The sequence below is a fragment of the uncultured Kriegella sp. genome (genome assembly GCF_963975415.1).
Taxonomy (GTDB): Bacteria; Bacteroidota; Bacteroidia; order Flavobacteriales; family Flavobacteriaceae; genus Kriegella.
This window is the reverse complement of record NZ_CAXBGN010000001.1, coordinates 403,700-519,042: the sequence shown is the minus strand read 5'-3', so window position 1 is coordinate 519,042 and position 115,343 is coordinate 403,700. Positions and strand designations below refer to the sequence as shown.

At 40.5% G+C, this 115,343-nt stretch carries 94 protein-coding genes (2 of these 94 running past the window's edge); 57 read left to right on the top strand and 37 right to left on the bottom strand.

The annotated features are described in order from the left end of the window. From AACZ88_RS02125 to nhaC, 10 genes are all read right to left on the bottom strand, one after another. A protein-coding gene (locus AACZ88_RS02125) for an LptF/LptG family permease (RefSeq protein ID WP_339706442.1) crosses the window boundary here: on the bottom strand, positions 1 to 608 show its beginning. Its footprint begins 886 nt before the window's first position; the window shows 608 of its 1,494 coding nt (coding positions 1-608); the start codon lies at positions 606 to 608; its stop codon lies off the left edge, out of view. 25 nt (positions 609 to 633) lie between these two features. Next, complete coding sequence (locus tag AACZ88_RS02120; protein ID WP_339705489.1) at positions 634 to 1,278, bottom strand: outer membrane lipoprotein carrier protein LolA; 645 nt, start codon at positions 1,276 to 1,278, stop codon at positions 634 to 636. Positions 1,279 to 1,298: 20 nt separating this feature from the next. After that, a complete protein-coding gene (locus AACZ88_RS02115; RefSeq protein WP_339705486.1) occupies positions 1,299 to 3,671 on the bottom strand; it encodes a DNA translocase FtsK 4TM domain-containing protein in 2,373 nt (790 codons plus the stop codon). A 62-nt stretch (positions 3,672 to 3,733) separates the two neighbouring features. Beyond that, positions 3,734 to 4,099 carry a diacylglycerol kinase family protein gene (locus AACZ88_RS02110; RefSeq protein ID WP_339705483.1) on the bottom strand — a complete coding sequence of 122 codons (366 nt, stop codon included), beginning with the start codon at positions 4,097 to 4,099 and terminating at the stop codon, positions 3,734 to 3,736. Beyond that, positions 4,092 to 4,598, bottom strand: a complete 507-nt coding sequence (gene tpx / locus AACZ88_RS02105) for a thiol peroxidase (RefSeq protein WP_339705481.1) — start codon at positions 4,596 to 4,598, stop codon at positions 4,092 to 4,094. Before tpx ends, AACZ88_RS02110 begins: the two co-directional genes overlap by 8 nt. A gap of 262 nt (positions 4,599 to 4,860) precedes the next feature. Then, a complete protein-coding gene (locus AACZ88_RS02100) occupies positions 4,861 to 5,118 on the bottom strand; it encodes a hypothetical protein (RefSeq protein WP_339705480.1) in 258 nt (85 codons plus the stop codon). Beyond that, on the bottom strand, positions 5,099 to 5,413 hold the full coding sequence (locus AACZ88_RS02095; RefSeq protein ID WP_339705479.1) for a thioredoxin family protein: 315 nt from the start codon (positions 5,411 to 5,413) through the stop codon (positions 5,099 to 5,101). Before AACZ88_RS02095 ends, AACZ88_RS02100 begins: the two co-directional genes overlap by 20 nt. A gap of 110 nt (positions 5,414 to 5,523) precedes the next feature. Continuing rightward, on the bottom strand, positions 5,524 to 6,168 hold the full coding sequence (locus AACZ88_RS02090; RefSeq protein ID WP_339705477.1) for a peroxiredoxin: 645 nt from the start codon (positions 6,166 to 6,168) through the stop codon (positions 5,524 to 5,526). A 209-nt stretch (positions 6,169 to 6,377) separates the two neighbouring features. Further along, positions 6,378 to 6,920, bottom strand: a complete 543-nt coding sequence (locus tag AACZ88_RS02085) for a hypothetical protein (protein WP_339705474.1) — start codon at positions 6,918 to 6,920, stop codon at positions 6,378 to 6,380. Positions 6,921 to 7,071: 151 nt separating this feature from the next. Further along, the gene (nhaC, locus tag AACZ88_RS02080) at positions 7,072 to 8,562 is read right to left on the bottom strand and encodes a Na+/H+ antiporter NhaC (protein ID WP_339705471.1); all 1,491 of its coding nucleotides are present in this window, start codon (positions 8,560 to 8,562) and stop codon (positions 7,072 to 7,074) included. A 166-nt stretch (positions 8,563 to 8,728) separates the two neighbouring features. On the opposite strand from nhaC, the gene lpdA reads away from it, so the two are divergent. Beyond that, positions 8,729 to 10,135 (top strand): dihydrolipoyl dehydrogenase, encoded by a 1,407-nt coding sequence (lpdA, locus tag AACZ88_RS02075; RefSeq protein ID WP_339705468.1) that lies wholly within the window; start codon positions 8,729 to 8,731, stop codon positions 10,133 to 10,135. Between the two features lie 95 nt (positions 10,136 to 10,230). Here lpdA and AACZ88_RS02070 read toward each other — a convergent pair whose 3' ends face one another. Together AACZ88_RS02070 and AACZ88_RS02065 are read right to left on the bottom strand one after the other, a co-directional pair. After that, positions 10,231 to 10,878: a class I SAM-dependent methyltransferase gene (locus AACZ88_RS02070; protein ID WP_339705465.1), complete on the bottom strand. Its 648-nt coding sequence runs from the start codon at positions 10,876 to 10,878 to the stop codon at positions 10,231 to 10,233. Next, positions 10,865 to 11,773 (bottom strand): NAD(P)/FAD-dependent oxidoreductase, encoded by a 909-nt coding sequence (locus AACZ88_RS02065; RefSeq protein ID WP_339705462.1) that lies wholly within the window; start codon positions 11,771 to 11,773, stop codon positions 10,865 to 10,867. Before AACZ88_RS02065 ends, AACZ88_RS02070 begins: the two co-directional genes overlap by 14 nt. 119 nt (positions 11,774 to 11,892) lie before the next feature. On the opposite strand from AACZ88_RS02065, the gene AACZ88_RS02060 reads away from it, so the two are divergent. Next, positions 11,893 to 12,276: a transcriptional repressor gene (locus AACZ88_RS02060; protein WP_339705459.1), complete on the top strand. Its 384-nt coding sequence runs from the start codon at positions 11,893 to 11,895 to the stop codon at positions 12,274 to 12,276. A gap of 54 nt (positions 12,277 to 12,330) precedes the next feature. On the opposite strand, the gene AACZ88_RS02055 is transcribed toward AACZ88_RS02060, so the two are convergent. From AACZ88_RS02055 to AACZ88_RS02045, 3 genes are all read right to left on the bottom strand, one after another. Next, the gene (locus AACZ88_RS02055; RefSeq protein ID WP_339705456.1) at positions 12,331 to 12,750 is read right to left on the bottom strand and encodes a DUF1801 domain-containing protein; all 420 of its coding nucleotides are present in this window, start codon (positions 12,748 to 12,750) and stop codon (positions 12,331 to 12,333) included. Positions 12,751 to 12,855: 105 nt separating this feature from the next. Further along, entirely contained in the window at positions 12,856 to 13,239 is a 384-nt protein-coding gene (locus AACZ88_RS02050) for an acyl-CoA thioesterase (RefSeq protein ID WP_339705453.1), read from the bottom strand. Continuing rightward, positions 13,236 to 13,802 carry a PAS domain-containing protein gene (locus tag AACZ88_RS02045; protein ID WP_339705450.1) on the bottom strand — a complete coding sequence of 189 codons (567 nt, stop codon included), beginning with the start codon at positions 13,800 to 13,802 and terminating at the stop codon, positions 13,236 to 13,238. Before AACZ88_RS02045 ends, AACZ88_RS02050 begins: the two co-directional genes overlap by 4 nt. 357 nt (positions 13,803 to 14,159) lie before the next feature. Between AACZ88_RS02045 and AACZ88_RS02040 the strand changes: the two genes are divergently transcribed. Further along, on the top strand, positions 14,160 to 14,729 hold the full coding sequence (locus AACZ88_RS02040; RefSeq protein ID WP_339705447.1) for a Crp/Fnr family transcriptional regulator: 570 nt from the start codon (positions 14,160 to 14,162) through the stop codon (positions 14,727 to 14,729). A gap of 381 nt (positions 14,730 to 15,110) precedes the next feature. Further along, entirely contained in the window at positions 15,111 to 15,683 is a 573-nt protein-coding gene (locus AACZ88_RS02035) for a sugar O-acetyltransferase (RefSeq protein WP_339705444.1), read from the top strand. Positions 15,684 to 15,794: 111 nt separating this feature from the next. On the opposite strand, the gene AACZ88_RS02030 is transcribed toward AACZ88_RS02035, so the two are convergent. The 5 genes from AACZ88_RS02030 to AACZ88_RS02010 all read right to left on the bottom strand — a co-directional run bounded on the left by AACZ88_RS02030 (position 15,795) and on the right by AACZ88_RS02010 (position 21,564). Further along, a complete protein-coding gene (locus tag AACZ88_RS02030) occupies positions 15,795 to 16,274 on the bottom strand; it encodes a GNAT family N-acetyltransferase (RefSeq protein ID WP_339705441.1) in 480 nt (159 codons plus the stop codon). Positions 16,275 to 16,282: 8 nt separating this feature from the next. After that, entirely contained in the window at positions 16,283 to 17,044 is a 762-nt protein-coding gene (locus tag AACZ88_RS02025) for an SDR family oxidoreductase (RefSeq protein WP_339705439.1), read from the bottom strand. A 162-nt stretch (positions 17,045 to 17,206) separates the two neighbouring features. Continuing rightward, positions 17,207 to 18,679 (bottom strand): mannitol dehydrogenase family protein, encoded by a 1,473-nt coding sequence (locus AACZ88_RS02020; protein WP_339705436.1) that lies wholly within the window; start codon positions 18,677 to 18,679, stop codon positions 17,207 to 17,209. A gap of 17 nt (positions 18,680 to 18,696) precedes the next feature. Continuing rightward, on the bottom strand, positions 18,697 to 20,403 hold the full coding sequence (locus AACZ88_RS02015) for a hypothetical protein (protein WP_339705433.1): 1,707 nt from the start codon (positions 20,401 to 20,403) through the stop codon (positions 18,697 to 18,699). Positions 20,404 to 20,550: 147 nt separating this feature from the next. Then, on the bottom strand, positions 20,551 to 21,564 hold the full coding sequence (locus tag AACZ88_RS02010; protein WP_339705431.1) for a hypothetical protein: 1,014 nt from the start codon (positions 21,562 to 21,564) through the stop codon (positions 20,551 to 20,553). A gap of 405 nt (positions 21,565 to 21,969) precedes the next feature. Between AACZ88_RS02010 and AACZ88_RS02005 the strand changes: the two genes are divergently transcribed. From AACZ88_RS02005 to AACZ88_RS01995, 3 genes are read left to right on the top strand one after another with little or no spacing between them, the layout of a single operon-like run. After that, positions 21,970 to 25,296: a transglutaminase family protein gene (locus AACZ88_RS02005; protein ID WP_339705429.1), complete on the top strand. Its 3,327-nt coding sequence runs from the start codon at positions 21,970 to 21,972 to the stop codon at positions 25,294 to 25,296. Between the two features lie 12 nt (positions 25,297 to 25,308). Then, positions 25,309 to 27,870, top strand: coding sequence for a circularly permuted type 2 ATP-grasp protein (locus AACZ88_RS02000; protein ID WP_339705427.1), 2,562 nt, complete (start codon positions 25,309 to 25,311; stop codon positions 27,868 to 27,870). 1 nt (position 27,871) lies between these two features. After that, positions 27,872 to 28,762: a transglutaminase family protein gene (locus AACZ88_RS01995; RefSeq protein ID WP_339705425.1), complete on the top strand. Its 891-nt coding sequence runs from the start codon at positions 27,872 to 27,874 to the stop codon at positions 28,760 to 28,762. Positions 28,763 to 28,841: 79 nt separating this feature from the next. Here the strand turns inward: AACZ88_RS01995 and AACZ88_RS01990 are convergent, their stop codons facing one another. The 3 genes from AACZ88_RS01990 to AACZ88_RS01980 form a co-directional block, all read right to left on the bottom strand. Further along, on the bottom strand, positions 28,842 to 29,375 hold the full coding sequence (locus AACZ88_RS01990) for a GNAT family N-acetyltransferase (protein WP_339705423.1): 534 nt from the start codon (positions 29,373 to 29,375) through the stop codon (positions 28,842 to 28,844). A 63-nt stretch (positions 29,376 to 29,438) separates the two neighbouring features. Further along, entirely contained in the window at positions 29,439 to 30,389 is a 951-nt protein-coding gene (locus tag AACZ88_RS01985) for a nitrilase family protein (protein WP_339705420.1), read from the bottom strand. A 287-nt stretch (positions 30,390 to 30,676) separates the two neighbouring features. Continuing rightward, entirely contained in the window at positions 30,677 to 31,861 is a 1,185-nt protein-coding gene (locus AACZ88_RS01980) for a heparan-alpha-glucosaminide N-acetyltransferase domain-containing protein (protein WP_339705417.1), read from the bottom strand. Between the two features lie 170 nt (positions 31,862 to 32,031). On the opposite strand from AACZ88_RS01980, the gene AACZ88_RS01975 reads away from it, so the two are divergent. From AACZ88_RS01975 to AACZ88_RS01950, 6 genes are all read left to right on the top strand, one after another. Continuing rightward, the gene (locus AACZ88_RS01975; protein WP_339705414.1) at positions 32,032 to 32,565 is read left to right on the top strand and encodes an NAD(P)H-dependent oxidoreductase; all 534 of its coding nucleotides are present in this window, start codon (positions 32,032 to 32,034) and stop codon (positions 32,563 to 32,565) included. Positions 32,566 to 32,568: 3 nt separating this feature from the next. Continuing rightward, on the top strand, positions 32,569 to 33,864 hold the full coding sequence (locus AACZ88_RS01970) for an anthranilate synthase component I family protein (protein ID WP_339705411.1): 1,296 nt from the start codon (positions 32,569 to 32,571) through the stop codon (positions 33,862 to 33,864). 70 nt (positions 33,865 to 33,934) lie between these two features. Then, the gene (locus tag AACZ88_RS01965; RefSeq protein WP_339705408.1) at positions 33,935 to 34,759 is read left to right on the top strand and encodes a lysophospholipase; all 825 of its coding nucleotides are present in this window, start codon (positions 33,935 to 33,937) and stop codon (positions 34,757 to 34,759) included. 64 nt (positions 34,760 to 34,823) lie between these two features. Beyond that, the gene (tilS, locus tag AACZ88_RS01960; protein ID WP_339705405.1) at positions 34,824 to 36,128 is read left to right on the top strand and encodes a tRNA lysidine(34) synthetase TilS; all 1,305 of its coding nucleotides are present in this window, start codon (positions 34,824 to 34,826) and stop codon (positions 36,126 to 36,128) included. Continuing rightward, complete coding sequence (locus AACZ88_RS01955; protein WP_339705402.1) at positions 36,128 to 38,107, top strand: cytochrome c biogenesis protein CcdA; 1,980 nt, start codon at positions 36,128 to 36,130, stop codon at positions 38,105 to 38,107. Before tilS ends, AACZ88_RS01955 begins: the two co-directional genes overlap by 1 nt. A gap of 89 nt (positions 38,108 to 38,196) precedes the next feature. Further along, positions 38,197 to 40,059 carry a CocE/NonD family hydrolase gene (locus AACZ88_RS01950; protein ID WP_339705399.1) on the top strand — a complete coding sequence of 621 codons (1,863 nt, stop codon included), beginning with the start codon at positions 38,197 to 38,199 and terminating at the stop codon, positions 40,057 to 40,059. Between the two features lie 151 nt (positions 40,060 to 40,210). On the opposite strand, the gene AACZ88_RS01945 is transcribed toward AACZ88_RS01950, so the two are convergent. After that, positions 40,211 to 41,452 (bottom strand): hypothetical protein, encoded by a 1,242-nt coding sequence (locus AACZ88_RS01945; protein ID WP_339705396.1) that lies wholly within the window; start codon positions 41,450 to 41,452, stop codon positions 40,211 to 40,213. A 190-nt stretch (positions 41,453 to 41,642) separates the two neighbouring features. On the opposite strand from AACZ88_RS01945, the gene AACZ88_RS01940 reads away from it, so the two are divergent. From AACZ88_RS01940 to AACZ88_RS01920, 5 genes are all read left to right on the top strand, one after another. After that, on the top strand, positions 41,643 to 44,051 hold the full coding sequence (locus AACZ88_RS01940) for a penicillin acylase family protein (RefSeq protein ID WP_339705393.1): 2,409 nt from the start codon (positions 41,643 to 41,645) through the stop codon (positions 44,049 to 44,051). An 82-nt stretch (positions 44,052 to 44,133) separates the two neighbouring features. After that, entirely contained in the window at positions 44,134 to 45,669 is a 1,536-nt protein-coding gene (locus AACZ88_RS01935; RefSeq protein ID WP_339705390.1) for a YifB family Mg chelatase-like AAA ATPase, read from the top strand. 51 nt (positions 45,670 to 45,720) lie between these two features. Continuing rightward, a complete protein-coding gene (locus AACZ88_RS01930; protein ID WP_339705387.1) occupies positions 45,721 to 46,647 on the top strand; it encodes a hypothetical protein in 927 nt (308 codons plus the stop codon). Positions 46,648 to 46,949: 302 nt separating this feature from the next. Beyond that, on the top strand, positions 46,950 to 47,789 hold the full coding sequence (locus AACZ88_RS01925; protein WP_339705384.1) for a hypothetical protein: 840 nt from the start codon (positions 46,950 to 46,952) through the stop codon (positions 47,787 to 47,789). A 199-nt stretch (positions 47,790 to 47,988) separates the two neighbouring features. After that, positions 47,989 to 48,774 (top strand): hypothetical protein, encoded by a 786-nt coding sequence (locus AACZ88_RS01920; RefSeq protein WP_339705381.1) that lies wholly within the window; start codon positions 47,989 to 47,991, stop codon positions 48,772 to 48,774. A gap of 451 nt (positions 48,775 to 49,225) precedes the next feature. Here the strand turns inward: AACZ88_RS01920 and AACZ88_RS01915 are convergent, their stop codons facing one another. Further along, a complete protein-coding gene (locus AACZ88_RS01915; protein WP_339705378.1) occupies positions 49,226 to 49,624 on the bottom strand; it encodes a hypothetical protein in 399 nt (132 codons plus the stop codon). Positions 49,625 to 50,061: 437 nt separating this feature from the next. Between AACZ88_RS01915 and AACZ88_RS01910 the strand changes: the two genes are divergently transcribed. Together AACZ88_RS01910 and AACZ88_RS01905 are read left to right on the top strand one after the other, a co-directional pair. Further along, positions 50,062 to 52,746: a TIR domain-containing protein gene (locus tag AACZ88_RS01910; protein ID WP_339705375.1), complete on the top strand. Its 2,685-nt coding sequence runs from the start codon at positions 50,062 to 50,064 to the stop codon at positions 52,744 to 52,746. A 188-nt stretch (positions 52,747 to 52,934) separates the two neighbouring features. Next, positions 52,935 to 53,939, top strand: coding sequence for a sugar kinase (locus tag AACZ88_RS01905; protein ID WP_339705373.1), 1,005 nt, complete (start codon positions 52,935 to 52,937; stop codon positions 53,937 to 53,939). 62 nt (positions 53,940 to 54,001) lie between these two features. On the opposite strand, the gene AACZ88_RS01900 is transcribed toward AACZ88_RS01905, so the two are convergent. The 3 genes from AACZ88_RS01900 to AACZ88_RS01890 all read right to left on the bottom strand — a co-directional run bounded on the left by AACZ88_RS01900 (position 54,002) and on the right by AACZ88_RS01890 (position 55,756). Continuing rightward, on the bottom strand, positions 54,002 to 54,325 hold the full coding sequence (locus tag AACZ88_RS01900; RefSeq protein WP_339705371.1) for a hypothetical protein: 324 nt from the start codon (positions 54,323 to 54,325) through the stop codon (positions 54,002 to 54,004). Next, on the bottom strand, positions 54,312 to 54,737 hold the full coding sequence (locus AACZ88_RS01895; protein WP_339705369.1) for a hypothetical protein: 426 nt from the start codon (positions 54,735 to 54,737) through the stop codon (positions 54,312 to 54,314). Before AACZ88_RS01895 ends, AACZ88_RS01900 begins: the two co-directional genes overlap by 14 nt. 473 nt (positions 54,738 to 55,210) lie before the next feature. Further along, positions 55,211 to 55,756 (bottom strand): hypothetical protein, encoded by a 546-nt coding sequence (locus tag AACZ88_RS01890; RefSeq protein ID WP_339705367.1) that lies wholly within the window; start codon positions 55,754 to 55,756, stop codon positions 55,211 to 55,213. A 477-nt stretch (positions 55,757 to 56,233) separates the two neighbouring features. On the opposite strand from AACZ88_RS01890, the gene AACZ88_RS01885 reads away from it, so the two are divergent. Continuing rightward, a complete protein-coding gene (locus tag AACZ88_RS01885; RefSeq protein ID WP_339705364.1) occupies positions 56,234 to 56,959 on the top strand; it encodes a hypothetical protein in 726 nt (241 codons plus the stop codon). A gap of 112 nt (positions 56,960 to 57,071) precedes the next feature. Here AACZ88_RS01885 and AACZ88_RS01880 read toward each other — a convergent pair whose 3' ends face one another. Next, on the bottom strand, positions 57,072 to 59,312 hold the full coding sequence (locus AACZ88_RS01880) for a polysaccharide lyase family 8 super-sandwich domain-containing protein (protein WP_339705361.1): 2,241 nt from the start codon (positions 59,310 to 59,312) through the stop codon (positions 57,072 to 57,074). A 106-nt stretch (positions 59,313 to 59,418) separates the two neighbouring features. Then, positions 59,419 to 60,507: a Gfo/Idh/MocA family oxidoreductase gene (locus AACZ88_RS01875; protein ID WP_339705358.1), complete on the bottom strand. Its 1,089-nt coding sequence runs from the start codon at positions 60,505 to 60,507 to the stop codon at positions 59,419 to 59,421. Between the two features lie 839 nt (positions 60,508 to 61,346). Between AACZ88_RS01875 and AACZ88_RS01870 the strand changes: the two genes are divergently transcribed. The 25 genes from AACZ88_RS01870 (at position 61,347) to AACZ88_RS01750 (ending at position 93,708) form a co-directional block, all read left to right on the top strand. Beyond that, positions 61,347 to 61,934 (top strand): DUF4255 domain-containing protein, encoded by a 588-nt coding sequence (locus tag AACZ88_RS01870; protein WP_339705355.1) that lies wholly within the window; start codon positions 61,347 to 61,349, stop codon positions 61,932 to 61,934. Beyond that, entirely contained in the window at positions 61,931 to 62,908 is a 978-nt protein-coding gene (locus tag AACZ88_RS01865) for a hypothetical protein (protein ID WP_339705352.1), read from the top strand. Before AACZ88_RS01870 ends, AACZ88_RS01865 begins: the two co-directional genes overlap by 4 nt. Positions 62,909 to 62,937: 29 nt before the next feature. Continuing rightward, the gene (locus tag AACZ88_RS01860; RefSeq protein ID WP_339705349.1) at positions 62,938 to 64,893 is read left to right on the top strand and encodes a phage tail sheath C-terminal domain-containing protein; all 1,956 of its coding nucleotides are present in this window, start codon (positions 62,938 to 62,940) and stop codon (positions 64,891 to 64,893) included. Positions 64,894 to 64,929: 36 nt separating this feature from the next. Further along, positions 64,930 to 65,379: a phage tail protein gene (locus AACZ88_RS01855; protein WP_339705346.1), complete on the top strand. Its 450-nt coding sequence runs from the start codon at positions 64,930 to 64,932 to the stop codon at positions 65,377 to 65,379. Continuing rightward, complete coding sequence (locus AACZ88_RS01850) at positions 65,379 to 65,822, top strand: phage tail protein (protein WP_339705343.1); 444 nt, start codon at positions 65,379 to 65,381, stop codon at positions 65,820 to 65,822. Before AACZ88_RS01855 ends, AACZ88_RS01850 begins: the two co-directional genes overlap by 1 nt. Before the next feature lie 2 nt (positions 65,823 to 65,824). Further along, the gene (locus AACZ88_RS01845; protein ID WP_339705340.1) at positions 65,825 to 65,983 is read left to right on the top strand and encodes a DUF5908 family protein; all 159 of its coding nucleotides are present in this window, start codon (positions 65,825 to 65,827) and stop codon (positions 65,981 to 65,983) included. 12 nt (positions 65,984 to 65,995) lie between these two features. Next, positions 65,996 to 66,688 carry a LysM peptidoglycan-binding domain-containing protein gene (locus AACZ88_RS01840; RefSeq protein ID WP_339705337.1) on the top strand — a complete coding sequence of 231 codons (693 nt, stop codon included), beginning with the start codon at positions 65,996 to 65,998 and terminating at the stop codon, positions 66,686 to 66,688. Between the two features lies 1 nt (position 66,689). Next, on the top strand, positions 66,690 to 68,435 hold the full coding sequence (gene vgrG / locus AACZ88_RS01835; protein WP_339705335.1) for a type VI secretion system tip protein VgrG: 1,746 nt from the start codon (positions 66,690 to 66,692) through the stop codon (positions 68,433 to 68,435). Positions 68,436 to 68,445: 10 nt separating this feature from the next. Then, a complete protein-coding gene (locus tag AACZ88_RS01830) occupies positions 68,446 to 68,736 on the top strand; it encodes a PAAR domain-containing protein (protein WP_339705333.1) in 291 nt (96 codons plus the stop codon). Between the two features lie 4 nt (positions 68,737 to 68,740). Further along, positions 68,741 to 69,151: a GPW/gp25 family protein gene (locus AACZ88_RS01825; protein WP_339705330.1), complete on the top strand. Its 411-nt coding sequence runs from the start codon at positions 68,741 to 68,743 to the stop codon at positions 69,149 to 69,151. 56 nt (positions 69,152 to 69,207) lie between these two features. Continuing rightward, on the top strand, positions 69,208 to 72,576 hold the full coding sequence (locus AACZ88_RS01820) for a baseplate J/gp47 family protein (protein ID WP_339705327.1): 3,369 nt from the start codon (positions 69,208 to 69,210) through the stop codon (positions 72,574 to 72,576). A gap of 10 nt (positions 72,577 to 72,586) precedes the next feature. Further along, positions 72,587 to 75,424, top strand: a complete 2,838-nt coding sequence (locus AACZ88_RS01815; RefSeq protein WP_339705324.1) for a hypothetical protein — start codon at positions 72,587 to 72,589, stop codon at positions 75,422 to 75,424. 4 nt (positions 75,425 to 75,428) lie between these two features. Beyond that, positions 75,429 to 80,210: a PKD domain-containing protein gene (locus AACZ88_RS01810; RefSeq protein WP_339705321.1), complete on the top strand. Its 4,782-nt coding sequence runs from the start codon at positions 75,429 to 75,431 to the stop codon at positions 80,208 to 80,210. 3 nt (positions 80,211 to 80,213) lie between these two features. Further along, entirely contained in the window at positions 80,214 to 81,758 is a 1,545-nt protein-coding gene (locus AACZ88_RS01805) for a contractile injection system tape measure protein (protein ID WP_339705319.1), read from the top strand. Positions 81,759 to 81,849: 91 nt separating this feature from the next. After that, entirely contained in the window at positions 81,850 to 82,938 is a 1,089-nt protein-coding gene (locus AACZ88_RS01800; RefSeq protein WP_339705316.1) for a M12 family metallopeptidase, read from the top strand. Between the two features lie 34 nt (positions 82,939 to 82,972). Continuing rightward, positions 82,973 to 83,797 (top strand): DUF4157 domain-containing protein, encoded by an 825-nt coding sequence (locus tag AACZ88_RS01795; RefSeq protein ID WP_339705313.1) that lies wholly within the window; start codon positions 82,973 to 82,975, stop codon positions 83,795 to 83,797. A 90-nt stretch (positions 83,798 to 83,887) separates the two neighbouring features. Next, entirely contained in the window at positions 83,888 to 84,337 is a 450-nt protein-coding gene (locus tag AACZ88_RS01790) for a hypothetical protein (protein WP_339705310.1), read from the top strand. 10 nt (positions 84,338 to 84,347) lie between these two features. After that, on the top strand, positions 84,348 to 84,671 hold the full coding sequence (locus tag AACZ88_RS01785) for a hypothetical protein (protein WP_339705307.1): 324 nt from the start codon (positions 84,348 to 84,350) through the stop codon (positions 84,669 to 84,671). Positions 84,672 to 84,859: 188 nt separating this feature from the next. Further along, positions 84,860 to 89,308, top strand: a complete 4,449-nt coding sequence (locus AACZ88_RS01780) for a DUF4157 domain-containing protein (RefSeq protein WP_339705304.1) — start codon at positions 84,860 to 84,862, stop codon at positions 89,306 to 89,308. A gap of 33 nt (positions 89,309 to 89,341) precedes the next feature. Next, complete coding sequence (locus AACZ88_RS01775) at positions 89,342 to 89,761, top strand: hypothetical protein (RefSeq protein WP_339705301.1); 420 nt, start codon at positions 89,342 to 89,344, stop codon at positions 89,759 to 89,761. Beyond that, positions 89,758 to 90,189, top strand: a complete 432-nt coding sequence (locus tag AACZ88_RS01770; protein ID WP_339705298.1) for a tetratricopeptide repeat protein — start codon at positions 89,758 to 89,760, stop codon at positions 90,187 to 90,189. Before AACZ88_RS01775 ends, AACZ88_RS01770 begins: the two co-directional genes overlap by 4 nt. After that, positions 90,190 to 90,735 carry a hypothetical protein gene (locus AACZ88_RS01765; RefSeq protein ID WP_339705296.1) on the top strand — a complete coding sequence of 182 codons (546 nt, stop codon included), beginning with the start codon at positions 90,190 to 90,192 and terminating at the stop codon, positions 90,733 to 90,735. It abuts the gene before it with no gap. After that, positions 90,713 to 91,330: a hypothetical protein gene (locus AACZ88_RS01760; protein WP_339705294.1), complete on the top strand. Its 618-nt coding sequence runs from the start codon at positions 90,713 to 90,715 to the stop codon at positions 91,328 to 91,330. Before AACZ88_RS01765 ends, AACZ88_RS01760 begins: the two co-directional genes overlap by 23 nt. Before the next feature lie 211 nt (positions 91,331 to 91,541). Continuing rightward, positions 91,542 to 92,384: an N-acetylmuramidase family protein gene (locus tag AACZ88_RS01755; protein WP_339705292.1), complete on the top strand. Its 843-nt coding sequence runs from the start codon at positions 91,542 to 91,544 to the stop codon at positions 92,382 to 92,384. Then, the gene (locus AACZ88_RS01750) at positions 92,362 to 93,708 is read left to right on the top strand and encodes an ATP-binding protein (RefSeq protein ID WP_339705289.1); all 1,347 of its coding nucleotides are present in this window, start codon (positions 92,362 to 92,364) and stop codon (positions 93,706 to 93,708) included. The genes AACZ88_RS01755 and AACZ88_RS01750 overlap by 23 nt, the downstream gene beginning before the upstream one ends. Positions 93,709 to 93,793: 85 nt before the next feature. Here AACZ88_RS01750 and AACZ88_RS01745 read toward each other — a convergent pair whose 3' ends face one another. Both AACZ88_RS01745 and AACZ88_RS01740 read right to left on the bottom strand, forming a co-directional pair. Beyond that, the gene (locus AACZ88_RS01745) at positions 93,794 to 94,357 is read right to left on the bottom strand and encodes a hypothetical protein (protein WP_339705286.1); all 564 of its coding nucleotides are present in this window, start codon (positions 94,355 to 94,357) and stop codon (positions 93,794 to 93,796) included. Positions 94,358 to 94,367: 10 nt separating this feature from the next. Then, the gene (locus AACZ88_RS01740; protein WP_339705283.1) at positions 94,368 to 94,811 is read right to left on the bottom strand and encodes a hypothetical protein; all 444 of its coding nucleotides are present in this window, start codon (positions 94,809 to 94,811) and stop codon (positions 94,368 to 94,370) included. 329 nt (positions 94,812 to 95,140) lie between these two features. On the opposite strand from AACZ88_RS01740, the gene pxpA reads away from it, so the two are divergent. Genes pxpA through AACZ88_RS01725 form a run of 3 tightly spaced genes read left to right on the top strand, consistent with a single transcriptional unit; the run spans position 95,141 to position 97,450 of the window. Continuing rightward, the gene (pxpA, locus tag AACZ88_RS01735) at positions 95,141 to 95,884 is read left to right on the top strand and encodes a 5-oxoprolinase subunit PxpA (RefSeq protein ID WP_339705281.1); all 744 of its coding nucleotides are present in this window, start codon (positions 95,141 to 95,143) and stop codon (positions 95,882 to 95,884) included. Continuing rightward, positions 95,881 to 96,618, top strand: coding sequence for a 5-oxoprolinase subunit PxpB (gene pxpB / locus AACZ88_RS01730; RefSeq protein ID WP_339705278.1), 738 nt, complete (start codon positions 95,881 to 95,883; stop codon positions 96,616 to 96,618). The genes pxpA and pxpB overlap by 4 nt, the downstream gene beginning before the upstream one ends. After that, entirely contained in the window at positions 96,611 to 97,450 is an 840-nt protein-coding gene (locus tag AACZ88_RS01725; protein WP_339705275.1) for a biotin-dependent carboxyltransferase family protein, read from the top strand. The genes pxpB and AACZ88_RS01725 overlap by 8 nt, the downstream gene beginning before the upstream one ends. A gap of 3 nt (positions 97,451 to 97,453) precedes the next feature. On the opposite strand, the gene AACZ88_RS01720 is transcribed toward AACZ88_RS01725, so the two are convergent. The 3 genes from AACZ88_RS01720 to AACZ88_RS01710 are packed head-to-tail and all read right to left on the bottom strand — an operon-like array spanning position 97,454 to position 101,400. Further along, positions 97,454 to 98,818, bottom strand: coding sequence for an aldehyde dehydrogenase (locus AACZ88_RS01720; RefSeq protein ID WP_339705272.1), 1,365 nt, complete (start codon positions 98,816 to 98,818; stop codon positions 97,454 to 97,456). A gap of 59 nt (positions 98,819 to 98,877) precedes the next feature. Beyond that, a complete protein-coding gene (locus AACZ88_RS01715) occupies positions 98,878 to 100,386 on the bottom strand; it encodes a parallel beta-helix domain-containing protein (protein ID WP_339705269.1) in 1,509 nt (502 codons plus the stop codon). A gap of 6 nt (positions 100,387 to 100,392) precedes the next feature. Continuing rightward, on the bottom strand, positions 100,393 to 101,400 hold the full coding sequence (locus AACZ88_RS01710; RefSeq protein WP_339705266.1) for a cytochrome c peroxidase: 1,008 nt from the start codon (positions 101,398 to 101,400) through the stop codon (positions 100,393 to 100,395). 494 nt (positions 101,401 to 101,894) lie between these two features. Here AACZ88_RS01710 and ilvD point away from each other — a divergent pair, with 494 nt between their 5' ends. The 8 genes from ilvD (at position 101,895) to AACZ88_RS01670 (ending at position 113,983) form a co-directional block, all read left to right on the top strand. Continuing rightward, positions 101,895 to 103,571, top strand: a complete 1,677-nt coding sequence (gene ilvD, locus AACZ88_RS01705) for a dihydroxy-acid dehydratase (RefSeq protein ID WP_339705263.1) — start codon at positions 101,895 to 101,897, stop codon at positions 103,569 to 103,571. A 96-nt stretch (positions 103,572 to 103,667) separates the two neighbouring features. Then, positions 103,668 to 105,401 carry a biosynthetic-type acetolactate synthase large subunit gene (gene ilvB / locus AACZ88_RS01700; RefSeq protein ID WP_339705260.1) on the top strand — a complete coding sequence of 578 codons (1,734 nt, stop codon included), beginning with the start codon at positions 103,668 to 103,670 and terminating at the stop codon, positions 105,399 to 105,401. A gap of 275 nt (positions 105,402 to 105,676) precedes the next feature. Then, complete coding sequence (gene ilvN / locus AACZ88_RS01695; RefSeq protein ID WP_339705258.1) at positions 105,677 to 106,207, top strand: acetolactate synthase small subunit; 531 nt, start codon at positions 105,677 to 105,679, stop codon at positions 106,205 to 106,207. 28 nt (positions 106,208 to 106,235) lie between these two features. Beyond that, positions 106,236 to 107,711 carry a ketol-acid reductoisomerase gene (gene ilvC, locus AACZ88_RS01690; RefSeq protein ID WP_339705256.1) on the top strand — a complete coding sequence of 492 codons (1,476 nt, stop codon included), beginning with the start codon at positions 106,236 to 106,238 and terminating at the stop codon, positions 107,709 to 107,711. 161 nt (positions 107,712 to 107,872) lie between these two features. Next, positions 107,873 to 109,171, top strand: a complete 1,299-nt coding sequence (ilvA, locus tag AACZ88_RS01685) for a threonine ammonia-lyase IlvA (RefSeq protein WP_339705253.1) — start codon at positions 107,873 to 107,875, stop codon at positions 109,169 to 109,171. Positions 109,172 to 109,438: 267 nt separating this feature from the next. Continuing rightward, complete coding sequence (locus tag AACZ88_RS01680; RefSeq protein ID WP_339705250.1) at positions 109,439 to 111,031, top strand: NADP-dependent glyceraldehyde-3-phosphate dehydrogenase; 1,593 nt, start codon at positions 109,439 to 109,441, stop codon at positions 111,029 to 111,031. 123 nt (positions 111,032 to 111,154) lie between these two features. Further along, on the top strand, positions 111,155 to 112,561 hold the full coding sequence (locus tag AACZ88_RS01675) for a sulfatase-like hydrolase/transferase (protein ID WP_339705247.1): 1,407 nt from the start codon (positions 111,155 to 111,157) through the stop codon (positions 112,559 to 112,561). Between the two features lie 219 nt (positions 112,562 to 112,780). After that, the gene (locus AACZ88_RS01670; RefSeq protein WP_339705244.1) at positions 112,781 to 113,983 is read left to right on the top strand and encodes an MFS transporter; all 1,203 of its coding nucleotides are present in this window, start codon (positions 112,781 to 112,783) and stop codon (positions 113,981 to 113,983) included. 84 nt (positions 113,984 to 114,067) lie between these two features. On the opposite strand, the gene leuB is transcribed toward AACZ88_RS01670, so the two are convergent. Continuing rightward, a complete protein-coding gene (gene leuB / locus AACZ88_RS01665; protein ID WP_339705241.1) occupies positions 114,068 to 115,123 on the bottom strand; it encodes a 3-isopropylmalate dehydrogenase in 1,056 nt (351 codons plus the stop codon). 21 nt (positions 115,124 to 115,144) lie between these two features. Continuing rightward, positions 115,145 to 115,343: the 3' portion of an alpha-isopropylmalate synthase regulatory domain-containing protein gene (locus tag AACZ88_RS01660; RefSeq protein ID WP_339705238.1), read on the bottom strand. 1,316 nt of this gene lie beyond the right edge of the window; 199 of the gene's 1,515 nt are visible here — the last part of the coding sequence; its start codon lies beyond the right edge, outside the window — the gene reads right to left on this strand; its stop codon occupies positions 115,145 to 115,147.

Sequence of the window (115,343 nt, the reverse complement as noted above, 5' to 3'; positions counted from 1 at the left end):
TCTTTCAACACCAATTGAATAACTTCTGAGTCTTCGCTACTAATCAATTCGCCTGATATGGCCTTGGTTACCTTACGATTTATGTTGTTCACTTTTTGATGAATGATGACATTTTCTAAAAAGCGGTCTTGTTCGCCATATTTGTTGTCGACCTTTATATTCATGCCCTCAAAATCACTAAAGACCCCTTCTTCAATCGCTACGGCCGGTTTCACCTTGGCAATGTTCCGCCGCATATTATAGATTTTTTGTTCCGATGCGGGAATTACACTATTGGCAAAATAAAAGGTAACTCCTCCCAAAAAAATAATAAATACGATTAGACTTAACATGGCACGCTGTAGTGAAATACCCGAGGCTTTCATTGCGGCGAACTCATAATTTTCGGCAAAAGTCCCGAAAGTCAAAATTGAAGAAAGTAAAACCGTTAAGGGTAAAACTTTTTCGGTAAGGTTCGGCATCAAATAGAAAAGAAACTTACCGATAATAACAATATCGAGACCTTTTCCTGCCAAATCATCTATAAAAAGCCAAATCGTTTGAAATATGAAGATGAACATCAATATCACAAACGAGCTGAAAAAATTAAATAAAAATCTCGATAAAATATATCGGTCTAATATTCTCAATGGTCTAATTTCTTATAATGTAGTACCCTGCTTTCTTAAACTTGTCTTCATCAAAAGTAAATAAGGTTTTTGATAAAGGTTGATCCGTTTTAAAAGAATTAACAGTAATCGTAGTCGTGGTGCCATTTTGGCCCTTTTCGATAAGTTTATAAATGTGCTTGGTCTCTGCGTCGATGCCTAACAATATCGATTCAATTTCTGTATTCGTATCAATGGGAATTAATTTGACATATTGTATTTTTCTCCCTTGTACATTTTGCAGAATATCCCATTCATAGGTATGACCTTGCTTGTAAAAAGTGAGCATTTTCGAAGGGGACACCGTGTTTTCATCTTCTACTTGGTCTTCAATTGTTATTTCTTCATTTTCAGGTACAATACGATAGACTTTGTTTCCATCATATAGTTGTTGTGCGCCCATGTAATTGAAAAGGTATTTGTCACCTTCCATAGTTACATCGCCTCGTGTTTCTTGATTGATACCTGCTTCCTCGTTATTCAAAACGTATTTGAAGTCAATGGAAACATTGTCATAGCTTTGCACCTTGTTGTACACATCGTCTAAAAGCGCCTTGGCTTTATCTGAACTTTGCGCGACAGTGCTTTTAAAAGCAAAAAGTAAGAGTACTACTAAGTAATATTTTTTCATTTTTTTAATATTAATGCCTTTTATCGGCCTTCATTATTCAATAATTGATCCAACGCTACCAAATCGGGTACCAAAACCAGTCGAGCCTTACTGCCTTCGAAAGGCCCTACGATTCCTGCCGCTTCCAACTGATCAACGATTCTTCCTGCACGGTTATAACCCAATTTAAGTTTTCTTTGAATTAGCGAGGCCGAACCTTGTTGCGCAGTTACGATAACTTCAGCAGCTTCACGGAACATAGCATCACGATCAGCTATATCATAATCAAGACTTGTGCCAGAATCTTCACCAACATACTCTGGAAGTTCATGAGCCATTGGATAGGCCCTTTGGGAGCCTATATATTCGGTGATTTTGGCTACTTCGGGAGTATCTACAAAGGCACACTGAATTCGTGTGACATCATTACCTTGAGTGTACAACATATCCCCGCGACCAATTAATTGATCAGCTCCCTGCGCATCAAGAATTGTTCTAGAATCTATTTTTGAAGTAACCCGAAAGGCAATTCGAGCAGGAAAATTGGCCTTTATTATACCGGTTATTACATTGACAGACGGGCGCTGAGTAGCTATGATCAAATGAATTCCGATAGCTCGGGCCAATTGTGCCAATCGTGCAATCGGGGTTTCTACTTCTTTACCTGCGGTCATGATAAGATCAGCGAACTCATCGATAACTAAAACAATATAAGGTAAAAACTTATGTCCGTCATTCGGATTCAATTTTCGTGCCTTGAACTTAGTGTTGTATTCTTTGAGGTTTCGAACCATGGCATGTTTTAACAATTCATAGCGATTGTCCATCTCGATACAAAGGGAGTTCAATGTATGGATTACTTTGGTATTGTCAGTAATAATAGCTTCCTCTGAATCAGGAAGTTTTGCCAGAAAGTGCCGCTCGATTTTATTGTAAAGCGTCAATTCGACTTTTTTGGGGTCAACCAAGATAAATTTTACTTCAGCAGGATGTTTTTTATAAAGGAGGGAAGTCAATACAGCATTCAAACCTACCGATTTACCCTGACCCGTAGCACCGGCCATTAACATATGGGGCATTTTGGCGAGATCCACTACGAATGTCTCGTTACTAATGGTTTTTCCAAAGGCTATGGGCAATTCCATTTCAGCTTTTTGAAATTTACTGGAAGCAATAACGGAACGCATCGATACGGTTGTAGCGTTCTTGTTCGGTACTTCTATACCAATGGTTCCCTTGCCAGGGATAGGAGCGATAATTCGGATACCGAGAGCAGCTAAAGATAAGGCGATATCATCTTCAAGGTTCTTGATTTTAGATATACGTACGCCCGCTTCCGGCACAATCTCATAAAGGGTTACTGTTGGGCCAATGGTAGCTTTAATTTGGGCAATTCCAATCTTATAGTTCTTTAGGGTGTCAACAATTCTGTTTTTGTTATCCTCTAGCTCCTCTTGGTTGATGGTAATACTTCCGGAAACACCGTGCTGGTCTAAAAGTTCTATGGTCGGGAATTTGTAGTTGCCCAACTCGAGTGTGGGGTCGAACTCACCGAAATCATCTACCAACTTACTGGCCATATTGTCGACTTCCTCTTTTTCCTCGACGATCTTTTCAACTTCCATCGACAGATCTTCTGTAACCTCTTCCTCTACGGGCATGGTCACTTCAAAATCATCTTTGACCGGTTCTTTTTCTAAATGCGGAATATTTTCTTTGTGTGTATAGGTGTCAATGGTTACCGGAGTTTCTTCATCTGTTTCAACCGATGTAAACATGTCATTTTGTTCTTCTTTTTTTTCTTTTTTGAATTCGGAGGATAACGCTGTTTTCTTCTTATTGAAATAAGTGCCGATATTCTCAGGTGAGAATTTGAACAGTCGAACCAAGATAAAAATCAATCCGAACAATAACAAAAGTAGCACCCCGATCTTTCCGGCGTAATCTTGAAGGAAGTCGTTCATCTCATAACCGACCATTCCGCCCCACAAAGGATTGTCATAGGCGAAGAAACCCAAGGCAACGGAAAGCCATAAAATAAAGACCATGCCCCATATCCATTTCTTGAACAATCCATTTTTCTCAATACCGAGAAACATATAAAGACCGGTGAGGCACATCAGAAACGGTAGAACGAGCGATGCCAAACCAAACCCTTTGTACATAAAAAAGTGACTGACACTTGCCCCGAATTTGTTTAGCAAATTTTTGGCCTCTGCATTTCTATTGTTAAATTCAGTGAGCAAGCTCTGGTCATCTTGCCAAGTAAAATAGAAGGAAATAAAGGAAAAGAAAAGTGCAATACTGAGGAGCACCAAAAGGCTTCCCACTATTATTTTATTTTGTTTTGACATGCTAAAACCCAGGCCTTTTTTTACCGCTTTAGGCTTTGGTTTTCGTACCTTCTTTGCCATAAAATCTTTTATTCTGGGGGCTAAATTACAAATTTACAGTCGAAGGCAGTGGGATTTATACTTCAAAAAATCTTTGGTAAGTAAATGATAACTCCAATAATACTTGCTGCAATGGAGACCAACATTACGGCACCGGCAGAAATATCTTTGATGAAACCTATTTTTTTATCGAATTCAGGTTGAATATAATCCGCTATTTTTTCAACAGCGGTATTCATACCCTCAATTCCCATAACCAAACCAATTGCAAAAATCTGAAGTATCCATTCAGTGGCGGAAAGGCTATAGTAGAACCCTGCTATGGTGACCAGAACAGTGATACCCACTTGTACTTTTATACTCGCCTCGGTGCGAATCAAAAGTAGGGCTCCGCGCAAAGCGAAACCCACACTCTTTATTCTATTTTTCGCAAAAGATTCCTTAGGCATCCATCAATGCTTCTAAGGCAGCCTTGTAGTTGGGCTCGTCCACAGTTTCGGGAACTTGTTCGCTGTAAACTACGTTGCCCGATTCATTCAGAACAACTACGGAACGCGACAACAACGATTGCAACGGTCCATCTGAAAACTCAACTTGGTAAGACTTTCCAAAAGAACCATCTCTAAAATCAGATAGCATTTCGACATTGGATATGCCTTCGGCACCACAAAAACGGGCTTGGGCGAAAGGAAGATCTTTAGAGATGCACAAGACTACAGTGTTGTCCAATTCGGCCGCTTCTTCATTAAATTGTCTTACCGATTGGGCACAAGTACCCGTATCAACACTTGGGAATATATTCAACACTACCTTTTTACCTTGATAATCAGATAGTGAAGCGGTGGAGAGGTCTGGTTTTGTTAAATTGAAATTGGGTGCCTTACTATCGTTGGCGGGCAAGTTTCCCAATGTATGAATTGTATTTCCTTTAAGCGTTACTGTTGCCATGATGTTCATTTTTAAGTTGATGGTGAAATTAAAAAATATTAAGATGATATGTAAGTGGCCACCATCATTTTTTATCCGCTTTTTTCATATAAGGTTTCCGGGTGCCCTTACGAACTTCTTTTTAAGAAAGGGGTGAACCCATCAAAACCGAATTATAAACATCAAATAAATAAAAAAAGAAGAACATCTTGTTTTGAGATTTTAGTAGAGGACCCAAATGTTTAATGTACAGCTTTTTTCGGGCCTTCTCTAGAGCAAATCACTAGGTATCTATAGAACCTGTCACGCGTTTCATGAATTCATTCAAGGCTTCTTTTTTTGGTTGTCCGCCTTTGATGGCTTTATGTACTTCTATGGCCCCGTACATATTTGAAATGAGTTCGCCGATTACATTAAGTTCCTCGTCTTTTAAAGAAGAAACCTCGGTAAGGTCTTCAAGCGTCTCAATAGTTTCTACAATGAAATCTTCGTCATTGTTTTCTATAAAATTGGTCAAATGTTTAATTACTGGCAACTTCATTGATCAACTCTTTTAAAACATCATACTTATTCGTCTGCACCTGATTTTTAAATGCCCCATTGGAGAAAGTGGCAAAGGTAGGGAGGTTATCAACTTTGGCCATCTTTCGCGATTCGGGAAATTTCTCCGCATCAGCTATGATAAAAGTAATATCTTCATGCGTCGTAGCCTCTTTTTTGAATTTTGGCTTCATTATACGACAGTTGCCGCACCAACCTGCGGAATATTGTACAACGACATTTTTATTCGCAGCAACTATTTCCTGTAAATTATCTTGTTCCAATTCTAATACCATGGATATATTTTTTTTTATGATTTCTATGTGGTGCAACAAAGCAATTGTGAGGTTGATACAATTACTTTGTTGACTCACATTTTTTTATAACTAACTTTTTAAATCACTGTTTAGTTCGCATGTGCTGAAAGGTAATTGGCAACACCCGACCTGTCGGCAGTCATGGCATCTTTACCTTCTTCCCAATTGGCAGGACATACTTCACCTTTCTCTTGTACATGGGTGTACGCATCGATCAAACGTAGAAATTCGTTGACATTTCTACCTAAAGGCATGTGATTAACGCCTTCGTGAAAGACAGTTCCTTCCTCATCGATAAGATAAGTGGCTCTATAGGTCACATTATCGCCTTCAACAGTGACGACGCCTGTTTCTTCGTTGTATGCTTCATCGGTAATGTCTAAAATACCTAAGGTAGATGCCAAGTTTCTATTGCTATCGGCTAATATTGGATATGTAACACCTTCTATACCACCATTATCTTTGGCAGTACTCAGCCAGGCAAAGTGAACTTCGGCAGTATCACAAGAGGCTCCGATTACCATGGTATTTCTTTTTTCAAACTCTCCCAAGGCAGCTTGAAAGGCATGAAGTTCAGTTGGACAAACAAATGTAAAATCTTTTGGATACCAGAACAATAGAACTTTTTTGTTGCTCTTTTGGGCTTCTTCCAAAATATTAATTTTAAAAGTATCGCCCAAATCGTTCATGGCGTTTACACTCAAATTGGGGAATTTTTTTCCTACAAATGACATATATAAGCTGTTTTTTAAGGTTTATTCTAAGCACAAAATTAAGACTTCAGATCGGTGAAGAAAGCATTCGACATTTAAAAAAACGATAGTAGCATAACTATTATAAATAGCATAATACTAAGGATCTGTTTCTTGTTTTATTATCAGAAAAGAGACCTTAATTTTACAGATTTAAAAGTTTTGCACCCTGAAAATTATGAGGTATTCGATTAAACTTTTTTAGTAGCCGTTGGAGGTGATATTTTCTTTTTGTTATCCTCCTCATTTTTTAGGGGAAGTTGTTGAAAATTGTATTTTTCCAAGAATTCCCTTTGAAGCGAGTCCATATGTTTTAGCAGCTTTTTCCTATCGGAAAACTGGTTGTAAAAACGGTCTCGAAAAAACTCTTCATCAAAAAAGTTATCATGAAAAAGGTCTTTGCCGAAAAGCGAATCGGAATTAAAAAAATCGGGAAATGTTGCGTTTCCGTTGATTGTTCCGAATCTTCTAAAAGCCTTGCTGACCATTTGATTCAGGCTATCAAGGGTATGCGCGCCAATGTTTTTAGATTTTTCCGAAGATGACCAAGAGTAGATGGAGTCGTAACGTATAAGGTTGCCTTTTTCATCAAGTTCTTTAGTGACCCTCCATGTACCTTTTGGTTCTTTTTGAACCAATTCGTTTTCATGATTGGACTCGATACTGTTTTTTTCCTGGGCGTTACATGCGGCAGCCAAAATTGCCACAAACGAAAGTAAGATATACTTTTTCATTTTTGAACAATTTTAAAAATTCAATATTTTGGCCGCAAATAAGATGCCAATCAAATTTATAACAGGCTGTCTGTCAGGTTAAAAATGTGTTAAAACATCATTCTTCCCTATGATTTTCGGGTAGGGTAATATTATACTTCTGATTGTGCAACTATTCACTAGCGGCGGAGGAAGTCAATTGCCTTATTTTAATTCCTAAAGCAGCAAATAGTAATGTCATTATGGGGCTCAACCAGTTGAAAATGGCATACATAAAATAATCTGACACACTGACTCCCAGAACCCCGCTGTGATATGCACCGCATGTATTCCAAGGAATTAAAACAGAGGTGACCGTACCCGAATCTTCCAACGTTCGACTCAAATTTTCAGGGGCCAATCCACGGTCTTTATAAGCTTTGGCAAACATTTTCCCGGGTACGACAATAGCCAAATATTGATCTGAGGCTGTTATGTTCAAAGCCAAACAACTCCCCACGGTACTGGCGAATAAACCAAATGTGGACTTGGCCATGGCCAAAAGGCTTTTTGTTATGCGTGATAAGGCGCCTATGCCATCCATAACACCTCCGAAAACCATAGCACAGAGAATCAGCCAAATAGTACCCAACATGCCATTCATGCCTTTGGCGGAAAATAGTTTTGTAAGCGTCGGATTGTCGGTGGGTATGTTGGTTTCAAGTGTAATGGCGTTCAATATTCCTTTGTAACCAGATGCCAGGTCAAGTCTTTTGGCACCAGTTAATCCGGCTACTATTTCAGGTTGGAAAATTAATGCGAAAAGTGCTCCCAAAAGCGTTCCAATTAAAAGAGCGGCTAAGGGAGGGGTTTTTTTTACGATTAAAATGATGACAATGACCGGAACCAGAAATAACCATGCGCTGATATTAAAAGTAGTACCTATACTCTTTAGAATTGCGTCTGTATCAGCTGTGCCAGTGGTATCCAACGACAAACCGATGAGAATAAAGACTATTAATGTTATCAAGATAGTAGGTACCGTGGTAATTGTCATGTATTTAATATGATCGAAAAGGTCTCCGCCTGACATTGCCGGTGCCAGATTGGTCGTATCGCTAAGTGGAGACATTTTATCTCCGAAATAAGCGCCCGAAAGTACGGCGCCAGCTGTCATTCCCAATGAAATATTGAGAGCTTCCCCAATACCTATTAGGGCTATACCTACGGTTGCCGAGGTGGTCCAGCTACTACCTGTGGCGACCGAAATGATGGCGCAAATAATAACACAGGCAGCTAGAAAAATAGTAGGGTTTAAAATCTGTAGGCCATAATAAATCATCGCAGGAATGATACCGCTAATCAACCAAGTACCTGCCAAGGCACCAACCATCAAAAGAATAAGTAAGGCTCCCGTGGTTGATTTTACATTTTCGGCAACTTCGGCAATCATTTGTTTGTAGGAAACTTTGTTGGCAAAGCCTACAATGGCGGCCACGGCCCCGCCCAAGAGTAAGATAAACTGATTCGAACCGCTGATTGCATCATCACCAAAAATATATACATTATAGGCCAACATGGCCACTAGGGCAACAACGGGAATGAGCGCCTCCCAAATTTTTAACTCCCTATTTTCAACAATATGCTCGGTTTGACGGTATTTGGGTCCCTTTTTGCCTTTCATGCACTTCGGTTTAACGTTGTGGTAATATTACGATTTTGCCATCTGTTCTGCAAACGCCCTCTTATGTGGGTCAATTCACGGCGAAAGCCCGTATCTTTATCTTTTCGGTCTATTGTTAACCGAAAAATAGTGTTAATTTTGTTACTTTAAATTAAACAAAAGTTTTATGAGTTCATACGATGTGGCCATTATTGGCTCAGGACCTGGAGGATATGTTGCTGCAATACGATGTGCGCAATTGGGAATGAAGACGGCGATTATTGAAAAGTATAGTACCTTGGGAGGCACATGCCTAAATGTGGGCTGTATTCCCTCGAAGGCACTGCTAGACTCAAGTCATCATTACGAGGATGCAATTAAGCACTTTGAAGAGCACGGAATCGACATACCGGGAGAAATAAAGGTTAATCTTGAGCAAATGATTTCCCGGAAGCAATCAGTAGTAGATCAAACGACAAAAGGTATCCAGTTTTTGATGGATAAGAATAAAATTGACGTTTTTGAAGGATTGGGCAGTTTTAAGGATGCCAATCATATCGATATTAAAAAGAATGATGGCAACGTCGAAACCATTGAGGCTAAAAACATAATTATAGCGACAGGCTCTAAACCGTCAACTTTGCCTTTTATAACATTGGACAAAGAAAGGATTATTACTTCAACCGAGGCCTTGAAACTGAAAGAAATTCCGAAACACCTTATTGTAATTGGTGGAGGGGTTATTGGTTTGGAATTGGGACAAGTGTATAAACGTTTGGGAGCCGATGTCACCGTTGTTGAGTTTATGGACCGCATTATTCCTGGAATGGATGGGGCACTTTCTAAAGAATTGATGAAGGTGATGAAAAAGCAGAAGGTGAAATTCAGCCTATCGCATAAAGTAAAGTCTGTCGAGCGCAACGGTGATGAAGTCATTGTCAAGGCCGATGATAAAAAAGGTCAAGAGGTGGAATTCAAAGGTGATTATTGTTTGGTGGCCGTAGGACGTCACGCATATACAGAAAGCCTGAACCTTGAGGCAGCAGGTGTGCAAACGGAAGAGCGCGGCAGAATTGCCGTCAACGAGCATTTACAGACCAACGTTTCGAACATCTATGCTATCGGCGATGTTATAAAAGGTGCTATGTTGGCCCACAAAGCTGAAGAGGAAGGTGCTTTGGTAGCCGAGCAATTGGCAGGACAAAAACCGCATATCGATTATAATTTGATACCCGGGGTGGTATACACTTGGCCAGAAGTTGCTGCGGTTGGTAAAACCGAAGAAGAATTGAAGGAAGCCGGGGTAGCTTATAAGGTAGGCCAATTTCCTATGCGTGCTTTGGGCCGGGCCCGTGCTAGCATGGATACTGATGGCTTTGTGAAAATAATAGCCGATACAAAAACTGATGAAGTTTTAGGAGTACACATGATTGGGGCGCGAGTTGCAGATTTAATCGCTGAAGGCGTAACAGCTATGGAATTCCGAGCTTCTGCAGAAGATATTTCGCGTATGAGCCATGCGCATCCGACCTATGCTGAGGCAGTGAAGGAAGCGGCCCTGGCGGCTACCGATGACCGGGCGTTGCACATTTAAACTAGAGAAAGTAGATTTATTTTAAATAGAACCAATGGGCGGACATGGTTTCACTATATCCGCCCATTAGTTTTGCTATTCTTCGACCCCCCCCCTTAGGAATGTATGGGCTTTCTTCCAATAAAACGGATTACCGAACCTGTACCTATATGGTATTTACCCTCGTTCAGTTGTATTTCTTTTTCTTCCAAGTGAAGAAATTTATAATTTTTGAAATCGGCCATAACCTCTTCTTTGGAATATAGCATATCGATATTTTTAGGGCCTCCAATTTTTGGGTCACGTTGATTGAAATGAATATGATTTTTGCTAAAGGCCTCCAAAATGATTATCCCCCCAGGTTTTAGAAGCGTATCCAATTTTTTGTGAAGTTGAGACTTTTTTTCTGCTGAAAAGTGTGCGTAGATCAATCCGATGGTATCGAAAATTTCCTTTTCAAAATGTAGCGCTTCCAAATCTCCAACAATGTATTCCAAAGCAACACCGTTCGCTTCGGCTAATTTTGTGGCTTTTAATTTCCCTTCCACACTCAAATCACACGATGTCACTTGCCAACCTTTGCAGGCAGCAAATACTCCGTTTCGTCCTTCACCATCGGCAGGCATCAATAACGACCCCGCTTTAAGTTTTAGCAGCTGCTCTTTGAAAAATTGATTGGGTTCTGTGCCATAGGCAAATGCTTCTTCTTGGTAGCGTTCGTTCCATTTTTTCTCCATTTGTGCTCCGCTTTTAAAATTCTTCATCGATTATCTCTTTATTCACGGCAGCACCGGCTAACGTTCCCATGGCCACAGCGTTTGATACAGAGCGCATCATGGTGGTGTTATCGCCACAAGCATATATTCCTGGTTGACTTGTTCGTTGAAAGCCATCTACGGAAATATGTCCGGTGTCGGTAAACTCACAGCCTAAAGTCGAAGGAATGTCACAATGGTGTACAAAAGGTGTTTTGGCATAAATAGCCTGAAGCTGAACCTTGGAGCCGTTTTTAAAAACTACATTTTTCAAATATCCTTCTTGGTGGTCGAATCGATCGATTTCGGCTTCGTTGATTTCTATACCATGCCTTTTAAGTTTTAGGGTTTGCTCATCGGATAGTGTTGATTTACCATTGGTAAACAGAGTGAGATCTTTGGTCAAATTGCTTATTAGTTTTGAAAATTCAAAACCGTAATCAGAGTTTCCTAATACTCCCGTTTTTTTATTTCGTACTTCATAACCGTGACAGTAGGGGCAATGAATTACCGAAATGCCCCAGCATTCACGAAAACCTGATATATTGGGCATCAGGTCTTTGACCCCAGTAGCAAATATTAGTTTATTTGTGAAAAAAGTAGCTCCTTTTAACGTGTTTATCTGATAACCGGTCTTCGTCTTGAAACCTTCACTTGCAAAATCTTTGACAAATTTCACGGTTGCATATTTTTCCACATTTTCTTTTGCTTTTATAAATATAGCTTGTGGTGTTTGTCCATCTTCGGTTAGAAAGTTATGGGAATGCGGCGTTTGCTCGTTGCAAGGTTTTTCATCGTCGATAATTAGAACGTCTTGTAAAGATCGACCTAGGGCCATGGCTGCTGAAAGCCCGGAAAAACTTCCACCTATGATGATTACATCTTTTTTTTTGTTGTCTTTCATTGGTATTATGACATAAAATGTTCTTAAATCAGTAAAAGGAGAACTTGAAGGTGTTTTCCTGTACAAGCTTTTGGCAAAGTTATGAATTATTTTTATTATTGCAACAAAGTCGCAATAGTATGCAAAGAAGAAGGAAAACAGAAGCACAGACCGAAATTTTAAACGTTCTAAAAAGTTCAAATACAGCGGTAAGCCATGAAATGCTGCAACGAGAGTTAAGTTCGAATATCGATAGGGCAACTATTTACCGTATTTTGAATAGGTTTTGTGAAGATGGTAAAGTGCATAAAATCGTGGGTGATGATGGTAAACAGTATTTTGCACGTTGTATAAACTGCCATGGGCGAAAGCATGAGCATACGCACCATCATTTTCATTTTCGCTGTACCGTATGCGGAAGCGTAGAGTGTCTTAAAAATGAAGTAGACGTCATGTTACCAGAGGGGTATGTCTCCGAAACTTTCCATGGGGTGATAGCCGGTCGCTGCAGTAACTGCGATTGAGGTAACCGTTTTCGACAATGAAAAGCCAATTACTATTTCAAGCCGACTTATGCTTTAAGCACCCAACAAGGGTAAGTGCTTTATTTTGTGGTAATTCAGGGCCAATGAAATACAATGCTTTATTTCTGCTACTGGTATTGGGTCATCAAGTTTAAAAATTAGGGCTCTGTTACCTTCAAATTCAAATTGATTTTTATAAAGCACCTTAAAGGTGGGAACCAATTTAGAAGTACATTTAAAATAGATGGCGTACTGGTCGGGCTTTTTTGCTTTCCAATCTATGCGTACAGTACTCCCATATTTGGTTAGGTAACTGGGTTCTCCCCATTTCAAGGTTTCTTCGAGTTTTTCAAGTCCTGCAAGGTCTTCGGCAGCTTGTAATACCAATGTTCTTAAGTGAAGCATCTGTTGCTGAACGGTCGAAGGGTAGTTATTGAAAACGGTCGTGGCCCTAGGGTCGGTAGTTAGTGTCATATGCTGAATTCTATTAGGTATTGGGAAAGCTCAAAAGTTGCTTTTGCTGTAATGAAAATAGGTATAAATGATAAAATGGTTTTTATTGCCCCATTGAGTCCTTTTTTAAAGTATTTTGGTAGGTTGCTTATTTTCATCAATGGCGACAAAAGTAAATTCACCCGACACGGCTTTTTCCCTGGATAACGTATACATCTCCTCCACAAAAATATCGACCCGTACTTTTAAGCTTGTATTGCCAATATGACTTATTTTTCCCGAAAGTTCAATAATGGTACCAGCGGGGATTGCTTTCTTAAAATCAATTTTATCACTACTTACCGTAACCATTTGTTGTCTGCCGAACCGTGTAGCGGTTATAAATGCTGTTTCGTCCATAAGTTGCATGGCTGTTCCCCCAAAAAGTGTATCATAGTGGTTTGTGGTATTGGGAAATACTGCTTTGAATATGGTTGTTTTCGAGTTTTCAATGCGTTCTTCAATCGTCATATGGCTACTTTTTCTAAGGCTAAAAAATGCGTTATGGCATGGTCGAATAAGGGAAATATTTTTACCTCACAGGTGTAGGGCGTATTGTCTTTTTTATAATTCACCAATACCTCGGTAAAGGGTACTTTATGCTTTAATTTTGTTTTGATTCTTTTTTTAGAACTTGAACTGGTGTCCGCACCTTGTAAAAAAGTAGGGGTCTTGTTCAGTGCTTCGTTTTTGGAATATCCGGTCATTTCGGAAAAGCCATCATTGACCCACATTATTTTTTGTTCGAAATCGGTAAGTACAAGTGCTTCGAAATGTTGTTTTCCAAAAATTGCGTCAATGTCATTTTTCCAATGTAATTTTTTGGCCATCTCTTTAATCTTTAGAATGTCTTGTTTCCTTTTTAGGGCTTTCATTTCATTAAAGTAATGTACACTTTGAATATCCCAATTCAAGAGGGGGGCAGATTTGAAAGTATTACGCTTTATTTGGGGGGTAACCTCTGTGTACTGGGTTTTGTTTAAAGAGGATAGATAAATGTCTAAAGACATCATTTGTGATAAATCGTACTTCATAGTTTTTGATTTCCTGTTTTGCTAGTGTTTTTGTTGGATGAAATCTTGTTTCTGATACGTAAATATAGTTAAATTGGTCATAGACCTTTGGAGTATTGAATCGGTTATGTCTTTTTACTTTAGGTCATTGATAAGTTGCATTCTAACCCCTTCTCTTTTAACCAGCTGACTTTTTCCCTGCGATTGCGATAAGCTCCTTTTGTGGGTATTGAAAGTGTACAGTATGGTTTAAGAGGCTATAAGCTGTATGTTAGGTCATTTTTGTCGAATATTGTAAAACGCTTCGAAAGCGTATTAAATTTAAGTTTTTTTATGTAGCGTGATTGAAATTGATAACCGGTAAAGCGTAATGTTTCCATGAACCAAATAGTTTCTTCCATCAGAAAATTATACCCTGTGAGTGATGCGTCGATTGATGAACTAACCGATAAAATGACCCGATTGGAGTTGCCAAAAAAACATACCTTGATCAGGAGCGGTGTAGTCGAAAGAAATTATTTTTTTATTGAGAAAGGTTTGACCCGTTCGTACTGCCTGTTCGATGGAAATGAGGTAACCTCTTGGTTCAGTCAAGAAGGGGAGATCACTTTCTCAATGCTGGGTAGTTATCATAAGAAACCAGGGTTTGAGAATGTTGATTTACTGGAAGATTCAATAATATATGCCCTACCCGTGGATGTGCTGAATTTATTGTATGAGACCAACCTTGAAATTGCCAATTGGTCTCGTTTGGTGCACCAAAATGCATTTTTAGAGTTGGAGATCAGACATATAGCCATGGTTTCTCAATCGGCAAAAGAACGATATGAAAATTTCATAAAAGAAAAACCAGCTATAATGCGCCGCGTGAATCTTGGGTATATCGCTTCATTTCTCGGTATGTCACAAGTGTCCCTGAGTAGGCTGCGGGCCAAGCATATTTTTTAACATAGGTAAAAAAGTGCCTTCATTTATTTGACGTACTTGGCAAAGTAAATTTTGTTTTGATATGGCAGACTTCCTGAGGTCAATTCCCGCTTCCTTATTTGAGTTAATAGGCATAATCGCTGGTTTAACAGGATGTTTGATACTATTAATTCAACTTATTAAGGAATCCAAATCAAATAATCCTAGTAGTTTGACGACAGCTTTTCTAATGGGGTGGTTATTTATTTATGCATTTTGGGGATTGTACGGGATGCGGTTTGAAACAATTGCCCTATGGTTTACCATCGCGATTGCCTTTGTTTTGCAATTAATACTTTGCACGGTAGTCTTTAAAAAGAAAATCCGACAACTTAATCAATGATCAAACTATAATTTTAAAAAATGAGTGAAAAAGAGAAAATGCTACGGGGTGAATTTTATGATTCAAGAGATTCAGAGCTGATAGACATCTACCACAAAGCCCGAAAATTACTAAAAATTTACAACAATCTTGATTCGGAATTAACTCAAGAGCGTGAACGTATTTTAACTGAATTGTTGGAGTTTAAAGCCAAAGGTGTTTGGATTGAAGCCCCATTTTATTGCGATTATGGTGAAAATATCTCAATTGGAGAAAATACCTTTATCAATACTAATTGTATGTTCTTGGATAACAATAAGATAACCATAGGGAAAAATGGATTGATTGCACCTTATGTACAGATATATACCGCAAGTCACCCTTTATCGGCATCGGAAAGAATTGTTCGTATCAAAAAGGAGTCTCGTTACCTAACATCAACAAAACCTGTTAGTATAGGCGATAATGTTTGGGTCGGAGGCAATTCGGTGATTTTTCCGGGCGTGAAAATTGGAAATAATGTGACTATTGGAGCAGGGAGCGTTGTGACAAAAGATGTACCTGATAATGTTTTAGCATTCGGGAACCCATGCGTGATACAACGGAAACTCTGAATTGCATCTTTTCAAAGGATTTGAATGCTAAAAACACTAAGGAATGAATTTTCGTCAAACGGCTAGAATATGGATGATTGTATGACAAACCCCATGAAATGACTGCTGGTTTTATAGATTTTTTGCCGGGGGAATTGATGAAATCGGTTTATGGAACCTTACCTTTCTAATGCCATGGTCCGTTTTCCACTTTTTGACTTCTTTGAAATCAAACTTGAGGTATAAGGCTATAGCTGGCTTATTGGCAGCGCCAGTTTCGACTGTAAATAGTTTGGACTCAAAAAAAGTGTGTAAAACAAATTCCATTAATTGAGCTGCTATTCCCTGCCTGAAGAAATTTGGGGAAACAACCAAGCTGTGAATATGTGTAAAATCGTCTTCATGACTAATTTCTATGACCCCAGCTAGCTCTTTGTTTTTTAGAAACCCGTAGAAATCATTTTCACTATTGACATAACTCTCAAGGTTTCTTTTTAAGGGAGGAAAATCTTTAACGTTTAATAACTCTGCTTCGACCTTATAAGATTCTTGAAAAACAGAACGTATATTTCGAGCTAGTGTTAAATCGTTGTTTTGAAGTTTTTTAATCATTGATGGTTTTATAATAGAATTCCACCAGAAGCCTCTATACGTTGTCCGTTGATCCATCGGGCATCATCGGTACATAAAAATGCAACGACCCCTCCAATATCTTCCGGCTCGCCTACACGGCCCAACGCCGTGACATTGGTTACCACCTTTCTTTTCTGCTCATTTGTTTTGTTTTCACCACCCCCAAAATCGGTTGCAACTGCTCCTGGGGCGACTACATTGGCGGTAATTTTTCGATATGCCAGTTCTTTGGCCAAATATTTTGTAAAAACCTCTACGGCCCCTTTAATTGGGGCATAGGCAGATGAGTTTGGAAAAGTAAACCTGGTCAAACCGGAAGAGATGTTAATTATTCTGCTTCCATCGTTTAAATAATTTAATGCTTTTTGCGTCAAGAAATAAACGCCTTTAAAGTGAACATTGACCATTTCATCAAATTGTGTTTCTGTAGTTTCTTCAAAGGGTTGGTAGATTCCCGTTCCTGCATTATTTATTAAAAAATCAAGCTTTTCATGTTTTGTTTTCGATTTTAAATAGGAGGAGAGTTGCTTGAAAAATTGATCGAAAGAACTAATCTTTTGGGTGTCAAGTTGTAGGGCATGAGCAGCTCCGCCTATTTTTTTTATCTCGGCAATTACATCATTTGCCGCCGATGTATTTGAATGATAGGTGATGATGGTATCGATATTCTTTTTAGCAAGACTTATCGCTATATTTCGACCTAGGCCCCGACTTCCTCCTGTTACCAAGGCAATTTTATTTTTCGACATTTACGGAATTTTTATTGATGTAAAATAATAAAAAGTGTTCTGAATACCCCGTCCTCAAATAGACTTACTAGGTTTATACACACGTTCGAGCCGCTATATTTTAGGTGGTTTGTCAAAAATATAAGTTTCATCAAGTTTTTGTCAAATCCTACAGTGGTTATGCTATAACATTGATTGCATTTGTTTTCTACTATCCCTGTCTTTATAAATTTGCTGAACAGTAGCTACATATAATTGTGCAAAGCGCTCATTTTTGGCAAGGTCTCCAAAAAGCGATTCTTGTTTTATAAAGGCCAAGGGCTCCGTTTTGGTTCGTTTGGCGGCTTGTTGAAGTTCGGCATGCATAACATCGATAATTTCGATAGGCTCTCCCTGGTGATTTATGCCTTTGTCGCTATAGTAGCACCAAGCCGCAATTACCAAGGTTGCAAATTGAATACTACCTCCTTCGATTAAGTTTTCTTGAAGGGTGGCAATTAGAAATTTCGGTAATTTGGCCGAACTTTCTGAACAAATTCGGCTTACACTGTCTTTTATATTCGGATTGGCAAAACGTGTTTCTAAACTGTCTTTGTAGCTTTCTAAATCAATTCCTTTGACTTCGTCCAATATTGGGCTCGCTTCTTTATCCATAAAGGCTCTTAAATAGGCGACGAATATTTTATCTTCCATACAGGCATTGATGGTTTTATGTCCATGAATGGCACCTAAGATGCCCAATACCGAATGCCCGGCATTTAGGAGGCGAAGTTTCATTTTTTCATAAGGCTTCACGTCGGTTACGAACTGAACGCCCACTTTTTCGAATTCAGGACGACCATTGGAAAATCTGTCTTCTACCACCCATTGTATAAAGGGTTCGCAAGTTACGGGCCATGCGTCTTCAATTCCGTAAGTATCTTGGAGGTATGTTATATCAGCCTGTGTGGTAACGGGAGTTATACGGTCTACCATGGTATTCGGGAATTGTACTTCGTTTTCGATCCATTTAGCCAGTTCTGGATCTAGCTTTCTGGTAAAAGACAACAACATTTCTCGTGTCATATCACCATTATGTTGAATGTTGTCGCAAGACATAACCGTGAATGCGGGAAGTCCCTCGTCTCGACGTTTTTTTAATGCCGCCGTCAGAAATCCATACACGGTTTTTGGACTATTGGGGTTACTTAGTTCATGGCGTATATCTGGGTTTTCAAAATCGAATTCCCCTGTTGAGGGGTTGAAATTATAACCGCCCTCGGTAATCGTGAGGGAAACAATTTTAGTAGCGGGGTCTGCCATACGTTCTATAACAGGTCCCGGGGTGTCATGCCCAAGCAAGAAATCAAGAATAGAACCGATTATTTGGCTTTCTATCGTTCCATCGGGATGCTTGATTATGAGTGTATAAAGACCATCTTGGTTTTTTAGTACATCGTGTATTTTTTGATCGCCCGAACGCAAACCAATACCACAGATTCCCCATTCCGATGCATCCATTTTATCTTGAAGCTGGTGTGTATATAAAGCCTGGTGCGCGCGATGGAAACCACCGACACCAATATGCACCATTCCTATTTTTAATCTTTTTCGGTCATATTTAGGGCCTGATAGTACGTTTGTGATTAGACCTAAATTCTTTTGATTGAGCTGCATAATTATTTCTTTTGCAATTATAATTTTTTACGTTTCGATGCCAGATAGGCCGATATAAAATAAATCAGGGTACATATGAAAGCGTATTTGTAAAATACTTCCCGATTCTCAATGTATAATGCCTCAGTTGAACTACCGAACAGTACTATGCATGCGAGTACCAAAGTAATAATAAGAACAATAATCGCTATGCTTTTTAGTATTTTGGCAAATATGGAGTTGTTGGCCATAGTTTTAGACTCCATCTGAGCCTTTTGTTCTTGAAACCTGGCCAGGTTTTCATGGCGTATTTTTTCTTGTTTTTCAGCTTCTGGGTATGCTTTTTTCGCCCCGTAACGGGCTGCTAAAAAGGTATAGACAAGTATGGTGAATATCCATGTGGGAATAAATAGGTAAAAGAAAGACATCACATTAAGAGCGTTCAGTCCAAAACCGAATAACAACCCTAGTGCCCATGAGGCTATTGCGGGAGTGCTGAAGGTCAATTTACGGTACGACGACCAGTAACGGGTATATCCTATCCGGGGAAATATTTGATGTTCAGAGAACACGATTGCACCCACGGGCACCACCAATAGACCGGCATAGGTAAGTAAAGGCAGCATTTGCGTAAAAACAAATGGAAAACAGGCTACCACTATGGTTATAAGTCCCACCGTTAAGGTGGTTTTCTTGCGGGAGTGGTTAAAAAAGATGGCCTGTGCTGCTAAGCCCGCACGGTAAAGGTTGGCAACAGCAGTAGTCCAGCCGGCGACGATTACGATTACGAAGCCCGACCAGCCCAAGGCATAGTAGGCCACATCACCAGGGTCTAGCTCAATGATAGATTTTCCTAATATCACGGCTGCACCAGCTCCCATAATACCGGCCGCGATCCATGCGACATAATGACCGAACATCATTCCAGTACTGGTAGCCAGCCCGTACGATTTCTTTTTTGCAAATCGTAATAGCGCCATATCGATTAATCCGAAATGGGTAATGGTATTGGCGGCCCAAGCAAAACCGATTACTTCGATCAATCCTATCCCTGGTTCGCCGTTGCTGTCTACGCCCGTCCATATCGACTGATTGCCCAGGGCTATAAAATCGTCCCATCCTGCAGGCAGGGTTTTGCCTAGAACATCTAATGACAGTGCGGGTAAAAGAACGAGGGCGCCACTAGTAAACATAACAAACAACCAAGGAGCACAAATACCGGAAAATTCAGAAACCGCATTAAAACCATATATAGCAATGGAAACGACAACAATACCAACAGCGAAAACAATAAGAACAAACCATAAGTTGGTAGGGTACCAGTTCAGTTGGGCTGGGATGTCAAAGGCAAATCGTACGGCAGTGGCCGATACCGTAACCATGGCTGCCGATATCACCGTGAAGATGATGACATTCGCCCAATTGTAAAGCTTGGTCATTGAATCGCCCGCTATTTTGTTGAGATAGGTGTATAAACTCAATCGTGTATCGACCGCTATGGGTGAGGTAATGAACGTCCAACTAAGAACCGCCAAAATATTACCGATCAATAGTCCCACTAGAATATCCATTGTTTTTGCTCCCAATGCGACAAAGGTGGCACCGATAACAAACTCGGTCGCAGCTACATGTTCTGCGGCATATAGTCCGGCAAAATGGGTCCAATCATGTAATTTATGCTTTGCAACTGGCAGTTGCTCTTCATCGAGGCTCTCAAATTGTTTAAAATCTTTGGCGGTGTTCATAAGTTGCTCATATGTTGAAAATAGGTTTTTGTCACTTTTTGTTGATTGCCGTTCCTTAACTACTCTTAGTTGTTAAGTTACATAGTTTATAACATACTACCATGTTTTGTTGTAAATTGATTGTCAAATGGGTGCTTTTAATCAGAATTATTTTCCATAGTTACCTTGTGCATATGCAGCCACAATACTACTGTTCGGAGTTTTGCAATTATTGGGGAAATCAAAGAAATAAATGCAATTGGGCAGACCATTGGTGAAATCTATTTTTACCCACCCGTTAGCGCTACTTCCAAATCCTTTATAGCTATAGTTTGCTTTTAACGACATAGGTCTTCCTTCGGGGTCTTTAGATACTATGGTGACGCCAGAAATGCTACCCGGGGTATAGCGATTGAACGACCAAGTCTTTGATTGGTTGGCGACCAAATCATCGATCAATGCATTAAAATCTTGTGACCCTGAAGGCCCTCCGGATTTTTTCATACTAGCATATTTACTGGTTCCTTGCATACGAAGTGAAGGTTTGTTAAGGGCAAATAGCTTAAGGTTTTCCTCAAAACGCCGAATGCCGGGGCTATTACAGGAATTTATCTTAAAAATTTGAATCATATCATTTTGCAGTCCCTTGGCTTTGTGCATCAAATCTACCGAATTACCCATGGAATTAGGGTCGGTTACCATTTCCATCATGGTGCGAAGTGCATCGGAGCGTTGCATACCCTCGACTTCCATTTTAGCGTCGTATAGGTCTGGGCGCGCATACAACCCCGTTCCTACCCACTTCCATCTAACGCATACTCTACTTAGAACATCACCATACCCGTTGCGCGTTACTTCTTCCGTTGCACAGACCTCTTCCATTATTTCTACTTTATCCGCAGGTAAGGCAGCAGGACACTGTTTGCCAAAAGCTCTGAGGTACTGTCCGAAAATCATAAGAAATTGCATGTCTTCTCGTTTGAGCTCAATATTTTCAAAATGACCTCGGTAGATGTAGTCGTACAATTCAGCATAGTAGAGACCGTCTGTATTGAATTCCATTGCTTGTGGATGGTCATCCCGGTTTTTAGAAATGTCAAAAGGGCTGCTGATAAAAGAAGATGAAATTGCAAATACAACACATACGCCCAAAAATTTTATTAAAGAAAGTCTTATCCGCATTTGAAGGTTGGTTTTTAGATTGTTATAATTATTTATAATGGTCGACACTGGGCTAAACATACAAATAAATATAAAAAATTGGACACCATCGTGTCCAATTTACAGGGTTTTTCCAACCAGTGGATAAGTTGTAGGGTACAGTTCTTAAATGCTATTTAAGCATCAAAAATGCCATGTTGGGAAAACGTTCTAAAGATTCTGGCTGGGGCCGATAGAGTTAATTAATAATGGTGAATCAGACTATTTTTCTATAAAACAGTTAAAAAGGGGGCAAAGATCATTAATCTGGCAAAAAGAAATGACTATTAATTTTTAATGGATAAAAGTTTGAATTATCTCTATGAAATTGAGAGAATTACTGTTATAAGTACTTATCTTAGGATACATTGAAAATTTGATCTCCACATGGCATTAAAAGTAGCGATTGCACATAAAACCGTTTATAAATATGATCGTCGGGTAAATCTTTCCCCACATATTTTTAGATTACGCCCTGCGCCACATAGCAGAACGCCCATTGAAACATATTCTATAAAAATACAACCAGAAAATCATTTCTTTAATTGGCAACAGGATCCCTTTGGCAATTACTTGGCCCGTATCGTTTTTCCTGAAAAGACGGAAGAACTCTCTGTTGAAGTAGAAATTATAGCAGACTTAAAAACCATCAATCCTTTTGATTTCTTTGTGGAGGAAGCCGTGGAAAATTTTCCGTTTACGTATTCAGAGGACTTAAAAAAGGAATTACAACCCTATCTGGAAATAACAGAAAAAGGACCATTGCTTAAGGACTGGATAGAACAAATAGACCTGACACCTAAGCGTAGTATTGATTTTCTAATAGGCCTTAACCAAGATTTATACGCGTACCTCAATTACACTATCCGTATGGAACCTGGGGTACAAAGCTGTGAGCAGACTTTAGGGAATAAATTGGGCTCTTGTAGAGATTTTGCTTGGTTATTGGTACAGACACTTCGGCATTTAGGATTGGCTGCTCGATTTGTGTCGGGGTACCTTGTGCAATTAAAGCAAGATGAGAAATCTTTGGATGGACCTTCTGGCCCTGAGGAAGATTTTACCGATTTACATGCCTGGGCTGAAGTATATTTGCCCGGAGCTGGTTGGATCGGTTTAGACGCAACTTCTGGTCTTTTGGCAGGGGAGGGGCATATTCCTTTGGCGTGTACACCTTCCTTTGAAAGTGCAGCTCCGGTGTATGGCATGACAGACCCCTGTGAAACAGAGTTTGAATTTGATAACTCGGTGACGCGCATTTTTGAATCGCCACGGGTAACCAAGCCTTATACCGAGGATCAGTGGAAAGCCATTTATGATTTGGGTTTTGTTGTTGAAGAAGAGTTGCAACAGAATGATGTTCGTCTGACCATGGGCGGGGAGCCTACTTTTGTTTCCATTGATGACATGGAAGGGGAAGAATGGAACACCGCGGCAGATGGCGCACACAAACGCAAATTGGCAAGTTCACTTTCGTTACGGTTACTAGATGCTTTTGGAAAAGGAGGAATGTTGCACCACGCACAGGGAAAATGGTATCCTGGAGAACCCTTGCCACGTTGGCTTATCGGCATTCATTGGCGAAAAGATGGGGCATCTATATGGAAAGAACCCAAATTATTGGCTTCTTTCGCTGAAAATTATACCTACCCTGAAGATATTACACATACTTTTTTAAAGACTTTGACCAAATATTTGGTTTGTTCCGATGCCAGTATAGTTCCTGCCTATGAAGATGCTTTTTATTTTTTATGGGAAGAAGGGAAACTACCGATAGATGTAGCACCAAAGGATTACAAAGAAAAAGATACGGCTTTACGCCGAAAATTGGGCGAGGTGTTGGAGCAGGGCGTCGGTAAAACCGTGGGTCATGTTTTTCCATTGGCCAAAAAAGATAAAAATTGGATTACCAATACGTGGGAATTTAGGGGTAAACATTTGTTTTTAACTCCAGGAAATTCACCAATAGGTTTACGGTTGCCTTTGGAATCGCTACCAAAAGAACCTGAAATACCTTCAGAACCAACTGCTGAGCCCGAATTGTTTGAGCCAAAGCCACCTTTGGAAGCCTATGCGACCGATTTGCAAAAAAGAATGGATGCCAAAACATCTAAATCAGCGAGCAGAAAACAACCCTTCGTACGTACGGCGATATGTGCTGAAGTACGTGATGGTAAACTTTTTCTTTTCTTACCACCTTTAGACAGTGCAGAAGATTTTTTAGATCTGGTAGCAAGCATAGAGGCAACGGCAAAGGAATTGGAAGTTCCTATAATCATGGAAGGATATGAGCCACCTAGGGATAATAGGCTAGAAGTGTTGAAGATTACACCTGACCCAGGGGTTATAGAGGTCAATGTGCACCCTGCAAAGAATTGGCAAGAGCTCACCGACAATACGCTTAAGCTCTATGCCGAAGCAAAAAAGTCACGTTTGGGAACCGAGAAGTTTATGTTAGACGGTAAGCATACCGGTACAGGTGGAGGCAACCATGTTACTTTGGGCGGGGTCACACCTGCCGATAGTCCGTTGCTTCGAAACCCGCAACTTCTTCGTAGCCTCTTAACTTTTTGGCAGCACCATCCTGGACTTTCCTATTTATTTTCAGGTGCGTTTATTGGGCCGACAAGTCAGGCACCGCGTGTAGATGAGGCACGCCTGGAAAACCTATATGAATTGGAGATCGCTTTTTCCCAGATTCCGGAAGACAAAGAGGTGCCATTTTGGTTGACCGACCGTTTATTTCGCCATTTGTTGACCGATATTACCGGAAATACACACCGGGCCGAGTTTTGTATTGATAAATTATATTCACCAGATTCGTCCTCGGGTAGATTGGGTATTTTAGAATTGCGCGCTTTCGATATGCCGCCCCATGCACAAATGAGTTTGATGCAAATGTTGCTGGTGCGTACTTTGGTTTCTTGGTTTTGGAAAAAACCGTATAAGCATGATTTGGTACGTTGGGGTACCGAGCTTCATGACAAGTTTTTATTAGAGCATTATGTAAAGGAAGACTTAAGGGATATTGTTTCACAATTGAACGAAGCGGGATATCCTTTCAAACTCGATTGGTTCGATCCCTTTTTTGAATTTCGTTTTCCGCTTTATGGAATGGTAGAGATAAATTCGATGGAGATTGAACTGCGTATGGCCATCGAACCGTGGAACGTATTAGGTGAAGAAATGTCAGGCAGGGGAACGGCACGTTATGTAGATTCTTCTTTGGAGCGGGTACAGATAAAAATAAAAAACTTCACGGAAGAACGCTACAGTCTAACCTGTAACGGCGTAAAGATTGCGCTGAATTCTACAGGCACTAAAGGTGAATATGTGGCCGGGGTGCGTTATAAAGCATGGGACCCTTGGTCTGCCTTACATCCTACGATAGCGGTAGATGTGCCCTTGGTTTTTGACATTGTCGATAAATGGAATAAAAAATCCATTGGAGGGTGTACTTACTTTGTTGCTCATCCGGGAGGCCGATCTTACGACACCTATCCCGTGAATAGTTATGAGGCAGAATCTAGGAGAATCAATAGATTTTGGGATTTTGGACATACGCAAGGTGAAGTTGTACCGATGGAAATGGGCACTACATCAAATTTTACAGGAAGAATGGTAGAACGTAAGGCTGCATCCAATACATTTGTATACAAAGAGGTTCCCCTAAATCGTGAATACCCCCATGTGTTGGATTTGCGAAAGAAGTAATTCATAAATTTTATGCCAATAACAAGTACCCGCTGGTTAAGTAATTATAATACCGAATACGGGAATGATGAAATGTTTACTCCGAAAAATGGTATTAAACCCTATTGGAATAAGCTACTGACCGAATTAGATAAATTAGGCCCCGATGGATTGATTGCCCGCCAAAGGGATATCGATTGGCTGCTTTTTGAAAATGGCGTTACGTACAACGTGTACAATGACCCGCAAGGAATGCATCGCCCTTGGAACTTAAATGTAGTTCCTTTTATACTCCCAAAAAGCGAATGGGAAGCGGTCGAAGCTGGCCTAGAGCAGCGGGCAGAGCTGCTTAATTTAGTTTTAAAGGACGTCTACGGTGAGGGTAATCTAATAAAAAACGGGATTGTTCCGTATGAAATAATTTATGGGCACCGCGGATTTTTACGTCAATGTTCTGGAACGGTATACACTACCGATAAATTTCTTTCTATCTATGCCGCAGATCTTTCTCGAGGTACCGACGGTAGACTTTGGGTTGTAAATGACCGTGCAGAAGCTCCATCGGGAATGGGGTACGCCCTCGAAAACAGATCGACGACGAGTAGAATTCTACCTGAGATGTATGGTAAAATGAACGTGAAGCGGCTATCAGGATTCTTTCAAGAACTAGATCAAATGTTAATCGATGCTTCTCCCGTAAAAAAGGAGAACCCCAACATTGTCATTTTAACACCAGGATCCCATAACGAAACTTATTTTGAGCATGCCTATTTATCTTCATTTTTAGGATACCCATTGGTGCAGGGCAATGACCTAGTGGTTAGAGACGGTTTTCTGTGGATGAAATCATTACAAGGACTTAAACGTATAGATGTTGTTTTACGTCGGGTTGACGATGCCTTTACAGATCCCCTGGAACTTCGGGAAGATTCACATTTGGGTGTCGCAGGTTTATTGGATGTGGTCAGGAGAAAAAATGTTTCCGTTATCAACCCTGTGGGTAGTGGGGTTATTGAAAACCCTGGCTTAATTCCTTTTATGCCGGCCGTTGCCAAATACTTTTTAAATCAAGATTTGATTTTGCCGCAAATCGCTTCTTGGTGGTGCGGACAAGAACTGGAACGAAAATATGTACTAGAGAATTTGTCAAATTTGGTAATCAAAAGAATTGATCGTACCAATAGGGAAAGTATTTATTTTACCGAGTTCATGGCTCAACAAGAGTTGAATAATCTCAAAAAGGAAATCGAAGCGATGCCTTATCGCTATGTTGCCCAAGAAAGAATAAGTTTTTCAACAGCTCCAAACCTGGTAAAGGAAACTATTGAATCTAGAAATTTGGTGACGCGGGCTTTTTGCATTGCATCAAATGATAAATATAGCGTAATGCCCGGTGGTTTAGTGCGAGTGGCTCCAGACCGTGAAACTATTAGAGTGTCGAACCAACGCGGAGGTACCAGTAAAGACTTATGGGTGTTAGACGACATACCGATTATGGAAGACAAGAATCGGCATTGGCAAAAAAGGAGTTCCGTAGCCATAAGTGGATTGAACGATTTACCGAGCCTTACCGCTGAAAACTTGTATTGGGCCGGGCGTTATGTGGGCCGTACGTTGGTTAATGCCCGATTTATTCGCATGGTAATGCGGCAAATGGCTTTGGTTCAAAACAGGAATGAAACACCAGATTCGGTTAAACTGCAAATTTTGTTCAAAGCAGTAACCCAATTAACCGGTACATACCCAGGTTTTACCGAAAAAACCGAGGATGGCAAATTTGCCATGGAAAACCCCATGCAAGAAATGCTATCGGTAATACTCGATAAAGACCGACCGGGGAGTTTGGCCCATACTATTTCAATGTTTGGCAATTCGTATTATTCCATTCGAAACTTATGGTCGTCCGATATGTGGAGGGTGTTCGAAAATATCCAAAAATTATGGCAGTCTTTCGAAGAAGGGGAGGACCGCTCTGTCAATAAAATTTTAAAAGTACTCAACCAGCTTATCACCCGACTCATTGCCTTTATGGGGCTTATCGAAGAGAGTATTTTGGTACAACAGGGCTTACTTCTTTACTTTATTGGTTTGCAATTGGAGCAGAGTATGCTGACGATTACAAAGTGTCGTTCCCTACTGACCATTAAATATAATGAGCAGGTAGAATATGATCTCTTGGAATATTTGCTGACCAGTCATGAAAGTCTTAATATTTATCGCTACAGTTATCGCTCTTATATTCAATTGGAGCATGTGCTCGACTTGGTGGTACTTGATTTAGAATACCCACGGTCTTTGACATTTATGTTAAGTAGGCTTCAAAAAGACATCGCACGTTTACCGCACTCCCATAAAGACAATAGTCTAACCAATTATCAAAAATATATTTTTGAAGCATTCTCAAAGTTGCGATTGGCGGAATCTTCCAATTTGGCGAAAACAAAATCTGAAGCTGATTTTTTTAGGGAAGAGCTTGATATGTTATTGGAAAAATTATCTGAACTTTTATATCAATCATCCCAATCGATAAGCAGCACGTACTTTAATCACACGAACAGACAAAATCAATTGGTAACGCAATCCTTTCCTTTATAATATGGTCTTTAAGGTTACACATACCACCAAATACGCATACAGTGCTCCTGTGAGTTATGGTCATAATATTGCCACATTGCGTCCAAGGGAATCTAAAGGACAAGAGCTGTTGGATTACAAGATAAAAATTGTACCGGAGCCTGCGGAAATATCGGAACGTGTAGATTTTTTTGGAAATTTCATCACCAGATTTTCCATACAAACCGAGCATAAGGAACTAAAAGTTACTACGCAAAGTAAAATTGTACGGAATTATGCACAGTTTCAAGACTCGTTTTATTCTGATCACTGCAAAAAGATTACCATTAATGAAGCACTTTACGCGCTAAGCGGAAACAATTCTGAGGTGATGGAAGCAAAGCAGTATATTTTGGAGTCTATTTTTATAAAACGGGCCGATACCAGTATACGGGCATATGCTGAGGTTTCTTTTAAAAGAAACCGGTCGGTTTTTGACGCAGCTTATGAGTTGATGCAACGTATTTACACAGATTTTCAGTTTGTTTCCGGATTTACCAGCATTTCTACGCCCATTGTAGAAGTGATGAAAGAAAAGAAGGGGGTTTGTCAAGACTTTGCGCAAATAGCAATTGCGTGCATACGTTCGGTCGGATTGCCAGCTAGGTATATCAGTGGATATATTGAAACTGTACCTCCCGAAGGCAAAGAGAAACTGGTAGGAGCTGATGCCTCACATGCTTGGTTTTCCATATTTATTCCTGGTTTTGGATGGGTAGATTTTGATCCTACGAATAATCTTATTCCCATGGATCAGCATATTGTTGTGGGTTGGGGCAGGGATTATTATGATGTTCCGCCCTTAAAGGGAGTGGTGTATGGTAGCGGTAAAAGTAAGCTCAAAGTAGCCGTTGATATTGCCGCCGTGCCGTAACGAACAGAACTGGGGTACGCATGGGGGAAGCCTCCTTAAACAATCTTTGTCATAGAGTTTATTGCTTCGTATTGTTCAGTTAGCCTTTAGTAAGGTTCCAATTCGCCTTATCTATTCTGAAAATGTTGAAAGACTTTAATTTTTTCTCAAAGGCCATTCCATTTTTTAATGCGACTTTTTCTGAACCTATATTGTCTACATGTACCATTGAGATTAACGAAGGGGCAAAATCGTTTTCAAAAGCATAATTTTTACATTTCGTAGCAGCTTCAAATGCATAACCTTGCCTCCAAAATTTCGGAAGAATGGAATACCCGACTTCTAATCGCTCGACGTTTTCAATAGTCTGGACTAAAAGGCCACATTGTCCAACAAATAAGTTTGTTTTTTTGTCAATAAGAACATTCATTCCTCCCAAATCATTTTCGTACCTATGAAAGGCCTTGTCAAACCATTTTTTACACAATTCAGATTCTGAAAGTTTGGGGTCAAGGTCTAAGTACCTTGCAATATCCTTTGCTTTAAATAATTCCAACCAAGAATCAAAATCTTCTGGTTTCAGTAGCCTGAATTTCAAGCGATCTGTTTCTTGGTCGGTGAGTAGATACTTCATGTTTAAACTTGTTCAAATAAGTCCTGATCCCGTGCGGTTCCGATTTGTTTTATTCCGTTGTTTTCAACCTTTTGCCGTTTTCTCTTTCATCCATACGGGCGTGGTATCCGATTTATGACTCTCACCAATGATGTCTTTATATAGTTCGGGTCTACGGGCATTTTTGTATCTCCAACCTCCTGAGAGTTGAATTTTATCTTTTGTGATTTTCGAAATCGTAATGTCGTTTTCGAAGGATTTTATTTCTGACAAAACTTCTCCATAGGGGTCGATTAACATCGAATTGCCGTTTTTAAGATGTTCGCCGTCATACCCTATCGGGTTGGTAAAGGCATAGTAAACCCCATTGTCATAGGCTCTTGCAGGTAGCCAACGCATTAGCCAGCGCCTACCCTTGGGGCCGTCAAACTCCATTCGTAATGAAACTGGGTCGTTTTTACGATTCTGCCAATATTTGTCGGCGACATAACCTCGGTGCGGCATTGCAGACGGTGTACAGCCTGTTACATGGGGTGCAAAAATTAATTCTGCCCCTAAAAGACTCGTGGCTCGAACGTTTTCGATTACATTGTTGTCATAACAAATCAAAATTCCGCATTTCCAACCAAGTAGGTCGAATACACAATATTCGTTGCCTGCGGACATATGTTTATTTATAAAAGGATGTATTTTTCGATATTTCGCAACCACACCATTACCGGTAACACAGATATAAGTATTGTAAATTTTTCCGGCCGATTTTTCTACAAGTCCCGCCAAAATAGGAATATTCAAATCATTGGAAATGGTAATCAAGTCTTTCGTGCTTTTTCCGTTTGGCACTTCCTCGGCGATATCTTTTAGCTGTTCTCGACTTAAATCTTTGGTAAACGTATAAGCAGTGATCGACATTTCGTGAAAACTGATCAAATCCGCTCCCTTGGATTTTGCTTTTTCCGCAAGTTTTCGAATTACGGATAGGTTATATACTTTGTCTCCGTCCTTCGGTTGGAATTGGGCTACTGCTAAGTTCATGTGGAGATATGTATTGAATTTTTAGATGGCTTGCAAAGAGGTAAAGTTTGAAGGCCCTGTAAGAGAGCGGTGACGAATTTCAAGCGATTACGTTTTAGTTTACAAGATACCTAATTTAACGAAAAAATGGTTTGCGAAAGAGCATAAACCGCAAGTGCTTTATACATCGACATGTATAATGCTGACTCCATAAAGCCATTGATGGAATCTAATACCATTTCTACAAGTCTATTGATAGAAAAGGGCGAATGAAATAGATCCTTTTAGATAAACAAACTTGCGGGTGTTTAGTTTTTGGCCAATCCCAGACGTCGTAATAAACGAAAGAAAAATGTTTTTAAGGTGCTTGCCATGTATAGCACCAAGGTTTCTGTTTGTATCCAACAGAATCGAAGGGTAGTCGCGATATTCAATTTAATAAATTCTTTATGGCGCTCATATTGCAGGGCTGTATAGGTACATATTAACATAAAGATCAAAGCACTCGGTATTACCGTCTCAGGGGGTAACTCATGATGAAAAAACCGATAAAGCCCAAGACCGGTAAAACTTCCATATAAAATTATAAAATGCACTACATAAATCGATAATGTACTCTGTCCGATTTTAAGTAAAGTCCGATTCTGTAAAAAGCTTCGCAACAGCATAAAAATAGCAAACACAACAAATACATCACCTAATCTAATAAACAAGTAATTGTTTAATATAATGTAGTTAAATAACTGTATTTCAGTACTTTTGTAAAGTATATAAAAGAAATCTGATGAAAATAAAATGAGTCCTAATCCAATAGCGATCGAACTAACGATGGCGGTCGGGTAGAGGTATTTGTAATTCTTGAACCTAGTAAATAACAGCGATAGAAACCCTCCGGTGGCAGCATAGCCAAACCAAGGCAAAATGGTAAATACTGAACCGTTGGAACGGGTCAGATAATTTGCTAAAAAACGAGGTAAAGAAGAAAAATTCCATGTCGCATAAAGCGGTTCAAAAAGAAAAATGAAAAACATCGTTGTCACCAGAACTAAAGGGAAAACAAAATTTCTTTGTTTATAGGTTATAAGGTAAATACTTACGATTCCCAGAATTGACAGGCCGATGCAATGCAATACGTCGATAAGGTAAAACGACTCGTAGATTTGGCCCTGAAGCAAGCCGAAAAGGTTTATGCGCAACAAGTAGCCAATTAATAGAAGCTCTAATCCTCGCTTAATCCCCTTTTTTACTCTTGGGTTTTCAAAACCGACTTTGTCTCCACGAACTAGTAAATACGTAAAAATAAAACCTGAGACGGTAAAGAAGACTGGTGCGGTTATACCCCGAAAATATTTCCAAATACCAAAAGTCGTGTTGGTGCCATCTCGAAAAGACATGTCAAGTAGTCCGTCGACAAAATGCCCCTGTAACATCATAAGAATGGCCCAGGCCCTTATGGCATCGATAAAATAAAGTCTGGCCGTTTTTCTTTCCATATAAGTTGTTTGATACCGGTTAAACCGGCATTCGAAACATTCTAATTTAGCTATCCTATATACTTGTGCGACAGCGTGTTTGGATGTTTTATGTCGCAAAATTAGATAAAATACTCGCATTTAAGCAGTATTTGGGGTATTTTCGCTCAACGGACTTTTAATACACAACTATGGCTACACTATTGGCATTCGCTGGAAGTAATTCTTCCACATCGATTAATTTCAAACTTATAAAATATACGGTTTCGAAAATTGAAGGACAAAATGTGCAATTGTTAAATTTGGCAAATTTCCCGTTTCCCATGTATAGCGCTGACTATGAGCGAGAGAAGGGGTATTCCAATTCATTGGTTGAATTAAAGGGGGATATTGAACAGGCCGATGGGCTTATAATTTCTGTCAATGAGCACAATAGTAATCCTTCAGCCTATTTTAAGAATGTTCTTGACTGGTTGTCACGATTGGAGCTTAAATTTTTAGCGGATAAGAAGGTATTTTTAATGTCTACTTCAGGTGGTAGAAGAGGAGGGGTAGGCTCATTAAAGGTCATTGAAGGTTTGCTTCCGCGATTTGGGGCTGAAGTAGTCGAGACCTTCTCGCTTCCTTCCTTCCATGATAATTTTGATGAAGAGAAGGGTATTTCAGATGCCGATATGGCCGAAGAACACCTAAAAAAGCTCAACGAATTTTTGACCAAAATTTAAGCCTTGAGAACAAAGGTCTCGTTTATAATTGCGGATGTTCCGAACTTTAAGGACACCCTTTTGTACTGGGCCGGTCAATTTAAGGAGGCCGTTTGGTTAGATAGCAACAATCACAATGATGTCTACGGCACTTTTGATGCGGTACTGGCAGTCGATGCCCTTACAAGTCTTACAACTGATGCTAAACATGGTTTTGATAATTTGAAGGAATATCAGGAGCGTGCTAACGACTGGTTGTTCGGTTACCTCTCTTACGATCTTAAAAATGATGTCGAGCAACTCGGTTCGGCTAACTTCGATGGTTTGCACTTTCCGGAGTTGCATTTCTTTCAGCCTAAAAAGATAATCCGTATTACGGCAAATAAGGCTGATTTTATCTATCTGAATATGGTAGGTGATGAAATAGAGGAGGATTTTAAGGAGATATCGAAAACAATCATACCCGAAAAAGAACCGACGGTTACCGAAGATATCCATATTAGGCTACGCACTTTTAAGGATGAATACTTTAGAAGGATCGATAGCCTTTTGGCCCACATTCATCGCGGCGATATTTATGAGGCTAATTTTTGTCAAGAATTTTATGCCGAGAACACTGTTATTGATGCCTTTCGCACCTATTTGAAATTGAATGCCATTTCAAAACCACCTTTTGCCGTATTTCTTAAATTGGAAGATAAGTATCTGCTCTCGGCTTCACCGGAACGCTATCTGAAAAAGGTTGGAAGTAAAATCATATCGCAACCGATTAAGGGCACGGCAAGACGTTCTAGTGATGCTGAAATGGATACGTTGTTGAAACATAATTTGGCGTTAGATGAAAAAGAGCGCGCCGAAAATATTATGATTGTTGACCTGGTGCGGAACGATCTTTCAAAAAGTGCCGAAAAAGGAACTGTTGTTGTTGATGAACTGTGTAAAGTGTATACTTTTAGTCAGGTACATCAGATGATCTCAACAATAAGCGCAAGTGTTCATCCCGATAAAAACCCGGTAGATGTCATTAGAGAGACCTTTCCAATGGGGAGTATGACCGGGGCTCCGAAGATATCCGCTATGAAAATAATTGAAGCACAAGAAGCTTTTAAACGCGGACTCTATAGTGGGGCGGTAGGGTATTTTACCCCAGATGGAGATTTTGATTTTAATGTGGTCATTCGAAGCATTCTGTATAACGCCACCCAGAAATATGTATCGTATTCCGTGGGAGGGGCCATAACGGCGCAAGCAGTTCCGGAGAAAGAATATGAAGAATGTTTGTTGAAGGCAAAGGCTATGAGAGAGGTGTTGGAGGATTAAATGAAGGGGCGGTAACAATGGGTCAAGGGTATTCTGTGGCGTAGCATCAAATATTGTTTATTTTTACTGTATGCATCTTGAAGAATTAACCTTTCAGGCCTACGGGGTTCCCATATACACGACTTATGCTTCCTTAGAAACTTTTCGTGGAGTCGTCATCTTAGTGCATGGTTTTGGTGAGCATTCGGGCCGTTATGCCAAGCATGTTGTTCCTGTGTTGTTGAATTTAGGACTGGCTGTCGTGCAATATGACAACATTGGTCATGGAAAATCAGGTGGTAAACGAGGAGATTGTCCTGGGTATACCGCTTTGATGGATATTTTAAACCAAGTAGTGTTAAAAGCTAAAGAACGCTATCTGAACCTTCCGTTGTTTTTATACGGCCACAGTATGGGTGGTAATTTGGTGTTGAATTATGCCTTGCGATTCACGACGCCTACTCAAGGTATCGTGGCGAGCAGTCCCTATTTACGGTTAGCTTTTCAGCCGCCATGGTGGAAAATGGCTTTGGGGAGGTTAATGTTGCATATTTTTCCTTCACTAACAATGTCTTCGGGATTGGATCCGAACGGAATTTCCAGAATACCAAAGGAAGTGGCTGAATATAGTGCAGACCCTTTGGTGCATGATAAAGTGAGTCCGAAGTATTCTTTTCCGGTTATGGATGCCGGCGAATGGGCAATAGCCCATGCCGATGAATTGAAGACTGATACCTTATTACTTCATGGTACGGCAGACCCTATTATTGATTATGGCGGAACCGAAGATTTTCATCAACATTCTAAAAGTGCTGAATTGCAGTGTTTTGAGGGAGGATACCATGAATTACATCATGATGAATGTCGCGATGAGATGCTTGATACGGTTCAGAATTGGTTGCAATCGAGACTGTGAACCTTGAAATGGGGGAGTTGATAGTCAAATCTATAACCTCGCATTTCTTCCTTACTTTTGCAACATGTTAACGGATTTTAAAAAACATATCGAAACCAATTTCACCAACCTTTTTGGGAATAAGTTCCTACTGGCCTGTAGCGGTGGTGTCGATAGCATGGTCTTGGTCGATTTATGTCGTCAATGCAATCTTGACTTTGTTATTGCACATTGCAACTTTAGACTGCGTGGGGCGGCTAGTGATGGTGACGAGGCTTTAGTTAAGGAGGTTGGTAAAAGTGTTGGTAAAAAAATTTTGGTAACTCATTTTGATACAATTGGTTACATAAACAAAAATAAAGTTTCACTTCAAATAGCGGCCCGTGACCTCAGGTATCGCTGGTTTGCCGAATTGATGGAAGAAAAGGCGATAAATACCTTAGTGACGGCCCATCATGCCGATGATAATCTAGAAACTTTTATTATCAACCTGTCAAGAGGAACAGGTATTGCGGGGCTGACGGGAATACCTTCGAAAACGGATAGTATTTCTCGACCTTTGTTGCCTTTTTCCCGGGAAGAAATTTTGGCCTATGCCCGCAATCGAAATTTATCTTGGAGGGAAGATAGCAGCAATGCCGATACCAAATACCTGCGAAATAAAATACGGCACGAAATTGTACCGAGGCTCAAAGAGTTACACCCTAATTTTTTAAATAACTTCGAACTTACCCGAACACATTTATCAGATACCGCTAATCTCTTGGAAGATTATGCCGCTCGATTGAAAAATGAATTATTCGATAATCACAACGGAATTATTCGGGTAGCCCTGGAAAGGTTACTTCCATTAAAGCCAAGAAAAGCATATTTACATGCTCTATTTTCAGAATTTGGATTTAATGCTTGGGATGACATTTCCAATCTTATGACCGCAATGAGCGGAAAGGAAGTACTTTCTAAAACCCATCGTTTGGTTAAAGATCGTGATCACCTGCTGTTGACGGAAATCAGACCAATATCAAAGGAGGTTTATGTCATTGGAGCGAATGACGTAGATTTAATAAATCCGATTGATATGCGCATAACTGAAGTAGAAGCATTGGGTGAAATCGGACCAAAAATACTTTATGTAGATAAAGAAACGTTAAAGTATCCCTTGACCGTAAGAAAATGGAATGAAGGCGACTATTTTTACCCTTTGGGAATGCAAGGCAAAAAGAAATTGGCAAAGTTTTTCAAGGATGAAAAAATAGATGTGATCGCTAAACATAACCAATGGTTGCTTTGCTCCGGTGATGATATTGTATGGGTTATCGGAAAACGCCCTGACAATCGGTTTAAGGTTACGGAACGGACCAAAAATATTATAAAAATTATAGTAAACTAATGAAGTATATAACACTATTTATAGTTTTATTTATCAGTGTTTTACCAGTGTTGTCACAAGATGATGATAATCCAGTATTATGGTCACATGAATATCACAAGATTTCAGATACCGAATATGAGTTGATTATCAAAGGTGACATATTTGAGGGTTGGCATGTGTATTCTCAATTTACCGCGGAAGGCGGGTCGATGCCCAGTGAATTTACTTATGATAAGGCAGGTACCGATTATGAACTTATAGGAAAAACAGAAGAGAGTGAGACTATAACCGAATATGTTGAAGTTTTTGATGTTGATGAAACTTTTTTTAAAGATGAAGTGGTCTTTACCCAAAAGATACGCTTGCTCGATTCCAATATCCGCCAAATTGATGTAAACCTTTGGTATCAGGTTTGTAAAGAAGTCTGTATTCCAGTGGAGAAAGATTTTAGTTTTTCTTTGGATGGCGGTAGCGTTATAAAATCTGAAAAAGAGGTCGACGAGCGCAGTTTGGCGATGGGCAGAGCCTTAAAGCTAGATTTAAAGAACAAAACACTTTTGGCCGATTCCGTTGGGCAGGCGCTGGAAGCCAAATCTGGATTATGGGGTATTTTCGGACTAGGTTTTTTAGGGGGATTGATTGCCTTGCTTACACCATGTGTTTTTCCTATGATTCCGCTAACCGTTTCTTTTTTTACGAAGCATTCGCAAAAAAAGTCGAAAGGAGTAGCAAATGCCATTCTGTACGGCTTTTTCATTGTTTTAATATACTTTGTGCTGAGTTTGCCTTTTCACATCTTTGATTCGGTTGATTCACAAATTTTAAATACCATTGCGACCAATGTCTGGCTTAATATCATCTTTTTTATTGTTTTTGTGTTTTTTGCTTTTTCCTTTTTTGGGTATTATGAATTGACATTGCCCAGTTCTTGGGCCAATAAGATGGATGCGGCATCAAGCAAAGTCGGGGGTGGCTTTGGGATCTTTTTTATGGCGGTCACTTTGGCCATTGTTTCTTTTTCGTGTACGGGTCCTATTTTAGGCGGATTGTTGGGGAGTACGGTACTTGAGGAAGGTGATGTGGCGGTTAATCTTACAGCTGGTATGACCGGTTTTGGTGTAGCTTTGGCATTACCATTCGCCCTTTTCGCGCTTTTTCCGGCTTGGCTGAATTCATTGCCGAAATCCGGCGGATGGATGACTACCGTTAAAGTTGTTTTAGGCTTTTTAGAGTTGGCATTGGCGCTAAAATTCCTTTCAAATGCCGATTTGGTAGCACATTGGGGACTTTTAAAACGCGAGGTTTTTCTCGGTTTATGGATTTTGCTATTTATACTATTGACATTATACCTTTTCGGGGTATTTCGTTTTCCGCATGATGGTCCGAAGCAGCAATTATCAATGACTCGAAAAGGGGTAGGAGTAGTCAGTGCGGCATTCTCTTTATATTTGATTCTTGGCCTATTGCATATTTCCAATCTGAAATTATTAAGCGGATTCCCTCCGCCTGATTTTTATAGTATTCAAGAAACGGAAAGCGACTGCCCCTTAGGTATCGATTGCTTTAAAGACTTTGATGAGGGTATTGCCTATGCGAAGACAGTAAATAAACCCGTACTGCTCGACTTTACCGGATGGGCTTGTGTAAACTGCCGTAAAATGGAGGAGAATGTTTGGAGCGAGCCTGATATTTATCCGATTCTGAAAGAAGATTATGTGTTGATTTCGTTATATATCGATGACCGTAAAGAATTGCCAAAAGAGGAGCAATTTGATTTCAAGTTCGATTCGGGTCGCGTAAAAACCATTGAAACTGTGGGGGAAAAGTGGGGTACTTTTCAGACATTGAATTTTAATTCGGCCTCGCAGCCTTTTTACGTGCTATTATCGCCAAATCTTGAAGTGCTTAATACTTCGATACAGCGTACCGATAGCGATACCTACCGCGAATGGTTAAAAAGGGGTCTTGCGAAGTATAGGGAGCTTTCTATGAAGTAGGTGCCATACGAAACAATGACTGCCCGGCATTAGTTGATACCAGTTGGTATGTAAAGTGAACTAACATCAAGTTTTGAAAATTTAATTACATGCAGATGAAATATATTTTAATCTTATTCTTGACGATTTCATCGATTTCGTGCGCCCGAACACCATCTGAAAAAGCAGTTGATTACAATCCGAAAGATTATTATACCAAGCAAGAAGTGACTATTGCCATGCGCGATGGAATCAAATTGCACACAACGATATATTCCCCTAAAGACAGCTCGAAAAAATATCCAATACTGTTGTATCGTACCCCGTATAGTTGTCGACCGTATGGTGCTGATGCGTTTACTTCGGTCATTGGTCCGAACACAACCATGATGAAAGAAGGGAATATTGTCGTGTATCAAGATGTTCGCGGCAGATGGAACAGTGAAGGAATCTATGATAATGTTCGACCCTACAAACCGAACAAAAAAGGGAAGAAGGTCGATGAAGCATCTGATACCTATGATACGATTGATTGGCTGTTGGCTAATGTGGACAACCATAACGGAAATGTTGGGACATGGGGTATTTCGTATCCTGGTTTTTATGCTACCTATTCGCTGTTGAGTGGTCATCCGGCCCTAAAAGCAGTATCACCACAAGCCCCGATCGGTGACTTCTATTTTGACGATTTTCACCACAATGGAGCCTATTTGCTCAGTTATTGGAGGGCGACGGCTGTTTTTGGCTATATGAAAGATCGGCCTACAAAGGAAGCTTGGTACAAGTTCCCGGATTTGGGCACAGAAGACCAATACCAATTTTTTTTAGATGTAGGTCCGCTATCGAATCTGGATAAATATTATAAGGAAGACAATATTTTTTGGAATCAATTGAAGGAACATCCCGATTACGATAACTTTTGGAAAGAACGAGGCATCGTTCAGCATTTGAAGGATATCAAACCCGCCGTAATGGTTGTGGGGGGTTGGTTCGATGCAGAGGATTTATACGGTCCGTTGGAAACCTATGGGAATATTGAGGAAAATAGTAAAAATTACAACACCTTGGTCATGGGACCATGGAGTCATGGGGATTGGTCACGTTCTGACAAACGTCAGGCTGTGGGAAATGTCTATTTTGGAGATGACATCTCGAAATTTTATCAAGAGGAAATTGAAACAAAATTCTTTAACCATTTTCTAAAGGAAGAAGACGATAAAAATTTCGATTTACCGGAAGCCTATATGTTCGATACGGGTGTAAAGCAATGGAAAACCTTTGGTACATGGCCACCAAAGGAAATTAGAAAACACGCATATTCCTTACAACGAAATCAGCGGTTGTCGGCCATAGCAACAAGGGAGTATTCGTTTCAAGAATTTGTAAGCGACCCCAAAAAACCGGTTCCCTATTCTGAGGACATTAAAATGGTTTTTACGCCCAGAAAATATATGACCGATGACCAACGTTTTGCGGCCCGAAGGCCAGATGTCTTGGTTTTTGAGACAGAACCCTTAGAAAGTGCCATGACTTTTGTAGGTGACATCTTGGCGAAACTCAGAGTTTCAACAACAGGAACCGATGCCGATTGGGTGGTCAAATTGATTGACGTGTACCCACCCGACCATCCTGATTATGAAGAGACGCAAGACTATTTAAAAATGGGGAATTACCACCAAATGGTACGCAGTGAAGTGCTGCGGGGTCGGTACAGGAATGATTTTTCCATTCCCGAAGCCTTTGTGCCGAACAAAGAGACCCCCCTTGATATTAAGCTGCAAGACGTTTTTCATACCTTTAAAAAAGGACATAAAATTCAAATACAGGTACAAAGTACATGGTTCCCGTTTATTGATATCAATCCGCAGACATTTGTACCCAATATATTTTACGCCAAACCTGAAGATTTTCAGAAACAAACACATCGCGTTTATAACTCATCAACTATTGAATTTACAACTTTGGAAGAATAGGTCGGGAATCATCAAAATGTGCTGTTCTTGTGTTATATCCTTGAAAATTAAACATCTATTGTCGTTTTGCTAAAAAAAACTTCATCCCGAATTACCGGGATGAAGTAGTATAACCGTTTGATCTGTTTACCTCTGAACTGTACCTGTAATTTTAATAATAATACTCTTCTTCTTCGTCATCATCCTCTTCAACTTCTGACGACCATGGGCCATTTATGATTTCATCCAGTTTGTCAAGAAAGGCAGTATGAACCTCATGCTCGTCTAGGGCATGGCCACGAGAAAAGTAATGTCGATGTATTTTGCCATAGGCGAAGCCTTTACATGTTTTGCTACAGTTGTAAAACCCCTTCTGACCTAATTCGTACCCTTGTTTGGCAGCTTCCATACGTTGGTTGGGGGTACCATGGTGTCCATCATTGTCAAAAGAACAATCTCCTATATTGTAGAACAGGTCAAGAAATTGTTCGGCTCTTTTCCAGTTGTGTGTACCTCCCCTTTGGTGGGTAAGGTAGTAACCCGTAAAAAAATCGGCTTCCAATTCTGTTGTGCGCGTAGCTTCGGGTACATTATCTGCAGCCCCATTGGGATACCATGTTTCAAAATTGTTGAATTGAATTTGGTGCGCCCATTCATGGGATAGTATGCCACTCAAAATAACCCTTTTGTCAATACCCGTTTTAGCCATCAGTTCTATTATACCATCACCCAAGACAATAATATCGCCCTGGTCAAAATCGCCCTCCAATGCTATGGCAAAAGCATCGAACGACAAAAGTGGCGTCTCTACTAAGAACGTACTTTCGATATTTACATAATTGATAAAGAAGTCGGCATAATCAGCTGCTTCTGCCTCGTTAAGACCATACCAAAAGGTCAAAATTTCCACAATTTTATCAAAATTGTTCAGGGTGGCATTATGTTGTCCGCGTACGGATACCTCACGGCGCATTTTCCAAAATCGTTCGAGTTTCCATTTTAAGTAGTATACATAAAAGGTATATTGACCCTTTTCCCCGAAGTACTGATGACTGTTATCGGTCAGGGTGTATACAAAGTTCATCTCGGCATAGAGGCTATACCATTCAAGACCCAAACCATCTAAATTGCTTGCTATCGAGGCATTGATAACATCATCAAAGGGAGTAGGGGAACAGGCGCTGGGTTCAACGGCCTTGGCGATATCGAACGGAATATCATTGGTTCTGAAGCCATCCGGTAGATCAACGGCTAATAAGGGAACAGGATACTCACCTGGTTGTGTTAAACTAGTCTTTGCGTTGACAGTGGTCAAAATTTCGAGGTCGGCTTCATCGTTTTCCTTAGAACACGAGGCAAGTAGAATGCCTGTTAACGAGCCGAATAGGCAAAATCGGAGTAATTTTTTTTTCATAATAGTGTTTTTAGGTTCTTGAGTTGAAAATACAAAAAAATGTTAAAAATGTGTACGATAAAGACTATTAATACTTAAAACGTAAACCTACATGGTGTATGGATTTATTTTACTGAATTGAGCGTAAATAATCTGTAAGTTTGGTAACTCCCCTCTTGCAAAGAGTGAAATTTTAAATCATATTTGTTTTGTGAAAAAAATAAAAAAAATCGGGTGCTTAATACTGCTATTTGCAGTGCTGTGTCTAATTTCCATTGGGATAATGGCCTATTGGCTAAGTCCTGATTATGATGGGGAAGAAGAACTTCCGAATCTTACCGAAGAAGTAAATGTATACTATGATTCCTATGGAATTCCGCATATCTATGGCGCCAACGAAGAAGATGCTTTTCGGGCCTTGGGTTTTGTACATGCCCAAGATCGTTTATGGCAGATGGAACTTTTGCGTCGCATTGCAGGTGGAGGATTGTCAGAGGTCTTTGGTCAAGATTTAGTAAATACCGACAAATTTTTCTTGGCGTTAGGAATTGATGAGGCTTCAGAGCGAACCGTTTCCATGGTAAACTTATATGATAAAGAAATACAGTTGACCCAGGCGTATTTAGACGGGGTCAATCGCTTTATGGAAGAAGGTCCGACCCCGGTAGAGTTTTATCTGACCGGAGTTGAAAAGCGCCCTTTTGAATTAAAAGATGTCTATAACATAATCGGTTATATGGCTTTTAGTTTTGATACCGCACACAAGACCGATCCCTTGCTCACGAATATAAAGAATACGCTTGGTGCCGATTATCTTAATGATCTGGAGGCAGGCCTTGGGAAAAATGCTTTACGGATTCCCAATTACGAACCCAAAGAAGCAACGGTAACTGCGACAGACCTAACATCTGACGTGATGGAGTCTCTTGAAAAATTGGCTATTCCGCTCTTTACAGGTAGCAATGGTTGGGTATTAAGCCCTGAAAAAACGAAGAACAAGAAGGTTTTGTTCGCCAATGACCCACATATCAGCTTCTCACAGCCAACGGTCTGGTACGAAGCCCATGTAAGTACACCGACCTATGAGAAGTATGGCTATCATTTGGCAGGTGTGCCTTTTCCGATCTTGGCGCATAATCGTAAATTGGCGTATGGCCTGACGATGTTCAAGAATGACGATGTCGATTTTTATTTTGAGGAAACAAACCCCTCCGATACGACCCAATACCGAACGGGGAATGGATGGGAGAATTACCAAACGGTCGTTAAATCGATTAAAGTCAAAGATGCCGAAGATGTTCAATTCTCCTATAGAAAAACGGTCCATGGCCCGATAATGAACGGTTTAATCGATCAAATAGCCATTGAGCGGCCTATGGCTATGCGATGGGTGTATACTGAAAATGAGAATAGACTTATGAAAGGGTTGTATGGCATGTCCCATGCCCGAAATATGACCCAATTTCAAAATGCATTGCCCAACATACACGCTCCGGGTCTTAATATCATGTATGGCGATGCACAGGGCAATGTAGCCTGGTGGGCTACGGCCAAACTTTACGAAATTCCTGATAGTACAAATACGAAGTTGGTTTTTGAGAAGAATTCAGGACTTCCCTTAAATAAAAAATATCTTGATTTTTCAAAGAATCCGCATGCCATTAATCCTCCTTGGAACTACGTGTATTCAGCGAATAACGAACCTGATTCAATTGACGGAAGGTCATATCCCGGATATTATCTGCCTGAAAACAGGGCGAGACGTATGGTGCAGCTTTTGGAGCCAAAAAATGATTGGGACATGGCTTCGGTACGCGATATGATTACCGATGTAACTTCCGTGGTAAATACCGAGATAATCAACGATTTGGCGCGTCTGATGGAAGTAAAGAAACTTTCGCGTAAGCAAATCGATGCACTGGATAGCATTAATGCTTGGTCGGGAGCCTATGTTCTGGAAAGCTCCGAGGCCACACTTTACCATAGGTGGATGTATTATTTTTTAAAGAATACGTTTGAGGATGAATTGGGTGAAATAAGGTTCCAACAGCTTCTAGACACCCATTTTATGCAAAAACAGATTGCGCTTATGGCATCAAAAGCACATTCGATTTGGTGGGATAATGTTTCGACAAAAGATAAGGTCGAAACAAAGGAGCAAATCGTTCAAGCCTCCTTTATACAGGCATACGCTTCCCTCTCACAAGATTTTGGGGAAGATATGTCGAAATGGGCCTGGAAAAGGGTACATACCTTGGAGCATGGACACCCTATCGGGCAGATTGCAGCGCTGCGTTCCTTTTTTAATGTTGGACCCTTTCCTGTGGCCGGTACCCGTGAAGTTATCAACAACATGGCTTTTTCCTATGGACCGGAAAAGAAGTATGAAGTGAGTTATGGACCTTCTACGCGACGAGTCATTGATTTTTCCGACATTGAAAACAGTTACAGTATCTTGCCTACGGGGCAGTCGGGAAATCCGTTCAGCTCCCATTATAAAAATCAGGCCAAAATGTATGTAAAAGGCGAGTTCAGAAAGATGATGCTGAACAAAGAGGAAATAAGAAGTACTTCAAAATCTTTGCTTATCTTGAAACCGGTTCGAGCGACAAGCGAGTAGCTGAAAAAGCATTTTAAGAGGCCAACACTTAGATTTAATGGTTTTAATTGCTTTGGGTTAATATTGATCTAACATAAAAATCATGCTGACAAAAGTTTATGGTAGTTCCGTTTTTGGGGTGGAAGCCACCACGATAACCGTTGAAGTCAATGTTGATACGGGTGTGGGTTACCATTTAGTGGGTTTGCCCGATAATGCCATTAAAGAGAGTAATTATCGCATTGCCGCGGCACTTTTGAACAATGGATATCGTATTCCTGGTAAAAAAATTACCTTAAACCTGGCACCTGCCGATTTGAGAAAAGAAGGTTCTGCTTATGATCTTACCCTTGCTTTGGGTATTTTGACCGCCTCGAACCAAATACAGTCCACCGACATTGAAAAATACATCATTATGGGTGAGCTTTCCTTGGATGGAAGCCTGCAACCTATCAAAGGAGCCCTGCCGATTGCCTTAAAAGCCCAAAAAGAGGGGTTTGAAGGCTTTATTCTTCCCAAGGAAAATGCCAAGGAAGCTGCCATTGTCGATGGTCTTAAAGTTTATGGTGTCGAAAATATAGCCGAAGTTATTTCATTCTTCGATTCTGGTACGCCCCTCGAACAAACGATAGTAAATATTCAAGAGGAATTCTATAAAAATCTTGATTTCCCGGAATTTGATTTTTCCGATGTCAAAGGGCAGGAAAGTATCAAACGCTGTATGGAAATTGCCGCTGCCGGCGGACATAACATCATCTTGATAGGACCCCCCGGCGCAGGAAAAACCATGTTGGCCAAACGATTGCCCTCTATTTTACCGCCCATGACCTTGCAGGAGGCTTTGGAAACAACCAAAATACATAGTGTGGTCGGTAAGATTAAGAATATGGGACTGATGAGCCAACGTCCCTTTCGAAGTCCGCATCATACCATTAGTGACGTCGCCCTGGTGGGCGGGGGTGCCTATCCGCAACCCGGGGAAATTTCATTGTCGCACAATGGGGTTTTGTTTTTAGACGAATTGCCCGAATTTAAAAGGGGCGTTCTTGAAGTCATGCGGCAACCGCTCGAAGACCGTGAGGTTACCATTTCAAGGGCACGGTTTACCGTAACCTATCCCAGTAGTTTTATGTTGGTGGCGAGTATGAACCCGAGTCCTGGAGGGTATTTTAACGACCCCGATGCACCGGTAACTTCTTCCCCGGCTGAAATGCAGCGGTATTTAAGCAAAATATCAGGCCCTCTTTTAGATCGTATCGACATACATATCGAAGTGACCCCGGTACCCTTTGAAAAACTCTCTGAGGACCGTAAAGGGGAAGGCAGCGTCGCCATTCGTCAACGGGTAACCGAAGCACGGGAACTACAGACCCACCGTTTTGAGGGTTTGGAAAATGTACATTACAATGCCCAGATGAACTCCAAACAGATACGGCAATTCTGTAAACTCGATGAACCATCAAAATCGCTGTTAAAAAATGCCATGGAGCGGTTGAATCTTTCGGCACGCGCCTATGACCGAATCTTAAAAGTAGCCCGTACCATTGCCGACCTTGAAAACACCGAAGCATTGAATGGCAACCATATTAGTGAAGCCATTCAATACCGTAGTCTGGACAGAGAGGGATGGTTGGGGTGATTGGTAATTTTTATAAGTTAGATTTGTTAAAAGGATTTTGGAATTTTTGGAATGAAAAAAATGGTTGATTTTATTATTGATACTTGGTGGATTTGGTTGGCTACTATATTAGCGGGCTTATCCTTCCTTTTAATTAATCTCTATGCTCAAAAGAAGGCAAAAGAATCTGAGTTGAATATTAGCAAGACAATTGATTCTGCGGTACAAAAATCTGTTGATGAGACTATAGGTAAAATGCAATTACAGTTTGAAGAGGTCATTGATTCGTTAAAGACTAATTCGGAAAAGAACATGCGAGCGATTAATACTCAAGGTGAAACAATAATTGCTAATCTTAGTAAAAAATCACAGGAAGCTTCTGATGTTATTCAACAGAGTATTAGCAAAATAGAAAATGATACAGAAATTTTAGGTAATAGTTTATTATACAGATCGGCAGTATTAGTAGTAACGTTTAAGTTTGATACCAATGCTCAGCAAGGAGTCGATGTGATTAAAGTTAATGAGTTATTTGGAGTTTTTTTAAACAAGTTTACATCTTCTTTTAAAATCATTATGGATGAGGGGCGACTTAATTTCGAAACCGATCCGAGTGATTTCAAATACACTCAGAAATATGGAGCAGAAAGATTTAGCAACTCTTATCATCATTCCTATCAAAATTGTGCAACGGTAGGGGAGGACGCCGATATTATACGACATGAAGTGATGGTAAACTTTAAATTGGAGGCGACACAACGAACAGGAAAAATTTCTATTCAGAAAGGAAAAACCGCAAATCTTGTTTTAGATCCAAAAGGTGAATTTGTTAGGAAAAGGGAAATATTTTCTAATGATTTTGAGAAGAATTTGAACATAACGTGTTCGGAAGGATTACTAATTATAAATGGAAAGGAATATCAGTTAAATTTTCAGCAATTACTACCAAATTTCGTAGAAAACAGAACTATTCAGATTTTTAAATTTAAAATCGATTAATATCATACTTGCCTCTTGATGTGATTGTAAAGATTTTTTTAAGATGGTTTTTTTGAAATAATTTGTTATGATAAAAAAATTCTGAATTTAGCAATGTGCTAAAACGGGTAAGGCTACACAGTTAAAGCAGTGGCAAACCCCAGCCTAACGTTTGTATTAATAATAATTCGTGTTGGGTTCAAACTCTTTCTGTGCTTTACATATCTTTATGCGAGCAATGGCATTGATAGATCGGTTGTATATTTTCAATGCACCGTACTTCCATTTCATATAAATAATAGTATCGCCATTTTTAGTAAAATATGTTTTTATCCCTTTACCATTCTTCTGTTTGTTATCGTCTCAATGTGCTGATTTTCGTATTATTTTATTTAGCATGTGGATCGACCGATAGTATAGCGCAAGCCCCAATTTCACAGGCGAAGAATCTTTCGCAACAAAATCTAATTTCTGAACATGTGCTACCCCTTAAAAAAGTAACTATCAATTTGGTGATCGCCGGAATTAGGAGCATCGCAACCGACGCTACGGATTTTGCCCTACCCGGCAAACCCTTACATCTTAAGCCAGAGTATCCGGTTGCCCGTCAGATTGTCGACAATTATTACAAAAGCGAAAATAAAAATCCCGGTGGCCATTGCCTAACCATTAGCAAAAGCCGGTTTGCAAAAGCCTATAAAGATGTTTATGGGCATTCTTTCCGAGAAGACCTTCCCGAAGCGATTGCCACAAAAGAATTAACGCCACAACAAGTATTTCGTAACCTGTTCACTACTGCTACCAAATCAGATCCGGAATGGCGCAACCTCCCTCGTGAGTATAGGGCGAAAGGCAATGCGGGCGCTATTGCCCTAGCAGGTCTTGGAAAACTGATTGATACAGAGGGTATATGGAGCGGCAAACTGCGTCCTGGGGCCCTTGTACAAGTTTGGTGGCTGCGGGAAGATTATGAGAAAGTGCGTCGCGGTACCGAAGTTCAAAAATTTGACCCCTATGGACACTCCTTTGTTTTTTTAGGGTATGAACTTGACAGAATGGGCGCCATAAAGGGAATGAGGATTGCCGATCAGGGCTTTCAGAGCTACCGACCCTTGGTGCCACGGGATTATGAAGTCTGGTGGGGCGTCAATTTGCAGATATAAGTCTGCACTGTGAACCTTTCCCGATTTTAAGATTTCTTCGGTTCTATCCAATCTATTGAGATATTTTACGTTACTGTTGTATAGAACGGCATACAGAACCGACCCTTGCCCCAAGATTTTCAATATAATTTGAGAGGCAGGGGGTTTAGTGTTTTTGTTTAAAATAAGTACATCTTTTGCCAAATACCTGACATAATCTATGTTATTATTTCTCAGTTTTCTGTATTTCTTCGGTGGACTTCCGTCTGCGTCGAATGCTGCGGTTGATGTGTACGCGATGACAAACCATGTAACGATTGTGCCATATTCACAAACTTCCCGAACACTTGCGGTAAAAGGTCTTGAAATGCGCCAAGTGAATACTAACCCTGACTCCCTTACTTACGTAGCGGCCAAAGCACAGGTCGATTTTATTAGAATTCGGCTACGCAACGACTTTAAAGAAAATCGTATCGACATTGACAGTGTAAAACGCACTTTTGGTAAACATTTGACCGATCAGATTATTCCCTATTGGTACGGAACGGGTTGGAGCTTCAGCGGTCATACCGCAGTGCCCAAAAAGGGCAAAATTGCCTGTGGATACTTTATATCGACCACCCTTAAGGATATGGGGCTGAATTTAAACCGGTATAAGTTGGCGCAAAAATCACCTCTAGACGAAGCAAAAGCGCTAAGTTGTGGTACGGAAATTATCACTATCGCACATGAAGATCCGAACCAGGCCTTGGCGGAAATTAAAGGATACATACATCAAGGGGTATATTTTATAGGATTTGACACGGGCCATGTGGGCTTTTTGGTCAAGAAAAAAGAACAACTCCTCTTGGTGCACTCCAATTACCTGGCACCGGTCTCTGTATGCGTCGAACCGTTGGAAACAGCAAGGGTATTCAAAACTTTTAAAAAATTTCATTTAGTGGATATCTCTAACAACGAAAGGCTTATTCAAAAATGGTTGAACAATGATGTTGTGTTACGATAGGATATCGCTGTTATGACAATATGGAATCATTTTATATCCCATTTGAACCGAATGTAGAGCCCCAATGAAAGGTATATATTAGTAGGGCGTTTTTTCCACACTGTCGGGCCAACACCTTGACGGTATTTTCATAAGACCTCCATTATCATCAACGTTTTAGAAAAACGGATGCTTTAAACGGCAACCATAGCAGCGAGGCGATTCAATATCGCATTCTGGATCGAGAAGGATGGCTGGTGTAATCGCATTGTGGAGGTTGTAAATTAAGAATCGCTGAAAAATATCATTTTGATAAGATGGACCTTTTAAACTACAATAATTTGTCTCTTTTAAACTTCTGATTTAGTGTAAAAGCATATGTTTTTTCATTCGTTTTCCAGTTATTGATATCCGTAAAGAAATCAATCATCAATTTTGTACCTCTAAATGCGGTTAAAAAACCAATAGAACATCATTTACAGGTAAAAGGAAGGGTGTAGTTCCGTAAATTACTGGGTATTTTGTTAGAAAAAAAAGATATCCATTCCGCTGAATCTTCGTCTAAGTGATTTATTTGATCTATGGAATATTTAAACGATTTCTCAAAAACAGGGGCTTCGATTTGGTTTTCTGGGTCTAGACTGCCATCCCATAGGCTTCCGTTAGCACTTTCGGCATGTAAATAAATCGTATGCTCATATGTTTTTACACCGATATCCTTCTTTGAGTTTGGTTCAACCACGAACCATCCGGCAGCTTTTTTTGATCCGTCGGAATCTAGGTACAAGGCGGCGACCGAAATGGTCTCATTGCAACGGTTATGAATAGTTATGTTGTGATACTTTACTTCCCTTTTTTCATCCACACTCATTGTATGAGAGGTTTTGAGTGCTATAGGAAGATTAAATTGTTTTTGTATTGGAATATTTTGAATACAAAAAACAAGGAGTATAAAAAATGATAAATTTTTCATGATAAGTATTAGGAACGATTAAAAAACAGAGCGTGCGGCCTTTTCAAAAATAGAGAAAATACCAAGGTCCGCTTAAATTTTTACCATTGTTTTTTTCTGAACCTTAAGTGCGGGAGCATTCCAATATTTGCGTTCAGATGGTGAAGGTTGGTTATGATAACTTATAAAAATAGGGCAACAACAAATCTAAAGAATTCGATTTCATATGAAACCGTTACAACATTATTTTATATTTTCGATAAGATAAGGAAAATTTGAAAAAATTAGGGAAAAAGGTAAGCTTTTAGCTACAATTATCGATAGTATTTTCCTGAAAATGAGCAATTTATCAACGAATGCATCGGAAGAGAAATATTTTTTTGATTTATGCCAGCCAAGATAATGAGCTGCTGCTTTATCTTTTGGATTATTTGAAGCCATTAGAAGAAAAATTCAATGTAGCTATTTGGCATGATGATCCTATTTATCCCGAACAACAGTGGAAACCCAAAAATGCATCACGATTAAATGAATCCGATATTTTCCTTCTCTTGATCAGCAATGCTTTTATGCATTCAGAATTTATCAAGCAAGATGTATTCAAAATGATTATTGAGCAAAACAGAGCGGGCAAGTCTATGACCATTCCCCTACTTCTTGATGATTGTTTATGGGATATTGATTTTGAATTCGATAACTACAATTTTAGTTTGAAAGAACTAGAGGTTTTACCGGTAGGGGAGAAACCAATTAGGGACTGGAATTCCGCAGATCTTGCTTTTATACAGGTTGTTGACTATTTAAAAAAGGTGATTCCTTCAATTGCCGGGAGTGCTGACCGGATAAAAACTAAAAAGAAGACATTGACTATCAAAAAGATAGAGCAAATAGCGCTAAATTTTTCCGAAGAGAAAGATGTCAATGTTATAAATCAAGGGGATAAAGGGTTTAGGGAAGAAGCTGAAGGCGATACGAGAGTTGAAGAAGAGCGAAAAGTAAAAGAAGAGGTAAAAGTCAAAAAGGAAGTAGCCGAGAAAGGCCGTGATGAGATAGCGGAACCGGAAAGAAAGTCCGAACAGGAAAAAAGATTAGGAGAAGATATTGCGACGCAGCGAAGAGTCATAAAACGAAATCGCCTTACGGGATATAATTATCGATTTAAAACTGGAAAAGTGGCCGAGGCCAAAGAAGTTACGATAGAAGAAAAGTGGGAGGATGAGGAAACAAAAGCCCAAATTAGAGTAGCGTTGAAAAGTCGCGATGAAATAGCAAAATCCGGAAGTGAGTCGGAACAGCAAAAAAGGCTAAGGGAAGATGTTGCGTTACAGGAAAGGGCCATAAGAAAAAATCGCCTCTCAGTATATAACTATCGATTTAAAATCGCAAAATCGGTAGAGGTCAAAGAAGTACCTGTCGAGGAAAATCGGGATAATGAAGCGGTAAAAGCCAAAAAAGAAGTAGTGGAAGAAAGCCGCTATGAAATAGTAGAATCCGAAGACAGAATTAAACCTGGAAAAAGTCAGGTAGAAGATGTTACGGTACAGGGAAGAGTCATTAGAAAGAAGCGCCTCTCAGCATATAATTATCGATTCAAAAGCGCAAAAGCGGTCGGTGCCAAAGAAATACCTGTGGCGGAAAAGTGGGATAATGAAGCGGTAAAAGCCAAAAAGGAAGTAGTGGAAGAAAGCCGCTATGAAATAGTGAAGCCCGAAATCGAAACCAAGTCAGGAGAAAAACTACGAGAAGTGGTTGCGATGTTTAAAGGTGTCATGAAAAAAACTGGCATCGCCATAGCAAGTGTTTTTCAATATAAAAATGCGAAAGCGGTCGGTGCCAAAGAAATACCAGTGGCGGAAAATGGGGAGAATGAAGCGGTAAAAACCAAAAAGGAGGTAGTGGGGGAAAACCGCTATGAATTAGCGAAGTCCGAAATCGAAACCAAGTCAAGAGAAAAACTACGAGAAGTGGTTGCGATGTTTAAAGGAGTCATGAAAAAAACCGGCTCCGTCATAGGAAGTGTATTTCGATTTAAAAGTATAAAAGCGATCGAGGCCAAAGAAGTACCTGTAGCCGAAAATTCGGGGAATGAAGAGGCAAAAGTCGAAAGCGAGTCCGACTTTGGTAAAAAGCTGGAAGAGGTTGTTGCGATGTTTAAAGGAGTCATGAAAAAAACCGGCTCCGCCATAGGAAGTGTTTTGCAATTTAAAGGCGTTAAAGCGGTTGAGGTCAAAGAAGTTCCTGTAGCGGAAGATTTGGGGAATGAAGAGGCAAAAGTCGAAAGCGAGTCCAACTTTGGGAAAAAGCTGGAAGAGGTTGTTGAGATACTGAAAAGAGTTGTTGAAAAAGCTAACTTCTTCGTACGTAACTATCAATTTAAATCGGCAACAGATACCCCTTCAGACCCTAAAAAGAACAAAAACATAATTGAAAAAAGAAAAATCCGCCTTGTATTCTTTATGGCGGCCCTTGTTACGTGTAGCCTGTTGATTTATATATTTTCGGGAAATTCTGAAAAAGAATCATCCAACTCACCTGAAATTGAGGCAACTGAAGTAGATTCTGAAAAAGAGTCAACCAACTTATCTGAAATTGAGGCAGGTGGAGTAGCTTCTGAAACAGCAACCGAAACTACGATTGATACTGAGGAGCAGGGAGAATCTTTTTCAAAACTAGCTATTGGCGACACTTATGCGGGAGGAATTGTTTTTGCAATTGACCAATCGGGTAAAAAGGGTAAGGTAGCCTATCATAAAGATGCTGGGCCAATGCCCTGGAAGAACGCCATGAGTATTCATGAGCAGTTAGGTGAGGGTTGGAGGTTGCCAACACTGAATGAGTTGCGATTACTTTATCGAACTATTGGGCAGGGTGCAGCGAATACTGGTCAATTCGCCGATAAATTGTATTGGAGTGCCACCTCTTACGATGCAAACCAGGCACGGCTTTTACGCTTTAGTGATGGTAATACATCGTTCCATTACAATAAGAAAGTTGCACATCGAAGATTTCATGTCAGGGCAATTCGTGATTTCGAACAATAGCCTGCCTATTTATTATTCTGATTCGAAAGTCTCCAAAGTCTAGACAATAAGTGATGTGGGCTCATATGTTGCCCTTTATTGGTAAACGGAAGAGGCGGTGAACGGGTAAAAATACAAAAACAAGATTTTTTTAAAATAAACACCTATAATTGATCCCTCCTTTGGTAATTTAGGCTTAAAACTAAGGCATGGGGCAAATTATAACATTCGGTGAAGTTTTGATGCGCATTTCACCTAGAAGCAATAAAAAGTTTATACAATCAAACATTGTCGAATTTTACTTCGGGGGCACAGAATTGAATGTAGGTATTTCCATTGCCAATTTCGGTGGAGATGTAAAACATATAAGTGCAGTTTCCGATGATTTTATAGGAGAAACCGCCATTTCGTATATAAGGAAATTTGGGGTAGACACTTCTTCAATAACTTTTTCAAAACGCCCATTAGGGGTTTATTTCTTAGAGGTTGGGGCGGTCATGAGACCGAGTGCTATTTCTTATAACAGATCGCATTCGGCATTTTCTGAAATTGTACCCGAAAAAGTGAATTGGGAACAGGCTCTTGAAAATGGGGAATGGGTGCATTGGACGGGCATCACCCCGGCCTTGTCCCAAGGTGCTTTTGATGTTCTCAAGGAAGGATTAAAATTAGCAAGGCAAAAAGGACTAGCCGTTTCTGCAGATCCCACTTACCGCAGTGGTTTATGGAAGTATGGGCAAGACCCCAAAGAAGCCTTAATAGAATTACTTAATTATTCCACCATTTTTATAGGAGGTATCAATGAAATCAATGAAGTACTTGGAACGGAGTTCGGTTATAGCAACGATGATTTTCTTGAAGCTAGTAAACTATTGATGGAAACCTTTCCTACAATTGAAAAAGTGTTCGATAAAATTAGAACATCATTAAATTCCTCTTGGCATAAAATAAGGGCTAGAATGTGGAACGGTACTGAATTCAGGGAGACACAAGATTTGGATATTACTCATGTTGTTGACCGTATAGGAACCGGAGATGCGTTTGCCGCTGGTTTGATTTATGGTTTACAACAGTACGATGATTATAATGCACTAGAGTTTGCAAGTGCTGCTTGTGCCTTAAAACACACCTATGAGGGTGATGTTAATCTAACGACAGTCAAAGAGGTAACTGGTATACTGGCAGGCAATACCACAGGAAGGTTTGTTAGGTAGAAAATTTAGCGGTTGGCTATGATAATTGAGGAATATCTCGTTTACGGTAGATATACTGAAACTTAATAATCCTTGGCCAGATGAATATTCCCCAAACTTAAAAGGTGGTTTCGTAGCGCCAGATAATACATCTCCCTGTTTTCTGGAGTGTCTTCTGAACGGTCTTTGAGTAGTAAGTGATAAGACAGGGTTTCGTCACAGCAAAAACCTTCTAAATCACTATAATTTTTAGATTGAAAACGTTCGACCGCATCGGTGAAGTCGTAGGCGAACGAGTCTTGATTGTTTATAAGAGATATTATGGCATTTATTTTTTGTGTCATGCTTACCAAACGTTTACCCGCTTGGGTCAAAAAACTGACCCGTGTGCCATTATATTCCTTCATTGGTATTGTTTTTAAAAAAGTTAATAATCAATAAAATACTAAGAATCACTACCAGACCCAATTTTATGCTTATGCCATTTAGAACAGCGGAACTTTTTTGATTTGTAAAAATGATGACGAGTTGATAAAGACTTAAAAAAACAGGTATAAGCAAAGCGAAACGGTAAGGTTTGCCTATTGCGAGTTTGTAGGCTATCAACCAAGCAATATGAATGGAGAGATACATACCGGTCGACCACAAAAAAGCATTCCAACTAGAGTAGCCCAAAACTCCACCTTCGGGTAGGTTTGGAAAAAGATTATGCAAATAGGGCAGCAATGAGACTAAAATAATTCCCACTGCCACCCATAAGTGCTTTGTTGACGTTTTAGTCCACGTCTTGGTCTTTGATTTCGTCTTTTCTAATTGCATCCTGATAAAGCTGGTCGTCTTGTGCCGTATTATCAACGCACGATGTTAAACCCATTGTGAATACACCAATCAAAGTAAGTAAAACAAGTTTTGAAACTTTCATAATAAAAATATTTAAGGTTTATATTAACCTTAAACTAGAAAAGTTTTCGCTATAAGATTGTTTTACAGATGGTTGTTATTCACAAATAATATCTTTTTATTAACATTTAATTTCTTACGCAAATATAATAAATGTATTTATTACAAGAGAAATGAGCCAGAAAGTTTTAATATTTAACATATTAAAGGCTTATATGACCCCTTTTTAATAAGAAAATCAAGTTGCTAGGTCGTAGTAAGTCGACTAATGGAAAGTTATTTTTAAGATGAGATTCTTCGGCTATAATGTTTGTTTGAATAGCATGCTCGAATTTTTCATTCTTTTAAAATATCAGTATGCATGAACTATTGGGGCAAGAACCCTACTTATATTAAAACCCGGCTATAATATCTATCTTTTCTTCAAGAACCTTCCTTCTTTTTAGTAGGTTTTTTTGCTCTTCCGCCAGTTGAAGTTGCTTCTTTTTAAGAGCCTTTAATTCAACCTGCAAAGCCGTCGCTTCAGGTGTAGGTTCTATTGCTGGGCTATTGGAATCATTTTCTTTATCTGGGTTGTTTTGGGTAAAGAGGTCTAACTGGTTGATTACATCTTGAGTGTTTTCCAGTGCTTTTTTTGTGTAATGACGCCCCATATCCCAATCATCTTGGTCAACTGCCTTTTCTAGATTATCCAGCCCATTGGCAATAGCTTCCAATGCTGGTTCGCATCCGCATGTTTCGGCCAATTTTTGAGTTTTCTCCAATGCTTCCAGTGCCCTAGTGGCGTAGTATTTTTGATGTTCAAAATTGTTGGAACTCATTGATTTTTTAGTATGACTTAAAACATACGAGGCAGAAGAATAAGTGTTGTCACAGTTCGCCGATACAAATACAATGGTAAGTAGAAAAATAACCGATAATAATGATTTCTTGCACATAGGAGCAGGTTTAGTTTATGTAAGATTTGGGAGTGTAAGAAAAGCCAACTTTCTTGAAATAGGAAAAATATGTGGTAAAGGGGGTGACTTTTGTGGTCAACGTTCGATTTTAAATGGGCATTGTTTTTTATAGTACATTATTTTGATTAATGTTTAAGATGAATTTACAGTCGTAGAGGTGTATGGTATTTATTTTATAACCTACTGAAAATAAAGTGTTAAATTGGATTTTGCTTCTGTTGTATATACGGTTTTCCTAGTGAAATTGTAAATATTATTAGGAAAATACCTGTTAAAACACTGTTTCAGCAACAAACACGCCAGCACGGACCATTTATACATTATCGCCTTAAATTTTGTAGTCCATTATTTACATTTGTTTTATACTATTTGAATAGATACAGAATTCTTGCTAGCGGATTTTTCTTCCTGTCGATCAAATAAAAAAATCAATTTTAATCTTTAAATTTTAGAAAAATGAAACGTATAAATATTTTTAAAACATTCGCCATCTTATTGGTAGGAAGCCTTTTTGTTGTAGCATGTGAAAAATCGGAAGGGGCAATCGATTTACCGGAAAAGGAAAATCAAGAGGAGGGATTTACCAGTACTACGGGCAACAATGATTCGGTAACTGAGGACACTTCTGATGCATTATCGCCAGTATTGCAAATGCAGTATGATGCTTCTATGAGTAGGGAAGAAGTAGAGGCTTCATTTGATTTAGCCGTAGCAAAGTATATCAAAGAGAATGGAAAAGCTGATAAAAGTACCGAATGGTATTACAAGGTACAAACCTATACGGGTACACAATCTCACAATGATACCGACGGCAGCGTTTGGGCAAGGGTGAATTTTTTGACTGATCGGGGGCATCGGCATTTAAGCTGGATGAAGTTGGATCATGCTTGGCCGTATAATGACCATGAAGGAGGTTGGGGTACCTATCTTTTTAAGTCACCCATTCAGAATCCATCAATAGGTTGGTTAGAAGCCGAAAGTGCAACTTTGGCTTTGGGTGGTACCGACGGTTGGTATGTTCGCTATTTTGACATACATGTGTATACTAGCGATCAAACCGCAACCGCATCGGGAGGCACCCATATTATCTCTGATCCCGAGGTATGGTTGGATAATTCGACATCGAGTGGTTGGGACTATTACAGTACGGGTAACGTAGGTTACGGTAGGCTGAATTTTTAGTTCGTAGAACTACAAAGTCAAAAAAGCGCGGTCCAATTCGGTCGCGCTTTTTTGATTATAGGATTTTATTTAAACAGCAATAAGTTCTTCTTACCGAAGAATTTCATACGTGCTATAATTCTATGGTCACGCTTTTACCGGCATCGACACCTTGAGGCAAATCAATTGCTATTTCCGTTATTTCTTCCTTTTTATTCCAAGTTGTTTTGAAATTTTCGCCTTGCTTTTTTACCTTCCTGGAAATAGAAATATGCATCTTACCCAATTCGCGGTTGGGATCTGAAACTGAAATGGCATTCACGCCATTCGGGTCGGTCTTGATCATCACGATTCCCGGGCTATCTGCTGCTAACCGTAAATCTTTATTGATGGCAACGGCGCCGGCCTTATAGAAAACGGCTTGGAAAATGTTCAGTCCGGAATTTCTGACGGCCTGTATTTCCGGCGTATTTGAAACTATGGTAATTCGATTTTTAGAACTGTTTTGTTTTAATTTTTCAATCGAGGTAGCCGGCACTACAATATACGCATATGATGCATCGGACGGTCTGACCCCATGGTCAAGCCACAGCTTAAAAACATCAAGTTTTACTTCACCTTTCGGGGAATCGGCCTGTTTGTTGATTTTCCACCATGATCCAGTAGCCTCATTGTTTTTTATATGCACCTTGGTCGGTTTCGGAAAAACATAGCCAATTTTGTCTTGGAACACCCAGTCTATGTTTTCATAGGCTCTGTCATTTTTTTTAATGACCGTTGGCATGTTGTTCATTGAAACAGTCACATCGTCACGAAGTAAGCATTGATTTAGTGTTGTCGCTACTCCGACCTTATTTTCATACGAAATACCTGCGCCCAAGGCCACATACTCCTCATCGAAAAAGAACCATGACTTTCGTGCGGCGAGCGTATCGTGCTGACTTTCAAAATCAAATGCAACAGCAGCATATTCACCATCGGTAACTGCTCCGACAAATTCGGTAGATCCTCGTTTCTTAATTTGTTCAGGGGCTTGCATTTCTTGTTTTTGAACGATGGTCGCACCCGGTATTTTTTGATAATCATAAACGGGCCAAATATCGAAATACTCATCTCCCGTACGCGAAATATGGTTTGTTCCATCTCCTCGGTAATGGTTCAATAACCCTTCACTATTATAAGGGCTCTCCATATTATGGTTACGGGTGGAATACATTCTAATGGAAGTGAAAAAATCTGGACGCTGAAAAGAAAAATGCTCTGAATGCCTATAAAATGTTGCATGTGAGGTAGTAGGTTTTATTCCTTTGTCCCTGATAGCAATGATTTCCTGAAGTTCTTTTTTTCTATAGGATGATGTAAGCAATAACCCTTTGGCCATAGCAGAACCATAGGGGTGAAGTGAACCTTCGCGACTCATACTACGATTTTTGGCGCCGGCATCGGGATACTTCCCAAAAACAGCCGTTTTACAGATACCATCTAAAAAGTAGTCGATCAAGTGTGCTAGTTTTTCATCGGAAAAGCTATATTCGGTGTCAGCGGTATAGACGGCCCATTCCACAAAAGCACTGGCATAACTCAAACCATAAGATAGGGTATTGTTCACCCCATCTTGACGGTGATGAAAACTGTTGTCATACTGAATTCCACGTCCACCGGCGGACCGATTTTCAAATCCCCCCGGGTCATGACGGAAACCATAACCATATTTCATACCGATCCATTCGACGTTTTTTATTTCATTTTCGATTACCTTGATAACTACATCGAATTGCGTGTTATTATTTAAGAAAAGCATGTTTTTCGCTTCAATGCCAGCAATTTTGATACGGTCTCCCCCAGGTCGGGCACCTTGTGCATCAATATTGGCCCTACCGATTAAAGGTTGTGTCTTTTCGACCAGCGTAGGAGGCAATTCCTCACCGATGACCAGCATTAAGGCGACCAGAATGTTTGGGATCCCAATTTGGTTATACCACCAATTATCACAGATGTAATCGTTGTCTACCCAATTTTTCAATGCTTTTTCTATAATTTCCTTGACCCGTTTGCTCTTATAAAATTTTGAGTTTTCGGTTTTATAGGCCTTTGCCAATGATAACATATTGCTGGCATGAATACGATGTAGAAATCCCTCACGAGAAACGTCATCATAGTCAATATTAGGCCAAGTTCCATCCTCTCGAAAAGTAGTGATTACCGATTCGATTTGTTTATCTGTGCTATAAGACTCCATTAGTCTGAGAACAATTCTTTCCTTGATGCGCTCAATATCCGTTTGTGCGGTGACCAATGAATTTCCTATAATGAACAGAAGAAAAACTAATTTGAAGTTGATTTTTGGGTGAGAGGTTAACGTATGTTGGGTCATTTATTTTTTTAATGATTAATGGGTAAACGATAAGAAGTAGTAAGGGTAATCTGATGCGAGAGGGGTATCGGTTATTCTTGTCATCGAATACTTTTGAGTAAGAGTATTATATTTTTACAATACAATTGGCATTCGCAGATTTATAAATTGCTTCTACCACGCGAATGTCGCGCAACCCTTCCTCTCCGGGAACGAGTAAATCAGTTTTATTCATTAGGGCAGCTGCATCTTCATCCATTTGCTTGGCTTGCTGACTTTCGATAGAAAAATTGATTTCGGTGCCGTTTGACATGCTTCCTTTATTGCCTCTATAGGAGGAATGTGGCTCCATTTTAAGCCACCCTTTTTCATAATTGACCTGAAGGTGATTCATTCGAATACCAAAACTGGTCTGACACGAGGCCCGGGCACCGCTAGGAAATTCGAGTTGAAACATCATAGTTTCCTCAACTTCATGATAGACTTCCGGACGGGTCGTTGAAGCTTGTGCGAGCACAGAAATAGGTTCTTCCCCGGTAGCTAATCGAGCACCTTGCAATGCATAAACACCCATATCACCCATCGCGCCACCACCTAAGTTCTTTTTTTGTTTCCAATGGTCGGTTCTTCCGTCAAAATATCCAGCGGCCGAAGTAATCATTTTAACTTTTCCAAAGGGTTTTTCTTTCCCCACCTTCATATAAGCTTGAATATTTGGGTCGTGCTGGCATCGGTAACCTATAGCGAGTTTCACTTTATTATCATTACACGCCTTTATCATAGCCTCACAATCGGCAACGGAAGGGGCCATTGGTTTTTCGCACCAAATATGCTTGCCCGCATTAGCACCACGTACAGTATATTCGGCGTGCATAGAGGGAGGGAGAACTACGTAGATGACATCGATATCAGCGTTATTGGCAATAGTGTCAAAATTTTGATAATTGTAGATGTTTTTATCGGCAATGCCGTATTTCTCCTTCCATACCGGAATTTTTTCAGGGCTTCCAGTGACAATTCCCTTGAGTTCACAATTTTTGGTCAATTGTAAGGCAGGGGCAAGTAGGTCGGTACTATAATACCCTAAACCCACTAGCGCAACGCCCAACTTTTCTTTTTTGGGCCTGGTGGCCGACAACAGCACATGCGGTGAAAAAGCGGATACTGCGGCAACAATTCCAGATTTTTGTAGAAATACACGTCTTTGGTTTTTCATGACTTTGAGATTTAGCGTAGAAATTACAATAATTTTCGAATAAATCAGTCAATAGACAATGTACAAATACAAAAAAGTACACCTAAAAGATAGGGTTGATAATGTGGCAATATTATCTAACACCACAACGCTTGGAAGCTGGCGGAAAGCATCCTTAATTTATACAGGGCGATTAATGAATTATATTCTAGACACCAGCATATACAATGACCATAGAAAGCAAAACGTGCAAAAAATGTAAATAAAGTAAGAGTAGGTAGTTTTCTTATCCATAACATGGTTTTTTTATAAAACGGGAAAATTGAAAATGTAAGATTTTTCTTCTATAAAAGGAATGGATATTCGGTGAGTTGATGTCGATTTCGTTCAAATGCTTTTTTGATCTATAAACGTATTTCTTTGCGGTACTAGAATGCCTACAAAGGGTTGAAGTGTTCTTCCCTTAATTTGTTTATAGCTCATCTAGGGATAGTCTGCAATTTTGCCCTGTTTTTATAGGTTTGGTATTTCCCCGAAAAGCATTTTCAGACACGGCTTATACAGGATTTTATGCCATCTATACATGTTTGTTAAAGAATTTTATAAGATTAGCTATTTTTAATCCATCCCAATTTTACTCCTGTCCACTCCTCCTAAGACAGAATCTACATTAAGAAAAATTGCAATGCACCGTCATGACATGACAGCATACTCCCTCGATGCAATTTGATTTGGCCCGCTCATTTTAGATAATAAATCGACGTAGAATTCCCCGAATCCGTCCTTTTTTTTTGGTTGATGTTGTATGAATACACAGAAGCCATAGTGAACTTTATTGTTGGTACCTTATAAATAGCGCTATGATTTACAAAGTTTTACAGGTCATTACTGAAGAAGTGAATAGTTACTTTGAAGGGAACCCGGTTTCTTTGGAAAACATTGCTACGGTGATGGACTCAGATGGGAGTGATAATCAAAATACCGCTACTGACATTGTACTATCTCTTCTCAATATGCAAGAAGAGTTTGCGATGAAAAACATTCCGAACAACTATACGAATGGAACGACAGTCGAATATAAAAACCACCGTGTCAACCTGAATCTCTATGTTCTTTTTAGCGCCACAAATTCAATTTATATTGAAGCTTTAAAGGGGATTTCAAAAATCATTGAATTTTTTCAGGGAAAGAATGTGTTTACCCAGGCCAATTCGAACTTTCTCAGGGAAGGCGAAATGTTGGATGTGGGTGATTTTAGATTTAGCATTGCTTTGTACACCCCCACATTTGAGGAGCTTAATTTTATTTGGGGCACTTTGGGAGGAAAACAATATCCATCGGTACTATATAAAATTTCACTTATTGAGTTAGAACGAAACGATGTGATAGTCGAGAGCGGCAGTTTGATTACTGAAATTGACAATCAACTTAAAAATATCGAATCATGATATATCGTTCGCTCTTCAATCTTATTTTGCATCATGCCTATTTTTTAGACAAAGGGGAGAATTTGTTTTTAGATATGTCGGCTGAAGAACAGGTGAAACGTCTACGAGCCTACAGGGTTTCCGATTTTCTGAAGTTTGTTCCTAGTCGGTCGACACAACATAATATCAACAGATATCGCTTAGTGCTAAAACCACACTCGCAAGGGTTTAGAATTGTTGCCAAAGCGATAGAGGAAACTGGATCAGACTCAGTACAATATACCCCAATAATTGAATTGCCTAATGATTTGACACTGACTTTTGGGTTGTATATTACCGACCCACACTTTGAAAACTACACCCAAATCACTTCAAAGGCCGATAATGGGCTTTATTTATTTTCCAACTTGAAGCCTGATTCCGAAGCATCTGACTTTGCTAATATTTTTTCTTCCGATGTGAGTGCAGATCCTGATTTTCTCTTGACCGAAGAGGGAGCTAGACAAATTGTACATACTATAGTTTCGGAAGATGAATTTTTCAATTCACATCGCGATAGGTTTTCCATAGCACACATCGATAAAACAAGTATAGATGATCCTGGTAATGTTGCACTATTGGAAGAATATATCAAAAGTCAGAAAAACAAAGGCTTGATCGCTTTTGTACGGGTGACAGTGAAAGGGAGCAATGACCATAATCTATTAGAGTTCGACGAGAGCGATCCAGGGAACATTAAACAATATGTGTGGAATTCACCCTTGAAGTTTACGCTAAGTTTTAAGAATAGGCGAACATTTTGGAGATACAATGGAGATTTTGATGATGCGCCACTGATTACGGCTGATACAAAACCATTGGTCAAGAATGGCTTTGTTCAGATCGAGTCGGCTGATTTCAATCCCGAACCGGTGGAAGAGCATCATTTCCCGAACCCCAAGGTCAACCTTATCAAAAAGGAAGACAGCAATTATTATTCAGACATATTTATTTGAAATAACAATTTAATCTAAAAACAAGAATTATGGCAGCGTACAGAACACCTGGAGTCTACATTGAGGAGATATCGAAGTTTCCACCTTCGGTGGCCCAAGTAGAGACGGCAATTCCGGCTTTTATAGGGTACACCGAGAAAGCTAAGGAAAAAGAAGAAGACCTTACCGATACATTGCACCTTGTTCCCAAGCGAATTACCTCGATGCTGGAATATGAGGTACATTTCGGTTTTCCTAAAAAGGAAACTGCATTGGGCATTACTATCACTGAGGTTTTAGGAGAAAAATCAATTAAAGTCACCGAGCCGGCCACAGCCGAGAAATCACCCTTTTTGATGTATTATGGCATGCAGATGTACTTTGCCAACGGGGGCGGCCCATGTTTTATCGTATCGGTAAATACCTATACCGATGCCTTAGCCAATAATTCGGTCGATCCAGTGCAGTTTAATGATCTAAGTGATGGATTGATAGCCTTGGAAAAGGAAGACGAACCTACTCTGTTGGTATTTCCCGATGCAACGTCTTTGGCCAATCATTCTGATTTTTATAATCTTTATAACAACGGTTTGGCCCAATGCAAGAAACTACAAGACAGATTTACCATCATTGACACTTATACCGATGACGAAGATGTCGAAATGAACGACCCTGAAGGTGTCAGAAATGTCATCAGTTCCGATGTGGAAGAGATAAAGTACGGTGCGGTTTATTTCCCACATCTAGATACCATTCTTGATTATCATTATGATGAGAACAGTCTTCAGATTACGCACAATACAGATGAACCCGCACTGTTGTCTGATGTCAATGACTCTTTGGCCAACATCACTGACACACAAGGTGGTATGGGTGCTTTAGTGACCGACCTTACTACCGCCGATACTGCTTTACAACCAATGACTGCGCCTGATGCCCTGACCAACGCCTCTACCATTACAGATGCCTTACAGCCTATTATCGATGCATTGACCTCGGTAGTTGATGACGCCACCAATATCGTTGCGAATACAAATACGGCCGCTAACAATGCTAATGAAGACCCCACGGTTTCAGCAGCGGCAACAACCGCCGCTAATGATTTGGCGGCCGCTGTCGAGACCGGATCGGCGATAGACACCTTGCTCACTACGCTAAATGAAAATGTGACGACTATTGAAAGTGCAACAGGGGGAACAGCGGTAAAAACAGAATCTACCGCAGCGGTTGCTGCATTGACTACGGTCGATGCCACGATTCAGGTCGTTGTAGATTTAATCGATAGCCCGATTATTGACGCCATTACCAATGCGGCCGTAGTGGATCCAGATGCTGGTTCCTTGGATGGTCTTATTCTAAGTGCCATTAAAAGCACCGACAGTGCCACCTACAACAATATCAAAACGGCTATCAACAATCTGCCCCTTCGATTACCGCCTTCAACTACCATGGCAGGTATATATGCCAGAGTAGATAGCTCCCGAGGCGTTTGGAAGGCACCCGCCAATGTTTCGGTTAAGTATATCGTAAAACCCAGTAAGAAAATCACCAATGATATTCAAGACCGCCTCAATGTAGATACCCAGGCAGGCAAATCAATTAATGCCATAAGAACTTTTACGGGAAAGGGAACATTGGTCTGGGGTGCTAGAACACTAGCAGGTAATGATAACGAATGGCGCTATGTGCCGGTAAGGCGTTTCTTCAATATGGTTGAGGAATCGGTGCAGAAAGCAACAGAACAATTTGTTTTTGAACCGAATGACGCCAACACATGGACTAAAGTAAAGGCTATGATTACCAATTTCTTAAACCTGCAGTGGAAAGCTGGTGCATTGGCCGGTCCAACTCCTGAAAGTGCTTATTATGTCAAAATAGGACTTGGTGAAACGATGACCGCTCAAGACATATTAGAAGGTAAGATGATTGTAGAAATTGGTATGGCCGCCGTACGACCAGCTGAGTTTATCATCTTAAAGTTCTCCCACAAAATGCAGGAGGCATAATCAAAAGAGTTCAATTAATAATCTAAAAACAGCATCATGGCAGCAAGTAATTACCCATTACCAAAGTTTCATTTCAAAGTAACTTTTGGTGACGCAGAATTTAACTGTACCGAAGTATCCGGACTGGATTTTGAAACTGAAATCATAGAATATAGAGGAGGTCTTGACAAAGAGTACCATAAGACCAAACAACCGGGATTAAAGAAATATAGTAACATCACCCTAAAGCGGGGCACATTTAAGAATTCAAAAAATCAATTCTTCGATGAGTGGAAGAAAACGGTATTTTTTCAAGAGGAAGGGGAGCAGTTTAGAGGAGACATGACCATTAGCATGTTAGATGAGGCCCACGAACCTGTTGTCACTTGGATGGCTGCCAATGCGTGGGTGCTAAAAATCCAGTCTACTGATTTAAAGGCCGATGGTAATGAAATAGCCATTGAAACGGCAGAGTTTGCACATGAAAAACTTCAATTAGCAGATTAATGTCGGTCAACTATTATCCGCCCGTCGGGTTTCATTTTAAAGTAAACTTTGATGGGGTATCGCAAAATGATAAAGACTACCGATTTCAATCGGTGTCCGGTCTTTCTGTGGATATTGAGACCGAGGACTATGCAGAGGGAGGAGAGAACAGGTTTAAACATAAGTTACCAGTTAAAACCAAGTTTCCAAATTTAGTCTTAAAACGGGGAATGTTACTCGATTCAGAGGTGATTGCATGGTGCCAAAATGCTATTGAAAACTTTGTTTTTGAACCTGCGAACATCACTATTGACTTATTGAACGAAAATCATAGTCCATTAAAAACTTGGAATATTGTTGGTGCTTACCCGGTAAAATGGTCAGTGGAAGACCTTAATGCCCAAGAGAGTAAACTGGTCATAGAGTCGATAGAATTGGTATATAATTATTTTACAATCATATAACTATGGCGATAGAAATAAAGGAGCTACATATTAAGATAAATGTTGATGGGGAGGGTAGTACCCCATCGAAAAAAAAACAAACTGGAGGAGACCAACAAGCGGTTGTTGAAACCACCGTGGAGCAAGTAATGACATTGATCGAGAAACAAAAGGAACGATAATAGACAGTGACTATGGCCAACGACGCACAACTAACAAAATTAAAGATTGTAGCATACAAAGACCCAGAGTTTAACGACAAGGCTGACGATGGGGAGTTCAACACTTTGTTGAATCCCGAAAAGTATACTTTTAAATATGCGATTGAGTCAAACAACGATCAGGCATCCGGCACCAGCGATCTTTCGCCAAAATTTAACAAAAAATTACCCGAGGACCTTGAACTGGAATTTTTGTTCGACCGTACTGGTGTTATACCCCAGGTTTCTTCAGATGAAGAAGGAATTATAGAAGATATAGAAAAATTCAAAAAAGTTGTGCTTGACTATAGTGGCGAAGAGCACAAGCCTTACTATGTGATTATCTCATGGGGAACTTTGCTCTTTAAAGGCAGTCTTAAGGAAATGGACATTGAATTCAAGCTTTTTAAGCCTAACGGAGCCCCGTTGAGGGCAGTGGCCAAAGCCAAATTTCAAGGCTTTGTGGAAGATGACCTTCGGGTAGCCATGGAAAACAACCAATCCCCCGATCTTACGCATCTCAGAATTGTGGAGGAAGGGGATACGCTTCCATTGATGTCCCATAGAATTTATGGTGATTCCAAGTATTATTTAGAGGTGGCCCGAGTAAACAACATCGGCAATTTTAGAAAATTAAAAGCGGGGACACGTATTTCCTTCCCGCCCATAGCCAAGACAAACCCATAGTATGAACAACAGCAGAGTAATAAATACGGCAAAAAATGCAGACCTCGTTACCCATAAGATTCTTGTGGAGGGCGAAGAACTTTCAAAAAAGCACCAAGTGAAACAAATTTTGGTGGAAAAGGAGGTAAATAGAATTTCTACTGCAACATTGATACTGTTGGATGGAGAAGCATCAAAACAAGATTTTAAGTTGAGCAACGAAGAATTGCTCATCCCGGGCAAGCAGATTGAAATCTCTGTTGGATATCACTCTGACGAGGAGATAATTTTTAAGGGTATCGTAATCACCCATAGCCTTAAGATAAGAAACAATTCTACCTTATTGATTGTTGAATGCAAAGATGAAGCAGTAAAAATGACCGTGGGCCGGAAGAGCAAATATTTTTATGAACTCTCCGACAGTGATATTTTCGAATCGATTATTGACACGTATGGTCTCGACAAGGATGTGGAAGCTACCAATTTTACACATAAGGAATTGGTGCAGTACCATACTTCCGATTGGGACTTTCTGATATCACGGGCCCAAGCAAATGGAAAGTTATGTTTTTTAGAGGATGGAAAGGTTACCCTAAAAAAACCAGACATATCGCAGGAGTCTGTCGAAACGGTGGCTTTTGGAGCGACCATGCTAGATTTCGATGCAGAAATCGACGCTCGAGACCAATTCAGTAAAGTATCGTCCTACGCTTGGAACCATGCGGATCAAGAACTTTTGGAAATCGAGGCCAATGACCCGGCCATTTCGCTGAATGGAAATCTCTCACCATCCGATCTTTCTGAAACCATAGGCTTGGATAATCTAGAGCTACGCCATGGCGGTGCAGTCAGTGATGTGGAACTTCAAGATTGGGCCGATGCAAAACTGTTCTTCCAACAATTGGCGAAAATTCGGGGACGGGTTAAATTTCAAGGGATTCCCGCGGTAAAACCTGGTGTTGTTTTAAAGCTTGAAGGTGTTGGTGACCGTTTTAATGGGAATGTATATGTAACCGCTGTGCGGCATGAAATAGCTGAGGGAAATTGGACGGTTAATGCACAATTCGGCATCAATCCCAAATGGTTTTCAGAAACCTATGACATCAATCCATTGCCGGCCTCGGGACTTTTGGCGGCCGTAAACGGCCTTCAAATTGGGGTTGTGAGCCAATTGCAGGACGATCCGGACGGAGAAGATCGAATTTTGGTGCAGCTTCCGATTATAAATGATGAAGAGCAAGGTATTTGGTGCAGAATTGCATCCCTCGATGCGGGTGAGAATAGAGGCTTCTTCTTTAGACCCGAAATCGGCGATGAGGTCATCATTGGTTTTATAAATGATGACCCCAATGATGCGGTCGTGTTGGGCATGTTACATAGTAGCGCCAAACCGGCACCTTTGACGGCCAGTGATGATAATCATGAAAAAGGATTGGTTACCAGAAGCGAAATGAAAGTGCTTTTCGATGATGATAAGAAATCGATACGAATAGAAACCCCGGCGGGCAAGGTTATCTCATTGGATGAGGATGCGGGGAGCATTGTTGTTGAAGATGACAATTCAAATACCATTACAATTGACAGTAACGGAATAGCGATTGAAAGCGGTAGCGATATCAATATAAAGGCAACCGGTGATGTAAATATTGAGGGAACAAATGTAAATATCAAGGCCAGTGCCCAATTTAAGGCCGAAGGTTCGGCCGGGGTTGAAATGTCCTCCAGTGCGACAGCGACGGTAAAAGGGTCATTGGTACAAATAAATTAATAGAATAGAAATGGGAGCACCGGCTGCAAGAATAACCGATATGCATGTTTGTCCTATGACAACAGGTACGGTCCCTCATGTTGGGGGTCCAATATTACCCGCAGGCGAACCAACGGTACTAATTGGCGGATTGCCCGCAGCAAGGGTTGGTGATATGGCCACTTGTGTTGGTCCACCAGATTCCATATTGGTCGGATCGGGAACAGTAATGATCGGGGGTATGCCAGCGGCAAGAATGGGCGATTCAACGGCTCATGGAGGCACCATTGTGGCAGGATTACCCACGGTTTTAATAGGATAAAGATATGGCGGACAATACATCATTTTTAGGAACAGGTTGGAGTTTTCCCCCAGAGTTTGACAAAGAGTCAAAAACGGTTGTGATGACTTCTGACGAAGTAGATATCAAGAAAAGTTTGGAAATTTTACTGTCAACACGTTTGGGTGAACGTATTATGGTACCCAAATACGGTTGCAATTTAGACGACATGTTGTTCGAGCCATTGAACCTCACCTTAAAGACCTATGTAGTAGAATTGATCAGAACGGCCATCCTGTATTTCGAGCCGCGGATCGATGTGATAAAAATAGATATTTCCGAATCGGACGATTTGGAAGGAAAATTCCTGATTCTGGTCGAATATCTGATTCGGGCAACCAATGCCAGGGCAAATTTGGTATTTCCCTTTTATAGGGAGGAAGGCACTGATGTGTAGTTCAATGAGCTGTTTGCAATAAAGGGAACAGTAAACAAGTAACAATAAAGCGAACAATGGCCAAAGACTGTAACCATAGCGACATTCTTCTTCAAAGAAACGGAACGGACCAAAATCAGCGATTTATTGCTGCCTTGGACCCTGATTCGGTAAAACTTCATGATTTAAACATTGAAGACTGGATGGCTTTTGCCCATGCTTTTGCGAGCAATATCAACTATTTTAAAACGGAGACTAACACGGCAGACGGCGAGAATTGGCAACAGTTCTTTGAGGAAAAGGATAAGCTCACAACATTACTTGCCAATGCCAAAATCAATAAAGATCTAAACCCACACTTGACCCTGTTCGTATGCTTCCTAAACCTTATCGAATTAAGTCAAAAGCGACTGAATAATCTTTCTAAAAAACATTTGGACTTCTATTATAAAAAGGTACTGAACCTAGACCATAAGGCGGCAACTCCCGATAAGGTACATGTGCTTTTTGAATTGGCAAAGAATGCATCGGAAGCAAGGGTTGTGGAACAAACCGCTTTGGATGGGGGGAAAGACGGTCATGGTGCTAAAAGAATATATAAAACTAGGGAAGAACTGATCGTAAACAAGGCCAAGGTAGCTGCATTAAAAAATGTATTTCATGAAGAGGGCAAGGCAGTGAAATATTCAGAGGTAGCCAATTCTTACAATGGTCTGGGGGAGGCATTTCCCGATGGTGAAATAAAGTGGTGGCCTTTTGGGCATCCCGATTTTGAGAGCGAAGACAGTATTCCCGACCTTCCCAATGCCAAATTGGGTTTTGCAGTTGCATCCCCTATCCTGTTGCTAAAGGAAGGAATACGTACGGTTACCTTTACGTTTGATTTTGACGCAAATCTGAAAGCCTCTTTTTCCAATGCGGTTTTCGATGATGCACTTGAAGTTCTTTTTAGCGGTGAAAAGGAATGGATTCCCGCGACCGTCAAGACCGAGGAATCGTCTTTGTCGAATAAAAAGATGGTGTTGGTTGTGGAACTTTCCGAGGGTCTTGACGCCGTACTTCCCTACAATAAGGAGGTGTTGCTGGAAAACTTTAACTCTGCCAACCCGGTTGCGCGGTTTTTATTTAAATCGAAAGATGAAAATGAGGGGTATACACTCTATAATATACTAAGAACCCACAAGCTTGCAAAAATCAGTATTGATGTTCAAGTAGCGGAAATGCAGGAATTTATTTTGGAGAACGATTTAGGCAGACTGGATGCTTCCAAGCCATTTCTACCATTTGGTCCTCAGCCGGTCAAAGGATCAAAGCTTTATATCGGCTGTCAAGAAGCGTTGAACAAACCATGGACCAAGATAAATATCGATATTCAATGGAAAGATACCCCATTTTATGAGGGAGTTGATCAAAATATTGTAAAGCATTATCATGCCTATCGCCAAAATCATTTGACCAATTTAGGTAAAAGCACGTATACGCTCACTACTGCAGCAAACTCCGATTCTTTGGATGGTGGTCTGATTATTGAAAACGATAGTGATTTTAAGGTTAATGTGGAAACGCTGAACAATCGAAACTGGCAGCCGAGAACAGTGGAAAACGAAGGGGTTCTTTTTGAGAAAGACGGTAATGCCTACCGTACAACATTAAATGTGGAACAGCCAAAAGAAGACAAGAACACTTCGTCTTCAAAGCACACCCTGATAGCGAAGTTCAGCAACTCTTCTACCAAAAACACCAAAGGGTTTTCAAAGAAAACGACCGAAGGAATAATAAATGATATCAATGTTCTTTTTGACAATACCTTTTTCGATTTAAAGCAGGGAATTATGGGAGGTACCCAATTGTTGTTCGATAATGCCGTACAGCAGGAGAACTTTTCAGCGACCGCAAAAAAGGGCTTTGTTCGATTGTCGCTACAACAATCGTTTTTGCATGCCCTGTATCCAAAAATTTATGCAGTGGCATTGTCACAGTTTGATGTCAGTGCCTTGGTACCCAATGAACCTTATACCCCTTTGGTAGATACCCTACGAATTAGTTATGATGCCTCGGTCAGCAAACAATTTGATTTAAATACCGATACCACGAGTGCCAAAACGAATCTTGCAGACTACCTCGATGAATCGTTAGAGCTATTTCATGAACACCCCTTCGGACAATCGGAGCAGCATACCTATTTGAAATCAAGTCATGATTTCATTAAGGAGGAAGGTAAAAGATGCACGTTGGTTCCCAATTATGAAAAGGGCGAGCTTTATGTGGCTCTCGAAAATGCGGAACAACTACAACAAGTGGCGCTGTTGGTGCAAGTACTCGAAGGAAGTGAAAATCCGGAATATGAAGGATTAGCTACTTTTCAGGATGATGAAAAATTGGAGTGGTTGATCTTAAGCAACGAGGAATGGAAACCCTTGAACCAAGTCTTTATAATTTCCAATGGTACTGATAATCTTTTAAAATCGGGTATCGTCCGTATATCTATTCCTAGGGAGGCGACCAAGAATAACACGAGGTTGCCGGGAGATTTCTTTTGGCTAAAAATCAAGAATATCAAGAAGTTCGACACGGTCTGCCAAGCGGTAAGCATCAATGCCCAGGCTGCCCTGGCAGAATTTGAGAACAATAATAATGAAGTTTCCCATTTGGCGACCGGACTGCCAGCGGGTACCATCTCTAAATTGGTTGAACGTATCGCTACCTTAAAAGGGGTTTCACAACCGCATAGCTCCTCAGACGGAGTGCCCAAAGAGAACGATGACAATTTTTACAGACGGGTAAGTGAACGATTGCGCCACAAGCAGCGGGCGCTCACCATTTCCGATTACGAACAACTGATTCTAGAACATTTTTCCGACATCTATAAAGTAAATTGTTTAAAACATACTTCCCCTACCTCCGAACTGGCGCCAGGAAGTGTGACTGTTATCGTCATCCCCAATATAGTAGATCAGAATGTCTTTGATAGTTATAAACCAAGGATTAGCAAAGCCAAAAGAAATGAAATACAGGAATTTATCAATTCGCTGAATACGCTACATGTGAATGCCCTGGTCGAAAATCCAGATTATCAGGAAGTCAGGATTTCCCTAAAGGTAAAATTCCACAAAGGAAAGGATGCAAACTTTTATTCCAAGGAACTTCGAAAGGATATTGCCAAGTTTTTGGCTCCATGGGCCTATGAAGAAACCGCGGAAATCAATTTTGGAATAACCTTACATAAGAGCATTGTCATTTTTTATATAGAAAAATTGGGGTATGTAGACTATATGAAAGATTTCGAGCTGCAGCTGGCAACAGATAGGTTGGATGTGAACGGCGACGTGGTCTATGAAAGTGTGGACAAGGTCATACCTAAGAATTCAAAGACCATTTTGACCTCGGTTAAATATGAGCTACACGTTGTCGAGGCCATCGGCATAGATGAATGTGTAACCGCATAATGATAAGTATATGAGCGAAACGATTACCATACCGAAGAATATTGCTACCAAAGACGATTTGGATTTCGACTTTTTGCGCCAGGCGGGCATTACCTATCTTGAAAATATGGGTAGCAAGATTTGGACGGATTACAATGTACACGATCCTGGCATTACCATGCTGGAAATGCTATGTTATGCCATTACCGATCTTTCCCAGCGTATGGAGATGCCCATAGAAAATCTGTTGGCCTCGGAAACCGACAATTTCGCTAAAATGCATCAGCAGTTTATTTCGGCTGTAAACATACTTCCTTCAAAACCAGTGACTGCACTAGATTATCGCAAGTTGTTTGTGCATTTGAAAGAGGTGAAAAACGCTTGGATACTTAAACACGACAGAAAAGTATACCTCAATTGCAAGAATCACACTATGTCGTACACTCCCTTCGAAATAGATAAAAAGGACCAAAAGGAATTTGCACTTCAGGGGTTGAACGATATATATCTGGATCTTGAGGAAAACGTTAAAGACCCCGAAGTAGTTTTTAAGAGGGTGAGGGAAATCTATCATCAAAATAGAAATCTTTGCGAAGATCTTGTGAACATCTGCGAAATTCCTGAGCAACACCTAAACATCTGCGTGTATTTGGATGTTGCCCCTGATGCAGACGAAGAACGCATACAAGCCTTGATTATCAAAGCTGTTGGCGATTACCTTTCGCCTTCGGTTCCTTTTTATTCGTTACAGCAAATGTATGATAAGGGATATACAACAGACCAAATCTTTGAAGGTCCGGTTCCGTTTGTCGGAGGTTGTATCGAACCGGATAATTTTCAAGGAGGTTTTGTCGACAACGAAGACCTTAAGGCCGCAGACTTGAGAACCCAGGTACGACTTTCGGATATCATACAACTTATTATGAAAATTGAAGGTGTCCTGACCATTAAGGACATTTCGATAAAAACATGCGGCGAGAACGGGGAAGCACAAGATCCATGGATTATTTGTGTGAAACCCAATCACAAACCTGTGCTGTGTTGGAAAGTTGAAGATGAAGAATGTTCAGATTGTAGCCAAAGCGTTTTTAACTTTAGTAAGGGACTGCTACCTATCGGAGTGAATGAAACACGGGTGTCACAAATTCTGGATGAGTTGGAACAGGAAGAAAAAGAGCAATTGTCCTCAATTTCGACTGAAGATGTTTCCTTTCCATTGGGTACTTTCTCCGATGCGGGCGAATACACTACCATACAAAACGATTTTCCTGAAACCTACGGTATTTCCGAAGTCGGACTACCAGGTCGCGCGAGCAAGGAAAGAAGAGCAAAGGCCAAACAATTAAAGGCATACCTATTGTTTTTTGATCAGGTATTGGCGAATTATTTTGCACATCTTTCAAAGGCAAAAGATTTGCTATCGGTCGATGATAACCTAAGAAAGTTGTACACTGTAAATGCGCTTTCCGAGCTCACAGCAATCGAAAAGCAGACCTACTTTACACAAGGTGTTCCTGATATAACGGATATTGATACGTTATTGGATACCGCCTCTTATGATGAAACTTTGGTAGGGCTCAGTAACACCCTAAAAGACAATTCGGAAGGTGGGGAAGACCGTACTTTTTATGATAGGAGAAATCAATTTTTAGATCACCTCATTGCGCGGTTTGCGGAAAAGTTCAGTGATTATACTTTTATAATGAAAATGATCTATGGTGAAGGCAATTCGAAACACCGGATTTTAAAGGCAAAGACCAAGTTCGTCGAAGAATACCAGGAAATAAGCTGTGAGAGGGGGGCAGGATTCAATTATTGCGACCCCACCGTGTGGGACACCGAAAATGTATCAGGTGCACAAAAAAGAATTGCCAGGCTTACGGGAGTTTCCGATTATAGCCGCAGAAATCTTTTGACCGATGCGATGGAGGTTTACGACGAAACCGATAAAGTCGAGGACAATATTACGGAATATCGTTGGAGGATCACAAACGGGGATGCTATTTTACTATCTTCTAGCAAACACTACCATTCGCTGACCGATGCCTTTGAGGAGCTTTTTCTATCTTTCGAATTGGCAAAGGATACAGCCAATTACGATCTGAAAAAGACCAAAAACGGTAGAACCTACTTCAACATAGTAAACCCTGCTGTTCAGGATATTGAAAGTGAAGATCGGATCGTGGCTCGAAAAATCGCCTATACCGCTGCGGAAGAAACATCTATTCAAAAACGGGATGAAATCGTTGCGTATTTGAAGGATCTCAGTGCCAATCAAGAGGGCATGTATCTTGTCGAGCATATTTTATTGCGGCCCGACACCTATAATACTTCAAGTGAGGAGGGCGAAAACCTTCCTTCAAAAAATGACCTTCCTGATGCTCCTGCGGAAACTTTTATGCCTTCTTGTCTCGACGGGGACTGTGAGACCTGTGGTCCATTGGACCCCTATTCATTCAGGGTTTCCATAATTCTTCCGGGATGGTCCCTTCGATTTTTCAACACCGATTTTAGAAATTATATGGAAAGAATTATTCGGGAAGAACTTCCGGCCCACATATTGGCGAAAATATGTTGGGTCGGACATGTCAGGGGTGTAGTTCCCGACAGCGAAAACGACATGCTTGAAATTCAGGAAAAATACAGACTTTTTTTAGAGCAGTTGCAACTGAAATGCGGGGACGGAACCCCCAATTCCGATGAAATAGCCACCTATAGAAATACGCTCGCAGCGCTTATTCCATGCCTGAACGGCATACATAGTATCTACCGATCGGGAAAGCTGCACGATTGCGATAATGACGATACGGAGACCAAAGGAAATAAAATAATATTGGGTAGAACAAATATGGGCAACCTTAAAGAGTAATATCATGGCGACAACACAATTGAATAAGGAAGGAAAAGAACCCGCATATAGGAGATTTGTATCTGATCAGGTGCTCACGGCTTCTCAGCTGAACGATGTTGTGGATCATTTTGAACGTCAAGACCGCTTGTCACGCATATGCCTCAGCGGGGTGGGTATCGTATGTGGATTGCAGGTGAGATATAATGAAGAAACCTCCATTGAGGTGACCAAGGGTTGTGCGCTGACTACCGATGGGGATTTGGTTTCCTTTAAAGGGGCCGTTTTCACAAACGCACGGGTTTTCGAGGATACCCAAGCCAAATATGATCGTTTTACAGGGATTCCACTTTTGGAACTTATGACGGATGATGAGGCTCAGGTCAGTGGTGTCGAATCTCTCGATACCGTTTCGAACCTCGCTACTATGGTTGCCGTGCTTTATGTAGAATATTATGCGACCGAAGAAACGCCCTGTACCTCGACCGATTGTGATGCCCAAGGTGAAGAGCAGGCCGCCAAGGTCAGAATATTGTTGATTTCCAAAGAAAATGCAAGACGGATCAGCAATGTCGACAACGATCCCATATTCGATAAGCACAACAATACAAAAAAATACATCGATTTACCTGAAATCGATATCAAAAGGGTCATCCTCCAAAACAGCTATATCACCAATGCCAATGGGGAAGAGGTAATATCGCAAAACTCGAATACGGCCGATTATATACGGTTAAAGGAAAGCTACAGAAAAGTTATTCAGGAAACCGGCGTATTGGCACAGTTAAAAAACGGGGTGAACAAACTTTTTACCGACTTTGCAAGATTGTTGGAAACAGATTCCTTGGGAATAAAAAGCGCCAACATCAATAAAAAAATTGATGAACTATATAATTTTAATGCGAAAAATGTTCCGCTGGATATCCAATACCGTTATGATGTTTTATTGGATTTATTGGATACCTACAAAGAAATCAAATGTCTGATCTTTGATGTCAGGGCAGTATGCTGTCCTGATGTAGACGCTTTTCCGAAACACCTGCTATTGGCCGAATTGGAACCTGTAGAAAGCTATTTGCAATACAGGCACAGTTTTTATCCATCGCCTATTATTCCACATGGAAAAGAGAAGCTTGAAAAGATACGGGCCTTGTTGCTACGATTTCATTATATGGTTACGGAATATGGCATTCCACAATCAACAACTTCGATAAAAGTAACACCGTCGAAAAAGTGCGATAAGGCGTTGGGCGACCGCTCTATTCCTTATTATTTTGCCACCACTTCGAGCCTTGTCGAGCATTGGAACCATGAAAAGACCAACAAATTTGCCTCAGGAGAAAATTTAGGATACAGAACCGCTAACTTGTCGGAACGCGATGCCGTTCAGAATCCGCTTGACTATGATATTTGTACAAATGACTTTTATAGGATCGAAGGTCATTTGGGCAAAGATTACCGAACTGCCCTGGCAGATCTTGATGCTATAAAGACGGAAAAAAACCTCCCCTTTGAAATCAAGGTTTTGAGTATCGATGAATCCTTGGATAGCATCGATACCTCTGATTATGAATGTGAATTCGAAGATTTGAACGCCGTTTTAAAGGCATGGAGGGCGGAACAGGACTGCCTTAACGCCAGCATCTCCGGATTCTTCTCGGGTTTTAGTCTAAAGGATCCTGGAATCCACAAATATTACACGCTTCAAGACGTCCGTAAGGTTTCTGGTGCACCTGCCGCCGCTAGCGCCAAAGCAACCAGTGCTACAGGTAGCAAGTCCACAAATACGGGTACCATAGGTTCGCTGCTAGAACCGCGAACCAAATTGCTTGGTGACCTTAAATTAGATACTGCGGCGCTAAAGATAAATTTTCAAAACCTAATCTATAAGCGTGATACGGTAATCGAGGATAACCTAAAGACCGATGAAGATGTGTTAGGAAATTTCGTGGAAAAGGCCCTAAAGGAAAAATCCGAAGGTTCGGCAGTAGATATTGCAGCCATTGTTAAAACGGAGATTGACAAAGATCCTGAAATTGCTAATTGGGACAAAGAGGTGCGCAAAGTGGCCCTTGAACAGCCCTATGAAATATTGGCCTATACCAAAGTGGCAACTCGTGATATTCCGAACAATGTTTCGGAAATAACATTCGACAGAATAGACCGATACGATATCACGGTAAGAAATTTATGCGATAGGGTCGAGACTTTTAAGAAAAGTATGACCAGCCTTTTGTTCAATAAAGAGAGCAGTTATGTCCGTAAGGGTTATGAAGAACAGTATGCCCTGCTCTTGAACCAGCTATCGGTAAATTGTTGCGCTGCTGAAAAAATGAAGGTTTTACTGGCCGAAGTCCAAGAGCGGAAGAGAAAAATACTTGAACTTAAGTTGCTTTCAAAATTTGTGGAAAAACACTCGGGACTGGAGCATAAGGCAGGTGTGGAACCAGGGGGCACTTTCGTCATGGTGTATAAAGGAAGAACTGTGGCCACAAGAGCGGTGACCGGGTTGACTGATCTTATTTCTAGTACTAACGTTTCCATAGACTCCATTAAAAATGTTTTCGAACGTGGTACATTAACTACGAATGTCGGAAAAGAAAAAATTGACATTTCAAAACTTGATCCCAAGGTAGGCATTGATATTCGGGATATTGGATTGATTGATATTAATCTGCGTGATGAGTTGCTTCTCAGACCGACAGCCAATGTAACCGAAAATACAGTCGTGGCCGATTTTGCCCTGCCCTATATCTGTTGCTCTGACTGCTCGCCAGTTGCTTTTATCGTACCTAAGACTACTGTGTCACTTCGTTTACCGCAAGATTTTGTTTGTCTGAATGAGGATACTACTCCGCTACCTTTCGAAGTGTCGCCTGTTGATGGAATCGTGGCGGCAGACGTTGGTGACGGCCTTATTGGAGGCGTGGTGCAAACCGATGGTAAGTTCTTCTTCGATGCTTCGTTGCTAAGCGAAGAACTTTTGGGTCAGGAGATCAAGTTTACGGTAAACGGGCAATTTACCGATGCCAAAATAACCGTTTTTAGAAAACCCGTCTTTGATTTTACTGCATCAGAACCAAGGCTTTTTAAAGATAATACGGTTGCACGAGTAAACTTTACGGTACAGGGAGATGAACTTCCCGAAAATGCCACTTATTTCTGGGATTTTGGGGATGACACCCTACCTGATAACAATACCGACAAAAATCCCGAGCATTTGTATAGTTTACCGGTCAACGAAGAAAATACGGTTACGGTCTCACTTACGGTTACCAATGGCAAATGCAGTACGACCGAAACAAAAGATATCAGTTTTGGTTCATTCGCCCTTAAAGAAAATCAGGTATGTTTGGGTGATGTCGGGATCGAGGTCGGTTTTTCAGTAACGCCCGGAGATGCACTTGTTGCTACAACGGAAGAATTTAAGGGACTTACCATTGAAAAGGAAGTTATAAAAATAGACCCCGTTTCGTTCGATAAATTCGGTACCCCCATCGGTTTTACGGTCAATGGTATTTCTACTACCGAAACCCTGACCGTTAATCCCATACCCAAGGCCATATTCACTGCCGATCAAGTCGGTGAGGTTCTAGAGTTGGCCAACATATCGGAAAATGCCAGTTCCTATATTTGGACGGTAAATGGAAAAATTACCAATAGGGCCAATAGATTAGGATTCAGTATACCGGTAAATGTTGACTCCCCGAGAACTTTCGTGGTCAGTCTTCAGGCCAGAAGTGAATCTTGCGGCTCCGATATCGACGGTCCTCGCACTATTACCGTTGAAACTGGCTTTGCCTCCTTTGCTCTAAAAGAGAAGCAAGTGTGTTTGGGTGATGTCGAGATCGAGGTCGGATTTTCAGTGACGCCCGGAGATGCACTTGTGGCTACCACGGAAAAAATTGAAGGACTTACTATTGAGAAGGAAGTTATTAAAATAGATCCCGCTGCGTTCGCCAAATTCGATACGCCCATTGGTTTTACGGTCAATGGTATTTCTACTATCGAAACCCTGACCATCAATCCGATGCCGAAGGCCATTTTCTCAGGAGAACAGGTAGATGGCCAACTGGTGCTGTCAAATACCTCTGAAAATGCCAGTTCCTATATCTGGACGGTAAATGGCGAAATTACGAATAGGGCGAATAGATTGGCACTCCGCATACCGTTAAATGCTAACTCCCCTAGGATTTTTGTGGTAAGCCTTGAGGCCAGAAGCGAATCTTGCGGATCCCATCTTGATGGGCCTCGTACGATTACCGTGGAAAGAGACGGGGTCGAAGCCAATTGTACAGAAGAGACTACGGCTAAGGTTGATGCGGATAATGAGATGTTGAGACGTCTGAACATGCAGGGGTCTAACATTATCCAGCCCCTTTGGACAAATGCCCTAGAACAGTACCAAGAGGTTTTGAATAATTTGGAAGACTATAGCTCTGGAAAGAAAAACGGAGACCTTCAAAAATTGTTCCAGCAACCGTTGGAAACCACAAGCGCGGTAATTATGGAAGTTGGGACGCGTACGGAAGAAGGAGTCAGGGCCCTACAAATTTTTGAAACACAGCTGCAGCTCTTTTATAATGTGCTAGGATGTCAGAACGAGGACCAGCTTTCATCATCTTCAGAGATTAAAGCGCTTTTGGAAGGAACGATACAGATAAAAAGACAATTTAAAGATCAATCTATTTCCTTTTCAGAAAGCTACAAAAACTTTGGAACGGAATATATAGCCAATAGGGTAGACGCTGATACACCTACCTTGAATAACCATTTTGTAATTGTCAAAAGGGAAAAACTAATATAGCTAATGCAAAACGGGAAACACATCATAAACAAGGTTTTCCTTGAGGTCAACACCAATTCGATAGAAACGGCGTATCATCTCAAAGATAATCTTGATGTGTTCCTTAAAGAAAAGGTTTTCCCTTATTTGGAAGCCTATTTTGATGCATTTCAAAAAACTTTGCCCTCCAAAGGCGATCTACAAATTGAAAAAATAGGCATAGATCTTTCTTTTGGAGCTTCGTTAGATTATACCGATTTAAAAGAAGCGATCAAGCGGGGCATCGAAAATGAGTTGGAAAAGAAAAGAAGGACAAACATTAAAAAAAACATTTCAAGTTCTGAAAAACGAGCTGAGGATACCTTCTTCCATTTTTTTGAAACGGGTATGCTGCCGTGGTGGAGCGATCCAAAAACTATGGAAATATTTCAGGATGAAACAGCCTTTGAAACACTTTTGGTTTCACGGGATTTTGCTCCAAAACTAAAGCAGCGTTTACTAAACGATCGTTTTAGGGAGCGGTTCATCAAACAATTAAGCGATGAACAACTGTCCGATATTTGTCAGCAATGTTTGTTGGGTGCTGACGGTGATAGGCTAAGCATAACAACGGCCGAAGCCATCAACAGCCTTGTTATCCTACCAAAAAAAATAGCGGCCCACGGCTTATCATTTCTAGAACAAAGACTGGTCTTGTGGGACATCATATTTTGTCAGTTATTGAATGTTGATCAGGCTACCTTGAAGAACAAGTTGTTGTTTTTAATGAAGAGCATTGCCCAAAAGTTTCCTGAAAAATTTAAAGCGGAATCGATTGAATCAAAAGTAGTGCAACTGGTCGATATAAAAACTACTGTTAAAGTATTGGAGGCCTTGAACAAGGAACTAACGAATTCTATTTCACTTGATATGCCGCAGACCAAAAAGCCAGCGCAAGATTACGAAAAGGAACAAATTGAACATGACGAGCAAGAGCCCCTTAAAAATTGGCGTTTTGAAAAAACGGACGAAAATGATCATATGTTAGAAGTCGATAAGCACGACGTACAATTAGAGGAATTCGAAACGGATAAAACTTCATCGGAACTTTACGTTGAAAATGCTGGATTAATCCTTTTGCATCCGTATTTAAAGCAGTTGTTTTTGAATTGCGAATTGCTTGAAGGCAATAAAATAAGCGACCCCGAGACTGCAGCGCATCTCTTACAGTATATCGCCACAAAGAACGAAATGCAATTCGAGCACCGCATGGTCTTTGAGAAATTCTTGTGCAACATCCCTATTGACCAGCCGATAAACAGAAATATTCTATTGGCTTCTGATTTGAAAATACACGCCGAAGAAATGCTGCGGGCAGTAGTGGCCAATTGGCAAGCTTTAGGGAATACCTCCATTGATCTATTACGCAACGAGTATTTACAAAGACCGGGGAAACTTATTTTAAACGAGGACAACCCGAAGGTAATAGTAGAGCGAAAAACCCAAGATATTCTATTGGAAAAACTACCATGGGGCATTGGTTTGTGCAAGCTCACTTGGAAGAAGAAAATAATTTTTACGGATTGGTGACCTAAAAGTCAACGACCTCAAAGAAACATAAAGTTGAACAACAAAATCAAAAAGCCAAGTAACGGATTATTAATTTTTATAACGTAAAATCATGAAAGAACAAAGCGAGATTCACTATTGCAATTTGCCTGAGATGCCACTCAGAAACTTCGCCATGGCAATGAATCCTTCCAGAATGGAGGCGATTATTATGTTGGAAAAGAAATGGGTGAACGGAACCAAACTCAAATATTTTCTTTTTAGCGATGATTCATTTTTCACAACCGCCATAGATAGTGGTGGCAACCAAGTAAAAATTCCTTGGAAAGGGAGTTCTGGTGAAAAAGATGTAGTTCGCAATGCTTTTAAAAAATGGAAAGATCAGGGCATAGGGTTGGAATTCGAGGAGACTACCGATAGACTTGAAGCTCATGTGCGCATTGGTTTTGGAAAGGGAGAAGGCTCATGGTCTTATGTTGGTCGTGATTCGTGGGGGATACCCAAAGAACAACGTACCATGAATTTTGGATGGAATATTTTAAATGATCAAGATACCGTTTTGCATGAGATTGGCCATGCTATGGGTTTTCCGCATGAACATCAGAATCCCAATGCGGGTATCGTTTGGGATGAGGAAGCCGTGTATACCGCCTTGGCCAAACCTCCGAATTCATGGTCGAGGGAAAAGACATTTCATAACATCATCCGAAAAATAGAACCTGATGCCGTACAAGGCTCAAGTTGGGACCCGGATTCTATTATGCATTATCCATTTGGCCCCGGTATGATTAAGTCCCCAGCTGAATATAAGAACGGTTTGTCTCCTGAAGAAGGGCTGTCGTCAAGGGATATTGCTTGGGTAAAACAATTTTATCCAAAAATGGATAAAAGGACGTTTTTGGAGCTTAAACCATTTCACTCCGAAATAATTTCTTTGGATGTTGGGGGACAGATCAATTTAGAATTTGAACCAGAAGAAACGCGCACCTATACCATTTCCACTTTTGGGACTATGGATACGGTAATGATACTTTCTGAAGAAATTAACGGGGAAAATGTCTACCTATCGGGGGATGACGATAGTGGTGAAGATAGAAATTCCTATATAAAATTCAAGTTGATCAAGGGGAAAAAATACATTGTGAACATACGTTTATACTATAAAGAAAGCACGGGAAATACCTGTGTGATGCTATGGTAGAGACAAAGACAGGATAATATTAAAGTAAAAGGCCATGAGAAAAAGGTATCGAAGATTGCCCCCAAAACAAGTTTCGGGGAACGAAATGTTCTTTAAGCCACCCGTACAGCAAAAGCTAAAGATCGGTCGGCCAGGGGATGCGTATGAAATGGAGGCCGATGCCGTTGCAGATAAAGTGGTTCATAACACCCAATCTTCGCAAGCGGTTCAAAAGAGGGGCGGTACGGAAGAAGAAATGCAACAAAAACCGTTGGTCGATTCGGTATCTACCGTGCAGCGAGAGGGGCTACTGGAAAAAGATTCTGTTCGAAGAATGGAAGAGGACGAACCTGTACAACAACAGGAGGAAGAAGAAGTGCAAACGCAGTCTGAAGAAGAAGAACCCGCGCAAATGGCGGAAGAGGAAGAGGAGGTTCAAACCCAGTCCGAAGAGGAAGAAGAGCCAGTCCAAATGATGGAAGAGGAGGAACCCGTTCAGCAAATGGAGGAAGAGGAAGCTGTCCAGACCAAACCCAACAGTAAATCGAAATCTACGCCATCTTTAGAAAATCGCCTAAAGCAAAGTAAAGGTAGCGGAAATAAAATGGAAGCTAAGGTTCGACAGCAAATGGAAACACGCTTTGGAGTCGATTTTAGCGGCATCCGAATTCATACCGATGACAATGCTGTACAAATGAGCAAAGAACTAGGCGCACAGGCGTTTACCCATGGAAAGGATATCTATTTCAACGAGGGCAGGTACAACCCGAACTCCAAGGAAGGCCAGCACCTATTGGCGCACGAGCTAACACATACCATACAGCAAAAAGGAGGAAAGATAAAACCTAAGGGCGAAGAACCGGAAGTTCATGCGGAATAAGTAAGGGCGTCTTTTTAAGTAAAACCCGAGGGCAAAATTCCATTGCTGAATGACTGTAAAATTAATTACAATAATGAAAAATCAAGAACAATGAAGAAATTAAAGAACACTATCATCATTTTTATCTCGGTGACCGTATTATCGGGTTGTGCGAGCAGTATCTACGACCACTATACCTTTACGGAAACCTTGAATACCAAGGCAAAGGCGGAACATTTGGTCCAAAAATCGAATACGCCCTATTCCGATAATATCTCGCTTGTAGATGATTTAAAAGTACAGTTACAGACTATGGTAACTTACGAAAGGGCCAAAGACAAAAACCAGATAACCCTTAAAATGTGGGAATATCTAAATCGAGATAATTCGGCACTTCATCAGTTTTTGAACACATGGGAAAATCAAGGTACAATGAGTACGGCATTCGTACAGCAATTTAGTCCGCAAATATCCAAGGCATTTGATTTGATGATCGATTATGAAAATAAAAAAAGTAAGGCATCTGGTAATGCGATTACTTCCTTTTTAAGTAACCTATAATAAAATAACTATGGAATCGGAAAAATTATTTAAAGAACTAAAAACCGAAATATCGGAACTGATCAAAGAGAAGTTTGGGGAGGAAAGCAGTACGGTTAAAAATGAGATAGCTGCATTTTTAGATGAATCTAGGGAAAAGTTGCATCGATGGACATTGTTGTTCGCTAGTGGACAAATATCAAAAGATGAACTCGAACTACTACTGGCTAGTCAAAAAGACCTTTTTGTAATGCAGTCGCTTTACCAGACAGGGGTTTCAAAAATATCTCTAGGGCATTTTAAAAACAAGGTTGTGGGTGTGGTTTTTACCAAAATTGTAACCTATGTAGTTTAGTTTATTGATGGCTAGTTTAAAGTGTATGGAGTTGATAGTGAGCAGTAAACAGTGAACAGTGAACAGTAAGCAGTAAACAGTGAGTAATAAGCAATTAACAATAAGCTGCAAGTGGTCATTGTATTCATGAAAATTAAATTTTCACCCTAAACCCTAAACCCTAAACCCTAAACCCTAAACCCTAAATAATGTTCGCAACGGCGCAAAAGGCAAATGCCAAACCCAGCAATTCTTCCCTTTTTCAGAGGGACAAGGGGAGTGATGCCTTTATACAGCCCAAACTGAACATTGGAAAACCGGGCGATGTCTATGAAGTAGAGGCCGACCGGGTCGCTGAGACCGTTGTAGCAAGGGGAAATGAACAACCTAGTTCATTTTTTAGTCCATCACCATCGATTCAAACCCAACCACAGCAAGAAGCCATTCAGGAAAAATCGCTTTCAGAAGATATAACACCTCTAGGGCAAAATAATTTCAGTGGAGGAGTACAAGAGAAATGTGCTGAGTGTCAAGAAGAGGAAAATGTTCAGACGCAACAAATTCAACGGAAAGGTAGTGGGGGTGTAGAACTTCCCCCTGTTCCCGAAGCAGCTACGAAGGAAAAAGAATTAGAAGAAAATGTTTCTATTGAAGAACAAAAATCTGTAGAGGCAGGGGAAAAAACCGTTCCTGCTGCGGAAGGATTAATTCAACTTCCTAGTCCAACAAAAGACGATAAAAAAGAGGAAGAATCCCCTATTCAGACCAAGGTAAACACTATCCAAAGAAAAAACTCTATTGAGAGTTCATCATTCCAAAGCATTGAAAGTTCTTTGGCTTCCTCAAAAGGTAATGGAACCGCTATGCCTAGTGCTACCCAAAGGGAAATGAGTAGTGGTTTTGGAACTGATTTCAGTAATGTTAACATCCATACCGATTCGTCTGCGGTACATATGAATAAAGCGTTGGGAGCTCATGCTTTTACACATGGCAGTGATATCTATTTCAATGAAGGCAAGTATAATCCTGAAAGTGAATCCGGAAAACATTTGCTCGCGCATGAATTGACCCATACCGTGCAACAAGGAGCAGCTGGTGAGACCGTACAGCGTTTTGTGCCAACTGAAAAAGTGGCTGCACCAGAGGGAAATCCTGAAAGGCCGAATGACGGGGCAGAAGTTGAGGGCAAATCAAATTCTAAGATCAATAATGATGAGAATGTCCAGGACCAAGATGACCTGAGCGATGATGAAAAAAGAAAAAAACAGGATCCTCCCAGAGGTGAAGTCCGCCAGGAAAGGAGCGAAGTACAATCAGAAGGTGTTTCTACACCACCAGTAGATAGAGGTGCTGAGGCTCTCGATACAATTAGCGCACAGAGAGAACAGATGAATGAACAGCTTTCCGAAGAAGGGGAAGGCGAAGCTGAAGGCGAAACGACCGAAGTACCAACCGCAGTTTCAAATATGGGTCAGGCTGATGCGGCAGCGCAGCAATCTTTGCAAGCGGAGCAGATGGCCATGTCAGTCGAAATTCCTGAAGAACCACAACCATTTCGGCATCCAAATGTTATTGCGCCTGTAGACAGTGCTGGCGAGGCAATCCCTAGGCAAGCTAGTATTGATACTCAGGTGAGGGGTCTCGGCTATATAGGGGAAATGTTAAGGGGAAAAGGGTATGAGATGATACGCCATGCTGCCGAAAAGGAAATTCATGCCTACGGCCTAGATGCGGTTTTAGGAAAGCAGCGTGAAGATTTAGCACTGGCAAAAGAAGGAACCCAGAAAATAGAAGATCAGAATGCGGAGCGGAAAGAAATTTCGGAAAAATCCAAATTGGCCTTGGATGAAAGCATAGAACGCCAGCAATTTGTAGCAGCCGAAGCACCTGGTTTGGCTCAAGAGGCCGATGGCGGTAAAAGTGATTCTTCGGCTCTTGCTAGTGATGCAAGCTCAAAGTCAACTCAAAGTCAAAGCGAAATTCCAGATGATCCTGATGCAAGGGCGGATGCGGAGCAGCAAAGCGGCGAAATGGAACAAACGGCACAAGGCGCGCAATCTATGGATGACGCTATTACGCAAACAGGCGAACGTGCGAGACAATATGGTCAAGACGCCGAAGTGGCTTCACAAGACAATGAACAGTCACAAGCATCCATTCAGGAAACCGACGCAACCATAGCATTAATTGATGGTCGTTCAGCAGAAATGACGGCACAGAATGAAGCGAGCAACGCTAGCATAGAAAATGCAGGACCAGGCCCGGCTTTAATTCGGCAACATGCTCAGCAAACGGCTGCTTCTGGTGAGGAACTTATCTCTGCTTCCATTGTCATGGAATTGGAGCTCATCGCCTTGCAAGATGAATATCTCAATAGCATGGCCGTCCTGGAAAGTAAGGAGGCTGCCGAACAAAGAATACAAGAGGAGCAAGAACAGGGACAAGATCAACCGGATGTTAGTCCAGAAGAACAACAGCTTTACGAACTGGGTGCCATGTCTGATGAAGAACAGGAGCAGTCCATAAGTCAAATGACAGAGGAAGAAAAAACTGGTTTGATGGCCGCATTGGACAGCATGATTGCTTCTGCCCCTGATAATGGCACGGATGCAACAGAAGGCGCGAGGACCAGGGTTGATTTGAGTGGGGTAAACAATGCAATTTCCTCCGCTCAGAGTACTCTTGTCAGGGCAGGTATGGAAGGTGTGGCTGGTCCGGTAGGAACTGCCGCTGCAGATGCCCTAGGTGTAGGTGAACAACCTCCACCGGATCCCAGGGCTCCTGAAATCCAGGAAATAGACAATCAGAGAACCCAAAGGGTAGGTGGTGTTTTGGATATTGCCGATCAGAACATGAATTTCCTCACACAGCAACAGCAACAACAACTTGCAGAGCGTCTTGTCGGTGAATCCATCACGGATGATATCAAGAATATTAATATTCTCCAAATGGGTAGGGATATGCTCCTTGGAATGGTAAATCCTGCCATGGCGTTGCAAGGAGTTGTTGGAGGGTTTGAAAAAACATTTACGGGCGTTGCCAATATATTTAATGCAGAAGCATGGGCCGCTGACCCTCTTGGAAATCTTTTGCAGGTCGCTGCCGATATTTCAACGGGCTTGGCAATGATTTTTTCCTCCATTTTGGGAATTGCAGGAATGATTACGGCATTAATGATCGCCCTCACCATTATTTCTTGGGGCACATTATCCCCTATAACTGCACCTGTAATCGGGTGGATGGGCACTGTTATGACCTATGCAGGGTGGGGAGCCATCGTGTCAGGTCTGCTTTCGGTTTACTTTAACAGTCTTGCCTATATCAAAAATCTGCATGATGCCGGAACGGCCGAAACGGCGAGGGAGCTTTTTGGTAATGCCGAGCAAATGAAGCAAAACACGACAGATGGCTTCCAGGGTGCTATGGCCGTGGTTGAAGGTATTGGAGCTGTTAAAATGGGGCCAAGCATGAGTAACGGGGACTTTATGGCAAATGTACCCAGATCTCCTGGCGCTTTTGCGAGACAAACAATTGATGGTGCCAGGGAAGGTTTATCGTCTGTTGCCAGTTTGCCCGGTCACACCGTTCGGGGAGCGCGAAGGTTATTGGGTTCCGGTCGTCAAGGATTGATCACCTTTAAGAATAAGATTACCGGTTTCTTTAGGAGATCTGGTAGACTGGATATCGATAGTCCAGCAAGAGTGAGAACTACGACGCCAGATGGTGATTCGCTAGGGAGTTTTCAAGGTCGCCGGGTGAATGCTGAAATGGATCTGCCGGAAGGACATAGAGCGAGAGTCTTAGATGATGGACAATGTGCTATTTGCAGTAATTGTGAAAGAATACGGGGAAAATTTGGTGATGATTTGGACACTCGACCTGAAATGGATGCTGAATTGAGAGGATATGAAGAAAGGCTAAGAAATAATCCAAATGATGCGGATGCTATTGACGGGCAGAGGAGAATTTACAACGAACTTACAGAAGCGCAAACAGAACGAATTAGCCCTCGTGTTCGTGACATGGAAGAGAGAATTGCAAATGGTGACCGCAATATAACCCGTGAAGAATTTGAAAAATTCCATCGAGATAGAAGGCTTCTTGATGATAATATGGATAGAATTAGGGATCGATATAGAGAAGCTAATCCCAGTGGTGATTTTGATGATGCAAGAATTAGACAAGAAATAGAAAGTGGAAGGCGCCTTAATGAAGATACTGGTAGATTTCGAAATCCTAGTACATCCGGAAGTAAGAGAAGGCAATATTTAGGTAGTACTCCAAGAAAATCTTCTTCTACCGGAATAGAAGTGAAAGATAGAATGCGAAGTGAAGGTAGGCTACGAGATAACCCTCTAACAGGTAGGGAAGAGGTCCTTGGACCAATAAGAAGATCGGATGGAACTATTGAAGAGGGATGGTTTGATATAGACGATGCTGACATGGGTCATCATCCAGTTGATGCCGTGGACTTTTGGAACGATGGCGACCCTGGCCCCCCCCCTGTTAGGCCAGGTAGGGAATCGAGTCCAAGAAGTCCCGAAGTTAGAGCATGGATGACTGATTCATCCAATTATGAGTTACAACATTTTGGCTATAATAGGTCATTGGGCGGTCAAACGTCTAGTAGGTACCAACCTCCAATTAACGGTTCTTGATAGAATTTATCTAACTTTAGAAAAATATTAAGCATGAAAGATCTGGATGATAGTAAGAAGAAAAAAATAGATGATTTAATTGAAAATGCCATGAGAATTTTTGATCCTAAAAATATTGAACAAACAATATTGATTTTAGAAGAGGCATGGGATATATTGCCTGCTAAAAAGGAAGATTGGAAAGAGAGTTTCTTAATTTCTAAATATATAACGCATGTTTATTTTAATGCAGAACAATATGACAATGCGTTAGTTTGGGCAAAAAAATTCAACGATTCTAACCCTGGTCGGGATTATGGAGAAAGCGAATTTATGTTAGGTAAAATTCTTGTTAAAAAAAATGAGACGAAAAAAGCTAAAAAATATTTTGAGATCGCAGATAAAAAATCTGATGGCAGGGTTTGGAAAGGGGAAAAAGACATGAATTATTTTAAAGTATATAAATCCAAATGAGCGGTAAAGTCTTAGAAAATATAACCTACAATATAATTAAAGATAAAAGTCTAAAAGGTGAGTGCTATTTTGAAGAAGGAAAATACGCCGAAGCAATAGGTCAATACCAAGAGGCTCTTTCAATTGTTCCAGATCCTAAAACGGAATGGGAAGCTGCGAAATGGTTGTATACGGCAATAGGGGATAGTTTTTTCGCTCTCAAGAATTATGAATATGCTTTAAAAAACTTTTATGATGCAAGTTATTGTGTTGAGGGTGACAAAAATCCATTCATCAATTTAAGAATAGGTCAATGTTTATTTGAGATGAAAGACAACGAAAAAGCAGATGATTATTTTTTAAAGGCATATTTATTTGATGGATTAAAAATATTTAAAAATGAAAGGAAGAAATATTTAAGTTATTTACAAAAAAAATACGATTTATAAATGCTCACCATTCAACTAGGACATCCGAAAATCAACACCGCCCCCGTTCAGGAATTTAAGCAGGTAAAGGATGTATTCCTAAAACTCTTCCATAAAGACGAGGAGAGCATCTATGTGTTCTGGGGTGGGATTCCCATACAATTGAGGTATCAAGAAGATTTGTATTATAATTTTGATGCTATTTTGGCCATGGCCTGGTTGCTTCAAAAAGAACAGCAAGGGGAGACCAAAGTAAGGCTGACCAATCCACTATTTGAAATTACCATGGCCTTATATTGGCATGATGGCGACCTTACTGTCAAAGCCCATTTTGGCGCCCTTGAAGACTTATATCAAACATATGCCGATGAACTTAATAACAAAGGTGAATATACCTTATCTAAAGCCTCTTTTCTAAGGGAATGGAATACGCTGTTAAAACAAATTATTATGGCTTTTAAAGCAGGAAATATTCAAATAGCTGACGGAACGGAGCAGAGAAAACTAGAGTTATTAGAGCAGGTTGAAGGGTTAATAAATAGTTATGGCGAACTATATGTCAAATAATATAGAAGAAGTTCATGAGTACAGAATCCTAAACAAGCAGCTTGCGACTTTAAAAGTTCAGGCCGGTTTCGTAGAGGGCGTTGCTGAAGGGAAACGCACCTTTAATGATATTACAAAAATGTATGGAAGTATTTTTGGGAATAATAAGGAGTATTGCGTGATACTTTGGAATGGAATTCCATTTAGACTAAGTTATACCGAAGACCTTCCCTGTATTATCGTACCCTTCTCCAAGATGTTGAAAACACTTCTTGAACGAACGGAGAAAGAGTGGCAAATTGATTTTAAGTCTAATCATTTTGAAGCATGCTGGTATTTTTCTTTGGATAAAAATCAGATGCTGACCATTAGCGGAAATTTTTATAAAGTTGCAGGGGGACATGAAAAGGCAATTAATACACTTGCTATTGTTAGAATAGCCGAAGAAGATTTTTTAAAAGAATGGAAGTTATTGTTAGAGCAGTATTTAAAGGGGTATGAAGATTCTGGAAGTGTACTTAAAAATATAAACGATTTATTCATTATCGAGGACCTGAAAAATGCAAATAATAGGATCAAAAATAAGGCATTGCGATACCAATATGACAAGAGATAATGTTGCAAGGCAATAAAATATTATTCCGGTTTTAGGCACAAAATCTAACAACCTGAACGGTTCATGAAGAAAATTTTGCCATCCATACAACAAAAAATTTAACTTATAATAGTATGGCTATTTTTGTCTTCACCTAAATGCTCATTGCATAAATAGCGGTTGTTCAGTATAATAGGGTGATGTACCTCCTTACATTTTAAATCTACTTATTATGAAAACACTAAAATACCGTTCCCGAGGCCCTGAAGTATTTCTGCTTGAAGAAATTTTAAATACCCTAGGGTATGAGGTCTATGTTTCCCAATTTTTTGGAAGGGATACCCATGAGGCTATAATGCAATTCCAGAAAGAAAATGACTTGGTCGTTGATGGGTTGGTCGGGCTAAAGACCTGGGCCAAACTTGTAGAAAAGAAAAACCTCCTCACCAATTTTAACTCTAAATTATTGGCAGAACAGGACCTTCAAGATTTTGCTGATCGTTATGATTTGGAGCTGGCTGCAGTGAAAGCCGTAAACACCGTGGAAAGCAGGGGGAAAGGATTTTTGGTCGATGGTAGGGCGGTCATTCTTTTTGAAGGTCATGTGTTTTGGCGAGAATTAAATAAGAGGGGCTTAAACGCCAAAGACTTTCTTAATGGGCAAACCGAAGATGTGTTGTATGAAAAATGGACGCGTAAAAATTATAAAGGCGGGTCGGGAGAATATACCCGATTAAAAAAGGCCGTGGAGATGTCAGACCTTCCAGATGTGGCAGATGCCGCACACAGCGCGGCTTCTTGGGGTGCCTTTCAAATTATGGGCTACCATTATGAAAACTTGGGCTATGCCTCGATAAACGAATTTGTTACAAGAATGCAGGAGCATGAAAGGGAGCATTTACTGGCATTCGGAAAATTCATTTCCGTTAACCGGTTTAGGGGTAAAACCTTGACCGATTGGTTAAAAGAAAAGAATTGGGCCAATTTTGCCCATGGTTACAACGGACCAGGGTACAAACAAAATAAATATGATAGCAAATTAAGAGCAGCTTATGAACGATACCGCAACCAATAAAAAAAATGAGCTTTCGATTGCTCAGCTTTTTGATTATCTAGAAAAATACCTAACCTACCGACTGGCTAAAGAACTGACCCAAGAACCCTTGCCTGTTCCTAGGCTTGACATAGCAAAGAACCAATCGCATTTGGCAAAATTCATCAGCGAAATGAAGCTGACGAACGATGAGATCCTATTGGTATTGCTTTCTCTGGTACCTCATGTATGTCCGAATGCTTTAAGTGGAGTGGTGGCAGACTTTTTGCCCAAAGGCGGGGACTTCCCGGAATTTGGGGGAACCAAAGGAAAAAACCATCGGGGAATTCTTCCAACGGGAGAAACCGCATTATATCTTTTGGCCGGAAACGACATGGAGAAAAGATTGGAATATTCGAACTTGATGACAGGGAAATCTGAGCTGTTCAAAAATGGCATATTGTATTTAGAAACCGTTCCAAAAGGAGAACCGTTGATGAGCGGAAAGCTTCAAATGGAGGAGGAGTATGTTGCGAAGTTGAGCACGGGAATCGTTATAAAACCACATTTGAGTCCGAATTTCCCGGCTAGTCCCATTGAAACTGGATTGGATTGGGACGACCTTATTTTAAATCAACGGACGCTTGATGAAATAAAGGAGTTGGAAATCTGGTTAAAATATAATGATGTCCTGTTGAATGATTGGAACATGAAAGACAAGATAAAGCCAGGGTTTAGGGTCATGTTCCACGGGCCTCCTGGAACTGGAAAAACTTTAACGGCAAGTCTCTTGGGAAAGCATACGGGCAAAGACGTGTATCGCATCGACCTTTCAGTTGTTGTTTCCAAGTATATTGGTGAGACCGAAAAAAACCTTTCCAGTCTGTTCGATAAAGCCACCAATAAAAATTGGATTTTATTTTTTGATGAGGCAGATGCTATTTTCGGCAAGCGCACCAGTGTTCGCGATGCTCACGACAAATATGCCAATCAAGAGGTTTCCTATTTATTACAGCGTATAGAGGCGCATCCGGGATTGGTGATTTTAGCATCGAATTTCAAGAATAATATCGATACGGCTTTTACGAGAAGATTTCAGTCGATTATTGAATTTGAACTGCCGAGCTATAAAGAGCGTCTTCGACTATGGGAGAATAATTTTCCGGCAAAAGTGCCCTTGCAACAATCAATGTCATTAGAAGATCTGGCCAAAAAGTACGCACTAACGGGAGCCAATATTATAAACGTTGTTCAATATGCCTGTCTTAAGACCGTTGCATCCAAAAAGAAAGAAATACAAGAATCATATGTTTTAGAAGGAATAAAAAAAGAACTTTTGAAAGAAGGCAAAACGACTGCCCTTTGATAGTATATGAAATAGAATATAGGCATGTACGGAATATAGGAAATCCAAAAAAATGTTAAGAAATGGTCTGAAATTAATAGTTGTGCTACAACTGAAATTCCTCGTTATTTCTATCATCTTTCTCTATTTTGGAAACGATGAAAACATCTTTTAAAATGTATATGGCTACGGTTAAAATTCCAAAGGCAAGCAAGGGTACGGAGAATTGCCAGTTAAGCATGTTTGAAAGACTCCCGATTATTATAGCCAATGTTCCAACCACCATGAAAACATTCCAAAGTATCTTTGACTGAGTATTTTTTGATTTTCTGTCTTCATCTAGAAAGTAGGCAGTACCTTCCATAATAAACCAAATAAGAAATGTAAAGCCAATGACAGCCTGAAAATAAACCGTGTGTTGAAAGCCCAATATGCTCGAAATACCGTTGATTGACCAAAAGAAGACTAGCGTAACCTTTACATAATCGATAAACTTTTTCTCTAATTTTTTCCAAAACCTAATCGTATACAATATTCCGACCAGGCTAAAGCATAGCAGCAGCATTTTGTTGGCATATGGCCAATCAAATATCTGGGCCAACATTGCCAATAAAAGAAGGGTCATAGAAATTCTAAGGGGTACCTTTAAAATTTTATCTTGTGCAGCCATACCTGTATCTTTAAATTACTTTAATGTTCGCTTTGAGCCCATCCATGATACCGATGACATTCATGACCGTATCTTTTAGATAGTGCTTGATCAATACATGTGGAATACGGATAGTCGTGAAACCATTTTTGAAAGAATGCATTGTTTCCTCAAGGTCGTTCATGGCCTGTTCATGGGTCATCATTTCATAGGTGGCATCTATTTCTATATTCAATTTCACTCTTGATATCGCTATATCCACAGATTTTTTTCCGTCCCACCATTCCAGCATGGCATTAACACCTTCTTCCTTAAGTCCGTAGTATAATTGAATTGCTTCAAGAGGGGTGCCCTTGCTCGCCATTAACTTCTGCATCCTTTTGAGGTGGTTAGGGCACAGCTCTAGACCTATTGAATCTATGGCGTTTTTATGATCAAGGTAACTGAGTTCTTTAGTACACTCTAAACAAGTCATTTTATTAGTTTTTTTCCGATAGATATCGGTAGATTTGGGACTATAATAACCCTGCAGTTTCGGGAATATTATATTATATCGTTGTACGACATCCCACTTTTAGACGAACGGCATTTTTTTAGATAAACGGTAAATCTAAATGTTAAAACTGTGGTGAAGGAAGCTTAAAAGGATGGATTAATTTCGATGATTACCGTTATATTTACAGTATTGCGCTACCATCAGCTTATTTAAAGAAAGCAGTTATATATTGCTCGTTTAAATGAAAGTGGGTGATACCTTATTAATATAAAGGGGAAATTCATTTCTGGCTATAACCATTTGATTAAATGAATGAAGTAAACATTGATATAAATTGCGATGTAGGGGAAGGTCTAGATAATGAGCATCAACTGTTTCAGTATATATCTTCCTGTAGTATTGCTTGTGGAGGGCATGCCGGGAATCGTGAATCAATGGAAAAAGTGGCGCGGCTGGCGAAAGAAAGTAGAATAAAAATAGGGGCGCATCCCTCATATCCCGATAGGCCAAACTTTGGGAGGCGCACCATGGAAATTTCTTCCGAAGTACTCGCCCATAGTATTCAAGAGCAAATACGTGATTTAGAAAGCATTCTTGATAACCAAAGCGTAGACTTACATCATATTAAGGCCCATGGAGCACTTTATAACGATATGGTCAAGAATACTGCGTTAGCTTCAACTTTTTTATCCGCCATAGAAAAATATAAAGAAAGGACTTTTATATATGTTCCCTATGGTAGCACGGTCGCGGTACAAGCCTTGAAACGTGGTTTTAAAATAAAATATGAGGCATTTGCCGATCGCAGCTATAATGTAGATTTAGGTTTGGTTTCGCGTTCGCATCCCAAAGCATTAATTCAAGATTGCCAAAAGGTATTGCAGCACCTTTTATTCATGGTAAAACATTCAAAGGTTAGCACCGTTGACGCTGTCGAAATAAAAATGAGAGCTGAGACCTTTTGCATTCATGGCGATTCGCCTTCCGCTTTACGAATATTAATGTATCTTGACCAAGAATTACCCAAACACAACATCAAAATAAAGAGGTGAGCAACTATTCTATTTCAATACGGCCCTACGGGGTTCATACGGTACTTGTTGAGTGGCCAAATAAGGTAGAAGAGGCTATTTTAGATGACATTCTACTATTCATGAGGCATTTAAGAACAAATTGTTTAGACGAAACTTTTTGGGAAATGATACCGGCCTATAACTCGTTGACGCTACTATATCGAAAAGACCCGATTGATTTTCTCGCTTTTAGCCAGACATTACATGATTGGTATTCCAATAAGGAAGAAGCGGTTCTTCCGCAAAAATACTTATGGAAATTACCGGTCTGTTATGATTTGGATTTCGGAATCGACTTAAAAGAAATTTCGGATGTTTTAGATTTGAGCATCGAAAATATCATCGCTTTACATACCAAATCGCCTTATACCGTTTATGGCATCGGTTTTTTACCCGGCTTTATGTATTTGGGCGGCCTGCCAAAGGAATTGGAAGTGCCGAGAAAGGCACAGCCTAGAGCTAGAGTACAAAAAGGGGCGGTCGGCTTGGCTAGTAGGCAAACAGGAATATACCCGCAAATTTCTCCCGGCGGATGGAATATTATCGGTAATTGTTCAGTTGCTATGTTCGATGCCTCGAAAGAAAATCCCTGCTTTGTAAACATTGGTGATAAAGTACAATTTTACGCTATTGAAAGGGCGGAATATGATTTACATAAAATCGAAGGAGAAGTAGGCATTTATAAATTGGAAAAGGAAAATTGGTATGCTTAAAGTACTAAAATCCGGTTTTTTTACTACCATACAAGATGGTGGCAGGTATGGTTATTTGAATAAAGGTGTTCCGGTTTCCGGGTTTATGGACACTTTTTCTGCATACAAAGTTAATTTACTTCTTGAAAATGAGACCAACGCAGCACTGATCGAAACGACAATGACCGGACCAACATTGGAGTTTGGGAAAAGTACATATATCTGCCTGGGAGGTGCTCAATTATCGGTTACCTTGAACAATGAACCGATTCAAGATTACAAAGTATACAAAGTTGAAAAAGGAGATAAGCTCTCCTATGGGAAACTAGAAAAAGGTTTCCGTAGCTATTTGGGCGTCAAAGACGGTTTTGTAACCCCGAAAATATTAGGAAGCCAATCTCTTTATTTGCCGATAACATCGAAAAATCATTTAGAAGATGGCAGTAGTGTTGATTATTCCATCTGCGAACAATTCAAATCAAAGACACCCGAACTTAAAGTTGACTCCTTTTTGAGCGAAACGATTTTGACCGTTACCCATGGGCCTGAATTTCATATCTTGTCTAAAAGGCAGTTGGAAGGATTGTTTTTCAAAGATTTCAAAATTTCGAATCAAAATGATCGAATGGCCTACCAAATTGAGGAGAAAATAATAGGCCATAAGGTATCGATGTTGACTTCGGCCACACTTCCTGGCACAGTGCAGCTGACTCCATCAGGAAAATTGATTATCTTAATGAAAGATGGGCAGACCACTGGGGGCTACCCCAGAGTATTACAACTTACGGATCGTGCAATTTCTATTCTCGCCCAAAAAAAGTTCGGCGATAAGGTTTCGTTTAAATTGATTTAAAGTTTAGAATAAATTTTTAATTTTTTTTACAAACTTAGTAGGTATGGTATAAGGAGGGTAACGCAAGGGAATATCCAACCAATTCGCTTTTTTAATAATTGACTTGTGGTGTGAAAATAAATCAAAAGAAGATTTGCCGTGGTAAGCTCCGAGACCACTATTTCCAACCCCGCCAAAAGGCAATCGCTTATTGGTAATTTGAATAACCGTGTCATTTACCGCACCCCCACCGAAACTATAGGTTTCGATAATTTTCTCTTGAAAAGATTTACGTTTTGAAAATACATAAGTGGCCAAGGGTTTTCCGTAGTTCATAATATGCTTATGAATATCCATTTCATCCTCATAGGAAATAATAGGGAGTATGGGTCCAAAAATTTCACCTTCCATCAATTTACTATCTAAGGAAGGTTCATCAACCAATGTTGGTGAAAGAAAGTTATCGGTATCGTTCGTATTTCCACCAAAAAGAATGGATTCCCCTATCAACATGGTTTTTAAACCTGAATAATGCTTTTCATTTACTATACGGGCATAATCTGAAGATTGTTCTATATTCTCTCCAAAGAAATGGTTAATACTTTTTTTCAACGCTTCAATTAATTTGGTTTTGACACTTTTGTGCACCAAAATATAATCTGAAGCAATACAGGTTTGTCCTGCATTTAAAAATTTACCCCACACGATACGCTTTGCGGCAGTTCCCATATTGGCTGTTTGATCGACGATACAGGGGTTTTTTCCACCGAGTTCCAAGGTAACGGGAGTCAGGTTTTTTGCTGCACTTTCATAAATGATTTGTCCTACTCGCGTGCTTCCGGTGAAGAAAATATAATCCCATTTTTCAGCCAGTAATTTTTGGGAAGTTTCAATACCACCTTTGACAACAGAAACATATTCCGGTTCAAAAACCGCTTTGATGATTTCCGATATAATATTGGCTGTGTTGGGTGTAACTTCAGAGGGTTTTACTACTGCCGTATTGCCTGCAACTATGGCGCCAATAAGTGGGGCAATGGCCAATTGAAAAGGGTAATTCCAAGGGGCAATGATCAATACCGTACCGTAAGGTTCTTTGTAAATAAAATCGGTAGATGGCCAGTTCATCAAACTCGATGGAATTCTTTGCGGTCGTACCCAAGAGTTACATTTTTTTATGGCATGTTTTAATTCTGCCAAGACAAATTGGGTCTCTGCCGCTAAAGTTTCAAATTTTGGTTTTTTAAAATCGGCAAAAATGGCCCCGCAGATGTCATCTTCGCGCTTAATAATTTCTTGCATCAAACGTTTTAACGCAGCCTTTCGAAAAGAGGGCTCCTTCGTTTTTTGTGTTTGAAAAAAATTACGCTGCGTTTTTACTAAATTCATTGTTGGAAGGGATTGTATGAAGTTTTAAGTTAAATGGGAAACAAGCTGGAAATTAGACTTTATTCCTTCATGGCCAGAATATATTCGGCGACGGCCATTTTGGCCTCATCGGATAAATAGTCTTGTGGCGGCATTTCAGGATAGTCATCGCGTAGGTTTTTAGGGTTGCTGATATAATCTACGATGCCTTGGGGGTTGTTATTATGAATGGCCTGGATAATATCGGTCGGTGGACCGATCAATCGACTGCCAAAAGCATGGCAACCGGCGCACACCCCATAATAGGTAAGTTCTCCCAGTTCTTTTTTAGAGACCGACCTTGCAGGCACCGGCTTGTCCAATAAAAATGTAGTCACATCTTTTGTGTCGGTAATTTGTGCCTGCCCATAATCGTCAAGACCGAAGGTACGGTATTTATGTTTGTCTCGTATAGTGCTCCCCGTGCCACCACCATATGCAAAAATATCAGGACCTTTGGTATCTAACTGTGTTAGCATTATTGCTTTTATTTCTCCCGTTGGTTCGTTGCCGTTTTCGAACATAGTGTTGTCAAGTATGACCACCCGATCTGGGTTAGGTTCAGAGTTGGGATCATTGGCTTTTGGTGCACCAGTTGCTAAATCTACTATTGTAATACCCGTATTATTGTTTCCGGTTATGATGTTGTTCTCTACAATAACATCATCTGCCGCCATAATTAGAATACCGGTGCCGGCAGGTATTCCTGCTACGGTAGAACCCGGTGCACCAAAATTTTCATGGTTGTTGTCTACCACGAAATTATTTCTAATAATAACATCAAAGGTAGTTTTTATAGGTAGGCCAGGGGTTACGAAGGCCAATATACCACCAGTGTTATTATGGGCATAGTTGTTTTCGACAAGACAATGCCTAGAGTTCTCAATTTCTATTCCCGCCACGTTGTTAAAAACTTCATTGTGTAGTACATCTACATTATCACACATGCCTACATAAATCGCCGCATCTGCAATTTTGCTGAGTACGTTGTGTGCAACAAGTCCATTTTTTCCATATTGCGGAAAAATACCATAAACTCCCGTGTCTATAATCCAATTGTTACGAATTACAAAATTGTTTCCGGCCTGGCCCATAATTCCGTTGCCTTTGTAATTGATGATTTTGAAATTCTCTATCAAAATGCCGTTTCCGGAGTATAGAAAGGCATCATTTATCTCCTTTTTTCCGTCAAGTGTCGGCCATTCTCCATTAATAACAATCCCTTGAAGACTAATGTTGTCTTTATCAATATATACATTCTCTGAATAGGTGCCAGGGTAAACCCGTATCAAATCTCCAGGCTTGGCTTCTTTAACAGCTGCCTGAATAGATGCCCCCTTTTTTACTTCAATGATGTTTCCTTTAAATTCTTCTGAACTATCGGTCTGTGTGGTATCTTGTGATAACCCTATGTTTCGATACTTTAGGGTCGAGGGTAATGGAATGGTTTCAGCAGTGCTATTCCCAAAGCGCACTTTTCCTATGTATATTCCAATCGCTAGTAAGATAAGTGCTCCCATAATTTTCAACAGGATAGATTTTATTTTCATGGCTATTTAAATTACAGGTTTTAATCCGGAAGGAAGTATTTCAGGTACGCTAGGTATAAAGGTTTCATCGGTCAGTGTTTTTAAAAAATCGACCAATCTATCCAATTCGTAATTGGTTAAATGGGGCTCCCAAATATGCCAATGAATAAGCAGATATTCGTTTTGCGGCACTGCGTGGCCACGACCATCGGTGTAGAACTGAACGGTTTCCCGTAAAGTCTTGTAGTTTCCAGAATGCATGTATGGCCCCGTTTTTTCAATATTTCTCAAACTAGGCACCTTAAATGCGCCTCTCAAGGTTTTGTCGTTAAAAGGAATTTGTGCACCAGGGTCTAATGGGGCTCCATCTGGTTCGGGAGTTCCTATGACCGCGAATTGCTGGTTGGTGAACAGGGGAGGTGTGTGACATTCGGCACATCGCGCTACAAAAGACCTAAAAATGTTCAAGCCCTCTATTTCATCTTGATTCAATGCCTTGTGAAACCCGTGGGCATATCGATCGTATTTGCTGTTCAGTGAGATTAGGGAAGATTCGAAGGCGGCAATGGCCGTGTAAATTTCATCTAACATTATGAGGTTTTCCTTCTTTTTTTTGGGAAAAGCCTCTTTGAAGAGTTCTTGGTAGGCCGCAATTGAATTGAGGGTATTCAATAGATTTTCAGGGGTATTGTTCATTTCGACTTCTGAAAACAAAGGTCCCTTCATTTGTGCTTCCAAAGAAATGGCACGGCCGTCCCAAAAAAAACTTTTTAAATAGGCGACGTTCCAAAGTGTAGGTGCCGACCGTTGTAACTTTTGATTGTCGTGGCCAATACTTGTGGGCATCCCATCGGAAAAACCTTTTTGTGGGTCGTGGCAGCTGGCACACGACATGGTTCCATTTCCAGAAAGTACAGGGTCAAAAAACAAATATCGGCCCAAATCAATCTGCTGCGGAGAAAATCCGTCCCTTATTTCAGGCAGTGCAGTTTTTAATCCTCCAACACCCTTGTTGTTGGGCGAGTTGTACTGCATGTATAGGTTTTGGGCAATACATTCGTTTTTTTGGTTGCGTTTAAAACCAGGGGGACAGTTCGGGTTCAATTGGTAAATTCTCTCGTAAGGTGCCGAATTGCCTTGAATCAAAAAAAAAGATAAAACAGTAACCAAAAGAATACCCGAAATGCTTGAATTTATAATGACGCTTTTTCTGCCCATCTGTGATACTACCTATCGAACTGTTCTAAATTAAGTAAAAAAAAGAACATTGGTTTAAAATAATGCTATCGGGTTCTAACTATAAAATAATAACCTATGGCCACAATTTTGTATTTAATGTCACTCCTTAATACCTATTGAATATGATAAAAAAAAGACCTTATTGTATTGAAATACAGTGTTTTAATTAATTTTTTTTCTGATTGGATTTAAATTGGTGTTAAATCTAAAGGTTATAAGGATTTATAAACATTTATCTTTGACCTATTGACTATGCATAATAAAATTTAAAAATAGCAAGACTCTCTTTAATGGAACTTAATAAATACAGTAAAAACGTTACACAAGACCCCACACAACCGGCAGCTCAGGCCATGCTTTATGGAATAGGTTTTAAGGATGAAGATTTTATGAAACCGTTAGTCGGAATCGCAAGCACGGGCTATGAGGGCAACCCTTGTAATATGCACTTGAACGATTTGGCCAAAGAAGTAAAGGCTGGCGTAAATTCGAATGAGTCTGTGGGCCTTATTTTTAACACTATTGGGGTTAGTGATGGTATTTCTATGGGGACACCAGGAATGCGTTTTTCACTGCCTTCTCGAGATATAATTGCAGATTCTATGGAAACTGTTGTTCAGGGCATGTCTTATGATGGTCTGGTTACGGTCGTAGGTTGTGATAAAAATATGCCAGGTGCGTTAATGGCAATGATACGCTTGAACCGTCCATCTATTTTGGTATACGGCGGTACTATTGCTTCGGGTTGTCATAATACTCGTAAATTAGACATTGTTTCTGCTTTCGAAGCTTGGGGCGAGAAGGTAGCAGGTACCATGGAAGAGGAAGAGTTTGGCTGTATTATCAAAAAATCGATCCCGGGCGCTGGGGCGTGTGGGGGTATGTATACCGCAAATACAATGGCATCCGCTATTGAGGCCTTGGGAATGGCCTTGCCATATAACTCTTCAAACCCGGCGATTAGCGATGATAAAAAGCAAGAGTGTATTGCCGCAGGGAAACAAATGTTTCACCTGCTAGAGAATGATATTAAACCATTGGATATTGTAACCAGAAAGTCTCTGGAAAATGCGATTCGTTTGGTTGTCATTATGGGAGGATCTACGAATGCCGTGCTTCACTTCTTGGCTATTGCACGAGCTGCCGATATCGATTTTACTTTACAAGACTTTCAACATATAAGTGATACTACGCCGTTTATTGCAGATTTGAAACCTAGTGGCAAGTACTTAATGGAAGATGTACACCGAATTGGAGGTACACCTGCGGTATTAAAGTATTTGTTGGAAAAAGGATTGCTACATGGTGATTGCCTTACGGTTACTGGTAAAACACTCGCTGAGAATTTAGCCGATGTACCTAGTCTGCAAGAAGGACAAGATGTTGTTCACTCATTGGAAAACCCTATAAAAGCTACAGGGCATTTACGAATGCTCTATGGAAATTTGGCAGTGAATGGTTCTGTTGCTAAAATTACAGGCAAAGAAGGTCTGCGGTTTAAGGGAACCGCTAAAGTATTCAATAGTGAGTACGATGCCAATGACGGTATACGTACAGGTTTGGTCAAACAGGGAGACGTAGTGGTTATTCGATATGAAGGGCCCAAAGGTGGACCAGGAATGCCGGAAATGCTTAAACCTACCGCTGCGATAATGGGAGCAGGCTTGGGTAAAGAAGTCGCATTGATTACAGATGGCCGTTTTTCTGGCGGTACCCATGGCTTTGTTGTGGGACACATTTCGCCCGAAGCCCAAGATGGGGGTACGATTGCCTTGGTGGAAGATGGAGACATCATTACAATTGATGCGGAAACAAATACAATTAATGTTGACGTATCTGATGAAGAGCTTGCAAAACGTAAAGAATCTTGGGTTGAACCTGAGTTGAAATTTAAGAAAGGTGTGTTATATAAATATGCGCGTTCTGTATCATCGGCCTCACAGGGTTGTGTGACCGACGAATTTTAATAAATGGATACCGCTTGATGGCGGAAACAAATTTTGGAGTCTAATTTAATTGACCCATAGAAATTTCAGATTTGAGGAAATTTGGGTGATAGGATTATGGAAACAGTAAAAGAAAAAAAGACAGCTACGGCAAAAAAGACCACTATAAAAATAAGTGGCGCAGAGGCGATAATTCATTGTTTATTGGCAGAAGGTGCTGATTTGGTCTACGGTTATCCTGGTGGGGCGATTATGCCCGTTTATGACGAATTATACAAATTTCAAGATAGGTTAACGCATGTACTTACACGACACGAACAGGGGGCAACACATGCCGCCCAAGGTTTTGCACGTGTTACGGGTAAGGTAGGGGTGGCTATGGCGACATCCGGTCCTGGGGCAACAAACTTGGTTACCGGTTTGGCAGACGCACAAATTGATTCAACACCAATGGTTTGCATTACAGGTCAGGTTGCACGGCATTTATTAGGTTCGGATGCATTCCAAGAAACGGATATTATAGGAATTTCTACCCCGGTTACCAAGTGGAACTATCAAATAACCAAAGCATCCGAAATTCCGGAAATAATGGCCCAGGCATTTTATATTGCCAAATCGGGTCGTCCAGGGCCGGTGCTTGTAGATATAACTAAAAATGCCCAAATCGAAGAATTCGAGTTTAGTTATGAAAAATGTACCGGTGTACGTAGTTACAATCCTGTTCCTAAACCAGATTTAAGAGCGATCGAGGCCGCAGCAGATTTGATCAACAGTGCTAAAAAGCCATATATCGTTTTTGGTCAAGGTGTTATTTTAGGCGAAGCCGAAGCACAGTTAAAGGCATTGGTGGAAAAAACGGGAATTCCCGCAGCGTGGACAATTTTAGGACTTTCGGCCATGGACACCGACCATCCGCTAAATGTGGGAATGGTTGGTATGCACGGTAATTACGGTCCAAATATATTGACCAACGAATGTGATTTGTTAGTCGCTATCGGCATGCGTTTTGACGATCGGGTAACAGGTAGTTTAGATACTTATGCCAAACAGGCCAAGGTCATTCATTTTGAAATAGACCCCGCTGAAATCAATAAGAATGTTGAGGCCGATGTTGCTGTTCTCGGAAATGCGAGGGAAACTTTAGAATTGTTGCTCCCTTTGGTTAGTGAGAATAAACATGAGGCTTGGCATAACGAATTTAAGAAAAAGTATCAAGAAGAGTTTGATGCGGTTATTAAGAACGATATCCATCCGACGAAAGAAGGGCTCACCATGGGCGAGGTTATTGAAGAAATAAATATCGCTTCGGGACAAAAAGCGATTATCGTTTCAGACGTAGGGCAACATCAAATGATTGCATGTAGATACGCCAAGTTCAAGCAAAGCAAGAGTAACGTCACCTCGGGGGGCTTGGGCACAATGGGCTTTGCCCTTCCGGCAGCTATCGGCGCTAAAATGGGAGCGATGGATCGTGAAGTAGTAGCCATAATCGGTGATGGGGGCTACCAAATGACCATACAGGAATTGGGAACCATTTTTCAAAACAAAACCCCAGTAAAAATTGTGGTATTGAACAATGAGCATTTGGGCATGGTACGTCAGTGGCAAGAATTATTTTTTGATAGGCGCTATGCATCGACCGTGATGACCAATCCAGATTTCGTAAAAATTGCCGAAGGCTATCACATAAAGGCAAAAAAAGTGAGCCAACGATCAGAACTTAAGGCGACGATAGAAGAGATGATGGCCTCCAAAGATGCCTATTTCTTGGAAGTATCGGTCGAAAAGGAAGACAATGTATTTCCTATGGTTCCGTCTGGGGCCTCTGTTTCAGATATTCGATTGAAATAAGTTTAGACACCATCAGACAGTGGTTCTATCTTTTGAATTAAAGAACACACATATGGCTGCTGGGAATTAGAAAAAATGAAAGATATAAATAGTTGAGACGGGGCCGGGAATCCATCAAGAAATATAGAAATCTTAAGAATAAATTTTCTGTTTTTTTTTGAAATTTAGGACGCAATAACAACTTATTTTTTTCTAAGTCGGTCGGTTTTAGAATGATTAGTAAATAAAATTAAATCAATTCCTTTTCTTTACGAAGAGGATTTTTTAAAGAGCGGATGAAAAAACAATGGTTTACTATTTCGGTATATTCCGAAAATAATGTCGGATTATTGAATAGAATATCAGGCATATTCTTGAAACGTCATATCAATATAGAGAGTTTGAATGTTTCCAAATCAGAAATTGAAGGGGTTTCTAAATTTACCATCGTGGTCAATACGACCGAGAAATGGACGCGTAATATTGTAGGGCAAATTGAAAAGCAGATTGAAGTGATCAAGGCGTATTATCATACAGATGATGAAACGATTTATCAAGAATCTGCCTTGTTCAAGATTGAATCGGATTTGTTGTTCGATGAACGACAAATACAGAATATTATTAAAGATAGTGGGGCCCAGATTGTAACTGTGGCCCGTGATTTCTTTGTATTGGCCAAGTCGGGACGTCGTAACGAGATAGACGATATGCATGATAAACTGAAACCTTTCGGTATCATGCAATTTGTACGCTCGGGGCGTATCGCGGTCACGAAATCGGAAATGCGAATAAGTGCTTTATTAAACGAATTTTATCAAGATAAATAATTTAAAACGAATAAAAAGAGAACACAAAATGGCAAATTACTTTAATACACTATCATTACGAGATCAATTGACGCAACTGGGCAAGTGTAGGTTTATGGAATCCAGTGAATTTTCAGATGGTGTATCTGCATTAAAAGGAAAAAAAATAGTAATCGTTGGTTGTGGTGCTCAAGGCTTGAACCAAGGTTTGAACATGCGTGATTCAGGCTTGGATATTTCCTATACCTTACGGGAAGCTGCTATAAAAGAGCAACGCCAGTCTTATAAAAATGCTACTGAGAACGGATTTACCGTAGGCACGTATGAAGAATTGGTGCCCACTGCCGATTTAGTAATTAACCTTACACCTGACAAACAGCATACGGCTGTCGTTGGGGCGGTAATGCCCTTAATGAAGCAAGGTGCTACTTTGTCATATTCGCATGGTTTTAATATTGTAGAAGAAGGTACTCAGGTTCGAAAAGACCTTACCGTAATTATGGTGGCTCCCAAAAGTCCCGGTTCAGAAGTGCGCGAAGAATATAAAAGAGGTTTTGGTGTTCCAACATTGATTGCCGTACATCCTGAAAACGATCCCGAAGGCAAAGGGTTGGAGCAGGCAAAAGCCTATGCTGCCGGAACAGGTGGGCATAGAGCTGGTGTATTGGAGTCTTCCTTTGTTGCAGAGGTGAAGTCCGATTTAATGGGTGAGCAAACCATTCTTTGTGGGTTACTACAGACAGGCTCTATTCTTTGTTTCGATAAGATGATCGAAAAGGGAATCGATGCCGGTTATGCCTCTAAATTGATTCAGTACGGTTGGGAGACCATTACCGAAGGTTTAAAGTATGGTGGAATCACCAATATGATGGATCGTTTGTCAAATCCTGCGAAAATAAAGGCGTTTGAATTATCCGAAGAATTAAAGGATATTATGCGTCCTCTTTTTCATAAGCATATGGATGATATTATGAGTGGTCATTTTTCAAAAACGATGATGGAAGATTGGGCCAATGATGACAAGAATTTGTTAAGTTGGAGAGCCGCCACAGGTGAAACGGCTTTTGAGAAGACACCGGCCGGTACCGATAAAATTTCGGAACAGGAGTTTTATGACAATGGTGTTCTAATGGTCGCGATGGTCAGAGCGGGAGTGGAGTTGGCCTATGAGTCAATGACCGAATCGGGTATAATTGGTGAATCTGCTTATTATGAATCATTGCACGAAACTCCTTTGATTGCAAATACTATTGCAAGAAAGAAATTATTCGAAATGAATAGGGTTATCTCCGATACGGCAGAATATGGCTGTTATTTGTTCGATCATGCTTGTAAGCCACTTTTGGGCGATTTTATGAAGAAAATCGATACCGATGTTATTGGCAAACCTTTTGGAAAAGATAAAGACAATGGCGTAGACAATGCGAAATTGATTACCGTCAATAAAGCACTACGTGAGCACTCTGTCGAAATAGTGGGTACAAGATTACGAGAGTCTATGACTGCTATGAAACCCATAGTGTAAGATATACCTATCTAAATGCCTTCTTTTGAGAAAGGTATTTTTTAGCCTGTCATGTTTCATTGTGCGGAATTTATTTCAACAGTAAAACCTGACAGGTTTTTTTATTATGAACATCCGGAATGTTGTTTAACCGGAAGAACCAATAGATTTAAATTCATACTATGAATTCGAATGATGCTGTCACCCCAAGAGGTGAGGGCTTGGAAAAGATACCTTACTTTCCGCAGATAGCCGATATCCGAAAGGCAGCGGAAACGATACGTCAAGTTGCCGAAATTACCCCTCTTGTCTCAAGTATACGTCTATCCAAGCTTTATGAAGCTAATATATTTTTAAAACGAGAAGATTTGCATCGTGTTCGTTCCTATAAAATAAGAGGTGCTTTTAATAAAATCAGCTCGCTCTCAAAGGAAGAAATGAGCCGTGGTGTCGTATGCGCCAGTGCCGGTAACCATGCTCAAGGTGTGGCATTTGCCTGTAATCATTTGGGGATACGGGGTACTGTTTTCATGCCGTCGGTTACGCCGAAACAAAAAATAGAGCAGACCCAAATGTTCGGAGGCGAAAATGTAGAAATCGTTTTAGAGGGAGACACCTACGATGATGCTTCCCATGCTGCACATCACTATTGTAAAACGCACGGTAAAACTTTTGTGCATCCGTTCGACGACCCTAAGACTATTGAAGGTCAGGGCACAGTAGGGCTTGAAATTGTAGAACAGGAAAAAGCACCGATAGACTTTCTCTTCGTTGCCGTTGGTGGTGGTGGTTTGGCTTCCGGTCTTTGTGGTGTCTTTAAGGCATTATCTCCTCAAACCAAAATTGTAGGAGTCGAGCCAGAAGGTGCACCGGCAATGGTAACTTCCATAAAAATGGGTGTTAATACCGAACTGGCCCAAATTGATAAGTTTGTTGACGGGGCAGCTGTTAAAAAAGTCGGGGACCTTGCTTTCTCTATTTGTAGTAAGAATCTTTACGATATGGTAACGGTCGCAGAGGGAAAAGTTTGTCAGACTATTCTAGACTTGTACAATCGCGATGCGATTGTCGTAGAGCCTGCGGGAGCTCTGACTATCGCGGTTTTAGATAAATTTGCCGAAGAAATCAAGGGTAAGAATGTGGTTTGTGTGCTTAGTGGCAGCAATAATGATATTACACGTACTCCCGAAATAAAGGAACGAGCACTGCTCTATGCCAAATTAAAGCATTATTTCATTGTTCGTTTTCCGCAACGTCCAGGGGCACTTAAGCAATTCGTTGCTGAAATTTTAGGTCCCGATGATGATATTACGCATTTTGAATATTCTAAGAAATCGAGTAAAGAAAACGCACCTGCCATTGTGGGGATCGAATTGAAAAGTCCTGAAGACTTGTCTCCATTGATACAGCGGATGAAATCAAAAGGTTTTTTTGGGGATTACTTGAACGATAAGCCCGATTTGTTCCAGTATTTGGTATAGCGAACAATTTATGGATTGGTATTCGGGTATCCTTATTGAATCAGTAGGGGAGAGTAACCAAAATGGGATTATGAATTCAAAAGACCATTTTGAATTGTGCAATTCGTTTTTTTATGCCTTATTTTTGATGTATGCGTTTACACGAAATAAGCGTTGTTTTTTAAAGATTAGAAGTATACAAACCATCGAACGGACACATTTTAATGAATAACAAACTGAATGGATATCGAATTATCTAAAACAGTTTCTAACTAACTAAAAGCGAAAATGGGAGAATCAAATACTACGATACCTACTGAATTCCAAATTACGGAAACCATAGAACAAAAAAAATACTTGGTAAATGGTGAATTAAAAGACTGGAAAGGAAATACCACTGATGTTTTTTCAACGATTTCCTCTTCGGAAAAATATGCACATACCCGTTTAGGTAGTATTCCCGATATGGGGGAGCCAGAGGCCATGGAAGCCTTGAATGGTGCTTTAGTAGCCTTTGATAAAGGAAAAGGAGTGTGGCCTACAATGCACGTTAAAGACCGCATCGAATGTATGGAGGTCTTTGTGAAGAAGATGAAGACAAAACGTGAGCTGATCGTAAAATTGTTGATGTGGGAAATTGGTAAATCACTACCTGATTCGCAGAAAGAGTTTGACCGAACGGTAGAATATATTTCAGATACGATTGAAGACTATAAGCAATTGGACAGAAATTCGGCCAAATTTGAAAAACATGACGGTGTTTATGCCCATGTCAAAAGAGGCCCTTTAGGGGTCGTACTATGCTTGGGGCCATACAATTATCCCTTAAATGAGACCTTTGCCCTGTTAATTCCCGCAATCATCATGGGAAATACGACTATTTTTAAACCTGCAAAACACGGTGTTTTGTTGATTACCCCGCTTTTAGAGGCGTTTCAAAGTAGTTTTCCTAAAGGCGTTGTCAATATTATTTTTGGCAGAGGTAGGGCAGTGGCGGCACCGATTATGCAAACCGGAAAGGTTGATGTATTGGCCTTAATTGGGAATAGTAAGTCGGCCAATGCTTTGCAAGAACAACATCCGAAGAGTAATAGACTGCGATTGGTTTTGGGATTGGAAGCCAAGAACCCGGCGATTATATTGCCAGATGCGGATTTAGACCTGACCATTGACGAATGTCTTGCGGGTACACTTTCTTTTAATGGACAGCGTTGTACGGCATTGAAAGTACTTTACGTGCACGAGGATATTAAGGAGAAATTTATCAAACGGTTTTCCCAAAAAGTAGATGAGCTCAAATTCGGCAACCCTTGGGATTCTGGTGCGAAACTTACTCCGTTACCAGAACCTGGCAAACCTGCCTACATTCAAGAACTAATCGATGACGCACTAACCAAAGGGGCACAAATTAAAAATAAAAAGGGCGGAAAGCAGACCGATAATTATATTTGGCCTGCGGTTTTATACCCGGTTTCGAAAGATATGCGGGTGTACCAAGAAGAACAGTTTGGTCCCATTATCCCTGTGGTTTCCTTCAGTAATATTGAAGAACCCTTGGATGATATGGCGGAAAGCAATTACGGACAGCAGGTCAGTTTGTTCGGTAAAGACGTGTATGCGCTTTCTCCGTTGATCGATACATTGGTAAATTTGGTTTGTCGTGTTAACCTGAACAGCTCATGTCAACGCGGACCTGATGTGTATCCGTTTACGGGAAGAAAAGACTCTGCACAGGCTACATTGAGTGTACACGATGCCCTGCGCTCATTTTCCATACGTACGTTTGTTGCCTTTAAAGATAACGATCTGAATAATGAGACGATTGAGCACCTTTTAGATGCAAAGCTGTCGAATTTTATTAGCACAGATTACATATTGTAAATAATAGGCAGGTTAAACGGCTTAATGTCACAAAAGACGTTATGCGTCTCTATTATTTTCTATTGGCAGGGTTATTTTAAAGTACGGCTGGTAGCTATAAAGATGAATGAATTATTTTGACCTATGAGGAGTTTTGGAAGATTGCCAATTTGTATTTTTTTTGGCTTGCTTGCCTATACTAATATTTCAGGGCAATCAAGAAACTCTGGAGAAAAGCCCAATTTCATTCTAATTGTTGCCGATGATCTTGGATATGGTGATCTCGGATTTACGGGAAGTAATCAAATAAAGACGCCTCATATTGATGAGCTGGCTCGTAAGGGAACTATTTTTACCCAAGGGTATGTTTCATCCCCAGTGTGTAGTCCTTCACGCGCTGGTTTTATCACAGGTGTCAACCAAGTTGAGTTTGGTCATGACAACAACCTTCCTCGAAAGGCGGAGCCCGGATTTGATTCAGAATATTTGGGCTTGCCGCTTTCACAAAAAACAATAGCGGATCATTTAAAACCCTTTGGTTATGTCAGTGGACTAATCGGAAAGTGGCATTTGGGTTATGAAGAGCAATTTCATCCTTTAAACAGAGGTTTCGACGAGTTTTGGGGGTATACCGGTGGCGGGCATGATTATTTTTCCGCCAATGATGAAGGCAAGGGGTATTTGTCTCCTATAGAGAGTAACTACCGTACGCCACAATCGCTTACTTATTTGACAGACGACAAGGGTAGTGAATGTGTCGATTTTATAACACGCCATAGGCAGTCTCCCTTCTTTTTGTTCGCTTCATTCAATGCACCGCATACGCCGATGCAAGCCAAGGAAGAAGACCTTAAGCTGTATGCCCATATTAAGAATAAAAAAAGAAGAACGTATGCGGCAATGGTACATCGTTTGGATGTGAACGTTGGTCGTATTATGGCAGCAGTTAAAAAGGAAGGTTTAGAAAACAATACAATCATTGTTTTTATAAGTGATAATGGTGGTCCTACAGATACAAATGCTTCATTGAACGCACCCTACAGGGGTCAGAAGGGAATTGTACTTGAAGGGGGAATTCATGTGCCTTTTATTATTAAAGGTGCTGAAATTATACCCTCTGGCCAAACTTTAGGGGAAATGGTGACAGCGTTGGACTTGGCCCCAACTTTTTTAACATTGGCCTCAGGTAATGTTGCCGATCAAAAATATTTTACAGGAGTAAATTTGATGCCTTACCTCACCGGCAAGGTTACGGCAGTCGCTCGTCAAGAACTGCTTTGGCGCTTTACAATCAGTACAGCCATACGTCAAGGAGATTGGAAATTGATTCGGATGCCAGATCGGCTTCCTATGCTTTATCATCTGCCTACCGATATTTCGGAAGAAAAAGATGTTTCTCTTGAGAATTTGGCCAAAACTAAGGAATTATTACACAAATTAGGGGAATGGGATGTCAATTTACCCCACCCTGTATTTGTTGAAGGAGCCGAATGGAAGCGTAGACAATTGAGTCTATATGATAAAACCTATCAGCTTGAACAGCCTCGGTAGCCGATAGAGACGATACCTTTCCCTATTTATTTTCTGTAGCAATTTACCTTTCTTAACACTATTTAAGAAAAATACGAGGTAATATCCGATAGATATTGGACAATAGCACATATCATAATCATAAAAGTCCGTCCTAACTTTGTCCAGACAATTATAATTGTTATTGAATTTAAAGAGCCCCAACTCTTTTTTAAAAGTTTAACCTTAAAAATGTTAGTTATGAAACTAAAAGCATCAAACAAAAAAGCGCTGATTGCCTTGGCCCTTGGAGGGTTCGGCATTGGACTTACAGAGTTTGTAATCATGGGCATATTGCCCGATGTTGCTTCAGGACTCCAAATAAGTATTCCGCAAGCGGGCCATTTTATTGCGGCCTATGCTTTAGGAGTTGTAGTCGGTGCACCTCTGTTTACCCAAATTGCAGGTAAGTGGACTGCAGAGAAAGTACTACTCTATTTAATGGTATGGTTTACCGCCTTCAATACCTTATCTGCCTTTGCAGATAGTTATGGAAGCTTACTTTTTTATAGATTTTTGTCGGGCTTGCCGCATGGTGCCTTTTTCGGAATTGGAGCGGTCGTGGCCGGAAAACTTTCCAAGCCGGGGAAAGCAGCTCAGGCCATTGCTACCATGTTTGCCGGGTTAACGGTAGCCAATGTAATCGGTGTGCCTCTTGGAACATATTTAGGACACCATTATGGATGGAGTATTTCGTTTTTAATGGTCGGCGTGGTCGGCCTTATTACGATGGCGAGTATCTATTTTTGGATGCCCCATTTCGAACCAGAACCTTCTAAATCGAATACGGAAGGTAATCAGGGCCTTAAAAACATGGAACTTTGGATACTAATTCTATTGACAACAATAGGTACTGGAGGATTCTTTGCTTGGTACAGCTATATTGCCCCATTGATTACCAAGGTGGCAGGCCATGCTGATAATGTTGTGGGCTATGCCATGATCATTGCGGGCTTGGGTATGGTTTTAGGAAACTTTATCGGTGCCAAAATGGCGGAATGGTTTTACCCTTTAAAAGCTGTTGCCATAAGTCTATCGGTGATGGTGGTTGTACTACTCGTCAACGCTTTCGTTGCTTCCGATCCGAATGCGGTATTGGTATTGACTTTTATTATTGGAATGGTCTCCTTTAGTGTTGCAACCCCCATACAAATGGCTATCATAAACACCTCGAAAGGTTCTGAGATGTTAGCTTCCTCTATGAACCAAAGTGCATTTAATATGGGTAATGCCTCGGGAGCGTATCTTGCAGGATTGCCAATTACATTGGGTTACGGCTATACATCAGCAGGACTTGTAGGTGCTGTTCTAGCAGGACTAGGAGTGGTTATGTCGGTGTCCGTAATCATAATGCGGAAAAACCGTAGTACTAAAAGAGGAAAAATGGCCCTTAGTGGCAGATAACCGAATTACTAACTCAAACCTAAAACCCCGAAGCGTAGAATATTACGTTTCGGGGTTTTTAATTTTTAATTTTCTAAAAATGACTTAGACGTTCTTCGCTAACCAGTCTCCAACTTCACTGGTCTTATAGGCTTTTCCGCCTTCGGCCAAATCTTCGGTTACAATACTCTCGGATAACGATTTGTTGACTACGTCACGTATCGCTTGGGCTTCTTCATTAAGATTTAAATCTTCAAAAAGCATAGCGGCCGATAAGACAGTAGCCAATGGGTTGGCAATATCTTTACCCGCAGCCTGGGGGTAAGAACCGTGAATGGGCTCGTACAAAGACACCTTGCTTCCTACCGAAGAAGAGGGCATTAATCCCATAGACCCAGAAATAACAGACGCTTCATCCGTCAAAATATCTCCAAAAAGGTTTGCGGTGATGATTACATCATAGTCTTTAGGCCATTGAACCAAACGCATGGCAACGGCATCGATAAATTCATAGGAAACTTCTACCTCAGGATAATCCTTTTCCATTGCCTGAACGGTTTCACGCCATAAACGTGAAGATTCCAGAACATTGGCTTTGTCTACACAACACAACTTTTTAGAGCGCTTTAGAGCCATTTCAAAGCCCTTTTTTGCTAATCGTTCTATTTCAAAACGTTGGTAGGTCATGGTGTCAAAAGCGGTGTTGCCATCGTCTTTTCTTCCGCGTTCCCCGAAATAAACACCTCCAGTTAATTCTCTAAGGATGATCAAATCAGTTCCCTCGATTCGCTCACGCTTTAAGGGTGATTTGTCAATAAGGGAAGGAAAAGTAAATGTTGGTCGTACGTTGGCGAAAAGACCTAATTTTTGACGCATTTTCAACAATCCTTGTTCCGGGCGTACTTTTGCCGATGGGTCATTGTCAAAACGAGGGTGGCCAATGGCACCGAATAAAACGGCGTCGGCATTGGCACATACTTCGTGGGTTTCGTCTGGGTAAGGTTCCCCAACGGCATCTATGGCCGCAGCACCCGTCAAAGCGGGTGTCCAACTTATTTCGTGATTGAATTTTTCAGCAATCGCATTCGATACTTTTACAGCTTGATCAATAACTTCGGGGCCTATACCATCTCCGGCTAAAAGGGCTATATTCAGTTTCATGTACTAGTGTTTCTATTTAGGTTATATGATATTCAACATTTTTTCTGTGGCTTTGATGGCCGAAACGGTTTGGTCGGAATCCAGCCCACGGGTGATAAATTCTTTACCCTCGTGCTCCCAAGTGATAATGGTCTCGCATAAGGCATCAGAGTTGCTTCCAGGAGGTATTCTCACCGCATAATCGGTAAGTTTGGGAAATGGCTTTTTTTTGTTTTTATAT

Bases quoted from the DNA above. Each gene is read 5' to 3' on its own strand.
- AACZ88_RS01815 (WP_339705324.1), top strand. From the start codon at position 72,587: ATGAGCGAAACGATTACCATACCGAAGAATATTGCTACCAAAGACGAT.
- AACZ88_RS01935 (WP_339705390.1), top strand. From the start codon at position 44,134: ATGCTGACAAAAGTTTATGGTAGTTCCGTTTTTGGGGTGGAAGCCACC.
- AACZ88_RS02015 (WP_339705433.1), bottom strand. From the start codon at position 20,403: ATGAACACCGCCAAAGATTTTAAACAATTTGAGAGCCTCGATGAAGAG.
- AACZ88_RS01745 (WP_339705286.1), bottom strand. From the start codon at position 94,357: ATGGCTGCACAAGATAAAATTTTAAAGGTACCCCTTAGAATTTCTATG.
- AACZ88_RS01845 (WP_339705340.1), top strand. From the start codon at position 65,825: ATGGCGATAGAAATAAAGGAGCTACATATTAAGATAAATGTTGATGGG.
- AACZ88_RS02085 (WP_339705474.1), bottom strand. From the start codon at position 6,920: ATGAAAAAGTATATCTTACTTTCGTTTGTGGCAATTTTGGCTGCCGCA.
- AACZ88_RS01770 (WP_339705298.1), top strand. From the start codon at position 89,758: ATGAGCGGTAAAGTCTTAGAAAATATAACCTACAATATAATTAAAGAT.
- AACZ88_RS01800 (WP_339705316.1), top strand. From the start codon at position 81,850: ATGAAAGAACAAAGCGAGATTCACTATTGCAATTTGCCTGAGATGCCA.
- leuB (WP_339705241.1), bottom strand. From the start codon at position 115,123: ATGAAACTGAATATAGCCCTTTTAGCCGGAGATGGTATAGGCCCCGAA.
- AACZ88_RS02025 (WP_339705439.1), bottom strand. From the start codon at position 17,044: ATGTCGAAAAATAAAATTGCCTTGGTAACAGGAGGAAGTCGGGGCCTA.
- AACZ88_RS01885 (WP_339705364.1), top strand. From the start codon at position 56,234: ATGAAACGTATAAATATTTTTAAAACATTCGCCATCTTATTGGTAGGA.
- AACZ88_RS02035 (WP_339705444.1), top strand. From the start codon at position 15,111: ATGAGTGAAAAAGAGAAAATGCTACGGGGTGAATTTTATGATTCAAGA.
- AACZ88_RS01855 (WP_339705346.1), top strand. From the start codon at position 64,930: ATGGCAGCAAGTAATTACCCATTACCAAAGTTTCATTTCAAAGTAACT.
- AACZ88_RS02060 (WP_339705459.1), top strand. From the start codon at position 11,893: ATGCAAAGAAGAAGGAAAACAGAAGCACAGACCGAAATTTTAAACGTT.
- AACZ88_RS01740 (WP_339705283.1), bottom strand. From the start codon at position 94,811: ATGACTTGTTTAGAGTGTACTAAAGAACTCAGTTACCTTGATCATAAA.
- AACZ88_RS01930 (WP_339705387.1), top strand. From the start codon at position 45,721: ATGAAAAAAATGGTTGATTTTATTATTGATACTTGGTGGATTTGGTTG.
- AACZ88_RS01725 (WP_339705275.1), top strand. From the start codon at position 96,611: ATGCTTAAAGTACTAAAATCCGGTTTTTTTACTACCATACAAGATGGT.
- AACZ88_RS01975 (WP_339705414.1), top strand. From the start codon at position 32,032: ATGGCTACACTATTGGCATTCGCTGGAAGTAATTCTTCCACATCGATT.
- nhaC (WP_339705471.1), bottom strand. From the start codon at position 8,562: ATGAAAGGCAAAAAGGGACCCAAATACCGTCAAACCGAGCATATTGTT.
- AACZ88_RS02005 (WP_339705429.1), top strand. From the start codon at position 21,970: ATGGCATTAAAAGTAGCGATTGCACATAAAACCGTTTATAAATATGAT.
- AACZ88_RS01765 (WP_339705296.1), top strand. From the start codon at position 90,190: ATGCTCACCATTCAACTAGGACATCCGAAAATCAACACCGCCCCCGTT.
- ilvC (WP_339705256.1), top strand. From the start codon at position 106,236: ATGGCAAATTACTTTAATACACTATCATTACGAGATCAATTGACGCAA.
- AACZ88_RS01720 (WP_339705272.1), bottom strand. From the start codon at position 98,818: ATGAATTTAGTAAAAACGCAGCGTAATTTTTTTCAAACACAAAAAACG.
- AACZ88_RS01950 (WP_339705399.1), top strand. From the start codon at position 38,197: ATGCAGATGAAATATATTTTAATCTTATTCTTGACGATTTCATCGATT.
- AACZ88_RS01955 (WP_339705402.1), top strand. From the start codon at position 36,128: ATGAAGTATATAACACTATTTATAGTTTTATTTATCAGTGTTTTACCA.
- AACZ88_RS01820 (WP_339705327.1), top strand. From the start codon at position 69,208: ATGGCCAAAGACTGTAACCATAGCGACATTCTTCTTCAAAGAAACGGA.
- AACZ88_RS01775 (WP_339705301.1), top strand. From the start codon at position 89,342: ATGAAAGATCTGGATGATAGTAAGAAGAAAAAAATAGATGATTTAATT.
- AACZ88_RS01990 (WP_339705423.1), bottom strand. From the start codon at position 29,375: ATGAAGTATCTACTCACCGACCAAGAAACAGATCGCTTGAAATTCAGG.
- AACZ88_RS01710 (WP_339705266.1), bottom strand. From the start codon at position 101,400: ATGCAGTACAACTCGCCCAACAACAAGGGTGTTGGAGGATTAAAAACT.
- AACZ88_RS02090 (WP_339705477.1), bottom strand. From the start codon at position 6,168: ATGTCATTTGTAGGAAAAAAATTCCCCAATTTGAGTGTAAACGCCATG.
- AACZ88_RS01870 (WP_339705355.1), top strand. From the start codon at position 61,347: ATGATTTACAAAGTTTTACAGGTCATTACTGAAGAAGTGAATAGTTAC.
- tilS (WP_339705405.1), top strand. From the start codon at position 34,824: ATGTTAACGGATTTTAAAAAACATATCGAAACCAATTTCACCAACCTT.
- AACZ88_RS02115 (WP_339705486.1), bottom strand. From the start codon at position 3,671: ATGGCAAAGAAGGTACGAAAACCAAAGCCTAAAGCGGTAAAAAAAGGC.
- lpdA (WP_339705468.1), top strand. From the start codon at position 8,729: ATGAGTTCATACGATGTGGCCATTATTGGCTCAGGACCTGGAGGATAT.
- AACZ88_RS01750 (WP_339705289.1), top strand. From the start codon at position 92,362: ATGAACGATACCGCAACCAATAAAAAAAATGAGCTTTCGATTGCTCAG.
- AACZ88_RS01755 (WP_339705292.1), top strand. From the start codon at position 91,542: ATGAAAACACTAAAATACCGTTCCCGAGGCCCTGAAGTATTTCTGCTT.
- AACZ88_RS02010 (WP_339705431.1), bottom strand. From the start codon at position 21,564: ATGCGGATAAGACTTTCTTTAATAAAATTTTTGGGCGTATGTGTTGTA.
- AACZ88_RS01810 (WP_339705321.1), top strand. From the start codon at position 75,429: ATGGCGACAACACAATTGAATAAGGAAGGAAAAGAACCCGCATATAGG.
- AACZ88_RS01790 (WP_339705310.1), top strand. From the start codon at position 83,888: ATGAAGAAATTAAAGAACACTATCATCATTTTTATCTCGGTGACCGTA.
- AACZ88_RS01865 (WP_339705352.1), top strand. From the start codon at position 61,931: ATGATATATCGTTCGCTCTTCAATCTTATTTTGCATCATGCCTATTTT.
- AACZ88_RS01840 (WP_339705337.1), top strand. From the start codon at position 65,996: ATGGCCAACGACGCACAACTAACAAAATTAAAGATTGTAGCATACAAA.
- vgrG (WP_339705335.1), top strand. From the start codon at position 66,690: ATGAACAACAGCAGAGTAATAAATACGGCAAAAAATGCAGACCTCGTT.
- AACZ88_RS01860 (WP_339705349.1), top strand. From the start codon at position 62,938: ATGGCAGCGTACAGAACACCTGGAGTCTACATTGAGGAGATATCGAAG.
- AACZ88_RS02050 (WP_339705453.1), bottom strand. From the start codon at position 13,239: ATGACGATTGAAGAACGCATTGAAAACTCGAAAACAACCATATTCAAA.
- AACZ88_RS01925 (WP_339705384.1), top strand. From the start codon at position 46,950: ATGTTTTTATCCCTTTACCATTCTTCTGTTTGTTATCGTCTCAATGTG.
- AACZ88_RS01670 (WP_339705244.1), top strand. From the start codon at position 112,781: ATGAAACTAAAAGCATCAAACAAAAAAGCGCTGATTGCCTTGGCCCTT.
- AACZ88_RS01985 (WP_339705420.1), bottom strand. From the start codon at position 30,389: ATGAACTTAGCAGTAGCCCAATTCCAACCGAAGGACGGAGACAAAGTA.
- AACZ88_RS01995 (WP_339705425.1), top strand. From the start codon at position 27,872: ATGGTCTTTAAGGTTACACATACCACCAAATACGCATACAGTGCTCCT.
- AACZ88_RS01850 (WP_339705343.1), top strand. From the start codon at position 65,379: ATGTCGGTCAACTATTATCCGCCCGTCGGGTTTCATTTTAAAGTAAAC.
- AACZ88_RS01915 (WP_339705378.1), bottom strand. From the start codon at position 49,624: ATGAGTGTGGATGAAAAAAGGGAAGTAAAGTATCACAACATAACTATT.
- AACZ88_RS02120 (WP_339705489.1), bottom strand. From the start codon at position 1,278: ATGAAAAAATATTACTTAGTAGTACTCTTACTTTTTGCTTTTAAAAGC.
- AACZ88_RS02070 (WP_339705465.1), bottom strand. From the start codon at position 10,878: ATGAAGAATTTTAAAAGCGGAGCACAAATGGAGAAAAAATGGAACGAA.
- AACZ88_RS01910 (WP_339705375.1), top strand. From the start codon at position 50,062: ATGCATCGGAAGAGAAATATTTTTTTGATTTATGCCAGCCAAGATAAT.
- AACZ88_RS02040 (WP_339705447.1), top strand. From the start codon at position 14,160: ATGAACCAAATAGTTTCTTCCATCAGAAAATTATACCCTGTGAGTGAT.
- AACZ88_RS02100 (WP_339705480.1), bottom strand. From the start codon at position 5,118: ATGAAGTTGCCAGTAATTAAACATTTGACCAATTTTATAGAAAACAAT.
- AACZ88_RS02030 (WP_339705441.1), bottom strand. From the start codon at position 16,274: ATGATTAAAAAACTTCAAAACAACGATTTAACACTAGCTCGAAATATA.
- AACZ88_RS02020 (WP_339705436.1), bottom strand. From the start codon at position 18,679: ATGCAGCTCAATCAAAAGAATTTAGGTCTAATCACAAACGTACTATCA.
- AACZ88_RS01895 (WP_339705369.1), bottom strand. From the start codon at position 54,737: ATGCAATTAGAAAAGACGAAATCAAAGACCAAGACGTGGACTAAAACG.
- AACZ88_RS01920 (WP_339705381.1), top strand. From the start codon at position 47,989: ATGTTATTATTTCTCAGTTTTCTGTATTTCTTCGGTGGACTTCCGTCT.
- AACZ88_RS02110 (WP_339705483.1), bottom strand. From the start codon at position 4,099: ATGCCTAAGGAATCTTTTGCGAAAAATAGAATAAAGAGTGTGGGTTTC.
- AACZ88_RS02000 (WP_339705427.1), top strand. From the start codon at position 25,309: ATGCCAATAACAAGTACCCGCTGGTTAAGTAATTATAATACCGAATAC.
- AACZ88_RS01965 (WP_339705408.1), top strand. From the start codon at position 33,935: ATGCATCTTGAAGAATTAACCTTTCAGGCCTACGGGGTTCCCATATAC.
- ilvN (WP_339705258.1), top strand. From the start codon at position 105,677: ATGAAAAAACAATGGTTTACTATTTCGGTATATTCCGAAAATAATGTC.
- AACZ88_RS01680 (WP_339705250.1), top strand. From the start codon at position 109,439: ATGGGAGAATCAAATACTACGATACCTACTGAATTCCAAATTACGGAA.
- AACZ88_RS02095 (WP_339705479.1), bottom strand. From the start codon at position 5,413: ATGGTATTAGAATTGGAACAAGATAATTTACAGGAAATAGTTGCTGCG.
- AACZ88_RS01900 (WP_339705371.1), bottom strand. From the start codon at position 54,325: ATGAAGGAATATAATGGCACACGGGTCAGTTTTTTGACCCAAGCGGGT.
- AACZ88_RS02045 (WP_339705450.1), bottom strand. From the start codon at position 13,802: ATGAAGTACGATTTATCACAAATGATGTCTTTAGACATTTATCTATCC.
- AACZ88_RS01875 (WP_339705358.1), bottom strand. From the start codon at position 60,507: ATGAAAAACCAAAGACGTGTATTTCTACAAAAATCTGGAATTGTTGCC.
- pxpA (WP_339705281.1), top strand. From the start codon at position 95,141: ATGAATGAAGTAAACATTGATATAAATTGCGATGTAGGGGAAGGTCTA.
- ilvA (WP_339705253.1), top strand. From the start codon at position 107,873: ATGAATTCGAATGATGCTGTCACCCCAAGAGGTGAGGGCTTGGAAAAG.
- AACZ88_RS01795 (WP_339705313.1), top strand. From the start codon at position 82,973: ATGAGAAAAAGGTATCGAAGATTGCCCCCAAAACAAGTTTCGGGGAAC.
- AACZ88_RS01785 (WP_339705307.1), top strand. From the start codon at position 84,348: ATGGAATCGGAAAAATTATTTAAAGAACTAAAAACCGAAATATCGGAA.
- AACZ88_RS01825 (WP_339705330.1), top strand. From the start codon at position 68,741: ATGGCGGACAATACATCATTTTTAGGAACAGGTTGGAGTTTTCCCCCA.
- AACZ88_RS02055 (WP_339705456.1), bottom strand. From the start codon at position 12,750: ATGACACTAACTACCGACCCTAGGGCCACGACCGTTTTCAATAACTAC.
- AACZ88_RS01675 (WP_339705247.1), top strand. From the start codon at position 111,155: ATGAGGAGTTTTGGAAGATTGCCAATTTGTATTTTTTTTGGCTTGCTT.
- ilvB (WP_339705260.1), top strand. From the start codon at position 103,668: ATGGAAACAGTAAAAGAAAAAAAGACAGCTACGGCAAAAAAGACCACT.
- AACZ88_RS01905 (WP_339705373.1), top strand. From the start codon at position 52,935: ATGGGGCAAATTATAACATTCGGTGAAGTTTTGATGCGCATTTCACCT.
- tpx (WP_339705481.1), bottom strand. From the start codon at position 4,598: ATGGCAACAGTAACGCTTAAAGGAAATACAATTCATACATTGGGAAAC.
- AACZ88_RS02065 (WP_339705462.1), bottom strand. From the start codon at position 11,773: ATGAAAGACAACAAAAAAAAAGATGTAATCATCATAGGTGGAAGTTTT.
- AACZ88_RS01880 (WP_339705361.1), bottom strand. From the start codon at position 59,312: ATGACCCAACATACGTTAACCTCTCACCCAAAAATCAACTTCAAATTA.
- AACZ88_RS01890 (WP_339705367.1), bottom strand. From the start codon at position 55,756: ATGTGCAAGAAATCATTATTATCGGTTATTTTTCTACTTACCATTGTA.
- ilvD (WP_339705263.1), top strand. From the start codon at position 101,895: ATGGAACTTAATAAATACAGTAAAAACGTTACACAAGACCCCACACAA.
- AACZ88_RS01715 (WP_339705269.1), bottom strand. From the start codon at position 100,386: ATGAAAATAAAATCTATCCTGTTGAAAATTATGGGAGCACTTATCTTA.
- AACZ88_RS01980 (WP_339705417.1), bottom strand. From the start codon at position 31,861: ATGGAAAGAAAAACGGCCAGACTTTATTTTATCGATGCCATAAGGGCC.
- AACZ88_RS01805 (WP_339705319.1), top strand. From the start codon at position 80,214: ATGCAAAACGGGAAACACATCATAAACAAGGTTTTCCTTGAGGTCAAC.
- AACZ88_RS01830 (WP_339705333.1), top strand. From the start codon at position 68,446: ATGGGAGCACCGGCTGCAAGAATAACCGATATGCATGTTTGTCCTATG.
- AACZ88_RS01945 (WP_339705396.1), bottom strand. From the start codon at position 41,452: ATGAAAAAAAAATTACTCCGATTTTGCCTATTCGGCTCGTTAACAGGC.
- AACZ88_RS01760 (WP_339705294.1), top strand. From the start codon at position 90,713: ATGGCGAACTATATGTCAAATAATATAGAAGAAGTTCATGAGTACAGA.
- AACZ88_RS01780 (WP_339705304.1), top strand. From the start codon at position 84,860: ATGTTCGCAACGGCGCAAAAGGCAAATGCCAAACCCAGCAATTCTTCC.